Raw genomic sequence first — 112,457 nt, forward strand, 5'->3', positions numbered from 1 at the left:
CCCGCCGCACGTGCTCGATCATGCGCCGCCAGCTGGCCGGTTCGTCATGGGCGCAGTTGATGCGCGCGCAATCCATGTGCGCCGCCAGCAGGTCGCGTACCAGCGAATAGTTGTCCGCGGCCTCCCGTGGCAGGGTGACCATGATGCGCACCGCCCGTGCGGAGGATGGGTTTCCGAACAGCGTCCGGGCGTGGTCGGCCAGGGGGTTGACGGTCTTGGTGGTAGGCCGTGCCGCTGGGCTGCCACCCAGCAATCGTTCCAGGGTGTTGATGAGCGTCGTCACCGCCGGCAGCACCGCGGCTTCGGAGCGGCCCAGAGAGGACAACCCCAGGGCGGAGAGCTGCAGCTGCAAGCCATGCAGGTCGCCATCGCGCAGCGCCAGATAGGCGAGCAGGTTCTGCGCGCTGGCCCGGTAGGCGGGATTGAGCGCCTGCCGATCCAGCCGTGGGTCCGCGCTGGCCTGTTGCAGAGCGCCGTGCAGGGCGCGTAGCTCATCGAGGAGGGTGGCGAGAGCGTGATCGGGGGTCCGGGAGCGCGAGGTCGAACGGGGCGGCACGATAGGTCTCCAGCAGCAGGGGCCGGCGAGACGCTCGCCGGGCGTTCCTGTGTCGGACCCCCGGCCGCTGGAGAAGTGAAAAGCCAAGTGTTGCCAGACATTAGCGGCACATGGCCACTCATCACGGAGGAGCCGCGGGCGACCATAGGGAGTCGGCGAGGATGCTGCTATGATGCGCGGCCTTGACGACCCCCGTTTTCAGGTACCCGCCATGGTGCAGATTTCCGAACGTCTCCTGGTCCAGGCCCATCTGGCCGCCAAGCAGCCCAAGGCGCTCGGTCCGGACGAGATCGCGGCCTACAAGACCGCCATCGCCCGCGAGCTCAAGGCGCAGAACGCGGTACTGCTGGCCCATTACTACACCGATCCGCTGATCCAGGCCCTGGCCGAGGAGACCGGCGGTTGCGTCGCCGATTCCCTGGAGATGGCCCGCTTCGGCAATCGCCATCCGGCGTCCACCGTGGTGGTGGCCGGGGTCAAGTTCATGGGCGAGACGGCCAAGATCCTCAACCCGGAAAAGCGGGTGCTGATGCCGACCCTGGAAGCCACCTGCTCTCTGGACCTGGGCTGCCCGGTGGACGAATTCTCCGCCTTCTGCGACCAGCACCCCGAGCGCACCGTGGTCGTCTATGCCAACACCTCCGCCGCCGTGAAGGCGCGCGCGGACTGGGTAGTGACGTCCGGCTGCGCGCTGGATATCGTCGAGCACCTGATGGACAACGACGAGACCATCCTCTGGGCGCCCGATCGTCACCTGGGTCGCTACATCCAGCGCGAGACCGGTGCCGACATGCTGTTGTGGGAAGGCTCCTGCATCGTCCATGAGGAGTTCAAGGCCAGCCAGCTGGAAGACCTCAAGCGGCTCTACCCGGAGGCCGCCATTCTGGTGCATCCGGAATCGCCCGAGGCGGTGATCGAACTGGCCGACCATGTCGGTTCCACCAGCCAGATGATCAAGGCCGCCCAGACGCTGCCCAATCGCCAGTTCATCGTCGCCACCGATCGCGGCATCTTCTACAAGATGCAGCAGGCCTGTCCGGACAAGACCTTCATCGAGGCGCCCACCGCGGGCAACGGCGCCGCCTGCCGCAGTTGCGCCCACTGCCCCTGGATGGCGATGAATACCCTGGAGCGCACCCTCAACTGCCTGCTCGACGGCTCCGGCGAGGTGCTGGTCGATCCAGCCCTCATCCCCCGGGCGGTCAAGCCGCTCAAGCGCATGCTCGATTTCACCCAGGCGCTGCAGCTAAGGGTCAAGGGCAACGCCTAATAGGCGCTGCCTGGGACGCTAGCGCAGGATCTCTTCGCTCAGCTTGCGCTGGGCGATCATCTCCTGCTGACGGGCGTCGATCCGCGCGGCCAGCTGATAGTTGCTGGCGGCGCGCTGCTTGGCGAAGCCCAGTTGCTGGATGGCCTGGTTGTAGTCGCCGGTCAGGGCGAAGTACTCGGCTCGCGCCTGGTGCACCCCGACCAGATCACCGGCCTGACCGCGGACGTCCGCCGCCTGGTTCCACAGATCCGGATCGATCGGCCGCTGCTTGAGCAGCTTGTCGAGCAGTTGGCTGGCGGCCTTGGCCTGCTTGGTGCGGCCGAGCATGTCCACCTGCGCCAGACTCACGGCCAGATCGTCCGGATAGAGCTCCAGGAGCCGCTGCACCCGTTTCTGGGCGTCGGGCAGGCGATTGGCGGTGATGTCCAGATCGACCTGGGCGAGGTTGTAGCTGATGTCGTCCGGCGCCTTGCGCAGCAGCGGCGCCAGGGTGTCGCGCGCCTCGTTGAGCTGACCCTGCTTGGTCAGTCCCATGGCCAGGCCGTAGCGTACAGCATCGTTGTCCGGGTTTTCCTGCAGCTGGGCTCTATAGCGCTTCACCAGCAGGCCGGCGGTTTCCTCGAAATACATCTGAGCACGCACCTTCATGAGTTGGAAGCGCTTGCTGTCCTCGACGCCGCCCTTGGGAAAACGCTCGGCACGCGCCTGGGTATCGGCGATCCGGCTGTCGGTGACCGGGTGGGTCAGCAGGAATTCTGGCGGGGTGCGGTCGTAGCGATACTGGCGGGCGAGACGGCCGAACATCTCCGGCATCGCGCGCGGATCGTAGCCGGCGCGCTCCAGATTGACGATGCCGACCCGGTCGGCCTCCTGCTCATTGAGCCGGGAAAAGCGCAACTGGCTCTGGATGGCCGCCGCCTGGGTCGAGGCAATGGCGGCGATTCCTGCATCGCCACCGCCCGCGGCCGCAGCTACGATACCGGCGAGCAGCGCGGCCATCAGCGGCAACTGCATGCGCTGCTGGTTTTCCACCCCGCGGGCGAAGTGGCGCTGGATGAGGTGACCCAGCTCATGGGCCATGACCGCCGCGTACTCGGCTTCGGTCTCCGACTTCAGGAACAGCCCGCCATTGACCCCGATCACCCCGCCGGGCGCGGCGAAGGCGTTGATCTCCGGATCCTTGATCAGGATGAAGACCAGGCGGTGGTCCTGCAGGTCGCTGGTCTCGGCCAGCTTGTAGACGGTCTGTTCGACGAATTGCTTGAGCTGCGGATCGTTGATGGCCGGGACCTGGCCGCGCAACATGCTCAGCCAGGCGCGACCCATCTGAAACTCCTGCTCGGGCGAGACGATCGAAGAGCTGGCATCGCCCAGCGACGGCAGATCGTTCGCCCCCTGCGCCAGGAAGGGCGCGGCGAGCAGCGCCAGGGACAGCAGGGCAGGGCGCAGGACTTTCATGGCATGACTCGTGGCCGCAAAAGGGCTACTTTAGCGGCCCGCCGTCTAGGTGCCTAGCGACCCTGACACTGGCGTACCCCACAATGGAGAATCCCATGGCCGACCTGAGCCAACCCTACACCGGCGCGGTGACCGCCCAGCTGGACGCCACCGGCCTGAACTGTCCCATGCCGTTGCTCAAGGCCAAGCTGGAACTCAACCGTCTGGCAGCCGGCGAGGTCCTCGCCGTCACGGCCACCGATGCCGGCTCGCAACGCGACTTCCGCACCTTCGCCAAGCTGTCGGGACACGCCCTGGTGGGCGAAGAGGTGGTAGGGGAGACCTTCCGCTACTGGCTGCGCAAGGCCTGATCAGGCCCCGTTCAGCGCCTGGGCGGCGGCCAGCACCTCGGCGACGTGCCCGGGGACCTTCACGCCGCGCCAGATCTGGCGCACCACGCCTTCCCGGTCGATGAGGAAGGTGCTGCGGTCCACGCCGATGTAATCCTTGCCATAGAGCTTCTTCTGCCGCATCACGTCGAACAGCTGGCAGAGGGTCTCGTCCTTGTCGCTGATCAGCTCGAAGGGAAAGCCCTGCTTGGTGCGGAAATTTTCGTGGGTGCGCAGGCTGTCACGGCTGACTCCGAGGATCAGGGTGTCGGCCGCCTGGAACTGCTCGTGCAGATCGCGAAAGCCCTGGCCCTGGGTGGTGCAGCCGGGGGTGTTGTCCTTGGGATAGAAGTACAGCACCACCTGGCGACCGCGCAGGCTGGCGGGCGAGACCTCGAGGCCGCTGGTGGCCTGGGCCTGGAAATCCGGAAGCGGTTGGTCGAGGGTCACGCTCATGGGCAGCTCCTTGCGGGTCCTGTCAGTTGCTCTGCGGGCGCCAGGGCTCGATCAGGGCATCGAGATTGAGGGCGTCGGCGAAATCCAGGAACTGGTCGCGCAGCCAACTGATCTGGGTGCCAGCCGGCAGGGTCACGGTGATGGTGGCGTTGAGCATGGTGCCGCCGGTCTGGGGCGCCTGGTAGGAATCGCAGACCAGGTTCTCCACCTCGATCTTGTGGTCAGCGAAGAACTGGCAGAGTTCGTTGAGGATGTCCGGACGATAGGCGGCGCTGACATAGACGACGTACGGCAGGGCCTGGGGGCGATTCTCCAGGGCGGCGCTGCGGGTGACGCCGACGGTGAAGCCGTGACGCTTGCCAAGGCCGGCGAGGCCCCCTTCGAGGCGCGCCAGACCGTCCCAGTTGCCCGAGACCTGCAGGATCAACGCGCTGTATTCCCCGTGGCGGCTCAGCCGGCTGCTGACCACCGCGCACCGGTTGTCCATGCAGCTGCGGTAGAGCACGTTGGTCAGTTCCATGGGATTGGCGCCCAGCGCACTGATGACGAGAAATTGTTCGCGAATCGGGGGGGTAGCGGACATTAGGGTTCCTGGCAGGGGAGATACAGACTGGCAAAGGCGAAAGGGTAGCGAAAAGCGCTCGCGGGGGGAATGCCCGTTGGGGGCACGTTGCTTGTGCTGGCGCAGAGGCGTCAGTACCATTACCGCTCTCTTTTTCCGGCAGGAGCGGTTGCATGATTGCGGGGAGCATGGTGGCGCTGGTCACCCCTATGGACGCCCAGGGGCGTATCGACTGGGACAACCTGACCAAGCTGGTGGACTTCCATCTCGCCGAAGGCACCGACGCCATCGTCGCGGTGGGCACCTCGGGTGAATCCGCCACGGTCGACGTCGACGAGCACGTGGCCGTGATCCGTCATGTGGTCGAGCAGGTCAAGGGCCGCATCCCGGTCATCGCCGGCACCGGTGGCAATTCCACCCGTGAGGCCATCGACCTGACCCGCGCCGCCAAGGACGCGGGCGCCGATGCCTGTCTGCTGGTCGTGCCCTACTACAACAAGCCGACCCAGGAAGGCCTGTATCAGCACTTCCGCATGATCGCCGAAACCGTCGCCATCCCGCAGATCCTCTACAACGTGCCGGGCCGTACCGCCTGCGACATGCTGGCCGAGACCGTCGAGCGCCTGGCCAAGGTGCCGAACATCATCGGTATCAAGGAAGCCACCGGCGACCTGGCCCGCGCACGCGACATCCTCTCCCGTGTCAGCAAGGACTTCCTGGTCTACTCGGGCGATGACGCCACCGCTGCGGAGCTCATGCTACTGGGCGGCAAGGGCAACATCTCGGTGACTGCCAACGTGGCGCCCAGGGCGATGAGCGAACTCTGCGCCGCCGCCATGCGGGGCGATGCCGACACCGCACGCGCGCTCAACGAAAAGCTGATGCCGCTGCACAAGAATCTGTTCATCGAATCGAATCCGATCCCGGTGAAGTGGGCCCTCCACGAAATGGGCATGATCGACGCCGGTATCCGCCTGCCGCTGACCTGGCTGAGCTCGCGCTGCCATGAAGTGGTACGTCAGGCCCTGCGTCAGGCGGGAGTGCTGGCGTGATCAGGAAACAGTCGATGAAACGTGTTCTGGGTTTGACCACCCTGGGGCTGGCCGTGGCCACCGCCAGTGGCTGCAGCTGGGTGTGGGGCGAGCACGGTTATTTCCGCGATCGCGGCAATGACTATCTCGAATCCCGCGAAACCGGCCCCATGCAGGTGCCGACCGATGTCCAGGCCAAACCCCTGGATCCGCTGCTGCCGATCCCGGCCAACGTGGCCGACACCCAGAATCGCTCCTATGGCTTCGAAGTGCCGAAACCCCAGGCGCTGGCCGTCCAGGGCAGTGGCAACGAGCAGTTCAGCGTGCAGCGCAGCGGCAACGCCCGCTGGCTGGCCGCCCAGAAGGTCCCGGCCAACGTCTGGCCGGTGGCCCGTCAGTACCTGACCGACAATGGCTTCCGCATCGCCGAAGAGCGTCCGCAGACCGGTGAGATCATCACCGCCTGGCAGTCGCCGACCGAGCTGTCGACGCCCCTGGCCCGCAGCCTGAGCACCAATGGCCGCCTGCAGCCGGGCACCGAGCTGCGCACCCGCCTGCGCATCGAGCCGGGCGTGCAATCGGGCAGCAGCGAGATCTTCCTGCAGACCCAGACCCGCAGCCAGGGCAGCTCCAGCGAGCCGTCCTGGTCCAGCAGCCAGAACAGCTCGGCGCTCGATGACGCCCTGCTGAATCAGGTGCTGGCCGGCCTGGACCGTAGCGAGCAGGGCAGTGGCTCGGTCTCGCTGCTGGCCGCCGGTGGCTACGATACCCCCGAGCGCGTGACCTACGAGGTCGACGGCAGCGGCGTGCCCATGCTGGTGCTGGAAAGCGACCTGAATCGCGCCTGGTCCAGCGTGGGTCGCGCCATCGAGGGCGCCGACATCCGTGTCGACGACATGGATCGCAGCCTGGGCGTGTACTACGTGAACCTCGCCGAAGGCGCGCAGAAGCCCGAAGAGCGCAAGCCGGGCTTCTTCGGTCGCCTGTTCGGCAAGGGCGAGACCAAGGAAGAGGAAGATGCCCGCGCACGGCGCTTCCAGGTGCGCCTCACCTCGGTGGGCAACACCGTCCAGGTCACCTTGGACAAGACCATCAACACCGCAGCACCCCAGGACATCGCCGAAGGCGTGCTGAAAAAGCTTCAGACGAGCATGCAGTATGCGCTTCGCAATCCTGGGCAGCGGCAGTCGGGGCAACTCGACCCTGGTGCACAGCCATAACAGCTATGTGCTGATCGACTGCGGCTTCTCCCTGCGGGAAGCCGAACGTCGCCTGGCCCGGCTGGGCGTGGTACCTGCCCAGCTGGACGCCGTCCTGGTCACCCACGAACACTCCGATCACGTGCAGGGCGTCGAGCTCCTGGCGCGCAAGCACGGCGTGCCGGTGTATTACAGCGCTGGTACAGGTCGCGGCTTGCGCAAGCCAGTAGCGGCCCAAGGCTTGCTGGTGGACGGCGAGCGGCTGGTGCTGGATGCCCTGGAGGTGACGGTGGTGCAGGTGTCCCACGACGCCCTGGAGCCGACCCAGTTCGTCTTCGACGACGGCCGCAAGCGCCTCGGCGTGCTCACCGATCTCGGCGAGGCCACTCCCGGCGTGCTGGCCCATTACCGCGGTCTGGATGCGCTGGTGATCGAGGCCAACCACGACAGCAACATGCTCGCCGCGGGACCCTATCCCTATCACCTCAAGGCGCGGGTTGGTGGGGTGCGTGGGCATCTCAACAACCGGCAATCGGCCGAGCTGGTGATGGAGCTGGCCTGTTCGGGCCTGCAGCATCTGGTGCTCGCCCACCTGAGCGAAAAGAACAACAACCCCTGGCTTGCCCGCGCCTGCTTTACCAACGTGCTCGGCTGCGACGCGGACTGGCTGCAGATCGCCGATCAGCAGCAGGGACTGGAGTGGCAGGCCATCGCCTGAGGCGCTGACCCGGTTTTCTTTCGCGGCCAGGCGCTGCTGCACGGCCAAAATACCCACGATCCTATGTAAACTGCGCTTCCCGGCTGTACTCGTCCCGAACCGCTCGTCTCACCTGCGTTCGTCCACAGCCTGCAAGCCATTCGAACCGGAGTCCAAGATGGAAAAACGCGCAGAACTCTACCGTGGCAAGGCCAAGTCGGTATTCACCACCGACGATCCCGATTGCCTGGTCCTGTTGTTCCGCAACGATACCTCTGCCTTCGATGGCGAGCGCATCGAACAACTCGAGCGCAAGGGCATGGTGAACAACAAGTTCAATGCCTTCGTCATGCAGAAGCTGGAAGCCGCCGGTATCCCTACCCAGTTCGAGCAACTGCTGGGCGACAACGAATGCCTGGTCAAGAAGCTCGAGATGATTCCGGTGGAGTGCGTGGTGCGCAACTTCGCTGCTGGCAGCCTGGTGCGCCGTCTGGGCGTGGAAGAGGGCCTGGAGCTGACGCCGCCGACCTTCGAACTCTTCCTGAAGAACGATGCGCTGCACGACCCCATGGTCAACGAAAGCCATGTCCAGGCCTTCGGCTGGGCCACCCTCGACCAACTGGCCGAGATGAAGGTGCTGACCTTCCGCATCAACGATATCCTCAAGCAGCTGTTCGACGACGCCGGCCTGCTGCTGGTGGACTTCAAGCTCGAATTCGGCCTGTTCCACGGCAAGGTCGTGCTGGGCGACGAATTCAGCCCGGACGGCAGCCGTCTCTGGGACAAGGAAACCCGCAAGAAGATGGACAAGGATCGCTTCCGCCAGGGTCTGGGCGGCGTGATCGAGGCCTACGAAGAGGTCGCCCAGCGCCTGGGCGTCCCACTCTAAACGCAAGCCGCTGATACCAGAGCTTTTTTTGCAATTGCTTGTTCGCTTTTGCCCCCATGGCTGGTATCATGCGCCGCGTTGGAGAGATGCCGGAGTGGTCGAACGGGACGGATTCGAAATCCGTTGAGTCAGCAATGGCTCCTAGGGTTCAAATCCCTATCTCTCCGCCATATCCAGAAACCCCGAGCGTGCCAGGCACCTCGGGGTTTTTTATTGCCTGACGTTTGGCTAGCTAGCTAGCCTTGCCCTTGACCTGGCTCGCAAGGGAGCAGCTTGGCTCCGCCGCTGCACCAATCAGGCGTTGGCCTGAGAATTCCTGCAGGCGCTGGTAACGGTCCAGCCAGAAGCCCAGTTCCAAGACCAGGGTCTTGCGCTCCAGCGGAGAGAGCGCGGCTGGCCCCTGGCGGATGACCTTCTCGGCATGGTCGATGGCGGCCCGTTGCTCAGGCGTACGGGCAGGGCAGTTTCTGATGGCGTAATGGAGCGCTTCGTTGAAGTCGCTATCCAGACCAGACATAAAAAGTCCTTGAGTCGATAAGGGATTCTTCGAGTAGCTTTGCCTTTATCACTATCGAAAGGACGAGCGCTCTGGAGCGCCTCTTCAACTGCTCGTCGGCAACGCGGTCTGGCGTCGGCAGCATGACGTCAGGACCTGCCAAGTCCTTGTTAACGCGAGCCTTTGAATCGGTCCAGGCGCCGATGTTGGCTGAATACTAGTCCGCTGCAGAGAACTTGAGCAGGCCACATCGAGTTGCCTGATAGGCGGTACGAAAAGCTGTACCTGTCTTGTATCCGGCTCTGGAGTGGGGTTTTGCCGTGATCTGGAACAGCTGATCCGGCAAGTGCCGCCGCTTGCATCTTGTATGGAAATTGGACGAAGCCGCGACTTTTTCGGCAGCCAAGCGCAATGGCGTCGACGAAACTGCGCGCCGTCGAGCGGTAGTGCCCGGCGCCTGGGAATGGCTGGACGCCCCAGGCAAATGGAGCGATGCTGAAAACGTACGCCACAGCGCGTGCGATCCCAAGGGGCGAGCGGCAAACGGCAGACCTTGGAAGGTGACTTCGGCGCATAACAATAAAAGAGGAGTCGAGCGATGTTCTACAAGGTCAGCGTGTATTCACGGCCTGAAGATCGTGGGCTGCTGGTGTGGCGGTGGAAGAAGCAGTTTCTCGGTGAGTGGGTGGAGTCGCGTCAGGAGTTCGAAGACTGCGATCACTGCGTTCATCATGCCCTGCAGGATGCCAAGGGGCAGAGCGTTCACCTCGAAACCGATCGCTGCACCCTCTATCGTTACCGCTTCGAAAGCATGCTTCACCAGTATGGGAGTTGCTATTGCCTGAGCGGCGGGCGCTCGGCCGAAGCGGTACTGGATCTGATCGCCCAGATCGAAGAACGCCACAACGTCATCGTGCTGCGCGATGGCCAACCGTTCTTCGCCCATTACCGGGCGGATCTGCAGGCAGAAGGCACGCTGGCACCGGAGCTCTGGCAGGGGGTGGAATGGCGTGGGCTGGACGGGCGCTTCGAGTACGTGCGCAATCGCCATTCGCCCTGGTTGCGGTAGCTACGCCAGCTACCGGCCGAGTCAGAAGGGCAGCAACTCCTGGCGCATGATGCTGATGTCGGCAGGGGCCTGAATGCCTACCTGCACGCGATCGCCCTGAACCTTGAGAATGCGGATATTGATGCCGCCGTTGAACAGCAGATCCAGCACCTGCTCTTCATCGGCTCCCGGTTTCAGGGATAGATTGATGATTTCGTCGGTGCGACGGGTCAAGACCAGATAAGACATGAGCATCCCTGCCATGATTTCAGGGCTCTGATGATAGCCAGTTCCGCTCCGGCTGAGAACCAGTAGGCAGAGTATTAGCGCTGCGGAAAAGCTCTGGTACGGCGCCCAGAGCGATATCGGCGCCTCAGTTGCCAGCGTCGCCCAAGGTAGCCCAGCGCACCTGCGGCCACTACCAGCAGGTTGATGATGTTGGTGACCACACCACCATGGTAGCCCCCGACCACCGCGATCAAGGTTGTCAGCGCCCACATGCAAATGGCGGTCGCAACGGCTGCGGCCATCTCGTTGAAGTCGGATTCGCACGCAGGTTGCGAGAAGGGTTGCAGGTCGCTTTCATATTCTTCTGCCATGGGAGGCTCCGGCTGCTGTTCTTGTTGGAGAGTATCGCCATGAGTCTTATCGACTGACGATGAACAGTCTGGATGGGATCGATAGCGCGATCAGCGATAATTTCCGCCGAACGGACGAGAGGTATCGGCTAGAGCCTCGGGTGGTCAGCATAAGCGACCGTGGCGCCGTTTCGTCTCTGGACAGCTCGTCTGACAGAGGACAACTGCTGTGGACGGGTCCGGTCACTGCTGTGTTCGACATGACTAGCCTGGAGACCACCATGAGCGACGACAAGAACACTCTCACGACCCGCCAGGGTCATCCGGTACGGGACAATCAGAGCCTGCGCAGTGTGGGCGAGCGAGGCCCTGCCACGCTGGAAAACTATCAGTTCATCGAGAAAATCACTCACTTCGACCGGGAGCGGGTGCCCGAGCGGGTCGTGCATGCCCGGGGGACCGCTGCTCATGGTTGGTTCGAAGCCTACGGCACCATCGGCGATGAGCCGGCCAGCCGCTACACCTGCGCCAAGGTGCTAACCAGGACCGGGGTGAAGACGCCGGTCTTCCTGAGATTTTCCACCGTCATCGGTGCCAAGGAGTCACCGGAGACCGCGCGCGATCCGCGAGGCTTCGCGATCAAGTTCTATACCGAGGACGGCAACTGGGATCTGGTGGGCAACAATCTGAAGGTGTTCTTCATTCGCGACGCCATCAAGTTTCCCGACATGATCCATGCTTTCAAGCCCGACCCCATCACCAATCGCCAGGAGCCCTGGCGCTTCTACGATTTTGTCCAGCATCACCCGGAAGCCCTGCACATGGTGACCTGGGTGAAGAGCCCCTGGGGCATCCCGGCGGACTATCGGCACATGCAGGGGTCCAGCGTGAACACCTACAAGCTGGTCAACGACCAGGGCGTGGCGGTGCTATGCAAGTTTTCCTTCGAGCCCAAGCAGGGCATCCGGAATCTCACCAGCGAGCAGGCAGCCGAGATCCAAAAGTACGACGTGGGCCACGCCAGTCGGGATCTCTACGATGCCATCGAGCGCGGCGATCATCCCGAGTGGGAGATGTGCGTGCAGATCATGGCGGACGAGGCACACGACGAATTGCCCTTCGATCCCCTGGACGACACCAAGCGCTGGCCGGAGGACCAATTTCCCCTGCTGCCGGTGGGCCGGCTCGTGCTGGATCGCAATCCCTCGAACGTCTTCGCCGAAACCGAGCAGGCCGCCTTCGGCACGGGCGTGCTGGTAGAGGGCATCGACTTTTCCGACGACAAGATGCTGCAAGGGCGGACCCTGTCCTATTCCGATACCCAGCGCTATCGGGTCGGCGCCAACTATCTGCAATTGCCGATCAATGCCCCCAAATGCCCCTACGCCACCAATCAGCGCGATGGTCAGATGGCGCTGCAGGTGGATCGCAGCGGGAGCAATCCCCACGTCAATTACGAGCCCAGCTCCCAGGGTGGCCTGCGCGAGGCGCCGCGGCCGCAGCACGAGTATCGTCAGTGGATCGAGGGCCATCTGGGGCGCTATCAATCTCGCAAGACGGCTGCCGATTACCAGCAGACCGGCGCGCGCTATCGCAGCTTCGAAGATTGGGAACGGGACGATCTCATCGCCAACCTGGTTGCCGACATGCAGGCCTGTCCCGAAGACATCCAGCTGCGGATGGTCTGGCACTTCTGGCATTGCGACCCGGACTATGGCACCCAGGTGGCCCAGGGCGCCGGCATCGACCTGGAAAGGGCCAAGGCGCTACCGAATCTGCCGGGCCATCCTGCGCCCAACGAGGACGTAGCGGAAGCCACCTACCAGGGTGGGGAACGGGAAAGCCGTTGAGGGGGACGCCATCGCCTGCGGCTGAAACCGAGGCGGCCCGGCGGACAGGCGCCGCCGGGGTCCGGCCCGCTCAATTCAGCGTTCTATCGCTTTCTAACCGTGCCCAGCAGCGGTCGAAGTCGGCCTGCCAGTCCGGCAGGGCGCTCGGCAGAACCGCCTCGACCTTGCTGCAGTCGAGACAGGAGTAAAGCGGTCGCGTCGCCGGCGTGGGGTAATGTTCGGTCGTGGTGGGATAGAGACGCGCGCGCAGCTCGCCGCGTTGATCCAGGCGTTCGGCAATGGCGGCGGCGAAGCCGTACCAGGAGGTCTGACCCGCATTGGTCAGGTGATAGAGGCCACCGACGTCGTCGTGCGTCAGCAGGCGTTCGACCAGTTGGCGAGTGGCCGTGGCGATGGTAGGGGCCCAGGTGGGGGCGCCGAGCTGATCCTCCACCACATGCAATTCGTCGCGCTCGGCCAGCAGTTGGCGCATGGTGTTGAAGAAGCATTGGCCGTCATGGGAGTAGACCCAGGAGGTGCGCAACACCAGGGCGCGACCCCCTGCCGCCAGCACCCCTTGCTCGCCCGCCAGCTTGGAGCGGCCATAGACACTGAGAGGCGCTGGGATGCAGCTCTCGGTGTAAGGCTGGCGGCGTCTGCCATCGAAGACATAGTCGGATGAGTAGTGCACGAAAGGGATATCCCGTTCGCGCGCCAGCTCGGCCAGGATCTGCGGCGCCCGGGCATTGATGGCCTCGGCACGCTCGACGTCTTCTTCGGCCTGATCCACCGCGGTATAGGCGGCGGCGTTGAGAATGAGGTCGGGTGCCAGCTGGTCGAAGGCCGCGCGCAGTTGCTCAGTCTGGGCGAGGTCGAGGTCCGTCTGACCCAGTACGGTCAATTGATGGGTGCTGCCGAACTCGCGCTGCAAGGCGCGCGAAACTTGGCCGGAGCGGCCAGTGATCACAATATTCATGAAACCTTGCCTGAACGCCTTCAGCTGAAGGCGTAGTCCAAAAAGTCGATTCCTGAAAAGCCTCGGGCTTTTCCCAAGCGCACCAAGGCCTGCCGCGCGAGGCGACAAATCAAGGCTTGCGGTCATCTTTCCAAAGAAAGATGGCAGCCGCTGGCTATGGCGGAGTGGGCATCGACGGGATGGACATGGAGGTCATGGTAGGACTCGAGCGAAATAGCGTACGCGGCTAGGACTGCCGTCTGTCGGCGGAGTTCAGCGTGTGCCGGAGGACGATGGCAGCAGCTTGCCAAGCTGCAGCCCTGCCGTCGAGGCGGTTAGCAAGGCGGTATGGAGAACCTGTTCAAGTTCGCGGATGTTTCCCGGCCAGGGATAGGCGATCAACGCAGCCTGGTCCTGGGTCGTCAGCTCAGGCGCCCTGCGGTCGAGACGGTCCGCGTGCTGCTGGAGGAAATACCGGGCCAGCGGTAGCAGATCGGCCGGGCGCTCGCGGAGTGGCGGGACGGCCACCAGACCTGGCGCAAGCAGCGCCCAGAGGCGAGCAGAGAAGTTACCCGCCTGAACCGCCTGTGCCAGGTCGACGCTGGAGCCGGCGATCAGGCGGACATCCACGGCTGTGCGTAAGCTACTGCCCAGGCGCAGGATGCTGCCGTCCAGCAGGACCTCCACCAGCTCTTCCTGCAACGCGCCAGGCAGGTCGGCGATTTCGTCGAGATAGAGGCTGCCCTCGTGAGCGGTGCCGAACCAGCCCAGGCGGCTGCCAGAGGTGCCGGCATAGGCCCGGGGGACATAGCCAAACAATTCGGCAGCGCCATGTCGGCGACTGAGCGAGGCGCAGTTCAGGCTGCTGAACAGGCCGCTTCGGCCGCTGCGTTCGTGCAGCCGACGCGCCAGTAGCTCGCGCCCGGTTCCCCATTCGCCTGACAGTACGACAGGGCCTGGCAAGGGTGCCCACTCGTCCAGTTGTTCGAGCAGCTGTCGGGAGCGGGGATCGGCGAAAGCCAGTGCCTTGGCGCGGATGGTCAGGGTACTTTGCTGATCCGCAGGGACGATCAGCAGATCGGACGAGAGCGTAGGCATGGTGAGGTCGTAGGCAGTCAAAGCATCATCCTACGTGGTAGTTGTTATGCCAAAAAATAAGCTTTAGCTATGCCTTTAGCTCGTTTGGTTATCTATACGGATCGGGTATGAATTGATCGCAGCTCTGGGAGTCCGGGTAGTGACCTGAAGGTCTGCTGAAGACCGGCAATTGCCTCTTCCAACAAGGCTGCATTGCGTGACCGCTGCCACTATCGCTAGGGTGGAGCCGCGGGCCTATTCCTGTTGCCCCTGAAGAAGAGGAATCGAAGTCAGATGGCTTCCCTGCGTGCTCCCTGTCCACCTGGTGTCTGCACCTGCGAGCGTGACGCCATTCTGGCGGACCCCGCCGGTGATGCCCGAGCGCTGTTGCTCAATCGCCAGGAAGAGCAGCGGCTACTGGAACGGCTGGAAAACATCGCCAGCGTAGCTGAGCTGGAGCGACTGCAGCAGCGCCTGCAGGAACAGCTTGGCATCCGCCTGGAGATCGGGCCGGGACCCGGAGAGGTACGCAGCGCCCGTGGCATGCTGATAGAATTGCAGCCGCGACCGGGACTGTGCCGAAAGCTCCATCAGTCGATACCGGCGGCGGTGCGCCGTGGTCTTAACCAGCGTCCGGAAGTCCTCTTCGCGCTGCTCAATGCCAACGATCTGCTGCGCGACGCCTGAGCGCGCTCAGGCAGGGGCCTTGAAGCGAATCCAGGTGGGGGCGTGGTCGCTGGTCTTTTCCAGGCCGCGTACCCAGCGATGCACGCCTGCTTCCTGCAAGGAATCCTGCAGTGCCGGACTCAGCAACAGATGATCGATGCGCAGGCCGGCGTTGCGCTGCCAGCGTTGGCGAAAATAGTCCCAGTAGGTGTAGATCGCCTCGTCCGGATGGCAGGCCCGGAGGGCATCCAGCCAGCCTTGACGCAATAGGCGTTCGAAACAGGCACGGCTCTCGGGTTGCAGCAGGGCGTCCTTGCGCCAGGACTTCGGATTGTAGATGTCATGGTCGGTCGGCACCACGTTGTAGTCCCCGGCCAGCACTACCGGATGACCACTCTCCAACAGACTCTGAGCGTGGTCGATGAAGCGCTCGAACCAGGCCAGTTTGTAGTCGAATTTAGGACCAGGCCAGGGGTTGCCGTTGGGCAGATAGAGGCTGGCGACGACCACGCCCTTGACCGCCGCTTCCAGATAGCGGCGTTGCGGATCGTCGGCCAGTCCCGGCAGGCCGCGCCGAATCTCCAGGGGCTGGTCGCCCCGCGCCAGGATAGCGACCCCATTCCAGGACGGCTGTCCATCCCATAGCGCACCGTAGCCCGCCGCTTCCAGCTCCGCCTGGGGAAAGTCGGCGGACTTGGCCTTCAGTTCCTGCAGGCAGACGATGTCGGGCTGCTCCCGCTCCAGCCACTGCAGGAGGATGGGCAGCCGAGCGCGAATGCCATTGACGTTATAGGTGGCAAGGGTGAGGGCGGTCATGGGTCGCTCCTGAGTCGGTTATAGCCATGACCCGGGGTTGATGTAGCCAGTTCCTCTTGCACCATTATGTGATCAACTTCGCATTAATTTGTGACTTACTTTTTTTGGCACCTTAGGGAACTTTTTGGCGGTTGTTCCAATATGGCGGAAGTAAATTTGACGGCGGGCGGGAGTGTGGTGTTGGGAAAACGGAGGTGAATGGATTCACTCGTCTGAGTCGATGAGCGGAAATTTTAAAAAATTCAATAAAAACAAAGGCTTTTATTATTCTGCCGTGATGTCTAAATAGTGGCCATCATAGTTGCTGATGAAGTTGGCATGTGGCTTGTATAGGTCAACCTGCCTGGAGGCAACGTCGTGCCAAATTTCCTGCGCGCGACTCTTCTCTCACTTCATATCGGCCAGTGTTCAGGGAGCGCGCTGTCGATTTAGCGCAGTTGGTGATGATGAATCCATCCTTCCTGAAGTTTTCCCGCAGGGCAGCCCGGGTGCTGCCCTTCGTTGCCGCCCTGACCCTGGCTGCCGGTGCCAAGGCCGAGCAGGTCAATCTGGTCGGCCTCAATCTGTCCGGTGCCGGTTTCGCCGGACAGGTACTACCGGGTGTCAACGGTACCCACTACATCTTTCCCGTCGAAGCCTACTTCAAGCAGTGGAGCGGCAAGGGCGTCAAGCTGATTCGCTTCCCGATCATCTGGGAGCGCCTGCAACCCGTGCTGGGCGGTCCGTTGGACCCGACCTATGCGGCGCTGGTGGACCAGACCTTCGCCAATGCGCAGAAGTACGGCATGCGCATCATCCTCGATCTGCACAACTACACCTTCTATCGCGGATCGGTGATCGGCAGCGCGGCGGTTCCCTACGACCGCTATCAGGAGATCATGACCCGGATCGCGCAGCGCTGGAGCAGCCAATCCTCGCTCTATGCCTACGACATCATGAACGAGCCCCACGACTCCATGGCCCAGTGGCCGATCGCCGCCCAGTACGGCATCAACGGGGTCCGCGCGGTCGACAAGACCAAGCCCATCATGATCGAGGGCAATGGCTGGTCCGAGGCGACCCGCTGGCCGCTGTGGAACGACTCCCTGCTGGCGCTCAAGGATCCGTCCGATAACCTGATCTTCCAGGCGCATTCCTATTTCGACGAGAGCGCCGGCGGCAACTACACCGGGATCGATGTTGGCAAGCTGAGCCAGGATTACGGCGTGGAGCGTGTTCGGCCGTTCGTCGAGTGGCTGAAGAAGAACAAGAAGAAGGGCATGATCGGTGAGTTCGGCGTGCCGGATAATGATCCCCGTTGGCTGCCGTTGATGGACCGGATGCTGGCCTATCTCAAGCAGAACTGCATTCCCGCCACCTACTGGGCCGCCGGCCCGGGCTGGGGCAACTATTTCCTGTCGGTGGAGCCGATCAATGGCGTCGACCGGCCGCAGTGGCCGACCCTGCGTAAGTACATCGATGACAGCAGCTGCACCGCCATCGGTCCCTTCGCCAGCAGTACTGGCAGCACCCCGGCCAGCGGCACCGGGGCCACGGGTGGCGGCACTGGTGCCACCGGCGGCAGCGGTGGTTCCAGCAGCGGCAATACCGGTTCGAGCAGCGGTGGCAACTCGGGCGCGGCTCCCGCCGCGGGCGGCGGCAATACCGGAGGCTCCACCACGACCGGGGTGACCACCGCGATCAACGATTTCACTAACGAAGACTGGCTGCATGGCGTCTATCGTAAGGCCGCCGGCTTCTCCATTCCGGCCTCGGCCGCCAATGTGGGCGCCTTCAAGGTAGGCGCGCAGATCACGCCGGCCGATGGCAAGAGCTACAAGGTGACCTATGCCCAGGTCGTCGGCAGCAACATGAGCGTCTTCATCGAGAGCCCGCAGCTCGATGGCAACGCCTACGGCTATCCCAAGACCCTGAAGTCCGGGACCACCACCTCCGGCACGTCGACGACGGTGCCGGGTACCACGACGGGCTCTACGGGCAGCACCGGCAGCACCAGTTCGGGCAGCAACTCGGGCAGTGCGACGCCGGCCGTGACGACGCCAGTGGCCGAGGTGAAGCCTGCGACCGGCAGCGGCAGCACGGGCTCCTCGGGTGCCACCACGCCCGCCACCGGTTCGACGGCCACACCCACGGGATCGACCGGCACACCCGCCAACAGCGCCAAGCTCAGTCTGGTGGGGCTGAACTTCTCGGGTGCCGCCTTCGCGCCCCAGAGCCTGCCGGGGGTGCTCAACGTCAACTACATCATGCCGGGCGAGGCGCATTTCCAGCAGTGGAGCGCCAAGGGCGTACGGCTGATCCGCTTCCCGGTGATCTGGGAACGTCTGCAGACGCGCTTCTTCGGGAGCCTGGAAGGGGCGTACACCCAGCAGGTCACCCAGGTGCTGGAGCTGGCCAAGAAGTACAACATGAAGGTGATCCTGGCGCTGGACAACGGCGGCCGCTACAAGGGCACCCTGATCGGCACCGGTACCGTCACCAACTTCAACTACTGGGATCTGATGTACCGTCTGGCCTACCAGTGGGGCAACCATGCCGCGCTCTATGGCTATGACATCATGGGTAAGCCCAATGGGGCCGACAGCAGCTGGCCGGTGACGGCGCAGTCCGGCATCGACGGGGTGCGCACCATGGACCGCACCCACCCGGTGATCGTCCAGGGCAATGCCTGGGGTAGCGCGGCCAACTGGCCGAGCGCGAGCAATGCCTTGCTCAATCTGAAGGATCCGGCCAACAACATCATTTACGCGGCGAACGTCTACCTCGATGAGGACGGCAGTGGCAGCTACGCCGCGCAGAACATGAACAACTTCGATCCGCAGGTGGGGGTCAATCGCGTCAAGCCCTTCGTCGAATGGCTCAAGCGCAATGGCAAGCGCGGCATGATCGCCGAGTTCGGCGTACCGGCTGGCGACAGCCGCTGGCTGACCGCCACCGACAATCTGCTGGCCTACCTGCAGCAGAACTGCATGCCGCTGACGTACTGGGCGGCGGGTCCGGGCTGGGGAACTGCCGCGCTGGCGGTGGAGCCGGTCAATGGCGTGGAGCGGCCGCAGTGGCCGACCCTGAAGAAGTACGTCGATGCCAGCAACAGTTGCACGGCGGTAGGACCGCGCTAGCTTTCGCTGAGCCTATCCTGAAGGCGACGAACCTCTTGAGGTTCGTCGCCTTTTTTCTTGAACGATTGGTAAGGAAAAACGCGCCTTTCACGCAGCACGGAAGCGCATCAGCGAGACGAAACGGCTCTGTAGCGGTGGTTTAAGGGACGACGAACGGCTCTAGCTCGATTTGTCAGGGCACGGTTAGAGTCCGTTTGACACCACAAGCACAAGGAGTAGGTGCCATGACGCAAACCACCCAGCAGCGGCTGCAGACTCTCGAAGAGCAAATTCGCAGTCATCGACAGGATCTCGCCCGGAGCCGGCAGAGCTTTCAGGAGCAATTCGTCATCTACACCCGAGAGTTTGCCCGGCTGAGCGTGCTCGAAGCCCAACTCGAGCTGGTACGCCGGAATACCAAGGCGTCGAACTGAAGTCGGTCAGGCATCAATCGTCCCGCGTCAGGACTTCCAGCAACTCGATTTCGAACCTCAGGTTGGAGTGCGGCTTGATCAGAGCACCGACCTGACGTTCGCCATAGGCGAGCGCCGCCGGTACCTCCAGGCGCCGCTTGCCGCCCACCCGCATGCCCATCAGCCCCTGGTCCCAGCCCTTGATCACCCGGCCGGTGCCGATCACGCACTGGAAGGGCCGCCCTTTGGCACGGGACGAATCGAACAGGGTGCCGTCGTCCAGCCAGCCCTCGTAGTGGGTGGTGATCAGGGCGCCCTTGACCACCGCCTTGCCGTCACCCACTACCAGATCCTCGATCCGCACTTCGTCACTCATCGCTGCGCTCCCGGCAAAAGCCGGATTCTAGCCTGAGCGTGCTCTTATGGCTGACTCACTCCGGCACCTCGCCGAACAGGCCCGCCTGATAGTCGCGGATTGCCTGGCGGATCTCCTCGGCGCTGTTCATGACGAAGGGGCCGTGGGCGACGATGGGTTCGGCAAAGGGCGCCGCATGCCCATAGAGCAGTACCGCGCCGTCGCGACTAGCGACTTCGACCTGGTCGCCGTCGTCGGCGAACTGGAACAGCTGCCACGGCGCTTCTTCCTGGCCACCGATCTGCAGGCTGCCACGGACGCCGTAGCAGAACACGGTGGCGCCGGACGGGGCGGGCAGGGTGGCGCGGCCCCCTGGCGCGATCTCGACGGTCATCAGGGTGATAGGGGTTGGCGTCGCCACCGCGCCCCGGATGCCCTGATGGCTACCTGATGCCAGGCGGAGGCGTACCCGGCCGTCATCCGCCTCGATCAGCGGCAGGTTCGCAGCCGGGACGCCGTGGTAGGCCGGCGGCGTGAACTTGAGGCGAGCGGGGAGATTGATCCACAGCTGCAGGATCTCCAGGTCGCCGCCGTCGCGCTTGAAGGCGGCAGGCGACAGCTCGGCATGGACCAGGCCCCTGCCAGCGGTCATCCACTGGATGCCACCGGCTTCGATCACGCTCTCGTGGCCGCCGCTGTCGCGGTGGGCGAGCGAACCGGCCAGGATGAAGGTCACCGTCTCGAATCCGCGATGGGGGTGGGGGCCGAAGGGCAGGCCGGCGTTGTGCGGCGGATACACCTGGGGACCGTGGTGATTGAGGAAGAGAAAGGGATCCAGGTGGTGCAGGCCGGGACCCGGTAGCGGGCGCCGGGTCTGGAGATCGCCGATATCGTCGCGCCGGGCGGGGTGACGGTGCAGCAGGGTTCGGGCGGTCATGCGGGGCCTCGCGGGGCAAAACCCCAGTGTAAGGGGCGCCTCGGCACGCGGGTACCCCAGCTGGGCGGACCGGCTCAGATGGAGAAGCGCATCTCGCGTTCAGGCCGGGCCACGAGTGGACGGCGATGATTGACCACCAGTTCGCCGATACGGATCAGGTGGGCACGGGTGACGTTGCGACTCAGCCCCAGCAGGCGCGCGGTATGGACCTGGTTGCGATGGCAGAAGCGATAGGCCGCGCGCACCAGGGCAGCCTCGACGCGCTCGTGCAGGGCCTCCGGTTGCTCTTCGAACAACTGGGCGAAGGCCTCGGTCAGCAGGCTGTCCACCGGCGCCGTTTCGACCGGCCGAGGCGCTGGTGGAACGAGGCTGGGCCGCTGGACGAACGACAGGTCAGTGGCTTCCAGCTGGCCCTGGGGTTTGAGCAGCAGGGCGTGCTGCAGGGTGTTTTCCAGCTCGCGGATATTGCCCGGCCACGGGTGTTCCAGCAGGCGTCGCTCCGCCGCCGGTGTCAGGGAGACCGGCGCCTGGGCATAGGCGTGGAGGAAGTGCCGGGCCAGCGGCAAGATATCGCCCTGGCGCTGGCGCAAGGGCAGCAGCGGCAGGCTGACCACATTGAGGCGATACCAGAGGTCCTCGCGAAAGCTTCCTTCGGCCACCGCTCGCTCCAGCGGGACGTTGGTCGCGGCGATGATGCGCACGTTCAGGGCCACGCTGCGCCGAGAACCCAGTCGCACCACCTCGCGCTCCTGCAATACGCGCAGCAGCTTGACCTGCACCGACAGCGGCAGATCGCCGATCTCGTCGAGAAACAGGGTGCCGCCGTTGGCTTCCTCGAACCAGCCGGCGCGGGCAGCCAGGGCACCGGTGAAGGCGCCTTTTTCGTGACCGAACAACTCCGCCTCGACCAGGCTCTCGGCGAAGGCGCCGCAGTTGACGGCGACGAAGGGGCCGGCATGGCGGTGGCTCAAGGCATGGATATGCCGGGCGATCAGCTCCTTGCCGGTACCGGTCTCGCCGATCACCAGCACACTGGCATCGCTCGGCGCGATCTTTTCCAGATGGGCGAGCAGGTCTCGTGATTTCGGGTCGGCGAAGACCTGGGCGGTCGCCCGGTAGCGGGGCACCTCGGGCGTGCGGGTCAGGGTCAGCAGGGTCATCGCGGGTTCCTCAGGAGTAGAAGCTGGGGGTGGGCAGGACATCGTTGAGGGCCCAGTCGCCCAGTTCGTGCAGCTTGTAGTCGAGCGGATCGTGCAGGGTCTGGGTGCGCAGGTTGCGCCAGTAGCGATCCAGCCGCAGGGCGCCGGCGGTGGCCCGGGCGCCGCCGACTTCGAACAGCCGACTGGCGAGATCGAGACCGTGGCGACTGGTGGCGACCTTGGCGGTGGCGATGGCGATGGCCAGTTCGCCGCGGACTTCGGCGGTGAGGGCCGGTCCCTGTTGCCAGGCCTGGGCGAAGGCGCCATTGGCCCGCTCCACCAGCAGGCGGCTGCTTTCCAGGGCCACCCAGAACTCGCCGTAGTGACGCAGGATGTAGGGATCTTGGTTGGCACTTGCCGCCGGGGACTTGAACCAGGGGCGCGCCTGGGTGGTGGTGTAGCGGCGCGCCTCGGCGAAGGCACCTTCGGCCAGGCCGAGAAAGATGTTGGCGAAGATCAGCTGGGCCAGCAGCGGCCGCAGGCAGGCGAAGGGCGTGCTCAGGGGGCCGGGGTCGAGCAGCCATTCCCGCTGTTCGACACGCACGGCGTCGAAGCGGGCGCTGCCGCTGTCGGTCTGGCGCTGGCCGTTGTTGTCCCAGTCGTCGAACAGCTGGATACCGGCACGGCCGGTGGGGACCACGGCGATCAGCAGGCGCCCGTTGTCGTCGTTTTCCAGGGCCGAAAGCAGCAGCAGATCGGAGTCCAGGGCGCCACTGCAAAAGCTCTTTTGGCCATCCACCTGCCAGGCGTCGCCGCTGCGGCGTGCGAGGGTACGGCGATCCAGGGGATTAAGGGCGTTACCCCAGAACAGGGTGTCGCGGGCGGTGCTTTCCAGCCAGGGACGCCATTGCGCGGGCTGGCCGAACAGCTGGGCGGTGGCCAGCAGCAGATGGTGGAAGCCGAAGACATGGGCCAGGGAGCTGTCGACCCGGGCCAGTCGACGCACCGCCTCCAGCGTCTGGTCCCAGGGCGCGCCCAGGCCCCCCAGTTCGACGGGAATGCTCAAGGCCAGCAGGCCACTCTGGCGCAAGGCGTCCCGCTCGGTTTTGGGGGTACCACCCTGACGATCCCGTTCCACGGCCGTGGCGGCGAACAGGGTCAGCAGGGGGGCGAGTGGTTCCAGCAGCGAGTCGGACATGGGGAACTCTTAGCGTAGACGGATCTGGCAGGCGTTAGAACGTAATGCTGAGTAAGCCCTGGTTTGAAATATTTTTTTGTTATTAGTTAATGGCTCGATGCCACCCATCTTGCATTCTGACCGCCTGGTCATTTCCTTGACCATCGAGTTTAAGACCTGACCATTGGCTGCCGACACCGAGTTAACTCAATCTCCCGACCAGGGGCGTGTCATGTTTAACAAGGGACTAAAACAAGAATTGCAACGTCTCCGCGAGCAGGTGGATTCCTTCAAGCGACTGAAAGCCGAACTCGATGTGGAGATGATCGGCCTGGAGCTGGACGGCAGGGGGTGCATCACCTCCGTGAACGCCAATTTCGAAAAGGAGATGGGGCTGCGGGCCGCGGATTTGCTGGGCCGCCCCCTGGCCGAGTTGATTCCGGCACACGTTCGGAACCAGGAGTACAGCCGGCGCCTGCAGCAGAGTCTAAGTCGCGGTGAGCCCTACAGCGGTGCCCTGCATCTCCTGCGTGGCGACGGCCAGGAAGCCTGGTTAAGAGGCATCCTGCATCCCTTCCATGATAGCCAGGGCCAGGTGACGCGCTTTCGGTTGTTCTGCAATAACCTGACTCGAACCATCGAAACCTCCCGCGAGCACGAAAGCCTGCTCAAGGCCTTGCGTCGCTCCACGGCGGTCATCGAGTTCAACCTCGACGGTGAGGTGCTCGATGCCAATGACCGATTCCTGCAGGCCATGGGTTATTCCCTGGCGCAGATCAAGGGTAAGCACCACCGGCTGTTCTGCGAGCCAGCCGAGGCCAACTCCGACGCCTATGGGCAGTTCTGGGCGCGCCTGCGTCGCGGCGAATTCGTCGTGGATCGCTTCAAACGGCTGGATGCCCACGGTCGCGATGTCTGGCTGGAAGCCTCCTACAACCCGGTGATCGATGCCCATGATCGCCTGTACAAGGTGGTCAAGTTCGCCACCGTGATCACCGATCAGGTTCACCAGGAGCAAGCGGTGTCCGAAGCCGCCAGCGTGGCCTTCGAGACTTCCCGGCATACCGATGACACCGCCCGCAAAGGCGCGGCAGTGGCGCAGCAGACGGTGGACGTCATGCGTGCCCTGGCTACCCAGATGCAGGAGGCGGTGAAGGGCATCGAGGCGCTGGACAATCAGTCCCAGGTGATCGGCACCATTATCAAGACCATCAGCGGCATCGCCGAGCAGACCAACCTGCTGGCTCTCAACGCGGCCATCGAAGCGGCCCGGGCCGGCGAGCAGGGCCGCGGCTTCGCCGTGGTGGCCGACGAGGTCCGGCAACTGGCCTCGCGCACCAGCAAGGCGACCGAGGAGATCGTCGGGGTGGTGCAACAGAACCAGCAACTGGCCGGCGAAGCGGTGACGGTGATCGAGAATGGCCGGCGCCAGGCCGAGCAGGGCCTGGAACTGGCCGGGCAGGCCGGGCAGGTGATCGTGGAGATCCAGGACGGCGCCCAGCGGGTGGTTGGGGCCGTGGGACGGTTCGCCCGCCAGCTGTCGAACTGATCCAGCGCGCTGAATGCACAACGGCAACCTTGGGGTTGCCGTTGTGCATTCAGGTGGTCACTCGACGTCAGCCCTGCTTGCTGCCGCCGCCGATCTGCCAGACGAAGGGCGGTTCGCTGCCCTCGATCTCCCAGGCGCCGACGATGCGCTCCTTGTAGATCAGTGGATTGTGCGAGGCGGCGGTGCGGGCGTTGCGCCAGTGGCGATCGAGCCCCTTGCGGGTGCTGGTGGCCGAGGCGCCCAGGGCATTGAACAGATCGCTGGTGGCGCGCAGCACCAGCTCGGCGACCGCTGATTGCGCCTGGGCCGATTCCAGTTCCGCCGCCACGTTGGCGTCGTGCTCGGCGGCGGCATCCCCGGCATAGCGGGCCTCGAAGGCGGCCTGGGCCGCAACGGCGGCTGCCAGGGTCGCCGCCTCGGCGGCATAGACGAAGGCCGAGGCCTTGCCGACTACCTGTTGCACCTGAGGGTCGGCACTGGCCGCGCTGGCATTGCCGTGGCTGTATATCCGGGTACGACCGCGCACTTCACCGGCGAATTCGCGCACGGCCGCCTGGCCGCTGCCGGTGATCACCGCCAGCAGCACCAACTGGTAGAAGGCGGTCTGGTACTTGAAGCGGGTAGCGAAGTCGATGAGGTTGTCGGGTTCCACGACGACATCCTCGAACACCGAGGTGCCGCTGGCCGTGGTGCGCTGGCCGAAGCCGTCCCAGTCGTCGGACTGACGCACGCCCGGTTGGTCGGTGCGAATGGCGGCGATGACGTCCCCGCCGGTGTCGTCACGCTGGGCGTAGACGTCGATCCAGTCGGCGAACAGGCTGCCGGTGCTGTAGTACTTGGTGCCGTTGAGACGCCACTCGCCGTTCTTACGGCTGACCCGGGTGATGACCTCGCCAAGCTTGACCGTGCCGATCTCGGTCCAGGCATTGCCCACCAGGTCACTGGCGACGAAGCGCTCGAACCAGATCTGCTGGGAGGCACTGGCGTGGGCGTTGAGGCGATCCTCGACAAAGGCGAAGTGGCCGCGCAGGGCCTGGGGGAGATTGCTGTCAGCAGCCGCCAGCTCGATCAGCAGTTGGACCAGTTGCGGCAGGCTGGCGCCGGCGCCACCGAATGCCACGGGCACCCGCACGGCACCGAAGCCGGCCTCCTTGAGCCAGGCGATGGGGGCATAGGGCAGGTTGCGGTTGCGTTCGCGCTCCAGGGCACCCTCGGCGATGCGGGTAAAGATCGGGCGGAAGCGGGCAGCCAGTTGTTCGTAGTCCGGGCTTTCCGCGCGGGCAGGCGGCAGGTGGCGAATGGGCAGATTCATGGTGGTCCTCGGCGGATGTAGGGGCGACGCCAGAGGCTTTGCAAGAGCGTTGCCAGGGCGAAAAGGCCCGCGTTCTCGGGGTTTGCCGGGCCTGGCCTGCCTGGCCGGCAGCAGGAGTGCCTGGCCGCTGTTGCTCGGGCGACAGCGGGGCAGCCACGCTAGACTGGTCTTTTGCCTGGAGCCTCCATGGACCTCTTGTTTCTCGGCACCTCGGCCGGGGTGCCGACCCGGCGGCGCAATGTCTCGGCCCTTGCCCTGATCGAGGACCAGGGCAAGGGCTGGTTTCTCGTCGATTGTGGCGAGGCCACCCAGCACCAGCTGCTGCGCACGCCGCTGTCGGCGGCGGACCTGCGCGCCATCTGCATCACCCATGTGCACGGCGACCACTGCTATGGCCTGCCGGGGCTGCTGGCCAGCGCCGCCATGACCGGACGCAGCCAGCCGCTGGTGCTGATCGCGCCCCAGGCGGTACAGGACTGGCTGGCCGCTACCCAGGCCCTGACCGCGCTGCACCTGCCCTTCGAGTTGCAGTTCCATGCCCTGGAAGGTTTCACCGGGCTTGCCGTGGGCGCCTGGGATATCGACGCCTTCGCGCTTTCCCATCGGGTGCCCAGCCACGCCTTTCGCTTCCGCGAGACCCGCCGACCGCAACGGCTGGATCCGGCAGCCCTGGCGGCTGCCCAGGTACCGCGCGGCCCACTCTGGGGAAGATTGCATGGAGGCGAGGATGTGCCGCACGAGGGCCGGTTGCTGCGCAGCGCCGACTTCCTGCAGGCGGCCCATGGGGAGCGGCGGCTGGTGGTGGCGGGGGACAATGACGATCCTGCGCTGCTGGCGGAGGCCTGCCGGGGCGCTCAGGTGCTGGTCCATGAAGCCACCTACGCCCAGGCGCAGATCGACAAGACCGGGCAGAGCTGGGGCCACAGCAGTGCGGCCGGGGTCGCTCGCTTTGCCGAGGCGCAGGGGCTACCCGCCTTGCTGCTCACCCATTTCAGTCCGCGCTACCAGGCCGCTGTGGGGCGTTCGCCCTCCATCGAGGAGCTGCGCCAGGAGGCGGCGGCTTGCTATAGCGGCGACCTGCACCTAGCGGAGGATTTCTCGCGCTTTCGCCTGGATCGTCAGGGACGACTGAAAACCCTGGGCCAGAGCGGAGGGGCAGGGGATGACGACCCGTATCAGGTGAGAGGCTGAAATTTTTCGGCCTTGTCTGACCTGTTCTCCTTGGGCATAGTGCGAACGTTTATCATTTCAGGATTGTCCTGATCTCTCGTACCTCGTCCCTAGGAGAAGCAAATGGCGGTGTCTTTCAACAAGGTCTCGACGCTGGGCGCCATGGCGCTACTGTCCCTGGCAGTGGCCGCCTGTTCCAATCGCCCGGAGGCACCGACGCCACCGCCACCCGCGCCGGCTCCCGTGGCCGCGCAACCGGCCCCGCCCCAGGCGCCCGCTGAACTCAAGCGCATCGAGCTGGGTTACGGCGTCTATGAACTGGCCTACAGTCCGGCCAAGCAGTCGGTCTATGCTGCGACCGCCCAACTGACCAAGGGCGTCACCGGCGGGGTGATCTATCAGCTGGACCCGGCGACCCTGGCCATCACCGGGCAGATCCACACCGATCTGAAGAATTTCGCCCTGACCACCGACGCCAGTGGTGAGACGCTGTTCGTCACCAACTCCCTGGATGGTGGTCTGAGCCGCATCGACCTGCGCACCGGCAAGGTGGAGAAGCGCCTGAAATTCAACGAGATGGGCCGCGACGGCCATCCGGTCAATCCGCGCCAGGTCATCCTGCATGACGGTCTGCTGTATGTCGGCGGCGTTGGCGATCCGGGCGTGATCTGGGTGGTGGACGCCAAGACCCTGACCCTCAAGGCGCGCATTCCCAATGCCGGCAAGTGGGTGACCGGCCTGCTGTACTCCGAGGATACCGGGCGTCTCTATGCGGCCAATGGCAGCGGGGAAGTGCTGGTGATCAATCCGCGTACCCGCAAGATCGAGCACCGCTGGACCCCGGGCGATGGCGGCAAGTACCTGCTGCTGAATCTGGCCGAGGATCGCGCGAACCACCAGTTGTTCGTTACCGACAATTCCGAAGCCAAGACCGTGCTGGTCTTCGATATCCGCAGCGGCAAGGTGATCAAGCGTCTGCCGGTGGGCGATGCCCTGGCCATCAAGCTCAATACCACGCGTAACGAGCTGTACATCACTCAGCGCGAGACCGGTCGGCTGCTGATCTTGGACGCCACCACCTACGCCGAGAAGAAGGCCTACGACCTCAAGCCCAATCCCAACAGCCTGCTGGTGAGTCCGGATGGCCAGACGCTGTATGCGACGGTGAAGACGCCCTTCGACAAGGAATACATGAACACCGCGCCGGAAAGCGTGGTGCGCATCGACCTGACCGCGGTGAAGTAAACCGCGCCTGCGGGCTGCCGTGGCGTCCTGCCGCGGTGGCCCTGGGCTTCCCAAGCCCGTCGGGTTGCTCTTGAATGGTGATCCCTCGCCAAGGAGCTACCGGTTTGTCCGCTACCGATCTCAGTTTGCTTCCACTGCTGGACGCCTCCTACCACCACTGGCTCGGCCAACCGCTGCCGCGGCCTGCCGGCCTGTCTCAGGCCGACGTTCTGACGTGGCTGCACGAAAGGGCGCCATATGCCCTGCTGGCACACGGCATCGAACAGGATCCGCTGTTCTGCTACGCCAACCACCAGGCCTTGTGCTGCTTCGGCTATCCCCGCGCCGAGTTTCTCGGCATGCCGTCGCGCTTCAGCGCCTCGCCCAAGGACCGGGACGAGCGTCAGCGCCTGATGGAGGCGGTGGGGCGCCAGGGTTATGCCAGTGGCTATGAAGGCTGGCGGGTCGATCGAGACGGTGAGGCCTTCCAGATCCATGCCGGCGTGGTCTGGAATCTGCTCGATGTCGACGGACAGCGGTTGGGGCAGGCGGCGTTGTTCTGGCCGGATCCGCAGCGGGTTGGTCAGCTGGAGTGAGGGGGAGATCGTTGGGCTTCGCTGCGCTCAACCCAACCTACGATGACTCTTTGGCCATAATGCTCATAGGTTGGATTGAGACGGCTCCATCGTCGAAGCCCAACAGGACCCGCACGAAGCTAGGCTCTGTTGGGCTTCGCTAACGCTCAACCCAACCTACGGTGTTCCTTTTGCAGCGAGGACCGTAGGTTGGGCTGAGACAGCTTCATCGTCGAAGCCCAACAGGGTATTCATCGAGGCTGGGCTCTGTCGGGCTTCGCTGCGCTCAGCCCAACTTACGCCGTGAGCTGGACCGCTCCCTCTCCCTTGGGGAGAGGGGGCAAAACCCTCACTCGTCCTCGACGATCAGCACCACCAGGTCCTTGGGCCCATGGGCGCCATAGGCCAGCACCTGCTCGATGTCGGCGGTCTTGGATGGTCCGGAGATCAGGAGGGCGTTGGTCGGCATGCCATCCTGCCAGCGGTGTTGTTGCTGCAACTCATAGAAGTTGTCGACCACGGTGCTGGCCCTGAGCAGGGCGATGTGCAACGGCGGCACCAGGCTCATCAGCCGCGGTTCCTGGCGATCCGGCCAGAGCACCAGGCTGCCGGTGGAGGCCAGGGCGCCGAGGGTGCCGGTGAGGCTCGCCGGGGTGTCGTTGAACAGTTCGGCCTTCCACTCTTCCACGGGGCGGTCATAGGCCTTCCAGCGCGGCTGGTCTTGGTCCTGCCAGCGCTCCACCAGGCGCGCGCCATGCGGCGTGCCGGGGGCGATCAACAGCTGATCCAGACCTCGTTCGGCGAGGACGCGCTCCACCTGCGCCGGCCAGTCCGCCGTGGTGGTCAGGTGCGTCTCGGTATGCACCATTTCCATCAGGGTCCGCAGACGGGCGACGCGCTCCGTGGGTGGGTAGCGCCAGGGCTCGGTCACCAGGGCTTCGTCGAAGTTGTCGGCCAGGGGCTGGGTACCCTGCAGACTGCCACGCAGCTTGGCGAGGATGTTGTCGCGGGCGCTCATGGGCGGTTCTCCAGGTGTTCGCGGGCCAGTTCGTGGAGCGAGCGCTTCGCTGGCTTGGGCGCGCTGTGGTGCTCGGTCCAGGGCCCGAGTTGGCCCGGGGTGAAGCGGCCGAAGCGGGTGGCCAGGTAGCTGAAGCCGCGATAGAGCAGCGGCGAGGTGTAGAGGTTCTGCCAGGCATGCCAGGTCCAGCGCTCGCGGGCGGAGAACTTGCTGCCCTGGCCGCGCAGCAGGTGCGGCTCGGCTTCGGGAGCCTTGACGTTCTCTTCGCGCAGGCGCCGCAACAGCGCCGGAATCGGGATCTTGACCGGGCAGACCTCGCCGCAGGCGCCACACAGCGAAGAGGCGCTGGGGTGATCGGGCGCCCGTTCCAAGCCGACCAGATGCGGGGTGATGATGGCGCCGATGGGGCCGGGATAGACCTCGCCATAGGCGTGGCCACCGATACGGGTATAGACCGGGCAGTGGTTCATGCAGGCGCCGCAGCGGATACAGTTGAGGGTCTGGCGCAATTCGCTGTCGGCGAAGGCCTGGCTGCGACCGTTGTCCAACAGCACCAGGTGCACCTCGCGCGGCCCGTCCAGTTCCTCGGCCTTGCGCGGCCCGGAGATCATGTTGACGTAGGTGGTGATGGGCTGACCCAGCGCCGAGCGGGTCAGCAGCGACAGCAGGGGCACCACGTCTCTGAGGTTTTCCACCACCTTCTCGATCCCGGTCACGGCGATATGTACGGGCGGCACCGTGGTCGACATTCGCCCGTTGCCCTCGTTTTCCACCAGCAACAGGGTGCCGGTCTCGGCCACGGCGAAGTTCACGCCGGAGATGCCGATGTCGGCCTCGAAGAATTTCTGCCGCAATACCCGCCGGCCGGTCTGGATGAGTTCATCGACATCGGTGGTGTAGGGCTCGGCCAGGTGCTCGTGGAAGAGGGTGCCCACCTGCTGCCGGTTGAGGTGGATGGCCGGCATGATGATGTGCGAGGGCTTCTCCCCGGCGAGCTGGATGATGTACTCGCCCATGTCCGACTCGAGGCAGTCGATGCCCTGGGCGCCGAGGACGTGGTTCATGTCCATCTCTTCGCTGACCATGGACTTGCCCTTGATCAGCAGTTTGGCCGCATGGCGCTCGGCGATCCCCTGGACGATGGCGTTGGCCTCGGCCGTGGTCTCGGCCCAGTGCACCTGGACGCCATTGCGTCTGAGATTGGCTTCCAGCCGCTCCAGCAGATCCGGCAGCTTGGACAGCGCCCGGGCCCGGATGCGATTACCCAACTCGCGCAGGCGCTCGCGCTCGTCGGCGTCGCTCATGCTGGCCAGCCGCTTGGTCATCAGCGAATCCATGGCCGTGCGGAAGTTGCGCCTGAGCTGGTCGTCGCCCAGGGCCTGACGCGCACGCGTCTTGAAGGGCGGCGACTCGCTAATGTCGGTAAGGGGAATCTTCAGCATCTCGTTCACGCTGCACCTCCGATACGGCGCCAGAGAAAGCTCGCCAGGTGTTCGCCACGCAAGGCGGCGCGTTGCTTTTCCAAGGCGCCGTTGATGTTCATCAGGCAACCGCAGTCGGCGGTGAGCACCTGAGCGGCACCGCTGTCCTGCAGGGCGCGGGTCTTGTCCGCCACCATGGCACCGGAGATGTCCGGCATGCGTACCGAGAAGGTGCCGCCAAAACCGCAGCATTCGCTCTCGTGATCATGGTCGGCGCGCTCCACGGCCGCCAACTGGCTGAGCAGGGCGCGGCCGTGCAGGTGGGTCTGCATCTCGCGCCGAGCGCTGCAGGAGGTGTGCAGGGCCACCTTGGTCGGGGCGCCGCGGTCCTGGTAGTCGACCTGGCAGACGTTGAGCAGGAATTCCGCCAGTTCATAGGTGCGTTCGGCCAGGTCGAGCGCCTGGCGCAAGGTCTCCGGCTCGTCGGCGAACAGCTCGGCATAATGATGGCGCAGCATGCCGGCGCAGGAGCCGGAGGGCACCACCACCGGCCAGGGTTCGGCGAAGAGCGCCAGCTGGGCGCGGGCTACGGCACGGGCTTCCTCGGTGTAGCCCGAGGTGTAGGCCGGCTGGCCGCAGCAACTCTGCGCTTGGGGAAAATGCACGCGGATGCCCTCGCGCTCCAGCAGGCGGATGCTGTCCAGGCCGGCTTCGGGATAGAAAAGGTCGACCACGCAAGTGCCGAACAGATAGACCTGGGTCGGTTTCTGCTGCGGATAGGTCCGTGGCGGCGCCAGGGGCGGCGCGGTACGAGTGGCGTTGGGGGCGGCGTTGTAGAAAAGATCGTTCATCAGGCGTCACTCCGGGTTAGCCCGGTAATAAGAGGACCGGCGATGGCCTGAGCCGCCGCCGGGAAACGCGCTATCAGTGCACCAGCATCCCGGTGAACACATAGGCCTGCGCCAGGGTGATGAAGCCGACCAGGATGGCGAAGCCGATACTGTGGCGCACGGTGAAGCGGAACAGGTCGGACTCCTTGCCCACCATCCCGGTGGCAGCGCAAGCCACGGCGATGGACTGCGGCGAGATCATCTTGCCGGTCACGCCGCCGGAGCTGTTGGCGGCCACCAGCAGGGTGTCGGAAACGCCGATCTGGTGCGCGGTGGTCGCCTGCAGCGAGCCGAACAGGGCGTTGGAAGAGGTATCCGAACCGGTCAGGAATACCCCCAGCCAGCCCAACAGCGGCGAGAAGAAGGGGAACAGCGCGCCCGTGCCGGCGAGCAACAGGGCCAGGGTGGTGGACATGCCCGAATAGTTGACGACGAAGGCAAAGGCCAGCACCAGTCCGATGGACAGGATCGGCTTGCGCAGTTCCACCAGGGTTTCCTTGAACACACCCAGGGCGGTCGAGGGCTTGATGCGGAAGATGGCCATGGAGATCAAGGCGGAAATCAGGATGGCCGTGCCCGAGGCCGACAGCAGGTCGAGCTTGTAGACCGCCGGCATGGGCGTCGGGGTGGCCACGATCGGCAGTGTCTTGATCACCAGCTTGTCCAGATAGGGCACTGGGACGTTGATCACCAGAGCATAGAGGGCGCCGCCGGTGGCGAACAGTGCCTTGAAGGCCTTGGTGGTCCAGAGGGTGACGATCACGGTCAGGATCAGGAAGGGTGACCAGGCCTTGATCACGGTGCCCAGCGAATGCTCCGGTGGCAGGCGACCGCCTTGGCCGAAGCCTGCACCACCGCCTAGCGCAGCTGCGCCGCCGCCGCTCACCACGGTGTTGGCACCGGCAGTGGCCTGCTGCGGTTGGTTCAGTTTGAGGTAGCCGGTGAGGGCGATCATGGCAGCCAGAGACGAGGTGATGTCAGGCAGTTCTGGGCCGAGGAAGTTGGAGGTCAGGTACTGGACCACCGCGAAGGTGCCACCGCAGATCAGCGCCGGTTTCCAGGTTTCCCGCAGGCCACGCATGCCATCCATCATGAACATCAGCCACAGCGGTATCAGCAACGCCAACAGTGGCAGCTGGCGACCGGTCATGGCGCCGATCTTGAAGGCGTCGATGCCGGTCACCTGGCCGGCGACGATGGTCGGGATGCCCAGGGCGCCGAAGGCCACCGGCGCGGTGTTGGCGATCAGGCAGAGCCCGGCCGCCTTCAGCGGATTGTGGCCCAGGCCCACCAGCAGCGCAGCGGTGATGGCCACCGGCGCGCCGAAACCGGCCGCACCCTCCAGGAAGGCGCCAAAGCAGAAGCCGATCAGCAGCACCTGCAGGCGTTGATCGTCGGTGATCGACAGCACCGAGCTGCGGATGATGTCGAACTGGCCGCACTTGACCGTCAGCTTGTAGAGGAACACCGCCGTGACGATGATCCAGGCGATGGGCCAGAGGCCGTAGAGGAAACCGTAGCCGGCCGAGGCCAGCGCCTTGTCCACCGGCATGCGGTAGACGAGCAGCGCGATGGCCAGGGCGAGCGCCAAGGTCAAGGCGCCCGCGACGTGGCCCTTGAGTCTCAGGCCGGCGAGGGCGACAAAAAAGAACAGAATGGGCAAGGCGGCGACGAAGGCCGAAAGGCCAAGGCTGCCAAGGGGGAGATAGATCTGTTGCCAGGTTTCCATCGGGTGCTCCTTGATTGTTTTTGTAGGGAGGCGGCAGGACGGGGTTGCACAAGATCGCGACCTGTGGCAAAAATTGGTAAGACCAATTTACAAGGGCGACTTCACGCACGTTAAGCGGGGTCTTTGCCTCTGTCAAACCCCTTGATGTGCGACTTTCGTCGGCCCATCCCTTCCACCCGGCGGACGGCCGCTGCTGTCCGCGGCATTTTTCGAGGTTTTTCATGGGGTTCGAACCGGTAAAGCAACGTCGTCTGTCCGACGACATCGTCAAGAATCTCGAGGCGCTGATCGCCGAGGGTTCCCTGCGACCTGGCGAGCGCCTACCAGCCGAGCGGGTGCTGGCCGAGCGCTTCGGGGTGTCGCGACCGTCCCTGCGTGAGGCCATCCAGAAACTGGTAGCGCGGGGACTGCTGCTCAGCCGCCAGGGCGGCGGTACCTATGTCACCGAGGCGCTCAACAGTGCCTTCACCGATCCGCTGCTGCCGCTGTTGGAAAGCCGCGAGGAAACCCGGCGCGACCTGCTGGAATTTCGCCATACCCTGGAAAGCGCCTGCGCCTACTACGCTGCGCAACGGGCCACCGAGCCTGATCTGGCGCGACTGACCCTGGCCTGGGAACGACTGGAAGATTGCTATCGGCGGCGGGAGACCCTGGCTCGGGAAGAGGAGGGCGAGGCCGATGCGGCTTTTCACCTGGCCATCGCCGAGGCCAGCCACAACGCCGTCTACCTGCACAGCATTCGCAGCCTGTTCGAACTGCTGCGGCATCACATGGTGACCAATATCGGCGGCATGCAGGCGCAGCGTGGCGAAACCCGCGAGCGCTTGCTGGAACAGCACCGGACGCTCTACCAAGCCATTGTCGCGGGTGAAGCCGAACGCGCGCGCGAGGCAGCGAGCCTGCATCTGGGCTATGTACGAGAGGTTCTGGAAGAGGCGGGAGCCATGGCAGGCCGTCTAGCACGGGCCAAACGGCGCGACGAACTCTGAAAAAAGCTGGCGGAAAAACTTGTAGTGGCACTAAGCTATTACAATAAGTTATCCGTCCGTGGCTAAAGTTTAGCGTTCCAGAGCTGATAACCCGGTCACACCTTCCCGCCTTCGCTGGCGTCTAGACCGGTATCTTCCTGTGGAACACGCCCCTTCCTCGCCTTCGCTCGTCGACTTTACCTTCACCCCTGCATTGCTGGGTGCCTGTGGCACCGGCGCGATCCTGTACGCGGGCGGTGTCACTGCGACCACCCTGGCCCTGAGTGCCACCCAGGTGGTCCTGGCCATGGGCCTGGGCTTCTGGCAGCTGCGTCGCGCTCAGGCACGGCAGGTCGAGCGGTCTGCCGGTCAGGCCATCCACCAGAGCCCGGTCAGCGGCCGGGACGAAGCTCTCGAAGCCCTCTGTGTAGCCGTGCTGCCAGTGTGGTCCGAGCAGATCGAAGCCGCGCGCGTCCATACCGAGCAGGAAATCGTCAGTCTGACCAGTCGCTTCGCCGAGCTGGCGGACCGTATCCACAGCGTCGCTGGCAACGATCACGGCAGTGGCGATCGCCTGGTCAGCCTGATGGCCAGCAGCCAGAACCAGTTGGACGGCATCCTGCAGTCGCTGCGTGAGGCGCTGTCGAGCAAGGGGGCGTTGCTCACCGAGGTCAACGGCTTGGCCGGCCTGACCGAGCAACTCAAGAGCATGGCCAAGGACGTCGGCGACGTGGCCCGCCAGACCAACCTGCTGGCCCTCAACGCCGCCATCGAAGCCGCGCGTGCCGGTGAAGCCGGGCGCGGTTTCGCCGTGGTCGCCGACGAGGTCCGCAAGCTGTCCACGTTGTCCGGCGACACCGGGCAGAAGATCGGCGAAACCGTGGAAACGGTGAATGGCGCCATCGCCCGCACCCTGGAGCTGTCGCAACTCCACGCCGAGCGCGACACCGGCACCCTGAACCAGTCCGGCGAGACCATCGAACAGGTCATCGGTAGCTTTGGCGGCACCACCCGCGACGTGGTCGAGCGCAGCGATGCCCTGGCCGACAACGCCGCGGCCGTGGGCGGCGCCATCGCCGAGGTGCTGGTCGCCCTGCAGTTCCAGGATCGCGTCAGCCAGATGCTCGGCCACATCCGCGACGACCAGGCCCGCCTCGAGCGCCTGGTGATCGAGCGTCGCGCCCTGGCCGCCAGCGGCCAGCCGCTGCCGCCCCTCGACACCAAGGGCTGGCTCGCCGAGCTGGCCCGTACCTACACCATGGCCGAGCAGGTCGCCGTGCACCACGGCAAGCGACCGGCCGCCGCCGCTGCCGAATCCGATATCACCTTCTTCTAAGGAAAGCTGCCATGAGCAACAAGACCATTCTGATCGTCGACGACTCCATCTCCATCCGCCAGGTGGTGTCCATGACGCTGAAAAGCGCGGGCTACGACGTCATCGAGGGCTGTGACGGTCGCGATGCCCTGACCAAGCTGGACGGTCGCAAGGTGCACCTGATCATCAGTGACGTGAACATGCCCAACATGGACGGCATCACCTTCGTCACCGCGGCCAAGAAGCTGCCCGCTTACAAGTTCACTCCGGTGATCATGCTCACCACCGAATCCGACGCCGCCAAGAAGGCCGCCGGCCAGGCCGCTGGGGCCAAGGCCTGGATGGTCAAGCCGTTCCAGCCCGCACAGATGCTGGCAGCGGTTTCCAAGCTGATCATGCCCTGATAGCCCTGGAGGCTACCCATGAACGACGTCATTCGTACCCGGTTGCCCTTCTCCGGGCCGCTGACCATCTACACCGCGGCGGACAGCAAGCCGCTGCTGATGGAGCCCCTGGCCGCCGGGGGCACCGTGGCGTTGGAGCTGGCCGAGGTCGATGAATTCGATTCGGCCGGGCTGCAGTTGCTGCTGCTGGCCCATCGTGAGGCGCAACGGTTGGGGGGTAGTCTCGAGCTGGTCGATCCCAGCCCCGCCGTCACCGAATTGCTGGAGCTGGCAGGTCTCGCCGACTTCTTTACCGCGGCTGCCGCGCAGGAGGTGGCCGCATGAACATGGACGAGATCCTCAAGACGTTCATCGCCGAGAGCGAGGAGCTGTTGCAGCAGATGGAGGCCGCCCTGCTGCAGATCGAGCAGGCGCCGGATGACGCCGAGCTGATCAACGCCATCTTTCGCGCCGCCCATACCATCAAGGGTTCGGCGGGGCTGTTCGGCCTGGACCATGTGGTGGCCTTCACCCATGTCGCCGAAAGCGTGCTCGATCGCATCCGCAGTGGTGAAATGGCGTTCGACGAGACGCTGTCGGCACTGTTCCTGGAGGTTTGCGACCACCTCAATGGCCTGATTGCCCGGGTGTCGTCCGGCAGCGAGCCGGAGGCCGACTTCCAGGCCGTGGGCGCCGCTCTGGTGCAGCGCCTGGAGCATTATCTGCAGCCGAGCGCCCAGGCGGCCCAGCCGACCGCCGTGGCGCGCGCCCTGGTGACACCGGTGGATGGCGTGGCCGCTGGCCATTGGCACCTGTCGCTGCGCTTCGGCCCGGACATGCTGCGCAATGGCATGGATCCGCTGGCCTTCGTGCGCTACCTCAATACCTTCGGCCGCATCGTCAACATCGTTACCCTGTTCGATGCCATTCCGACCGCCGCCGAGATGGATCCGGAAACCTGCTACCTGGGCTTCGAGGTCGCGTTCGACAGCGACGCCGACAAGGAAACCATCGAGGCGGCCTTCGAATTCGTCCGCGAAGACAGCCAGATCCGCATCCTGCCGCCGCACAGCCGCAGCAGCGACTATTGCCAACTGATCGACGACCTGCCCGAGGAAGACCTGCGCCTGGGCGAAATCCTGGTGCGCTGCGGCACCCTGACCGCCACCGAGCTGGACGAGGTGCTGCGCCGCCAGGCCGATCCGGCGGTGCCGCGCAAGCCCATCGGCGAGGTCTTGGTCGAGGCCCAACTGGTCAATCCGCCGGTGGTGGACGCGGCCCTGAACAAGCAGCGCAAGATCAAGGAACAGCGGGCGCCAGCCAGCGAAGGCCAACTGATCCGTATCGACGCCACCAAGCTCGACCAGCTCATCGACCTCATTGGCGAACTCATCATCGCCGGTGCCGGCACCCAGCTGATCGCTCAGCAGAGCGGCCTGACCACCCTGGTGGAATCCACCGGGGTGCTGTCGCGCCTGGTCGAGGAGGTGCGGGATACCGCCCTGACCCTGCGCATGGTGCAGATCGGCACCACCTTTAACCGCTTCCAGCGCGTGGTGCGCGACGTCTCCAAGGAAATCGGCAAGGACATCGCCCTGCGCATCAGCGGCGGCGATACCGAGCTGGACAAGACCGTGGTGGAAAAGATCGGCGATCCGCTGACCCACCTGATTCGCAACGCCATGGACCATGGCATCGAATCCGCCGAATTGCGCCTGGCCCGCGGCAAGCCGGCCCAGGGCACCGTGGGCCTCAACGCCTATCACGAGTCGAGCAGCATCGTCATCGAAGTCACCGATGACGGTGGCGGTCTGTCGCGCGAGCGCATCCTGCGCAAGGCGACCGAGCGCGGCCTGATCAGCGAAGGCCAGGTGCTGGGCGACAAGGAGGTGTTCAACCTGATCTTCGAGCCGGGTTTCTCCACCGCCGAGCAGATCAGCAACCTGTCGGGTCGCGGCGTCGGCATGGACGTGGTGAAAAAGAACATCACCGCCCTGCGCGGCAGCGTCGACCTCACCAGCGAGGAGGGCCGGGGCACCACGGTAACGATCCGCCTGCCGCTGACCCTGGCGATCATCGACGGCTTCCTCATCGGCGTTGGCAAGGCCGCCTACGTGGTGCCCCTGGAAGCGGTGGAGGAGTGCATCGAATTGACCGAGGCGGCCAGCGTCCAGGCCAGCGGCAACGACTATCTCGACCTGCGCGGCGAGGTGCTGCCGGTGCTGCGCCTGCGCCAGCTGTTCGCCATCGAGGAAGCGCCGCCGCGGCGCCAGAACGTGGTGGTGGTGCGCTACGCCGGCCAGCGCGCCGGTCTGGTGGTCGATCAGCTGCTCGGTGAATTCCAGACCGTGATCAAGCCTCTCGGTCCGTTGTTCGACCACAACCGCAGCCTGGGCGGCTTCACCATCCTCGGCAGCGGCGCCGTGGCGCTGATCCTCAGCGTGCCCGGGTTGATCGGCGAGGCTTCGTCCACCACCGTCTCCGCCCACGCCGCCGTACCGGCCTGATCGACAAGGAATAAGAATACATGACCGTTACCAAACGCATGTCCCTGCTGGTGCTCTCCGCGCTGCTGGGCATCATCCTGCTCGCGGGTATCGCCTACCAGCAGTTGAGCCAGGTGTACGACCGCGCCAACTACGGCAACGACAACACCGTACCGTCGATCCTGGGCATCGATGCCATCGATGCCCATTCGGCCGACATCATCACCGGCATCTACCGCCACCTGGCCGCGGACGGCGACGTCGCCACGCGCGAGGCCGAGAAGGAACTGACCGAGGCCCAGCAACTGACCGAAAAGGCGCTCAAGGACTATGAGCCGCTGATCTCCGACGAAGCCGATCGGCGCATGCTGCAGGACGATCGCCAGGCCATCGTGGCCCTGAACGATCTGGTGGCAACGGTGTTGCCTCTGTCGCGAGCGAGCCAGGACGAGGACGTCAAACGCATCCTCGGCGAGCAGCGCAAGGTGATCGACCATGTCGGCGATGCCCTCGATGCGCACCGCAGTTACAACCAGAAGCTCGGCAGCGAGCAGGCGCAGGTCGCCGGCCGTACCATGAGCCAGGCCACCGTCCTCTCCATCGGCATCGCCTTGGTGACCCTGCTGGCCGTCGGCCTGCTCGGTTTCTTCATTACCCGCAACCTGCTGCGCCAGCTGGGCGGCGAGCCGGCCGAGGTGGCCAAGGTCGCCAACCGCACGGCCGCAGGCGACCTGCCCGACGATCTGCAGCTACGCGCTGGCGACGATTCCAGCCTGATGGCCGCCATGCAGCGCATGGTGCTGACCCTGCGCGGCCTGGTGCAGGAGATGACCACCATGGCCGTCGAGCATGATCGCGGCGAGACGGACGCGCGCTTGCCGCAGGAGCGATTCCAGGGGGCCTTCCGCAACGTCGCCGAAGGGGTCAATGCGATGGTCGCCGGTCACCTGGAGGATTCCCACAAGGCCATGGCCTGCGTGAAGAGCTTTGGCGAAGGCGATCTGGCGGCCGAGCTGGAACGTTTCCCCGGCAAGAAGGCGGTGATCAACGACAACCTCGAACAGGTGCGCGGCAACATCCAGCGCCTGGTCGCGGAAATGGTGCAGCTGTCCGAGGCCCATGATCGCGGCGCGACGGACGCGCGCATTCCGGTGGAGCGTTTCCAGGGTACCTTCCGCAACATGGCCGAAGGCGTCAATGCCATGGTCGCCGGGCACCTGGAGGATTCGCGCAAGGCCATGGCCTGTGTGAAGAGCTTTGGCGAAGGCGATCTTTCGGTGCCGCTGGAACGCTTCCCTGGGCAGAAGGCAGTGATCAACGACAACCTCGAGCAGGTCCGCGGCAACATCCAGCGCCTGGTCGAAGACGCCGCCCAGCTGAGCCAGGCGGCCATGGCCGGGCGCCTCGATAGCCGTGCCGACGCCAGTGCCCACCAGGGCGATTTCCGCCGTATCGTCGCCGGCATCAACGGCACCCTGGACGCCATCGTCGCCCCGGTCAACGAGGCCATGGGCGTGATGGCCGGTCTGGCCCAGGGTGACCTGAGCCGTACCGTCCAGGGCGCCTACCAGGGTCAGCTGCTGGAATTGAAGAATTCCATCAACGGCACCGTCGCCAAGCTGAACCAGATCATCGGCGACGTACGGCTGTCGGCCGATGCCCTGGCCAGTGCCTCGGAAGAGATCTCCGCCACCGCCCAGAGCATGAGCCAGGCCAGTACCGAACAGGCCGCTTCGGTGGAAGAGACCAGTGCCAGCGTCGAGCAGATGTCGGCCTCCATCGCCCAGAACACCGAGAATGCCCGGGTCACCGACGGCATGGCCGGCAAGGCCGCGCGAGAGGCGGGCGAGGGTGGTGAAGCGGTACGTGACACCACGGTGGCAATGAAGACCATCGCCGACAAGATCGGCATCGTCGACGCCATTGCCTACCAGACCAATCTGCTGGCGCTCAACGCGGCCATCGAAGCGGCCCGCGCCGGCGAGCACGGCAAGGGCTTCGCGGTGGTGGCGGCCGAGGTGCGCAAGCTGGCCGAACGCAGTCAGGTCGCGGCCCAGGAGATCGGCGACGTGGCCAAGAACAGCGTGGCCCTGGCCGAGCGTGCCGGCACCCTGCTGGACCAGATCGTGCCCTCCATCGGCAAGACCTCGGAGCTGGTGCAGGAGATCGCTGCGGCCAGCGAAGAGCAGAGCAGCGGGGTGAGTCAGATCAACGGCGCCATGCTGCAACTGAACCAACTGACCCAGCAGAACGCCTCGGCCTCGGAGGAGCTGGCGGCCACTGCCGAGGAAATGAGCGGCCAGGCCGAGCAACTGCAACGGCTGATGGGCTTCTTCCACACCGGCGAAGGCCGTGTGGTGCAGGACTTGGATCGAGCGCTGGAAGCCACACGGCCAAGGACGGCGCGGGTCCCTGGCAAGCTCTTGCGCAATGGCACCGCGGGTGGCGTACCTGAAGGCTACGCCCCCTTCGATTCCTGACCCCTTATCCTATGGCCACCTGCGGGTGGCCTTTTTGAGACTACCGACATGACTGTCATAAAGAAAATGCTGCTGCTGGTGCTGTCCGCGCTATTGGGCATCATTGTGCTGGCCGGCACTGGCCAATACGAAATCGACCAGGTGTTCCAGGCCGCCAACTATGGCAACGACAACACCGTGCCCAGTTTGAAGGCGCTCGGCGAGATCAACGATAGCCGCTCCGACTACGTGGTAGGCATCTATCGTCACGTGCTGGCGACCAGCAGCGAAGCCATGACCACCGCCGAGCAGGACCTGGCCGCGGCCAAGGAGCGCATCGGCCAGAACCTCGGCAAGTACGATGCGTTGGTTTCGGATGATCGCGATCGCACACTGCTGGCAACCGATCAGGCCGCCTTCAATGCCCTGTTCAGCCTGGGCGAGCAGGTCATTGCCCTGTCGCGGCAGAATCGCAACGACGACGCCCAGAACCTGATGCGCAGCCGTACCGACGTGATGCTCGCCATCAACAAGGCCCTCGACGAGCACGTCAGTTACAACCAGACCCTGGCGCAGCAGGGCGTGCAAGTCGCCCAGAAGACCAAGGTCGAGGCCACCTGGCTGGCCCTGTCCATCGCCCTGGCGACCCTGCTGGCCATTGCCCTGCTGGGTTTCTTCATCACTCGCAATCTGCTGCGTCAGCTGGGTGGTGAGCCCTCCGTGGTCGCCACCTTGGCCGGCCGCGTGGCTGCAGGCGATCTGCCCGACGACATCAAGCTGCGGGGCGACGACAAGACCAGCCTGATGGCGGCCATGCAGAACATGGTTACCACCCTGCGCGGGCTGATCACCGAAATGACCAGCATGTCGACTGCCCATGACCGCGGCGAAACCGTGGTCCGCATTCCGGCGGACCGTTTCCAGGGTGCCTATCGCAGCATGGCCGAAGGCGTCAACGGCATGGTTGCCGGTCATCTCAGCGATTCCGCCAAGGCCATGGCTTGCGTCAAGAGCTTTGGCGAAGGCGATCTGTCGGTGCCGCTGGAGCGCTTCCCCGGCCAGAAGGCGGTGATCAACGACAACCTCGAGCAGGTGCGCGGCAATATCCAGCGTCTGGTCGAGGACGCCAACCAGCTGAGCCAGGCGGCCATGGCCGGTCGTCTCGACAATCGTGCCGATGCCAGTGCTCACCAGGGCGATTTCCGTCGCATCGTCGCCGGCATCAACGGTACCTTGGATGCCATCGTCGCCCCGGTCAACGAAGCCATGGCGGTGATGTCCGGGCTGGCCGAAGGCGACCTGAGTCGCACCGTTCAGGGTGATTACCAGGGCCAGTTGCACGAGCTGAAGACGTCCATCAACGGCACCGTCGGCAAGCTGAACCAGATCATCGGCGAGGTCCGGTTGTCGGCCGATGCCCTGGCCAGTGCCTCGGAAGAGATCTCCGCCACCGCCCAGAGCATGAGCCAGGCCAGTACCGAGCAGGCCGCTTCGGTCGAGGAGACCAGTGCCAGTGTCGAGCAGATGTCGGCCTCCATCGCCCAGAACACCGAGAATGCCCGGGTCACCGACGGCATGGCCGGCAAGGCCGCGCGGGAAGCGGGCGAGGGTGGTGAAGCGGTGCGTGACACCACGGTGGCGATGAAGACCATCGCCGACAAGATCGGCATCGTCGACGCCATCGCCTACCAGACCAATCTGCTGGCGCTCAACGCGGCCATCGAAGCGGCCCGCGCCGGCGAGCACGGCAAGGGCTTCGCGGTGGTGGCGGCCGAGGTGCGCAAGCTGGCCGAGCGCAGCCAGGTCGCGGCCCAGGAGATCGGCGACGTGGCCAAGAACAGCGTGGCCCTGGCCGAGCGTGCCGGCACCCTGCTGGACCAGATCGTGCCCTCCATCGGCAAGACCTCGGATCTGGTGCAGGAGATCGCTGCGGCCAGCGAAGAGCAGAGCAGCGGGGTAAGTCAGATCAACGGGGCTATGCTGCAGTTGAATCAGCTGACTCAGCAGAACGCCTCGGCCTCGGAAGAGTTGGCGGCCACTGCCGAGGAAATGAGCGGCCAGGCCGAGCAACTGCAGCAGCTGATGGGCTTCTTCCACACCGGTGAAGGCCGTGCGGTACAGGATCTGGAACGGGCCATGGAGCGGGCTCGGCCAGCCGCTCCGCGCAGTCCGCAAGTCGCCGTCCGTTCCCAGTCCGCCGCCGGTGGTCGCCTGCCGGAAGGCTACGTACGTTTCTCGGAGTAACCCATGAACGCCCTGACGATCTCCGATCTAGAGCAAGACACCCTGGGTCACCAGCACCTGACCTTTGTCGTGCAGGAAGAGACCTATGCGGTGGATACCCTGGCCGTGCGCGAGATTCTCGAGTTCGGCCAGCTCACCCAGGTTCCGCGGATGCCGGCGTGCATCCGCGGCGTCATCAACCTGCGCGGGGCGGTGGTGCCGGTGATCGATCTGGAGGCACGCTTCGGCGGTAGTCCGACCCAGGTCGGGCCACGGACCTGCGTCGTCATCCTGGAGGTGCCCACGGGCGATGACCTGCAGGTGCTTGGCGTGGTCGTCGATGCGGTCAGCGAGGTGCTGGAGATCGCCCCCGGCGACATCCGCCCGGCGCCCAGCTTCGGTAGTCGCCTGCGCCCGGACTTCATCGCCGGCATGGTCAAGTCGGGCAGCGGCTTCGTCGTCGTCCTCGATGTCCCGCGGGTGCTGGATATCGAAGAACTGGCCGGCCTGGCCGCGCGTAGTACCAGCTGAGCGCCGCTGGATCCCTGATGCAAAGACTCAGAAAAGACAGGAAAAAGGAAGCGCAACATGCAGTTGATGTTCTCGCTACGGACTCGAGTGGTGTGGTCGGTACTGAGCATGGCCGTAGCCCTGCTTCTGGTAGTGGGGGCGGCCTGTTATCAGCTGAAAGCTTTGGGTGGCCCAGGTGTCGGTTCGGCCCAGTGGCTGGTGGGCGTACTGGGCCTGGCTGCCCTGGGCGTAGTGGTCCTCGGTGGCGGGTTCATCATGCGCACCTTGCAGCGTCAGCTTGGCGCCGATCCGCGGGTTGCCGCCCAGGTGGTGGCACAGCTCGCGCGTGGTGAGTTTCCACGCCAGTTGCCGTTGCGCGAAGGGGATACCCAGAGCCTGTTGGCGCAACTGGCCGGGCTGGTGGCGACCCTGCGCGAAGTGGATGCCGAGTGGGGACGCATCAACACGGAGCAGGCGCGAGGTCACCTAGACGGTCGCTCCAATGCCAGGGCGTTTCCGGGTTGCTATCGCGACTGGTTGGAGCAGTACGCTGGCACGCTGCAACTGCAGCAGGACGAGCAAAGACGTGCCATGGCCTGCGTCAGCGCGATCGCCGCTGGCGATTTCACGGCGAAGCTCGATCCCTATCCCGGGCAGAAGGGCTTCATCAACGCCAGTGTCGAAGAACTGCGCGGCAGTCTGCAGACCCTGCAGGGCGAATTGCAGCGGATGTCCCACGAGCATGCCATCGGCGATATCGAGGTTTGCATCGAAGCCCAGGGCCTGCAGGGCGCCTTTGCCGAGATGGCCAGCGGTATCAACGCGCTGGTCGACAGTCATATCCAGGTCAAGAAGAAGGCCATGGCCTGCGTCAAGGCCTTTGGCGAGGGCGACCTGACGGCGCCGCTGGAGGCCTTCCCGGGCAAGAAAGCCTTCATCAACGCCCACATCGAGCAGCTGCGGGGCAATCTGCAGGGGTTGATGGCGGAGATGCAGCGGATGTCCCAAGAGCATGATGCCGGCGACATCGACGTCAGTATCGACGCCGAACGCTTCCAGGGCTCCTATCGCGAAATCGCCGCTGGCATCAATGCCATGGTCGCCGGTCATATCGCGGTGAAGAAGAAGGCCATGGCCTGCATCAAGGCCTTCGGCGAAGGCGATCTCTCGGCGCCGCTGGAGCGCTTCCCCGGCAAGAAGGCCTTCATCAACGACAACGTCGAACAGGTTCGGATCAATATCCAGCGTCTGATCGATGACGCCCAGCACCTCAGCGAGGCGGCCATGGCCGGTCGCCTCGATACGCGCGCCGATGTCAGCCTGCATCAGGGCGATTTCCGTCGAATCGTCGCTGGCATCAACGGTACCTTGGACGCCATTGTCGCCCCGGTGAACGAGGCCATGGGCGTGATGGCCAGGCTAGCGGAGGGGGATCTGAGTCGTACCGTTCAGGGCGACTACCAGGGCCAGTTGCTGGAGCTGAAGAATTCCATCAACGGCACCGTCGACAAGCTCAACCAGATCATCGGAGAGGTGCGGTTGTCGGCCGATGCCCTGGCGAGTGCCTCGGAGGAGATCTCCGCCACCGCTCAGAGCATGAGCCAGGCCAGCACCGAGCAGGCGGCATCCGTGGAAGAAGCCAGTGCCAGCATCGAAGAGATGTCGGCGTCCATCGCGCAGAATTCGGAAAATGCGAAGGTTACCGACGGCATGGCCGGTAAGGCGGCCCAGGAGGCGCAAGAGGGTGGTGCTGCGGTCCGTGATACCACCGTGGCGATGAAGACCATCGCCGACCGGATCGGTATTGTCGACGACATCGCCTACCAGACCAATCTGCTGGCGCTCAACGCGGCCATCGAGGCGGCGCGGGCCGGGGAGCACGGTCGTGGCTTCGCGGTGGTGGCCGCCGAGGTGCGCAAGTTGGCCGAGCGCAGCCAGGTGGCGGCCCAGGAAATTGGTGCCGTGGCCAAGAACAGCGTGGCCTTGGCCGAACGCGCCGGCACCCTGCTGGATCAGATCGTCCCTTCCATCACCAAGACCTCGGGCCTGGTACAGGAGATCGCCGCGGCCAGCGACGAACAGAGCGGCGGGGCAGGGCAGATCAACGCTGCCATGCTGCAACTCAATCAGATCACCCAGCAGAATGCCTCGGCGTCGGAAGAGCTGGCGGCCACGGCCGAAGAGATGAGCGGCCAGGCCGAACAGCTGCAACGACTCATGAACTTCTTCCATACCGGAAAGGGGCGCGCCATGCGCGATCTGGATCGCGCGCTGGAACACGTCCGGCCGTCGTTGCCGAGGTCCCATCATCCGCTAGCGTCCGGTCGTGGCGAGACGGCGAACGCTCGCTTTCCAGAAGGTTTCACACGCTTCGGTGAATAGCGCCTAGGCGCCATGCCGTGGCCTGGCTGAACAGCCATCGGCTGGCGCCGCTGCGCCGGCTGACGCGCCCCTTGGCGGTAATGCCACCGATTGATCGGCTGGCTAGGTCGCCGTGCTAACCGAATGGACGGCTGCGGACCAGGGGTAACGCTTCGTTTCCTTGTGGAAAGGAAGTGGCACACACGCCAGCCAGGCTAGGCCTTGGTATTGCTGAGTCGCGCTGCAAAGGCCCTGTCGAGCAACGGATGAGGCGCATTCCAGAGCGGACACGCGGTAAGTGCTAGATAGCAGAACGGTTAAAGAAGGCCAGGGCTAGGCCGAAGAACTAGGCAGTAACCATTAGGAAGTCATTCCATGCTGAACAAGATGCGTGTTTCGACCAAATTGATGCTGGGCTTCGGCGCCGCCATCCTCATGCTGCTGCTGACCATCGGCGTGGCGCTGCTGAACATGGGGACGATGAGGGACGCCGCTGACTCCATGTCGCAGTATCGCTTTCCCATGACGGTGCAGGCCAACACCCTGGCCCGCAACACCCTGGATTCCGGCCGCCAGATGCGTAACCTGCTGCTGCAGGACGGCGCTGACCAGCGTGCCAAGACCCTCGACGAGATCAAGCGGATTCGCACCGAGAACGGCGACATCCTCACCGACCTGGGCAAGAAGATCCAGAGCGACGAAGGCAAGCAGAAGCTCAAGGCCGTGCTGGAAAGCCGCCAGCGCCTGCAGGACAAGTACAGCGAATTCTTCCGCCTGCTGGACGTCGACCATGGGCAGGCGCGTGACTATCTGCTCAACGTCTTCGCCCCCAACAACAACGAGCTGGTCACCGCGGTCAATCAGCTCAATGACCTCCAGGCCCAGCGCATGATCGAGTCCGGCGAAGCCGCGACCGCCGCCTATGTGGACGCCCGCAACCTGATGATCGTCCTGGGTGCCGTGGCGCTGCTGATGTCGGTCGCCATGGGCTACCTGATCGCCCGCAGCCTCATCCGCCAGCTGGGCGGCGAGCCGGCCTATGCCGCCGATGTGGTCAGTCGGGTCGCCCGCGGCGATCTGAGCGTCGTGGTGGAGACCCGCGAGGGCGATACCACCAGCATGCTGGCGGCCATCCGCGGCATGACCGAACGCCTCGGGCAGATCATCGGCGAGGTACGCGGCAACGCCGATTCCCTGGCCAGTGCCTCCGAAGAGGTCTCGGCCACCGCCCAGAGCATGAGCCAGGCCAGCACCGAGCAGGCTGCCTCGGTCGAGGAGACCAGTGCCAGCATCGAGCAGATGTCGGCCTCCATCGCCCAGAACACCGAGAACGCCCGGGTCACCGACGGCATGGCCGGCAAGGCCGCGCGGGAAGCGGGCGAGGGTGGCGAGGCGGTGCGCGATACCCTGGTGGCGATGAAGACCATCGCCGACAAGATCGGCATCGTCGACGCCATCGCCTACCAGACCAACTTGCTGGCGCTCAACGCCGCCATCGAAGCGGCCCGCGCCGGCGAGCACGGCAAGGGCTTCGCGGTGGTGGCGGCCGAGGTGCGCAAGCTGGCCGAACGCAGCCAGGTGGCCGCCCAGGAGATCGGTGAGGTCGCCAAGAACAGCGTCGCCCTGGCCGAGCGTGCCGGTACTCTGCTCAGCGAGATGGTCCCCTCGATCAACAAGACCTCGGATCTGGTGCAGGAGATCACCGCTGCTTCCGAAGAGCAGAGCGCCGGGGTCGATCAGATCAACAGCGCCATGCTGCAACTGAGCCAGCTCACCCAGCAGAACGCCTCGGCGTCGGAAGAGCTGGCGGCCACCTCAGAGGAGATGAGCGGCCAGGCCGAGCAACTGCAGCAACTGATGGAATTCTTCACCCTGGGCAATGCCCTGCCGGGCGTCAACGCGGGCCTGTCCCCGAATACCGGCTCGAGCCAGGGCAAGGCCAAGCGCAAGGCATCCGCCTTCCGCTCCGCGCCCTTGACCGTTGCCACCCGGGGCAAGGCCCCGGTCGGCTTCGCCCACTTCGAGGAGAGTGTCTGATGAGTAGTGCAGATCTGCCCCGGCAATTTCTTACCTTCCAGCTGGGCGGCGACATGTACGCGGTGGGCACCGGTTGCGTGCGCGAGATCATCGAGTACGGCGCGGTGACCAGCGTACCCATGCTGCCGCCATCGATCCGTGGGGTGATCAACCTGCGCGGCGCCGCGGTACCGGTGATGGACCTCGGCGTGCGTTTTCATGGCCAGCCCACCGAGGTGACCCGGCGCAGCTGCATCGTGGTGCTGGAGGTGCAGGGCGGGCAGCGCACCCAGGTGCTGGGGGTGGTGGTGGATGCCGTCAGCGAGGTGCTGGAAATCGGCGCGGATGCCATCGAGCCGGCGCCGGATTTCGGCGCTCGGGTGCGCACCGATTTCATCCTCGGCATGGCCAAGCAGGGCGACGGCTTCGTCATCCTGCTCAACATCGAGCGCGTGCTCGGTGAGGACGACTACCAGCAGCTCGCTGCCATTCCGGCTGCCTGAGCATGAGCGTGTCCGAGGCCCTCGCGCTCACCGATGCCGAGTTCCAGCAATTCCGCTCCCTCATCTTCAAGGTCGCGGGCATCAGCATGTCCGATGCCAAGAAGCCGCTGGTGGGTGGACGGCTGGCCAAGCGCATCCGCCTGCGCCAGCTGCCCAGCTACGGCGCCTACTTCCGCCTGATCCAACAGGATCGGGGGGAATTCCAGATGGCGGTGGATCTGCTCACTACCAACGAGACCTATTTTTTCCGCGAGCCGAAGCATTTCGACTTCCTGCGCAACCAGGTGCTGCCGAACTGGAAGGGCAGCCAGCCGTTTCGCCTGTGGAGCGGTGCCTGTTCCTCCGGCGAAGAGCCCTACACCCTGGCCATGACCCTGGCCGAAGGTCTCGGTGACAAGCCCTGGGAGATGCTCGCCTCTGACCTCAGCACGCGCGTGCTGGAGAAGGCCCGCCTGGGTCAGTATCCGTTGGAGGAGGCCGAGGGCATTCCCGCGGCGCTGCTGCGGCGTTACTGCTTCAAGGGCGTGGGTAACAACGCCGGCATCTTCCTGGTCGATCCGGCACTGGCGGCGCGCATCTCCTTCATGCAGATCAACCTCAATACCCGGTTGCCGGAGGTGGGCAAATTCGACGTCATCTTTCTGCGTAACGTGATGATCTATTTCGATCTGCCCACCAAGCGCCAGGTCGTCGAACGGCTGGTCCGCCATCTGCGTCCGGGTGGCTATTTCTTCATCAGCCATTCGGAAACCCTCAATGGCGTGACCGAGGCCTTGCGCATGGTGTCGCCTTCCATCTATCAGCGGCCGATCTGAGCACCGTGGCGGTGGGCGAACGCTTCCTCACCCCCGGCGACTGGTATTTCGGTCGTGGCGATCTGCAACTGCGGACGGTACTGGGCTCTTGCGTGTCCTTCGTCTTCTGGCACCCGGGTGATCGGTTGGGGGGCATGACCCACTCCCTGCTGCCCAGTCGGCTGGGTGGCGCCAAGACCACCCGGCGCGACGGCCATTACATCGACGATGCCCTCTATCTGATCCTCAGGGCCATGGCGCGCCATGGCAGCGATCCACGCGGGTATCGCATTCACCTCTATGGCGGTGGCTCCATGTTCCCCGGAGTGCCGAGCACGCCGGCGGCGTCCATCGGGCAGCGCAACGTGGAGGCCGCGCGCGCCTTGCTGGCCGCCTATGGTCTAAGGTGCGACAAGACCCATGTCGAAGGCATCGGGCACCGCAAGTTGATCCTCGATCTGCGCACGGGCGCTGTCTCTCTCCAGCAGGCGACCCTGAGCGCAAATCCCTCCTCTCCGGACTACCCCTAATGAATAAGATCAAGGTTCTCATCGTCGACGATTCAGCCGTGGTGCGTCAGGTGCTGGCACAGAGCCTGGCCTTGGATCCGGGCATCGAGGTGGTCGGCGTAGCGGCCGATCCGGTGTTCGCCATGGACAAGATGCGCAAGCAATGGCCGGACGTCCTGGTGCTGGACGTGGAGATGCCGCGCATGGACGGCATCACCTTTCTCAAGAAGCTGATGTCCGAGCGGCCGACCCCGGTGGTGATCTGCTCCACCCTCACCGAGAAGGGCGCTGCCACCACCCTGCAGGCCATGGCGGCCGGCGCGGTTAGCATCGTCACCAAGCCCCAGGCCAATCTCAAGCAATTCCTCCAGGGCTCGACCGAAGACCTGGTGCATGCCATCAAGGCGGCAGCCCGCGCCAATCTCAAGCGCCTGGCGCCGCGGGCGGCGCCCGTGGTGGCAGCGCCCAAGCTCAGCGCCGATGTCATCCTACCCGCCGGTGGCACGGCCATGGCCCGGACCACCGAGCGGCTGGTGGCGCTGGGCACCTCCACCGGGGGTACCCAGGCGCTGGAAGCCGTGCTCACCTCCCTGCCGCGGGTCTGTCCCGGCATCGTCGTCGTGCAGCATATGCCCGAGCGTTTCACCGCCGCCTTCGCCGAGCGCCTGGATCGCCTCTGCGACCTTGAGGTCCGCGAAGCGCGGCACGGTGATCGCGTCACCCCGGGACGGGTGCTCATCGCCCCGGGTGGCCGGCACATGTTGCTCAAGCGCAGTGGTGCCCAGTACCACGTGGACGTGGTCGATGGCCCGCCGGTGAGCCGCCACCGACCTTCGGTGGATGTACTGTTCCGCTCGGTGGCGCGGGCGGCCGGCAGCAACGCCCTCGGCATCATCATGACCGGCATGGGCGACGACGGAGCCCGTGGCCTCAAGGAACTACGCGAAGCCGGCGGCCGTACCCTCGGCCAGGACGAAGACAGCTGCGTGGTCTACGGCATGCCCAAGGAGGCCATGAAACTCGGCGCCGTGGAGCAGGAAATCGGTCTCAACCAGATCGCCGCCGCCATCCTCAAAGGCGGCGCCTAGACGAACTTGCGGGGCAGCCCGGACTCCAAGCGCGAGCACGCGAGGAGAGCCCCATGTTCGACATCTGCCAATGGATCAATGAACCTGAGACCTGGCTGGCCGAGCCCGAGCGGCTCCGGGTCATCACCGATCGCCACAGTGACTTCTGGCGTCAGACCCACGACGGCGCCGAGCGCCACAGCGGCCACTTCTTCGGCGCCCGGGTCACCAGTGGTTTCACCGCGCAGGTGCGGGTCGCGGCGCGCTGCAAGAACCAGGGCGATCATGCCGGGCTTATGGTGCGGATCGACGAGCAGCAGTGGCTGCGCGCTGGCATCGGCTACTTCGACGACACGCCGCAACTGCTCAGCGTCCTGACCCAGGGCCGTTCGGATCTGGCCGTGGGCGCAGCGTTGGGCGAGCGGGAAGAGGTGTGGCTGAGGGTCACCCTGACCCAGGGTAGCCTGCGGGTGCAGGCCTCGCTGGACGGTCAGCGCTGGCCGCTGCTGCGCCTGGCCAGCTTGCCAGCCGCCGCGGAATACCGGGTCGGTCCGGTCTGTGGCACCCCGGAGCGGGGCGGCATGGAAGTGGCGTTCAGCGAGTTCAGTCTGCAAGCCCCGCTGCAACGCGGCCTGACCGATCTGAGTTGAGGTGGTGTTGCTAAACTATGTTTTACGATCTAGCGAGCTAGAGCCAAACAAGGCGAAAACGCCTGAGGAAGCGGAGTTTACAAATAGTAAATGAGCATTCCGAAGGCGTTTTTAACGCAGTTAGGCCGACGCGCAGCAGATCGTGACCGAACATCAGCCGACGGTGACGGGGGGCAGTTCTACCTGCTGCACCTGCACCGCCTTGCGCGGCGCGACCACCTTGGCGACGCCATCGACGACCTTGTCACCGTGTTGGTTGAACACGCGGGTGGCCAGGTTCACGCGAAACTTCGGCAGCTTTTCCAGCACCTCGATTTCCACCGTCAGGGTATCGCCCAGCTTGACCGGCTTTTCGAAGGTCATGGTCTGGTCGACATAAAGAGTGCCTGGGCCCGGCAGGTTGCAGGCCACCGCGGCGCTGATCAGGGCGCCACTGAGCATGCCGTGGGCGATGGGCTCGCGAAACAGCGTCTTGGCGGCGAAGTTGGCATCCAGGTGCAACGGGTTGCAGTCCCCGGAGAGGGCGGCGAACAGCAGCACGTCGCGCTGCTCGATGGTGCGGGTCACGGTCACCTTTTGGCCGATCTCGAGGGCTTCATAAGGGATGTTTTCGGTCAGGCTCATGAGGCGCTCCGGCAGCTGTGGCAAGGCGGCAGACGCCGCGAAGCCGGGCATTCTACCCAGGCTGGTCGTCTGAGGCTAATCGACGCCCGGAAAAGCCGATAGAGAAGGTGACCATAAATGACTTTATGGTCATTAGGTGACGTTCAGGGCGGATATTGATGCTGTTGCGGGCAGGGCAAAGCTGCTAGGCTCGCAGGGCCGGTTCAGCGCTGATCACGGCACGCCAACGAACAATAACCATAGAGCGGGAGCGGGCTGCATGATGCCGAATTTCTGGAGTGACAAATATCCCGAGGGCATCCAGACAGACATAGACCTGGACCGTTATCGCAACGTCCTGGCGGTATTCCGCGAGGCCTGCCAGACCTACGCCGAGCGCCCGGCGTTCAGCAATCTCGGGCGGACGCTGAGCTACCGCGAACTCTATGAGCTGTCCGGTCAGTTCGCTGCCTACCTGCAGAAGCACACCGACCTGCAACCCGGCGATCGCATCGCCGTGCAGATGCCCAATGTGCTGCAGTACCCGGTGGTGGTGTTTGGCGCCATGCGCGCCGGCCTGGTGGTGGTCAACACCAACCCGCTGTACACCGCCCGTGAGATGCAGCACCAGTTCAAGGATTCCGGCGCCCGGGCGCTGGTGTGCCTGGCCAACATGGCGCACCTGGCCGAACAGGTGCTGCCGCAGACCGACATCCGGCACGTCATCATCACCGAGGTCGGCGACCTGCTGCCGACCTTCAAGCGCCTGCTGGTGAACGCCGTGGTCCGCCACGTCAAGAAGATGGTGCCGGCCTATCGCATTCCCCATTCCATCCGCTTCGTCGATGCCATGACCAAGGGCGAGCACGTCGATTTCGTCGACGCCGACCCGGCGGCGGAGGATGTCGCCGTGCTGCAGTACACCGGCGGCACCACCGGCATCGCCAAGGGCGCCATGCTGACCCACCGCAATCTCGTGGCCAACATGCTGCAGTGCCAGGTGCTGATGACCAAGTACCTGGGCGGCGGCGCTCAGGTCATGATCGCGCCGCTGCCGCTCTACCACATCTATGCCTTCACCATTCACTGCATGGCCATGCTGATCCAGGGTAACCACAACGTCCTGATCACCAATCCCCGCGACCTGCCCGCGCTGGTCAAGGAACTCAGGCAGTGGCGCTTCAACGGCTTCGTTGGTCTCAACACCCTGTTCGCCGCCCTGTGCAACAGCGAGGAGTTCCGCCAGCTGGATTTCTCCCAGCTCAAGGTGACCTTCTCCGGTGGCATGGCGCTGCAGCAGTCCGTGGCCCTGCGCTGGGAAGAGGTGACCGGCTGCGGCATCTGCGAAGGCTACGGCATGACCGAGACCAGTCCCGTGGTGAGCTTCAATCCACTGGAGCGTCGCCGGCTGGGAACCATTGGCGTACCGGTACCAGGTACCGACTGCAAGGTGGTGGATGCCGATGGCGTGGCCCTGGGCTTCGACACCCCCGGTGAACTGTGCGTCAAGGGGCCTCAGGTGATGAAGGGCTACTGGCTGCGCCCCGAGGCCACCGCCGAAGTCCTGGACGCCGAAGGCTGGCTGCGCACCGGCGATATCGCCGTCATCGAACCCGATGGCTATCTGCGCATCGTCGATCGCAAGAAGGACATGATCCTGGTGTCCGGTTTCAACGTCTATCCCAACGAACTGGAAGAGGTGCTCTCCCAGTTACCCGGGGTGCTGCAGTGCGCGGCCATCGGCATCCCCGACGAGGTGGCAGGGGAGAAGATCAAGGTGTTCGTGGTGCCCAAGCCGGGTGCATCCCTGACCACCGAGCAGGTGCTCAAGCACATGCACGACAACGTCACCGGCTATAAGCGACCCAAGCTGGTGGAATTCCGCGACAGCCTGCCAACCACCAACGTTGGCAAGATACTGCGCCGCGAACTGCGTGACGCCGAACTCAAGAAGGCGTAACAGGGCTTCACCATGTCCCCTGCGCCGCTACCTCTCGTCGACTGGTAGCGGTGTCGCCGGTTTCCAAGCATGGTTTTCGCAAGAGGTTCGGGTATAAACCGCAGGCGGCATTTTGCCGTCATCTCTTCGACCTCTCTTCTTGAGGACACACCATGCGAATTTGCGTACGCCAGGCCTTGCTGGGTCTCTTCCTGCTGGGCTCCAGCATGCTCGGCCAGGTCCAGGCGGGTGAACCCATCCGCGTCCTGTTCGTGGGCAACAGCTATACCTTCGTCAACGATCTGCCGGCGATGGTCCGTCAAATGTCCGTCGAGGCCGGTCAGCCGCGCCCGCTGGACGTCAAGCATGTGACCTTCAGCGGCGCCAGCCTTGAGGAACACTGGAAGCGCCACGACGTGCAGGACGAGCTGGCCAAGGCCAACTACGACTACGTGGTGATCCAGGATCACAGCATGATGCCGGTGAAGAATCCGGACCTCACCCGTCGGTACGTCCGCCTGATCGCCGATCTGGCGCGCAAGGACGGCGCCCAGCCGATCCTTTACCTGACCTGGGCACGGCAGAACAACCCGACCATGCAGGCGCAGCTGGACAGCGTCTACACCCCCCTCGCCAAGGAAACCGGCGCGCTGCTGGCCCCGGTGGGCCAGGCCTGGCAGAAGGCCCTGGCCGATCAGCCGCAGCCGGGGCTGTTCCTGCCCGACGGCAGCCACCCGTCCTTTACTGGCACCTACCTGACCGCTTCGGTGTTCTATGCGCTGATCTACGGCACCCGTCCGCCGCTGCCGGCCGCCGGCGAGAAGATCAAGTTCGATCATGCCGATCCGGCCGATCTGCAGCAGGATGCCTGGAAGGCGCTGCAATCCCTCGACATGGCGCTGCGCACGCCGCCGGCCGGATTGAACGTAGCCAGCGTCCAGGCCAAGCGCTGAGAGACTGCTCAAAGACTGCTGCGCGTCGGCCAAACGGCGTTGAAAGTGGCTTCGGAATGCTCATCTACTAATTGTAGACTCCGCTTCCTCAGCCACTTTCGCCTTGTTTGTCTCTAGCTCGCTAGCCTTTGAACAGCCTCTGACCCCGTGTTGCCTTTGCGCGACCAGGCGTCGCGCAAAGGCAGGCAACCCGGCGGTTTTCCGCCCGCCGTTCTTGTAAAGCCCCGCCAGACCCCCCAACTCTTTTACACTTACCGGTCCAAACGACCGCCGTCGAAAGAGTTTCATGACCGATACCCCCGCCGTTGCCCGTCTTGCCGCCAACCTGGATCAGGCCTTCAACGCCGATCGCCATCGCCTGAGACGCCAGCTCCAGGCCTTGCAGAAACAGCCCGATCCAGTCCGCGAGGCCCAGTGGCTGGAACGCTTTCAGGCCTCCTGCGCCAAGGTCGAGGCGCGGCGGGCCAGCGTGCCGCGTATCCGTTACGACGATGCCCTGCCGATCGCGGCCAAGCGCGAGGAGATCAAGCGCGCCATCGAAGGCCATCAGGTGGTGGTGATCGCCGGCGAGACCGGTTCGGGCAAGACCACCCAGTTGCCCAAGATCTGTCTGGAATTGGGCAGGGGTGTACAAGGGCTGATCGGCCACACCCAGCCCCGCCGGCTGGCGGCACGCAGCGTGGGTGCGCGGGTAGCGGAGGAGCTGGGTTCGCCGCTGGGCGAGCTGGTGGGCTATCAGGTGCGCTTCGAAGACCAGAGCACCGACGCCACCCTGATCAAGCTGATGACCGACGGCATCCTGCTGGCCGAGACCCAGCACGACCGCTTTCTCGAACGCTATGACACCCTTATCGTCGACGAGGCCCACGAGCGCAGTCTCAACATCGATTTCCTGCTGGGCTTTCTCAAGACCCTGCTGCCGCGCCGACCCGATCTCAAGCTGATCATCACCTCGGCCACCATCGACCTGGAGCGCTTCTCCCAGCATTTCGACGGCGCGCCCATCGTCGAGGTGTCCGGGCGGACCTATCCGGTGGATACCTGGTACCGCCCCCTCAGCGCCGAGGTGGACGAAGACGGCGAGCGGCTGGTGGACGACCTCTCCGTGGACCAGGGCATCCTCCAGGCCCTGGACGAGATCGAGGCCCACGAGCGCAGCGTTGGCCAGCGCCCGGGCGATGTGCTGGTGTTTCTGCCCGGCGAGCGCGAGATCCGCGATTGCGCCGAGGTGCTGCGCAAGGCCCAGCTGAAATTCACCGAGGTCTTGCCGCTCTATGCGCGGCTGACCCCGGCCGAGCAGCAGAAGATCTTCCAGCCGCGTCCCGGACGCAAGATCGTGCTGGCCACCAACGTCGCCGAGACCTCGCTGACCGTGCCGGGCATTCGCTACGTGATCGACAGCGGCACCGCGCGCATCAGTCGCTACAGCTATAGAGCCAAGGTCCAGCGGTTGCCTATCGAAGCCGTCTCCCAGGCCAGCGCCAACCAGCGCAAGGGCCGCTGCGGACGGGTCGAGCCGGGCATCTGCATTCGCCTCTACAGCGAAGAAGACTTCCTGGGACGGCCGACCTTTACCGATCCGGAGATCCTGCGCACTAACCTGGCGGCGGTGATCCTGCAGATGCTGCATCTGCGCCTGGGTCGCATCGAAGACTTCCCCTTCATCGAGCCGCCGGATGGCAAGGCCATCAAGGACGGCTTCACCCTGTTGCAGGAGCTCTCGGCGGTCGATGTCGAAGGCCGCCTGCTACCCCTGGGCCGGCAGCTGGCGCGCCTTCCCGTCGATCCGCGCCTGGGCCGCATGCTGCTGGAGGCGACGGAGCAGGGCAGTCTCGCCGAGGTGCTGATCGTCACCAGTGCCCTGTCGGTGCAGGACCCGCGCGAGCGCCCGGCCGATCGCCAGACCCAGGCCGATCAAGCCCACGCCCAGTGGAAGGACCCGGATTCGGATTTTGCCGCCCTGGTCAATCTCTGGCACGGCTTCGAGGAGCAGCGCCAGGCGCTAGGTTCCAATGCCCTGCGCAGCTGGTGCCGCAAGCACTTCCTCAACTACCTGCGGCTGCGCGAATGGCGCGATGCCCATCGCCAGCTGACCCTGCTCTGCCGCGAGCTGGGGCTCCAGGCGCGCAAGACCGAAAGTCCGGCGCCGGCACCCGCGGAGGTCGGCAACAGACCTGCGCCCACCACCGACAAGCACGTCAACGCCAAGGCTCAGCAACAGGCCGAGGCCAACGAGGCGGCGGTGCGTGCCCGCGGCTATGCGGCGCTGCACAAGGCCATTCTCGCCGGTCTGCTCAGCCAGATCGGCCAGAGGAGCGAGGATGGCGACTACCTGGGCGCGCGTCAGCGACGCTTCTGGATCCATCCCAGCAGCGTCATCGGCCGCAAGAAGCCCACCTGGATCATGGCCGCGGAGCTGGTGGAGACCACCAAACTGTTCGCCCGCATGGTGGCCAAGATCGAACCGGACTGGATCGAGCCGGTTGCGGGCCACCTGGTCAAGAAGACCCATCTTGAGCCGCACTGGGAGAAGAAGCGCGGCCAGGTGGTGGCCTATGAACAGGTCACCCTCTATGGCCTGATCGTGGTCGGCCGCCGCCCGGTGCACTTCGGCCCCATCGATCCGCCTGCTGCCCGCGAGCTGTTCATCCGCGAAGGCCTGGTGCGTGGCGAGATCAACAGCCGCGCCAAGTGCCTGGCGGCCAACCGCGCCCTGCTGGAACGCCTGGACGAGCTGGAGGCCAAGGCGCGGCGCCGTGACATCCTCGCCGACGAAGAGACGCTGTTCGACTACTATGCCGCGCGCCTGCCGGCGGACGTCTACCAGACCGCCACCTTCGACAGCTGGTATCGCCGCGAGAGCGCCAAGCAGCCCGACCTCTTGCTGATGCGCGAAGAGGACGTCCTCGCCCGCGAAGCCAGCGAGGTGACCGCCGCCCAGTACCCGGACACCCTGCGCCTGGGCGAACTGATCCTGCCGCTGTCCTACGAATTCGACCCGACCCATCCCCGCGATGGCGTCACCCTGCGGGTGCCCGCGCCGCTATTGCCACAGTTGCCACCCCAGCGCCTCGACTGGCTGGTGCCGGGGTTGCTCTATGATCGCTGCGTGGCCCTGGTGCGCAACCTGCCCAAGGCCTTGCGCAAGAACTTCGTCCCGGTTCCGGATTTCGTTCGCGCCGCCCTGGACAAGATTCCCTTCGGCGAGGGTTCGCTGCACGAAGCCCTGGGGCGTGAACTGCAGCGCATGACCGGCGCGCGCATTCCCGACGAAGCCTGGCCGGAAGCCGAAGCCGGCCTGGATCCGCATCTGCGCATGAATCTCGAAGTCGTCGATGCTCAGGGCAAGCCGCTGGGGGAAGGTCGCGATCTGGCCGAGGTGACGGCGCGCTTCGCCCAGGAAAGCCAGGCGGCCCTGGCGCTACCGACACAGAAGCGTCAGGAGCAGCGCCCGGTGGAGGCCAAGGCCTTCGCCGAGGTGGCGGCCAAGACCCAGCAGCAGGTGGCGGGGCTGTCGATGACGGTCTATCCGGCACTGGTGGACGAGCAGGGCACGGTGCGCGAAGGCCGCTTCGCCACCCAGGCCGAGGCCCGCTACCAGCACCGGCGGGCGCTGCAGCGACTGCTGCTGCAGCAACTGACGGAGCAGGCCAAGTTCCTGCGCGGCAAGTTGCCCGGCCTCACCGAGCTGGGCCTGCTGCACCGCGAACTGGGTCGTCCGGAAGCCCTGGTGGAAGACATCCTGTTGGCCAGCCTGGACGCCGCCATCCTCGCCGACGAAGCCGAGCTGCCCCGCGATGGCGCCGGCCTGGCTTCATTGGCCGAGCGACGCAAGGCGGGCTGGACCGAACAGGCCGAACGGATCGCACGCCTGACCCTGGAGATCCTCAAGCTCTGGCATGGCCTGCAGAAGAAATTCAAGGGCCGCATCGACCTGGCCCAGGCGGTGGCCCTGAACGACATCAAGGCGCAATTGGCCAGCCTGGTCTATCCCGGCTTCGTCCGGGATACGCCGCTGGAGTGGCTCAAGGAATACCCGCGCTACCTCAAGGCCATCGAGCAGCGTTTCGACAAGCTCGGCGGCCAGGTGCAGCGCGATCGCGTCTGGAGCGGCGAACTGGCCGGACTCTGGGAGCAGTATCGCGCCCGCGCCGCCAAGCATGGTCAGGAGGGCAAGCGCGACGCCAACCTGGAGCTCTATCGCTGGATGCTGGAAGAGTACCGGGTGTCGCTCTGGGCCCAGCAACTGGGGACCCGGATGCCGGTGTCGGACAAGCGCTTGAACAAGCAGTGGAGCCAGGTGGAAGCCTAGCGCGGTCATTCATCGGAGCCACCGCTGGCCCGGGTCGGACGTTGTCTTAGTGAAAGCAGGACCCAGGCCAGTTTTCGCGTCCACGGCGCCCTCGAACGCTTTCTGACCGCGGCCCGTCGCGGTTGGGTGATCCGGTTCGAGTGCGCGGGGTACGCCATACCGAGGTGGGGCGATTGCCGATTAATGGCTAGGCCGTTGCGCTGACGGCCATCAGGTTATCGTCCATCCCGCTCGGACTGGCGCGCCAGGCGTTGACGTCTGGCGCTGGTCTAGCGTGGCAATACCTGGCGCAATGACCCGCCCACATCCGGCAGGTCCATCTCGATGCGCCGCCACCAGGCTTCTGCGAAGCTGTAGCAGGCGAAGGCGATCAGGCCGAGGCCGACCACGGACAGGACCAGTCCGCCGAAGGGCAGATTTTGCAGGCCGTTTAGGGCGTCCTTCATGCCCGGCGGATGCAGCGCCTGGTAGCGCGAGCCGCTGACCACCAGCAGGACGGCAATCTCGACGAAGGCTACCCCACGGGCGATGAGGCCGAAGCGACCGATGGGGCGGATCAGCCGCAGCTGTTCCGGACTGGCTTCGAGATAGCGCTCGAAGCTGGCCTTCCAGCCCTTCACGAAATGCGCGAGGCCCACGCCCAGCGGAATCAGCGCGGCGACGTACACCAGCAGGTTGGAATAGCGCCAGCTGAGCAGCATCTGCAGAAAGTCATTGGTGTCGCCACCCGAACCACCGCCATGGCGCAGGCCGCTGACCAGCAGGCCCAGGGCGAAGAAGGCCAGGGCGCCGTAGGTGATGCCGCCTACCAGCAGGCCGGCGCGGATCACCAGGCCCTTGGGCTTGCTGCCATGGTCATCGACATCGCGGATGGCCTGGAGGATGCGCCAGGCCGCGAAGGCCACCAGGCCGACCACCACCAGGCCGACTAGGAAGTGGCCGAAGGGTTGGGCGAGCAGGGCTTCCAGGCTGTCATGGCTGTCCGCCGGCTGGCCAGAGCCCCGTGCGGCCAGTAGCGCCAGCACGCCGATGATGAGGTAGACGAGGCCACGGGCGGCATAGCCGCCGCGGGCCAGGAGGGTGAGTCCGGTACGGGTACGCATCTGTTATGTCCTGTTACATTCTGCCTTGTACTGACCGATGGGCCGCGCGCGGGTTCTGGCGGGCGGACAGGCGCACCAGGGTGCTGGCAGGATGCGGCGTTAGGCCTTAGGCTCGCACCCTTTGCCCGGCGATCGGTTCATGGACAAGGCACGACTGCTCACCCTCATTCTTCAGGCACTGGAAGCCGACCGCGACGTCATCAGCCAACAGCTGACGGCCAGTCACGAAGCGGCTACCCACAGCGAAAGCAAGGCCGAGAACAAGTACGACACTCGTGGTCTGGAGGCGGCCTATCTGGCCGACGGCCAACGCCGCCGCCTGCACGAGATCGAGCTGGCGCTGGCCGCCTACCGGGCGTTGACGCCCGTGGCCATGACCGATGGTATCCGCGTCGGTGCCCTGATCGAGCTGACCACCCCGACGGCCAGCCGCTGGCTGTTCCTTGGCCCGGATGCGGCGGGGCTCAAGGTCAGGCTGGACGGCCAGGAGGTGCTGGTGATCTCGCCCCGCGCCCCCCTGGGGCAGGTTCTGCTCGGTCGGGAGGAGGGTGATGAGGTGGCGGTGACGGTGGAGGGCAAGGTGCACCGCCAGGAGATCGTGGCGGTGCACTGAGCCTCAGGCTGCCATCAGGGATCACCGTAGGTTGGGTTGAGCGCAGCGAAGCCCAACAGAGTCCAGCCTCGGTGCATGCCCTGTTGGGCTTCGACGATGGAGCCGTTTCAGCCCAACCTACGATCCGCGCTGCCAAAGGAACACCGTAGGTTGGGTTGAGCGTTAGCGAAGCCCAACAGCGCCTAGCCTCGGTGCGGGTCCTGTTGGGCTTCGACGATGGAGCTGTCTCAGCCCAACCTACAATCCGCGCTGCCAAAGGAGCACCGTAGGTTGGGTTGAGCGTTATCGAAGCCCGACAGCGCCCAGCTTCGATGCATGCCCTGTTGGGCTTCGACGATGAAACCGTCTCAGCCCAACCTACGATCCGTGCTCCCAAAGGAACACCGTAGGTTGGGTTGAGCGCAGCGAAGCCCAACAGCGCCCAGCCTCAATGTATGCCCTGTTGGGCTTCGACGATGAAGCTGTCTCAGCCCGACCTACACGCTCTTGCGACCAAAGCCTTAGGCTTCGACGCCCTCCACCGACTTGGTAGCCCGGGGTGGGGTTGCCTCTTCCTTTTCCTGCTTTGGCCGGTGCTGATCCAGCCAGGCGCGGCCTTGGTTCTGGGCCTCGTCGACCTTCTTGTTCAGCTCGTCGAGGGTCCCGCCCAGGGTTTCCCGGGCCTGTTCGCGGGCGGCTTCTTCCACCTTGGTGGCGAAGCTGTCCGCCGCCTTCTCCGCGCTGTCGCAACCGCCGAGGCCGAGCAGCAGGAGGATGCCGGCAAGACTGAGGATGGCTCTGGTGTTCATGGTCGACTGCTCCTGTTCACGAAGGCCGATTCAGCGAGTCGCGTGACTCCTGACCGGCGGCGGTGTGCTTGGCTTCGCCGCGCGTCTTGTACAGCGAGACGAGTACGCCACCAGCCAGCAGGCCCAGGGTCACGCTCAGGGAGATCGCCGGCGGGATCTTGCCGATGATGCCCACCAGGAAGATCTTGCAGCCGATGAACACCAGCACCAGCGCCAGGGCGTACTTCAGGTAGGCGAAGCGGTGGATCATCGCCGCCAGGGCGAAGTACAGGGCGCGCAGGCCGAGGATGGCGAAGACGTTGGAGGTGTAGACGATGAAGGGATCCTGGGTGATGGCGAAGATCGCCGGCACACTGTCCACCGCGAACACCAGGTCGGCGCATTCGATCACGATCAGCGCGAGGAACATCGGCGTTACCCAGAGCACCGTCTTGCCGCTGGCGTCGGGCTGGCGCACGAAGAAGTGCTCGCCGTGCAGCTCATCGGTCACCCGCAGCTTCTTGCGCAGGAATTTGATGAAGACGTTGTCGTCGAGCTTGGGTTCTTCGTCCACCTTGGCGAACAGCATCTTGACCCCGGTGATCACCAGGAAGGCGCCGAAGACATAGAGGATCCAGTCGAACTGGTGGAGTAGGGCGGCGCCCAGGCCGATCATGATGGCGCGCAGTACGATCACCCCGAGGATGCCCCAGAACAACACCCGGTGCTGGTACTTACGCGGGATGGCGAAGAAGCCGAAGATCACTGCCATCAGGAAGACGTTGTCCATGGACAGCGACTTCTCGATCAGGAAACCGGTGACGTAGTCGAGGCTGGCATCGGCGCCCTTGAGCTGCCAGACGAAGAGGGCGAACAGCAGGCCTGCGGTTATGTAGCCGGCGGACAGCAGCAGGCTCTCCTTGACCTCGATGGGCTTGTTCTCCTTGTGGAGGACACCCAGGTCGAAGGCCAGAAGGGCGATGACTACGGCGAAGAAGGTGAGCCACATCCAGGTGGCGGTGCCGAGGAAGTCGGCGAAGAAAAATTCATGCAGGGCGTTCATGAGCCCCTCCTTAGTCAAGTTTCAAGACTATGACTCGACATGGCGGCACACGCCGTCAGAGGGGCCCGGGTCACCCAGACAGGATTTCGAACTCGGGTACGTTCGGCAAGGGTTGCAGTTTTACAAAATGCAACCGCTCTAGGTCAGGCCTCCCGGGAGGAGTGATGGCCGGTGATCAGCCAGCGGCTATCGATCTGCTCGAAGGTGAAAAGGAAGCGCGCGGGCACGCTGATCACCTGCTCGCCTTCACGGTAGTGAAAGACGTAGAGACCGCCGACGACCACGGTGCTGAGCTTGCTGCTGACCCTTTTCTTGAAGATCTGCACGTCGCAGACCAGTCCTTCGTTGGCGAGGAAGTTGCGGAAGTACTCCCGCCGGCTGTCCTCGCAGTCCCGCACCTCGTTGGATAGCGTGGGGACCAGGATGGCGTCCGGCGCATAGAGGGCAAGAATGGCTTCCACATCACGGGTGGCGACGGTTGCGGCCCAGGTGTGCAGGGCCGCCTTGGCCCCGGCGAGGCTGGCGATCTCCTCGTTGGAGCGGGCAGGGGAAATGGCTACGGACACAGGGTAATCCTCCGGCGAGCATGGAATTGTTATAATATAACAATCCGCTTCGGACGAGCACGTTGTTGCAGCAGATTGCCTAAAGGCGATGTCGGCAGGAGGCGTTCAGGTCATGGAGGAGGGACGTCGCCGTCGGACGCCGGCGACGGAGGTGTCTGGCGTCTCAGCGATTTTCCACTTTGGAGCGCAGCGGAATTTCCTCACGGGAGTCCGTCTGGGTGACGTCCTGGCCGACCATCTCTTCGTAGACCGCTGGCTGGGCGATGAACAGCCGCACGTCTTTGACGTCATCGAGAATACGGCGGGCTTCTTCCACCGAGGCCACGTGCAGGGTGGCACCCTTGTCATCCGCCACAGGCATCGAGGTACCTTCCACCAGCGCGTGGATGACGTAGGAGCCACCCTCCATGGACACCAGATTGACTTCCTTGACCGCACCGGCCTTGATCTGCTGATTCAGCTCTTTGACATTCATCGAGAAACCTCGGTTATCACGCTAAGGAGCCCTGCGAGACGGCAGGGACAGGTATGGATTCGAGGTGGGAGCGGGGCTGGGAGTTCCGGGGTGGCGGTCTCCTGGGTGCGTCCCGCTGCCCTTGTCAGTACCCCGTCATCTCCAGATAGCCCACCCCCTTGGCGCTGCCCTCCACTCTGACCGGTCCCTCCCAGTAGGGCGTACCCAGGGCCATCCAGGCATCGGGGTTGACGGCAGCGATGCGCAGGTCGAGGTGCTGCCCGGGCAGGGTGATGGACCAGCGTACCGGCACCTCGCGTCCGGCTACCCTGTGGGTGGACTCCGGTGCCAGGCGGATATCGCCGGGATGCAGGGGTTGGTTGTGGCCATCGGCGGCGATCAGGTTACCGAACAGATAATGCTGGCCGTCGGCCTGGCGCAGGCGATAGAGCATCAGCTGGCGACCGTCGTCGAGGTGCAGGGAAAACCAGTCCCAGCCGAGCTGGTCCGCGGCCAGGTGCTGGCTGCTCCATTCGCGATCCAGCCAGGCGAGACCCTTGACCGGCACGCGCCGACCTTCGATCTGCAGTTCGCCCTGGGCCTGGAAGAAGGGCTGGCTGTAGTAGTAGGACGCCTGGCCGCTGGCGGATTTGCGACTCACCCCGCCTTCGCCCTGGAGCACCAGCGGGCCAGTGGCGGCGAGATCCAGCCGATAGGCGAAACCCGGCCCCTTGGCCTGGACCTCGGCCCGCCCGGTCAGGTCGCCGCTCAGCCGCCAGTCGTCGATCCAGGCGGAAAACGGGGCGGCCGTCACCCCGGCCTGGCCGACTCCGCCACGACCCTGGGTCTGGGCGGAGAACTGGCGGGTTTCGCTGGTGAGCCCGGCATGGCCCAGCCAAAGGTTGCCATTGCCCCAGCCAGGCTGGTCGGCGCCGGGGCGCAGGGCATTGCGGAACAGCGTCCACTGCACGCCGTACTGATGACCCTCGGCATCGCTGAGGTTAGCGGTGACGTACCACCACTCGATGCGAAAATCCGGATGGGGACCGTGATCGGCGGGAAAGCTGAACACCTTGCCCGGTACCACCGGGGCGAAGTCTTCGCTGCCCTGGCCGAGGCCGGCGAAGCCCTCGGATGCCGGCTGCTTGTCGCAACCGGTGAGCAGCAGGAGTGCGACCAGCAGGGCCCTAGCGTTCATTGCCGAGTTCTCGCAGCAGATCCAGTGGTTGACTGCGCTGCAGCCGCAACAACGGCCAGGCGGCCGCCAGGAGGGTCGCCAGCAGGGCAATGGCAGAAAGCGCCAGCAGTTGACCTGGGAAGACCTGCAGGGGCAGTCGCCAGCCGAAGGCCTGGACGTTCACTACCGCCACCAGGCACCAGGCCAGCAGGATGCCCAGCGGCATGGCGAGGGCCAGGGTAAGAAGGGCAAGCCCCAATAGTTGCCCCAGGCTGAGCAGGATCAGTCGTGAACGCTCGATGCCCAGCGCCCAGAGCGGCGCGAGCTGGCCCAGACGCCGCTGCGCCTGGCCGAGCAGGGCGATGAAGAGGGCGAGGCCGGCTACCGCCAGGGTCAGAGCGTTGAGCGCCGCGGTGGCGCTGAAGGTGCGCTCGAAGACTTGATCGGCATAGCGACGCAACTGCCCCTGGTCGATGGAATGGCTGGTGTCCAGCCCGAAGCGCTGCTGCAGCTCGCTACGCAAGGCCTCTACCTGTGGGGGCGCCATGCGAACGACGATGCGCACCAGGGTGGCCTCCGGCCACAGCGCCCGCAGCCGTGCCTGGGACAGCAGCACATGACCGCGCGGATTGCCATAGTCGGCGTAGGTGGCCAATATCGGGGCGGACCAGCGACCCTGGCTCCCCTGCAGCTCTACCCGCTGGCCCTTGACCACGCCCAGGCGGCGGGCCAGTTGCTCGCTGAGCATCAGGCCGTTGCCGGCGAAGAAGGGCGTCCAGGCCTCGCCACCGGCATCCAGCAGCGGCCAGTGTCGACGATAGAGATCAGCGTCCAGGATACCGCTCAGGGTGGACGGCTGGCCTTGAATGCCCGTCTCCAGTTCGTACACCGGCAGCACCGCGCCCACGCTGGGTTGCCGGGGCAGCCAGTCGAGCAGGGCCGCTGCCTGGGTAGCATCCTGCGGACGCAAGTAGAGTTCGGCGGCCAGGCGCTGGTCGAGCCAGCCATCGAAGGTGCGGCGAAAACCCTCGGTCATGCTGCCGGCGCCGACATTGGCCGCCAGGGCCAGCAGCAGCGCCATCAGCGCCTGGGATAGCCCGGGCAGTTGCTGCCGGGCGTCGGCTAGGAACCAGCGCGAAAGGGGACGCCTCGCTCGCTTCAGCAAGAGATCCAGCAGTGCGCTCAGCAGCGGCGGCAGCGCCAGGGCAGCAGCCAGCAACAGGCAGCCGAGCAGGGCCAGGCCGCTGGCCAGGCTGTTGCCGCCCAGCCACAGGACCAGCGCTGCCAGGCCCACCAGCAGGGCGCCCAAGGCCTGGCGCCTGAGCCAGCGGCCATGGGCGGCGCGCCAGGCTTCGCCCTGGGCCAGGGCCAGCAGCGGCAGCCGCGCCGCGCGCCAGAGGCCATCGGCACCGGCCAGCAGGGCGCCGCCCAGGCTGAGGCCGAGTCCGGCCAGCCACCAGGCCGAGCTCAGGGTCAGGCTGCCGGCGACCTCGGCGCCATAGAGGCCGCGCAAGCTGGCCGCCACATCGGGCAACAGCAGCGCGGCCAGGGCATAACCGCTGGCCACGCCCAGGGCACCGGCCACCAGGGCGATCAACGCCAGTTCCAGGGTCAGCGCCAGCACCAGGGTCGCGGCCGAGAGGCCACATGCGCGCAGAGTACGCAGCAGGGCACGGCGTTGTTCCAGCGCCAGACCGGTGGCGGCATGGACGATGAACAGGCCGACGGCAAAGGCCAGCAGGCCAAGCGCCAGCAGATTGAGGTGGAAGCTGTCCGTCAGACGAGCCAGCTCGGCGCCCTGGTCGTTTTCCACCCGGTGCAGGTCGACGCCGGCTAAGGTGGGCAGCGCGCGCTGAAAGGTCTTAGGCAGGATCAGCCGGGAGAGCTGGTCCGGTGCGTCCAGCAGGCGCTGGGCCTGGCCGATGTCCAGTACCAGGGTACCGGGCGCCAGGCCGGGCCGGGGTTGCAGTGGTGGCAGCGGCAGGCCGTCGGCGCGGTGTAGCACCTGGCCCGCCTGGAGCTGCCATTCACGCAGCGTCTCCGGCGCGATCCAGGTGGTCCCGGCCGGACTGAGGAAGTCGTACAGGGCCGTGGGCGAGGCACCGGCCGCCACCCCCTGGTCACTGGGCAGGCTGACCGGCTCGATGCCCAGCAACGGCAGGGTGCCCTCGCGCTCCGCCAGGGTCAGGCGACCCTGCAGGACGGGCGACACCGGCCAGCCCTGCCGGCGCAACTCGACGAACAGCGCCTGGGTGAAGCGCTTGCCGTCGCGGGCCTCCAGACTCGACTGGTCGGCACCGAAGAGCGCGCTGGCCTGGGCATAGCTCTGGCGGGCCTGGGCATTGAGCGCCAGCACCCCGATCAGCAGTGCCGTCGCCAGCCACAGGCCGGCGATCAGGCCGGCGAGTTGCAGGGGATGCCGCCGCCAGTGGCTGACCAGGCTGTGCAGACTCCAGAAGAGCAGCCTCATGGCCGAGCCACGGCTGCGCCGCCAAGGCGTCCGCGTTCCAGCTGCAGGGTGCGATCGAGATGGCTGGCGATGCGCGCGCTGTGGGTCACCATCAGCAGACTGCTGCCGGTCTCGGCCACCAGCTCCAGCAGCAGCGCCAGGGCCTGGTCGCCGCTGGCTTCGTCGAGATTGCCGGTGGGTTCATCGGCCAGCAGCAGGGGCGGCCGGGAGGCGAGGGCGCGACCCAGGGCCACGCGTTGCTGCTGGCCGCCGGAAAGCTGCTCCGGATAGCGCTCCAGCAGGGCGGCCAGCCCCAGGCGTTCGGCGAGTTCGGTTTGCCAGCGCGGATCATGACGGCCGGCCAGCCGCGCCTGGAAGGCGAGATTGTCGGCCACCGTCAGGCTGGCGATGAGGTTGAATTGCTGGAAGATCAGCCCGATGCCCTCGCGGCGCCAGGCAGCCAGGGCACCTTCGTTGAGGCTGGAGAGCGCTTGGCCAGCGGCCTGGATGTGGCCCTGGTCAGGCCGGTCGAGTCCGGCGACCAGGTGCAGCAGGGTGCTCTTGCCACTGCCGGATTCGCCCATGAGCGCCAGACTCGCGCCCCGTGCCAGGCTGAGGTCCACACCGCGCAGGACCGGCAGCGGGCCCTGGGGCGTTGGATAACTCTTGTGCAGATCGGTGATGGTCAGCATCGCGCCTCCAGCGCCGGTCGTGGTCTGCAATCGACCGGGCGGCGGCGGCGACGTTCAGCGCGGCTAGCGGCGTCTGGTCTTGCCCTTGCCGGCCTTCTCGTCTTCCTCGCGCTGCAGGCGCTCGCACTTGCGCACCATGGTGAGGTAGTACACGGCGCTGCCGGCGAACAGGATGACGGGCAGCGCCAGGGACATCTGCAGCAGGCTGCCGGGGAAGGCACTGGGCACCCAGTGGTGATAGAGCAGAATGCCGATCGCCAGCAGCACCGAGTACAGCAGGCCGTAGCCACCGGCCTTGCGCGATTCGCGGGCGAGGTCGAGGGGCGGGCGATTCAGATCGTTGGGCTCGAACATGGAGGTCTCTGACAGGCACTGAAGAAGGCGCTAGTTTAGCGCCTGGACGCCTGGCGGTCGCCACTGCTCGGGCGCCCCGGACAAGACGTCGCAGGGGCGGCCCGCCGCTCGTTCACGCGATGTTCAGGCAGACATAAGCTTGAAATCTTATCCTTTGCAGCCATTTAGAGGCCTGGCGATGGCAAGCGAGCAGGTCTCCTTGTAAGCTCGATCAGTTATTTGAACGCGCACAATGCGCACGGATAAGGAATCAACATGAAACAGTATCGGTTGGCAGCAGCGGTGGCCCTGGTGGGTCTGGTTCTGAGCGGCTGCGACTCCAAGCCCAAGGTCGAGCTGGAAAGCCCGGCCCAGAAGGCGTCCTACGGCATCGGCCTGAACATGGGCAAGAGCCTGGCCCAGGAAGGCATCGACGACCTGGATCCCAAGGCCGTCGCCCTGGGTATCGAGGATGCGGTAGGCAAGAAGGATCAGAAGCTGACCGATCAGCAGCTCACCGAAGCCTTCGCCGCCCTGCAGAAGCGTGCCGAAGAGAAGATGACCAAGGTCAGCGAAGACAACGCCAAGGCCGGCAAGAAGTTTCTCGAAGAGAACGGCAAGAAGCCTGGCGTGATCACCACCGCCTCCGGCCTGCAGTATGAGGTGGTCAAGAAGGCCGACGGCCCGCAGCCCAAGCCCACCGATGTGGTCACCGTGCACTACGAGGGCAAGCTGGTCGACGGCACCGTGTTCGATAGCTCCATCAAGCGTGGCACCCCGATCGACCTGCCGGTCAACGGCGTGATCCCGGGCTGGGTCGAGGCGCTGCAGCTGATGCACGTCGGTGAGAAGATCAAGCTGTACATCCCCTCCGAGCTGGCCTACGGCGCCCAGAGCCCGAGCCCGGCGATCCCGGCCAACTCCGTGCTGGTGTTCGACCTGGAACTGCTCGGCATCAAGGACGCCGCTGCCGCGGACGCCGAAGACGCCCCGGCTGCTCCGGCTGCCGATGCTCCGGCCGCTGCCGAAAAGGCCCCGGCCAAGAAGTAACGGGTTCTCGCTCCGCCAAACGCCCTGCTCGCAGGGCGTTTTACATGGTGCCGGGGAAACCCTGGGACATCGGTGCGATCCAACCCCGAGTGTGCGACGCCCTGTGCCCTGCAGGTCCGCACCTATCGTCTTTACCCGCTCGAGGTGTCCATGAAGCCGCCGAAGAACTTTGATCGCTACCTTGGTATCGCCCAGCGGCTGCTGATCCGCGGCCGGCTGCCAGCCCTGTTGCTGGGAGTCGCGCGCAAGACCAGCAAGCGGGGGCTCAAGCTCGGCGAGGCGCGCGATACCCTGAGCCTGTTCCATCAACTGCTGCTGGCCTGGTGGCGTGGCCAATACCGCGGGATCAGCCGCAAGACGCTGCTGACCGTGGCGGGCGGCCTGGTCTACTTCCTCCTGCCCATCGACCTCATTCCCGATTGGGTACCCATGTTCGGTCTGCTCGACGACCTCGCCGTCCTGGCCTGGATCGGCAAGGCCTGCAGCGATGAGCTGGACGGCTTCCGTGCCTGGCGTGATAACCGTACCGCGAGTCAGCAGGCGGCCCTGGCGGCCCTGCCTGACAAGCACGAGCGGCCGGCGGCAGGTGTCGCCCTCGATCAGCTGCGGGATTGAACGGCTTGAGCGTACGCATCAGTCGCCAGCACTGGCTGGCCCTGCTGGATGAACTGGAGAGCGCGCGGCGTAGCCGCAGCCTCCTGACCTATCGCTCGGTCATCGAACGGTTGGGATTGCCCCAGCCGGCGATGGTGACCCTGACCACGGCGCTGGAATACCTGGCCGCTCTCGATCGTCGCGAGGGCCGACCGCTGCGCAGTGCACTGGTGGTCAGCCAGAGCGGCACCCGTATCCCCCGTGAGGGCTTCTTTGATTGCGCCCTGCGCCTGGGTGCGCTGGAGGGTTCGCCCCAGGTGACCGATGCCGTCAGCTGGCATGCGGCCGAGGTGACGCGGGTGTTCGAGCACCGCTATCCCGATCACCACCAGGAGTAAGCGTCAGGCGCGCATCAGGTGCAGGCTGTAGCCGGGTACCTGCTTCGCGTTGCGCTTGGCTTCCGAGGCGAGGCCGGCCAGGCCGCTGGCATCCACTCGCTTGCCGGCCTCCTTGTCCAGCTCCACGACCCCCAGTGACAGCGACAACAGCGGATACTCGCGACGGCGACCATCTCGGTCGTAGGCAAGAAAACAGCCAGCCTCCAGGTGCTCGCTGCGATAGAAATGCCGGCAGCGCTCCTGGAAGGCCGCCATCAGACCGTTCAGTCTTTTCCGCCAGTCCGCCGAACCCAGCACCACCAGGAAGTCGTCGCCGCCGATGTGGCCGACGAAATCCTGCTGCGGATCCAGGCGCTCGGAAAGCGTCTGCGCCAGGCAGAGCAGGACCTCGTCGCCCTTGGCGTAGCCATAGAGATCATTGAAGGGCTTGAAACCGTCGATGTCGACGTAGCACACCACGGCTTCGCGCTGCTGATCCAGCAAACGCGTGAGGCACTGCTGAATGGGCACATTACCGGGCAGCTGGGTGAGCGGGTTGGCATGCTTGGCCTGCTGAATGCGTTGCTCGGTGATCAGCCGCAAGACATCCATGACTCGACCGACCCCGACATAGCGGCCGCCTTCGGTGATGATGAAATCCTCTTCGATGCGCTGGCGGGCGCGGGTGGTGAGCAGGCGGCTGACCTGTTGCAGCGACTGGTTGGATTCGGTCGCCAGGAAGTCCTGGCTCATCAACCGGGCGATGGGCTTGCGGGCGAACACCTCGTGGGCGAAGGGCTTGAGCAGCGCCGAACTCAGCTCGTGGTGATGGACGATGCCTACTGGGCGGTCGTCGTCATCCACCACCGCCAGGGTATTGAGGCTGGGTTGCAGACGAAAGCGCTCCAGCACCGCCGGGATCAGCATGTCCTGGCCTACGGCGACCTGTTCCACCCGGAGGCCGGCGACCGTGGTGGACTCCTCGGCGAGCTCCGAACTGCGGCTGACCATGATCGGCAACAGGGTCTGGATCTCCCGCGGTGGCGCGGCGGTGGGGCGGCCCAGCAGATAGCCCTGGACCAGGTCGACACCCATGCTGGCCAGGGTCGACAACTCTTCGTGGGTCTCGATGCCTTCGGCGATGACCTGGGCGCGGGAGGCTGCGGCCATCTTCAGGATGGAGCCGACGAATTCGCGCTTCACCGCATCGCGGTGGATGGATTCGATGAAATGCCGATCGATCTTGACGAAGTCCGGGCGTAATTCCGACCAGCGTCTGAGGCTTGAATAGCCGGCACCCAGATCGTCCAGAGCGATGGAAAAGCCCATGGCCCGGTAGTGATGCAGGGCGGTGGCCAGCAGCGCGAAGTCATCGATGGGCGCCTGCTCGGTCAGTTCGATGACCACCTGCGCGGGAGACAACCCCAGGCGCTGCAGCAACTTGAGGGTCTGGCCCGACTGGTGCGCCGGTTCCAGCAGGGTTTCCGGGCAGACGTTGAGAAACAGCAGACCATCCAGGGCCAGCTCGCGGAAGGTCAGGCAGGACTGCTGGCGCGCGGCGATTTCCAATTCGGACAGGCGCCCGGCCTGACGGGCGGTGGCATAGAGGGGCAGGGGCGAGTGCAGCGGGGTATTGGAGGCGCCGCGAATGAGAGCCTCATAGCCCAGGATGCGCCGCTCGCTCAACGAAACGATGGGTTGAAAGAGCGAATGCAGCTCGCGGTTGGCGAGAATGCGATCCAACACCCCAGCCTGGTCGTTAAGCGTCATGGTAAACCTGTAAGAACCCAGAAACGAAAATGCCCGGGGGTCGCACTTGGCGACCCCCGGGCATTTCACGACAGAGATGTGACGCTTTGATGTCAGCGCTTGGGCGGTGTCTGACTCAGGTCCAGATAGTCCAGCATTACATGACCGGACTCCATCAGGTAGGCGTCATCCTGCGGCTTGGTCTTGTCGTCGTCGATCGCGGGATTGTCCTCGTCGATCTTCTTCAACTCCTTGAGCGGGGCTTCGCCCTTCTCCTGGCGACGCTGGTTTTCCATGGCCAACTGGCGGTTGTCCAGGGCGGTCTGTGCGGCGCGCCGCTTCTGCTCGTTGAGGCTGACGGTAGTATCCGCCGCCAGTTCCTGGGCGAGCTTCAGCCGCTCGCGAGCGAAGATGAAGTCGGGATCCTTCTGCACCCGCACGTCATGCCGCTTGACCAGCTCCGGCAGATAGTTGGCGAAGGGGTTGCTCAGGCCTTTCACCGCCGGGGGGATGGTGTCCCAGGGCATGGAGTCGGGCAGGGCGCTTTCGCCGATCTGCTTGGTATCCACCACCGCTGGATAGTCGATGTCCGGCAGCACGCCCTGGTGCTGGGTGCTCTGACCGGAGACGCGGTAGAACTTGGCGATGGTCAGCTTCAGCTCGCCATGGTTGAGCGGCTGAATGGTCTGGACGGTGCCCTTGCCGAAGGTCTGGCCACCGACGATCAGCGCGCGGTGATAGTCCTGCATGGCACCGGCGAAGATCTCCGACGCCGAGGCGGACAGCCGATTGACCAGCACGGTCAGGGGGCCCTTGTAGAAGGCACCGCCTTCGTCGTCGGCCAGCACCTCGACCTTGCCGTCGCCATTGCGCACCAGCACGGTGGGGCCCTGGTCGATGAACAGACCGGTCAGCTCGGTGGCTTCCTGCAGCGAGCCACCGCCGTTGTTGCGCAGGTCCAGGACGATGCCGTCGACCTTTTCCTTCTGCAGCTCGCCGATGAGCTTCTTCACGTCACGCGTGGTGCTCTTGTAGTTCGGGTCGCCCGCGCGGTAGGCCTTGAAGTCCAGGTAGAAGGCCGGCACGTTGATCACCCCGAGCTTGTAGTGCTTGCCCTCGTGGGGAACGTCGATCACGTGCTTCTGGGCGGCCTGTTCCTCGAGCTTGACCGCTTCGCGGGTGATGGCGACCACCTTGGTCTTCTGGTCGTTCGGCGCGTTGCTCGCCGGAATGATCTCCAGCCGCACCTTGGAACCCTTGGGTCCGCGAATCAGCTTGACCACCTCGTCCAGACGCCAGCCGATGACATCGACCATCTCGCCATCGCCCTGGGCGACGCCGACGATCTTGTCCGCCGGCGCGATCTGCTTGGACTTGTCGGCCGGGCCAGCCGGGACCAGGCGCAGGATCTGCACGTAGTCGTTGTCGTTCTGCAGTACCGCGCCGATGCCTTCGAGCGACAGGCTCATGTTGATGTCGAAGTTCTCGGCGCTTTCCGGCGAGAGGTACTGGGTGTGCGGGTCATAGGACTCGGCGAAGGCGTTGATATAGGCCTGGAAGACGTCTTCGCTGCGGGTCTGGTTGAGGCGTGCCAGCTGGTTCTTGTATCTCTTGGTCAACTGCTGCTGGATCTGCGGGTCGGTCTTGCCGGACAGCCGCAGGCGCAGGACCTCGTCCTTGAGCTTGCGATGCCAGAGATCGTCCAATGCGGCGGTGTCCGCCGGCCAGGCCGCCTTCTCGCGATTGGTGTTGAAGGATTCGTCGACAGTGAAGTCGAGCTTGCCGATACCGGCGTTGAGCAGACCCAGGCCGTAGTTCAGCCGCTCGGTCATGCGTTGGGCATAACGGCGGTAGATGGCGAAACCCGGTTCGAGATTGCCCTGCTTGAGGTAGTCGTCGAAACGGGTGCGCGCGGCGTCGAATTCGCGGATATCGGCGGCATTGAAATACAGCCGGCCGGGATCAAGCATCTTCAGATAGCTGTCGTAGATCTTGATCGACTGGGCATCGTTGAGCGGCGGCTTGCTGTAATGGTGGCGCTTGAGCAGCTCGACGATGTTGAGGCTGGCGATGACCTGGTCGCGGTCGGGTTGCAGTTTCTCGGCGCCTACCGGCGCGTTGGGCTTGGCGAAGAGGGGCGTTGCGCTGACGCCAAGCAGGACAACGAGGGCGGTACGGGACAAGAGCTGCTTCATGTGTATTCGACTAATGCACGGAAAGGAATAGGCTATAGGCCCTTCCCGGCCCGGGCGGTTCCGCGGCCTGGGGAAGTATGACGGGCGCTGACGAAAGTCGTCTGACGGCGGTCTGAAGGATAGCGACGATCGGAGGGGACGGCTGTGACAGCCCCGCGTCTTCCGGTCCGCTCGACTCCCGCAGAACCCGCCGGCGCAGGCGCTTTTCGTCAAAGCCTGAGCCACTATGGAGGCACCGTGAACGCATTGCAAGGTATCGAAGGGCAACTGGAATGGCAGTCACTGAGCGCTCGCGCTCTGGCGCCCGGGGAAATTCGCATCAAGGTGGCGGCCGCCGGTCTCAACCGTGCCGACCTGCTGCAATTGGCCGGCAACTATCCGCCGCCGCCCGGTGCGCCGGCCACCCTGGGCCTCGAATGCGCCGGGGTGGTCAGCGAGACCACCGCGGATTCGCGTTGGCAGGTCGGTGACCGCGTCTGCGCGCTGCTGGCCGGCGGTGGCATGGCCAGCGAGGTGGTGGTGGATGGACGCCAGGCGGCGTCCGTACCGGACGGCCTGTCGCTGATCGAGGCGGCGGCGCTGCCCGAAGTCTGGGCGACCGCCTGGAGCAATCTGTTCGACCTGGCCGCGCTGCAGCCGAGGGAAAAGGTACTGCTGCACGCTGGTGCCAGCGGCGTCGGCTCGGCCGCCATCCAGCTGTGCAAGGCCTTCGGCAATCCCTGCTGGGTCAGCGTCGGCTCCCAGGAGCGCCTGGCCCACTGCGAGCGCCTCGGCGCCGAGGGTGGGGTGCTGCGCAAGACCGATCTGGAAGGCCTGCGCGACTTCGCGCCCTTCCACGTCATCCTCGATCCGGTCGGGGCGAACTATGCGTCGCTCAACCTGGATCTGCTGGGCCAGGACGGGCGCTGGGTGCTGATCGGCCTCATGGGCGGCCGCCAGGCCGAGATGGATCTGGGCAAGGTGCTTGGCAAGCGCATCCGCATCATCGGCTCGACCCTGCGCAACCGCTCCGTGGAATTCAAGGCCAAGACCATGAGATCCCTGGAAGCCAAGGTCTGGCCACTGTTCGCCGAAGGCAAGCTGAACGTCAACCTGGAACGCCGCTTCACCGCCCAGAACGCCGAAGCCGCCTTTGCCGCCCTGGAAAGCAACGAGGTGAACGGCAAGGTGGTATTGGTGCTGGACGAAGGGTTGGAATAGTACCGGCAGGCGCCTATTGATCGCGCTAAATGCGGTCCGCCGACGATTGGGCGTAGGTTGGGTTGAGCGCAGCGAAGCCCAACGGGTCTTGCTCGGAACCGGCCATGTTGGGCTTCGACGATAAAGCCTTCTCAACCCAACCTACGAAAACATCGGCGTCCGTAGGTTGGGTTGAGCGCAGCGAAGCCCAACGGGATCTTGCTCGGAGCCGGTCATGTTGGGCTTCGACGATGGAACCGTCTCAGCCCAACCTACGAAAGCATCGGCGTCCGTAGGAGCGGTCGTAGGTTGGTTGAGCGTAGCGAAGCCCAACAGGGCCCTGCTCGGAGCCGGCCATGTTGGGCTTCGACGATGGGGCTGTCTCAGCCCAACCTACGAACATCGGTAATCCATGGGAGCGCCCGTAGGTTGGGTTGAGCGCAGCGAAGCCCAACGGATCTTGCTCGGAACCGGCCATGTTGGGCTTCGACGATAAAGCCGTCTCAGCCCAACCTACGTCCCCGCGCCGCCATGGACGCGGTGCGAGTTACCGCCAGCTGAGGATCGGCCAGCCGGCCGCTGTGGCGCGTTCGCGCAGTACCGGATCGGGGTTGACCACGTGTGGCTTGCCCACTGCTTCCAGCAGCGGCAGGTCGTTGCGTGAGTCGGAGTAGAAGCTGGCGGAATCCAGCAGGCTGCGGTCGCCGCCGAGCAGTTCCAGCAGGCGGGTGAGCTTGCCTTCGCGAAAGGTCATGACCCCCTCCACCTGGCCGCTGTAGACGCCGTGGCTGACCTGCAGGTAGATGGCCAGCACCTCTTCCACGCCGAGTCGTTCGGCGATGGGCTCCACCAGATGCACCCCGGAGGCCGAGACGATGATCACCCGGTCGCCAGCGGCGCGGTGGGCGGCGATGCACTTCATGGCGTCGCTGAAGATCAGCGGTTCGATGACGTCCTCGACCCAGGGTCCGACCTCGAAATCCACCTCTTCGGGCGTGCGGCCCACCAGGGGTTCGAGGTGGAAGGCCATGTAGTCTTCCATGGCCAGTTCGCCCTGGGCATAGGCCGCCATCAGCTCGCTGTCGCGCCGCACGTAGGACTCGCGGTCGACCCAGCCAAGGACGCCCATCTGCTGGCTCCAGAGACTGGAGCAGTCACCGTCGATAAGGGTTTCGTCGAGATCGAAAATCGCCAGGGTCATGCCACTTCTCTCAGGCTGTCGGAATCGACGGCCAGGGTGACGGCTGTGCCGTTCGGCTGCAAGGCCGTCGGGCCATGGTTGAGAACGTCGACATTGAGTTCGCCGGCTTCGGTGGCGATCCGGTAGCGGATCACGTTACCCAGCAGGCTGTGGCCGACGATGCGGCCGTTGAAGCCACCCGCCACGCCGAGGCGGATGGCCTCGGGGCGAATCGCCACCTGCCCCTGGAAGGTCTGGCCGAACAGCCGGCTGGCCTGGTCGGCGCTGAGCAGGTTGTAGTTGCCGATGAAGCCGGCGGCGAAGGCATCCACCGGCGCGGTGTAGAGCGTCTCGGCATCGCCGCTCTGGACGATGCGTCCTTCGCGCATCAGCACGATGCGATCGGACAGGGTCAGGGCTTCTTCCTGATCATGGGTGACGAACACCGTGGTCAGGCCCAGCTCCTGCTGGATGGCGCGGATCTGTTCACGCAGGTGGCGACGGATGCGGGCATCCAGCGCTGAGAGGGGTTCGTCGAGCAGCAGCAGGCGCGGCCGCACGATCAGCGAGCGCGCCAGGGCCACGCGCTGGCACTGGCCACCGGAGAGCTGATGCGGATAGCGCTCGGCGAAGCCCTGCAGTTCCACCAGGGTCAGGGCCTCGCCCACCCGCTGCCCGATTTCGTCCCGCGCCAGCCGCTGCATGCGCAGGCCGAAGGCGACGTTCTGCGCCACGGTCATGTTGGGGAACAGGGCATAGCTCTGGAACACCATGGCGATACCACGGCGTTGCGGCGGTAACTGGGTGATGTCCTGGCCGGCTAGTACGATGGCACCGCGATCGACCTCGGTGAGGCCGGCCAGGCAGCGCAGTAGGGTGGACTTGCCGCAGCCCGAGGGGCCGAGCAGCGTCACCAGTTCGCCTTGTTCGGCGTGGAATTCGATGTCGGTGAACAGGGTGTTGGCGCCGTAGCGCTTGTGCAGCCCCTTGACTGCGAGATAGCTCATGTCCGCTCCCGATTCAGGCGATTGGCGATCCAGGTCATCAGCAGCACCGCGAAGAAATAGGAAATGACCAGGGCGCTGGTCAGGTGGCCGCTGCCGTTGCGCAGGTTGTAGAGGTAGATCTGCAGGGTCTCGTAGCGCGTCCCCACCAGCAGGTTGGCGAAGACGAATTCGCCGATGAGAAAAGAGAACGACAGGAACAGCGCCACCATCAGCCCAGTGCGCAGGTTGGGCAGCACCACCAGCAGGGCGGCGCGCCAGGAACTGGCGCCGAGCAGGTGGGCGGCGTCCATCAAGTCACGCAGGTTGAGCGCCTGGAGGTTGTTGCTGATGGCCCGGTACATGAAGGGCAGGGCGATGGTGAAGTAGCAGAACACCAGAATCCAGGGCGTGCCGGTCAGCGGCAGTGGGCCGCCGGCATAGAGCTGCAGCAGACCCACGGCCGACACCACCGGCGGTACCGCGAAGGGCAAGAGGATCAGTACGTTCATCAACGCATCCAGCCGCGGGAAGTGGTAGGCGATGGCGAACATGGCCGGCAGGATCAGCACGCAGGACAACGCCAGGGCGCCGAAACAGATCGCCAGGGAACGACCGAAGGCGGCGAGAAAGCGCGGATCGCTCCACAGTTGCAGGTACCACTTGAACGTGAAGCCGGCCGGCAGCAGGGTCGCCGACCACTGGGTGGCGAGGGAATAGACCAGGGTCGCGGCCAGGGGCGCGAACAGGATCAGAAACAGCAGCCAGACCACCAGGCGATGATAGAGATGCTCAGCTCGGGACATGACGACTCCGCCGCAGCAGCCACTGATGGACGAGGGTGATCAGGGTCATGAAGGCCACCAGCAGCATGGCCAGGGCGGCGGCCAGGTTGGGCTCCAGATAGATGTCGCCGGAGACCAGGGCGGCGATGCGCACCGGCACCACGTTGAAGTTGCCCACGGTGAGGGCGTAGACGGTGGCGTAGGCGCCCAGGGCGTTGGCCAGCAGGATGATGAAGGTGCCCACCAGCGCCGGGCTGAGCACCGGCAGGCCGATATGCCGCCAGTATTGCCAGGCGCCGGCGCCGAGCAGCGCCGCGGCGTCGCGCCAGTCCTGCTTCAAGGCCTCGAAGGCCGGAAACAGCAGCAACACGCCCAGGGGGATCTGGAAGTAGGTGTAGATGAGGATCAGGCCGCCCTTGGTGTAGAGGTTGAAGCTCTCGATCAGTCCCAGCTGCTTGAGCGCCAGGGTCAGGCAGCCATTGATGCCCAGCAGGATGATGAAGGCGAAGGCCAGCGGTACCCCGGCGAAGTTGCTGGTCATGTTGGTGAAGGCCACCACGAAGCCGCGCAGTCGCGAGTCCACCCGCGTCAGCGAATAGGCACCGACCAGGGCGATGAGCAGGCCGCAGACGCTGGACCAGAGCGAGATCTCCAGGGAGAAGCGGATGGCCTGCAGGTAAAAGGGCGAGCCGAGGATCTCGGCGTAATTGCCCAGGCCCCAGCCGCTTTCGCTGGAGTCGAAACTGTTGAAGGCGATCCAGGTCAGGGGCGCCAGCTGGAAAGCGCCGAACACCAGCAGGAAAGGCAGGATCAGCAGCAGGGCGAGCCAGGGCCGCTTCATGCCAGCAGCTCCCGGCACCAGGGTTTGTCGTGGGCCAGCCCCAGCAGGCTGCACACCGTTCCGCATATCTCCACCTGCCGCGGCGTGGCCTCGCCCAGGGAGAAGCCTTCGCCGAACACGAACAGCGGAACCTCGCGTTCTTCCGCTAGCGTCCCGCCATGGCTACGGTCATCGTTCATGCCGTGATCGGCGGTCACCAGCACCTGGTAGCCGGCGTCCAGCCAGGTAGGCAGATAGTGTGACAACAGGCCATCGGCGCGGCGCGCGGCATTGCGGTATTCGGGGCTGGAGAGACCGTGCTTGTGGCCCGCGTCGTCGATGTTCATCGGATGCACCAGCAGGATGTCCGGGGCATGGGTGAGGCGCAGGTGCTCGGCGTCGTCGAACAGGTGGGAATCCGGGTAGTGGTCGGCGTAGTAGAAGTGGCCGTGCTGGATCGGCAGGCCGGTGTCGCTGACGTGCCTGTCCCGGCCCGGCTCGAAGGGGCTGCGGTTATAGAGTTCGCTGACCCAGTGATAGGCGGCTGCCGCGGTGGTGAGACCGGCGGCCCGAGCCAGATGGAACAGGCTGGTCTCGGTCGAGAGTCGATTGACACCGTTGTGGACGATGCCGCTGCTCACCGGTGGCACCCCGGTGAGCAGGCATTCGTAGAGCGGCCGGGAGAGCGAAGGTAACTCGCACTCCAGGCGGTAGAGGCGACCCCGGCCGGCCAGGCACAGCGCCTGGAGGAAGCCGAGTCCGTGTTCGGCGACCCTCAGGGCGAGTCCGTCCAGCACGACCAGGATGACCTTCATGACGTCACTGCTGCATGTTGATCAGGACGTGTTCCTGCCAGAGCCGTGGCAGGCGCTTGGAAGTCTCTTCCCAGGCCTTGGCGTCGGTGATGGGGCGCGCCTTGGCGTATTGCGCTTGGGGCAGTAGCTTGGCCTGGACGTCCGCCGGCAGGGTCAGGTGCTCGGCGCGGATCGGCCGGGCATAGCCCTCGGCCAGGTTGATCTGGCCCGCGTCGGAAAAGATGTACTCACGAGCCAGCTTGGCGGCATTGGGGTGCTTGGCGTACTTGTTGATGATGGTGGTGTAGCCGGAGGTCACCGAGCCGTCGGAGGGTATCAGCACCTCGAAGCGCGAGCGGTCGATCTGGTCCCGGTAGTTCAGGGCATTGAAGTCCCAGACCACGCCCACCTCTACCTCGCCTTTCTCGAGGTTGGCCACCACCGGGTTGGTGAAGGACAGGCGGCCCTGCTTGGCCAGCTTGGCGAAGAAATCCAGCGCCGGCTTGATGTTCTTCTCGTCGCCGCCGTTGGCGTAGGCCGCGGCCAGCACGCCGCTCACCGCCTGGGAGGCGGCACTTACGTCACCGATGGTGACCTTGTAGGTGCCCTTGAGCAGGTCGGCCCAGGAGTGGGGCACGTCCTTGACGGTCTGCTTGTTGACGATGAAGGCGATGGTGCCGGTGTAGGCCAGCGCCCAGTGGCCGTCGCTGTCCTTGGCCCAACTGGGGATCTGCTCCCAGGTACTGGGCTTGTAGGGCTGGGTAACGCCCTTCTGCACGGCGATGGGGCCGAAGGAGGCACCCACGTCACCGATGTCGGCGGAGGCGTTTTCGCCTTCGGCGGCGAATTTGGCGATCTCCTGGGCGGAGCTCATGTCGGTGTCCTGGTGCTTGAGGCCGTACTTCTGCTCCAGGTCCTGCCAGGTGCCTTTCCAGTTCGCCCAGGTATCGGGCATGCCGACGCTGTTCACCTGGCCTTCCTTGCGGGCGGCGGCTTCGAGGGCTTTGAGATCGACGGTATCGGCAAAGGCGGTACCGGCCTGTACCGCAACGGCAGTGGCCAACAAGGAAGCAAGCAGACGGGTCATACGGGCGCTCCAGGTGTTAGGGCTTGGTCTAGGTCAGCAAGACACCGGCCAATCTAGGAGCGAGGTATGACGATTTGATGGCAGTTCGCCCCGTTCCACTGCTGGCACCGGCGCTGCAGTCGTCACCAAGCGGTCATCTGGCCGCCCTAGTCTCCCAGCAAACCCTAGTCGAGGCGTTCCGGGTGCACCAATCCGAAGCTGGTCTAGTCCAAAGAGGTGCGCCGGGCGCCAGCGCCATCCGCCAGGCGCTGCAGGAGCAGATCGCCCATGGCCTGCTGCTGGCGATGGAGCGCTTGCCGTCCGAGCGCCAGCTGAGCGAGCTGTTCGCCACCACCCGCATCACCCTGCGTGAGGCCCTGTTGCAACTGGAAGCCCTGGGCCTGATCTATCGCGAAGAGCGGCGCGGCTGGTTCGTTGCGCCGCCACGCCTGGCCTACAACCCCTTGGCCCGCACCCATTTCCACGCCATGGTGGAAGCCCAGGGTCGTCGACCGGCCACCGAGGTGTTGGCGGCGCGGCAGATGCTGGCGTCCGCGGAGATATGTCGCCTGCTGGAGTTACCGGCGTTGTCCAGCGTCTATCAGATCCGCCGGGTGCGCCGCGTGGACGGCCGGCTGGTGCTCTATGTCGAGCACTACCTCAATGCGGCCTACTTCCCGGGCTTGCTGGAGCACGACCTGCAGCGTTCCCTCACCGAGCTGTATCGCGACCGCTACGACATCCGCTACGGCGAGGTGCGCTTCGAGATCCTGCCGACCGCCTTGTTGCCGGAGGCTGCCCAGGCCCTGCGAGTGGCGCAGGGTAGTCCGGCGCTGCATATCACCCGCATCAACCACGACCAGCAGGGACGACTGATCGATTGCGACCTGGAATTCTGGCGTCATGACGCCATCCAGGTCAGGGTCCAGGTGCCGGACTAGTCCGGCTTCAGAGCGGCAGTTCGCTGCTCGAATAGAAGGCCGTCAGCACCTTGATCAGATGACCCAGGTCGTGGCTGCCAGCCAATTCGCGGATGGAGTGCATGGCGAAGGTGGGCAGGCCGATGTCCACGGTGCGCACCCCCAGTTGCCCGGCGGTGATGGGGCCGATGGTGGAGCCGCACCCCATGTCGCTGCGCACCACAAAGCTCTGTACCGGCACGCCTTCGCGCTGGCAGAGGTCGCGGAAGAAGGCCGCGGTCTCGCTGCTGGTGGCGTAGCGCTGGTTGGCGTTCACCTTGATCACCGGCCCGCCGTTCAGTTTCGGGCCGTGGTTGCCGTCGTGCTTGTCGGCATAGTTGGGGTGCACGCCATGGGCGTTGTCGGCCGAGATCAGCAGCGAGCGCTGCAGGGTGCGGGTAAAGGCATCCCCGGTGGGCAGCAGGCGCTGCAGCACCTGTTCGAGGAAGGGACCATCGGCGCCGCAGCAGGAGGTGGAGCCCACTTCCTCGTGATCGGTGCAGACCAGCACGGCGTTCTCGTCGCCCTCGGCGGCCAGCAGGGCTTCCAGACCCGCATGGCAGGACAGCAGGTTGTCCAGGCGCGCGGCGGCGATGAAGTCATCGTCCAGCCCGATCAGGGCGGCGGGCTGGACATCATAGAAGCTCAGTTCGAAATCCAGCACCTCGACGTCGCCGATGCCGTGTTCCTGTTGCAGGCGCGCGGCCAGCAGGGCGCGGAAGTCGCGCAGCTCGCCGGCCGGCACCTGGGCGAGGATCGGTGGCAGCTCGTTCTGGGCGTTGATGGCCCAGCCCTGGTTGGCTTCGCGATTGAGGTGGATGGCCAGGTTGGGAATGATCGCCAGCGGCTTGCGGAAGTCGATCAGTCGACTCTGCACCCGGCCCGCGGCGCGATAGGTCACCCGGCCCGCCAGGGACAGGTCGCGGTCGAACCAGGGCGCCATGAGCATGCCGCCGTAGACCTCGACGCCCAGTTGCCAGAAGCCCTGCCGCTGCAGCTCCGGCTGCGGCTTGACCTTGAGGCAGGGGCTGTCGGTATGGGCGCCGACCAGGCGCAGGCCGCGCTCCAGCGGTTGGGCACCCAGGCGCACGGCGATCAGCGAGGAATCGTTGCGGGTGACGTAGTAGCGGCCACCCGGCTGCACGGACCAGCTTTCGCGTTCGTCCAGGCGCTGGTAGCCGGCGGCTTCGAGACGGCGGGCGAGGGCCGCGGTGGCGTGGAAGGGCGTGGGCGAAGTGGAGAGGAAATCAATGAGGCCTTGGATCTGATCGGTACGCATGGACGACTCCGGACGACAAGGCGTCCAGTCTAGGTTCTGGACCGAGGGGAGTCGAGCGTAGCGCCCAGGCTCAACGGCGCTGCAGCACCAGGTGGTGGATGTGCCAGTGCTTCGACCGTCCGACCGCGGTGTGGCCGTCCTCTTCCTCCTCGACATGCTGGAGGACTTGCCAGTCCTGGAGCAGCTGCTCCAGGGCAGCGGCGGCGACGACCGTCACGCCCCTGCTGGCCCAGCTGTCCCGCTCGCCGAAGAGCTGGCCGCAGAACAGACCACCCGGGCGCACGGCTGCGGTGATCCTGGTCCAGAGCGCGGGAAAACGCGCCGGTTCGCAAAAGGGCAGGGCGAAGCTGGAATTGACGAGGTCGCAGCGGGGAATTTTGGCCGTCTCGAAGCGCTCTTGGCGGGTCTCCAGACGGGCCTGCAGCAGGACCGGCACGCGCTGGCGCAATCCGCTCAGGGCTTCGGCCTCGGCATCCACCGCCAGCACCTGCCAGCCGCGTTCCAGCAAGACGAGGGTATCGCGTCCGGTGCCACAGCCCAGATCCAGCGCCAATCCTGGCGGACTCGACCAGCAGGCGAGCGCCTGCAGCAGGGTGTCGCGCGGGGCACCCTGGGCGGTGGCGGCGTAGTAGGAGGTCCAGGAGGACAAGAGGCACTCCTTTGGCTGAGCGCCTCAGTATGCCAGCACCGACGGTCAGAAAGGCGCGGGACTGGTAAAGCTCATGCGCTCGCCCGAGAGGGGATGGGTCAGCGTCAGCAGGCGCGCGTGCAGGCAGAGCCGCGGCTGGGCCGCCAGGGCCTCGCCCTCGGCATAGAGTTGATCGCCCAGCAGCGGATGACCGATGCTTAGCATATGGACCCGCAGCTGATGCGACCGTCCGGTGATGGGGGTGAGTTCCACCCGGCTGTAGTGGCCGTGGCGCTCCAGCAGCTGCCAGAAGGTCAGGGCATGGCGGCCCAGTTCGTGATCCACAACATGGCGCGGCTTGGTCGGCGGGTCGTAGCGCAGCGGCAATTCGATGCGGCCACTGTTGGCCTCCGGCTCGCCCCAGCAGAGCGCGGTGTAGGCTTTTTCCGTTTCCCGATCATGGAACTGTCGCGACAGCTCGCGATGGCTGTCGGCATCCCGCGCCAGCACGATGACCCCGGAGGTCTCCCAGTCCAGTCGATGGACGATGCGGGCCTCTGGATAGCCGTTGTCCTGCAGGCGGGTCACCAGGCAATCGCGGTTGTCTTCGGCGCGACCGGGGACCGACAGCAGCAGGGTGGGCTTGTCGACCACCAGCAGGGCGTCGTCCTGGTGAATGATGCGGATGTTGGAGAGAGGCATGGGATTCCTAGAGGCCATGGTTTCGAATCCTGGCGTCCGCTTGGCAGGTGCCCGGAAATTCGACAGGGCTTAAACGCCAACGGCGGCCCTGGGGCCGCCGCTGTCCTGCCTGGTTCGCGTTAGCGGTCGGGCAGGGTGATGTTGAGTTCGAGGATGGAGCAGCTGCCCTGGTTTTCCAGCTCTACCTGAATCTGGTCCTGCTCGATGGGCACGTACTTGCGGATCACTTCCAGCAGGTCCTTCTGCAACTGCGGCAGATAGTCCGGCTGCTCGTGGCGACCACGCTCGTGGGCCACGATGATCTGTAGCCGTTCCTTGGCTATCGAAGCGCTGTTCTGCTTCTTCCGGTCGCGAAAGAAGTCGAAGATGTTCATTCGGCACCACCCCCGAACAGACGTTGCAGGAAGCCTTTCTTCTTCACGTCGAGGAAGCGATAGGCCACTTCCTTGCCGAGCAGTCGCTCCACGGTATCACTGTAAGCCTGACCGGCGTCGCTCTGTTCGTCGAGAATCACCGGAATGCCCTGGTTCGAGGCCTTGAGCACCGCCTGGGATTCGGGGATCACGCCGAGCAGGCGAATGGACAGGATCTCTTCCACGTCCTCGACGCCAAGCATCTCGCCCTTGGTGACACGCTCGGGGTTGTAGCGGGTCAGCAGCAGGTGCTCCTTGATGGCTTCTTCGCCCTTTTCGGCGCGGCGCGATTTGCTGGCCAGCAGGCCGAGCATGCGGTCGGAGTCACGCACCGAGGAGACCTCGGGGTTGGTGACCACGATGGCCTCGTCGGCGAAGTACATCGCCAGGTGGGCACCCTTCTCGATCCCTGCGGGAGAGTCGCAGACGATGAAGTCGAAGGTCTGCTTGAGTTCGTTGATCACGCGCTCGACGCCGTCCTGGGTCAGGGCGTCCTTGTCACGGGTCTGGCTGGCAGCCAGCACGAACAGGTTTTCGAGGCGCTTGTCCTTGATCAGGGCCTGGCTCAGGGTGGCTTCGTTGTTGATCACGTTGACGAAGTCATACACCACCCGGCGCTCGCAACCCATGATCAGGTCGAGGTTACGCAGGCCAACGTCGAAGTCGACGATGACGGTCTTGTGGCCGCGCAGAGCGAGACCGGTACCGATGGCAGCGCTGCTGGTGGTCTTGCCGACGCCGCCCTTGCCGGAGGTGACTACGAGTACTTTGGCCAAACTGATTCACCTTGATCGAAAGTAATAACTGAAGCGACTCGGTGCCCTCGGTGACGAGATTGCAGGCAGTGTCGCGCTTCGTATTGCCCTTGGCGGTTTAGGCGCCAATTGCGAAAAATTCGCGAAATTATCCGTTAAAGGCGGGTGATGTTCAACACATCTCCCACCAAAGCGACCTGTACCGGATTGCCCCATTGCGGATGGCGTCGCAGGTCTTCGGCGACCTTGTACTGGCCGGCGATGGAGAGCAGTTCCGCGGTCAGCTGCTGGCAGAAAATCCGCGCTTTAGTATCACCTTTTACGCCCGCCAATGCTCGGCCACGCATGGGGCCGTAGACGTGGATGTTGCCGTCGGCGAGCAACTCGGCGCCCGGGCTGACCGGCGCCAGTACCACCAGGTCTCCGGCCGGGGCATAGAGCTGCACCCCACCGCGCACCGGCGCGGTGATGATCTTGGTCGGATTGATCGCCGGGGCGGGCGGTACGACAGGTTCGGCTGGCTTGACCGGTTCGCGGTCACGCGGGTCGACCTGGCGCTCACGACCGCCGGAGCTGGGCGGCAGGATCGGCAGGTCGTAGTCGTTGGCGGCGGCCAGATCCCCGCTGCGACTGGCGCGCAGCGCCAGGGTACGCAGGCCGTGGCGACGGCAGAGATCGAGGAGGGCGCCCAGGTCGAGCGGGCCGGCGTCCTCGGCGAGTTTGTCCAGGCCCAGCACCAACGGCGTTTCCTGGAAGAAATTGGGTGCCTGGGCGACCTTCTGGGCCAGTTGCCGGTCCAGGCGCCCCAGGTCGTTGCGGAGAAGCTCCAGCACGGTCACGGCGAGCATGTTGCCCTTGAGCTGGAAGACGGAGTCGCTTTCGGAAGGATCGGCTGCGGTCATGGTGGGTACTTGTGCTTGGATGGCGGGACTTATAGCGGGATGCCCCGCGTGCCGCAACCCTCACCGGGTGTGGGGGGCCGTGACTGTGAAGGCTACGGGAAATCTGCGCGAGGCCTGTAGAATGGCGCGACTTTTTCATGCAGGAGTTCCGATGGAGCGGCCGTCTTTCCGCCTCGCCTTTCTCAATCCACGGTACTGGCCGCTCTGGCTGGGGCTTGGCCTGCTCTGGCTGCTGGTGCAACTGCCCTATGGCGTGCTGCTGCGTCTCGCCCAGGGCCTCGGTTGGATCTTCTACCACGTCGCCCGCCAGCGCCGGGCCATCGCTCGCCGCAATCTGGAGCTCTGTTTTCCCCAGCTCGACGAGCGGGCGCGCGATCGGCTGTTGCGGCGCAACTTCGCCAGCAGCGCCATGGCCCTGCTGGAAATGGCCATGAGCTGGTGGTGGCCGCGCCGGCGCCTGGCCCGGCTGGCCCATATCGAAGGCCTCGAACATCTGCAGGCCGCTCAGCGCGACGGGCAGGGCGTGATCCTCATGGCGCTGCATTTCACCACCCTGGAAATCGGCGCGGCGCTGCTCGGTCAGCGGCATACCATCGATGGCATGTACCGCCAGCACAAGAATCCGCTGTTCGACTTCATCCAGCGTAGCGGTCGCGAGCGCCACAACCTGGACGCCACCGCCATCGAGCGCGAGGACGTGCGCGCCATGCTCAAGGTGCTGCGGGCCGGTCGCGCCATCTGGTACGCGCCCGACCAGGACTACGGCGCCAAGCAGAGCCTGTTCGTGCCACTGTTCGGCATTCCGGCCGCTACCGTTACCGCCACCACCAAGTTCGCCCGCCTGGGCCGGGCCCGGGTGCTGCCCTTCACCCAGGAGCGTCTGGCGGATGGATCGGGTTACCGCCTGGTCATCCATCCGCCCCTGGCCGATTTCCCCGGCGAGAGCGAGGAGGCCGACTGCCTGCGCATCAATCGGTGGGTGGAACGCTGCGTCAGCCAGCTGCCCGAGCAATACCTCTGGGCCCACCGACGGTTCAAGACCCGCCCGCCTGGCGAGCCCAAGCTGTATCCGAAGAAGAGGCGCTAGATGAGCCTGGCCGCCGAGCGGCGCACGGGGCTGATTCTGGCCGGCGGTGGCGCGCGGGCCGCCTATCAGGTCGGGGTGCTGCAGGTGGTGGCGGATACCCTGGCGGTGCGCTCCGAGAATCCCTTTCCCATTCTGGTCGGCACCTCGGCCGGTGCCCTCAACGCGGCGGTGCTGGGCTGCGGCGCCCTGGATTTCGGTCGCGCGGTGGAGCGCCTGGCCGCGGTCTGGTCGGGCCTGGAAACCGCGATGATCTATCGCAGCGATTGGGGCGGGGTGACCCGCCAGGCGGCGCGCTTCGGCTTGCAGACCCTGTTCGGTGCCTGGCGGCAGGAACCGCTGGCGCTGCTCGACAACGCGCCCCTGCGGGCGCTGCTCAGCCGCGAGCTGGATTTCTCCGGCATCACCGCGGCCTTGCGCCAGCGCGCGCTGCGAGCGGTGGCGGTGACCGCCTTCGGCTATGCCTCGGGACAGGCGATGACCTTCTACCAGAGTCAGGGCGTCCTCGATCCCTGGTTCCGCCATCGGCGCGTCGGGGTGCCGGCGCGGCTGGCGGTCGACCACCTGCTGGCCAGCACGGCCATTCCGCTGTTCTTTCCGCCGGTGAAGGTGGGGCGTGAGTTCCTGGGCGATGGCTCGGTCCGGCAGACGGCGCCCATCAGTCCGGCGCTGCATCTGGGCGCGGATCGCATCCTGGTGATAGGGCTGGGCGCGCCGGGTGGCCAGGAGCATGGCGTGCAGGGCCGGCCGCCGACCGTGGCGCAGATCGGCGGCCACCTGCTCAACAGCACCTTTGTCGATGCCCTGGACAGCGATACCGAAACCCTGCGCCGCCTCAACCTGCTGAGCAATGCGCTGCCGGCGGGGGATCCGGTCAGTGGTCGCCTGTGCCGACCGGTGGAGATGCTGGTGATCTCACCCAGCCAGCCACTGGGCGACATCGCCACCCGGCACCGCAAGCGCCTGCCGCCGGCATTGCGGCAGTTGTTGCGGGGGGTTGGGGTGAATCGGCCTTCGGGCAGCGCCCTGCTCAGCTATCTGCTGTTCGAGGCCCCCTACTGCCAGGAGCTGATGGCGCTGGGGCGGGCCGATGCGCAGGCCCGCCTGCCGGAGCTGCGGGCCTTTCTCGCCAGCGCCTAGGCCTTATTCGGCGATCTGCAGTTCCCGCGCCTTGGTGTAGAAATAGCGGATCTTCTCGTACTCGAAGGGCGAATTGAGCTGGCCGTATCTCATGTCGGTCACGTACCTGAGGTTGATGCCGCGCAGCACCATGATCTCCGGGTGGCGACCGCTTTCGTCGCTGACGTTGAGGAAGTTGATCTGCGCCTCGGCGGCGAAATCCACCGCCAAGCCGCCGGTGTCGCGCAGGTTGGACGGGCCGAGGATCGGCAGCATCAGGAAGGGACCATCGCCCACGCCATAGAAGCCGAGGGTCTGGCCGAAGTCTTCCGGCTGCTTGATCAGCCCCACCCGGGTCGCTGGATCCCACAGGCCGAACACCCCGACGGTGGTGTTGAGCAGCAGCCGGCCGGTGGTGTCCAGGGCGCGGCGGCCCTTGAACTGCAGCACGCTGTTGAGCAGGTTGTTGACGTCGCCCAGGTTGCTGAAGAAGTTGCTCACGCCCGAACGCACGAAGCGCGGGGTGATCCAGCGATAGCCATTGACCACCGGCAGCAGCACCCACTCGTCCAGCCGGTAGTTGAAGTGGTAGACGTGGCGATTCCAGGATTCGAAGGGGTCGTAGACGTCCAGTGCGACCAGGGAGGCCCGTTCGAATTCGCGCTGATCCAGCCCCGGGTTGTACTTGAGGGTCGACAGCGGATTGCTGAAGCCGTCGGCGCCCACGGGAGCGGCCGGCATGGTGTCCGAGCCGATGGTCAGGGTGGAGGAGGGCGGCGGGCTCGATTCGGCAGCGAATACCGAGGCACTGGCCATCAGGAGAAGAGCGAGCAGGGACTTAACCACGGGCGAAGAACTCCAGCATGGCGTTCGCGTTGACGCGGTAGTTGAGATTGCCGCAATGGCCGCCGTGGGGGTAGACGGTCAAGCGATCGCCAAAGGTCTTGCGCAGGAAACCCAGGTCGCCCGGGCCGAGGATGATGTCGTCGGCATTGTGCATGACGCCGATCTTGGAGCTGCTCTTCAGATAGTCTTCCAGCGCCGTGAGGCTGGATTTGCGCGCCAGATCGTCGAGGTTCTGCCCCTTGAAGTTCTTTTGCCAGAACGGCATGACCTGCTCGGTCATGTAGCAGTCGAAGTCGCACTGCAGCGAACGGGCGAAGAAGCGCGTCAGGCTGGTGCCCTCGCTGATCGGGTAGGTCGGCGGGGTGATCAGGCCGCGCCGGTTGATCAGGTCGGAGGTGAAGGCGATGTCCGCCGCTGAGAAACGGAAGGACGAGCCGATCAGCATGGCCAGCTCTTCGTTGCTCAGTCGCTCCGGCGAGCGCTGGAAGTCGCGGACCACGGCGTCGTTGAAGTCGACGTAGCCCTTCTCCTGGAAGTAGCGGGTCAGCTTGGACAGGATCAGCTCATAGAAGGTGCGGTTGTTGGTGACGCCCTTCACTTCGGTCTGTACCAGGCGATCCAGGTTGCGTACCGAGGTCAGCAGGTTGACCGGCGGATTCACCATCAGCACCTTCTTGAAGTTGAAGCTGCGCTGGGTCTCGTCGAGATAGGAGACGAAGGCAGCATCCAGGCCGCCCAGGCTGTAGCCGGTCAGGTAATAGTCGGTGACCGGCAGCTTGGGATGCTGGGCGCGCACCGCCTGCATGGCGCGATAGAGATCCTCGGCATCGTGCGGCGTGTAGCCCGGCGTCGCGGTGCGCGATACCGACACCATGAAGTCCCAGCTGGTGGGCGACGACAGCTGCACCACGTGGTAGCCGGCCGCGTAATACAGCCGCTTCAGGTATTCCTGAGTGCTGGAGGAGTAGTTGGCCCCGGTGCCGGCGATCAGGAAGATCAGCGGTGCCGGATGGTCCTGCCGCGCGAGCCGGTAATGGAATTTCTTCACCGGCCAGAAGTTGCCGGGCAGCTGATACTCCCGCTCGGGACGCAGGTTGAGGCTGTAGTCGTCCTGGTCGATGGTGCTTTCGGGCGGCAGCTCGGGCCGGAATTTTTCCGGGGTGGTGACGATGGTGGCTTCGAAAGGATTGACCAGCGGATAGCCATAGGTGGCGGCATCCACTTCGGCGGCCGCGTGCGCGGTACCCCAGAGGCCGGAAAACAGCGCGCCCAGCAGGGCGGCGACGCGCAACGGAAGACGCATGGACAGAGTCCTTTCAGAGGGCTTGAGAGCGTAGGTAAGACAACGGTCCGCCAATAGGTTGCATCGGCAGCCGCAGGTTTCTGCGAGGCATCGATTACAGAGCGGTCGACGGGCTGCGTCAAGCGACATCGGATGTCGCGGAAAGTGCAGCTCCTGTCGCTAACCGGTCGTTATGCGTCGTCCAGGCGGTAGTGGCCATCTTGCATTGCCCGAATGATGGGGGTGGGGCAACCGCCCGACTTCCATAGCGAGAGGACTGCTGCATGAGCATGGTGAAGAAACTGTTGGGAATAGGACTCGGTGTCGCGCTGACCTCGGCCATGAGCCTGGCTCAGGCGGCCAAGCCCGAAATCACCATCGGCTATGTCGATGGCTGGGCCGATAGCGTGGCCACGACCCACACCGCAGCTGAAGTGATCCGCCAGAATCTGGGCTACGAGGTCAAGCTCATGCCGGTCGCCGCCGGCATCATGTGGCAGGGCGTCGCGCGCGGCAAACTCGATGCCATGTTGTCCGCCTGGCTGCCGGTCACCCATGGTGCCTATTACGACAAGATGAAGGACCAGGTGGTCAATCTGAACGTCAATACACCCGACGCCAAGATCGGTCTGATCGTGCCGGAATACGTCAAGGCCAACAGCATCGCCGATCTGCAGGCGCAGAAGGCCGACTTCGGTGGCCGTATCGTCGGCATCGACGCCGGTGCCGGGGTCATGCTCAAGGCCGACCAGGCGATCAAGGACTACGGTCTGGACTACAAGCTGGTGGCCAGCTCGGGTAGCGGCATGATCGCCGAGCTGACCCGGGCCGAAAAGGACCAGAAGGCCGTCGTGGTGACGGGCTGGGTGCCGCACTGGATGTTCGCTAAGTGGAAACTCAAGTTCCTCGAAGATCCCAAGGGCGTGTTCGGCGGTTCCGAGCACGTGGACACCGTGGCCAACCCGGCCCTGGAAGCCAAGGCCAAGCCAGTCTGGGATTTCCTGAAGAAGTTCGCCTGGCAACCCGGTGAGGTCAACGAGGTGATGCTGGCCGTGGAAGAGGGCAAGAAGCCGGAAGAGGCCGCCAAGGCCTGGATCGCGGCCCATCCGGATCGCGTGAAGTCCTGGCTGCCCTGAAACCTGGCCGAATGAAGAACGGGCCCCGCGGGGCCCGTTTTGCTAGCTGTGCAGCTGCTCGGCTGCGTACAGGGTATTTTCCAGCAGGCAGGCCCGCGTCATGGGGCCCACGCCGCCCGGAACCGGGGTGATCCAGCTGGCGCGTTCGCAGGCGCTTTCGTATTCCACGTCGCCGACCAGGCGGCCATCGGCCTGGCGATTGATGCCGACGTCGATGACGATGGCGCCGGGCTTGATCCATTCACCCTTGACCAGTCCGGGCTTGCCCACGGCCACCACCACCAGATCGGCCTGGCTGACATGGTGTTCGAGGGAGCGGGTGAATCTGTGGGTCACGGTGGCGGTGCAGCCGGCCAATAGCAATTCCAGCGCCATGGGACGGCCGACGATGTTGGAGGCGCCGACCACCACCGCATCCAGACCATAGAGGTCGACGCCGGTGCTGTGCAGCAGGGTCATGATGCCCTTGGGCGTACAGGGGCGCAGCTGGGGGTTGCGCTGCGCCAGACGACCCAGGTTGTAGGGGTGGAAGCCGTCCACGTCCTTGTCGGTACGGATGCGCTCCAGCAGCTGGGTAGCATCCAGGTGCGCGGGAAGGGGCAGCTGCAGCAGGATGCCGTCGACGCTGGTGTCGTCGTTGAGCCGGTCGATCAGGGCTTCCAGCTCGGCCTGGGTGGTGCTGGCCGGCAGGTCATGGGCATAGGAGTCGAAACCGACCTCTTCGCAATCCTTGCGCTTGTGCGCCACATAGACGCGCGAGGCGGGATCGGTGCCGACCAGGATGACGGCGAGGCCAGGGGCGCGCAGGCCGGCGCTACGACGTTGAGAGACTCGCTGGGCAATATCCTGGCGCAGGCGGGCGGCAATGGACTTGCCGTCGATCAGTTGGGCGGTCATGGGCGATTTCTGGTGGTGACGGAAAAGGGTCGGCTATTTTCGCATGGACGGGCCCGCTGGCAACAGAGAAGCCTCTGTGGCGGCTAACTCATTCTTTCTGCTTAAAAATTTTTAAAAAATTAGTTGACGGACCTGCGGGAGCTTTATAACATTCGCCCCGCTTGCCGAGCACAGCCCAAGTCACTGACAAGGGCCAGGCAAGAGACTTCTCACCAAGGAAGTCTCTGCTAGGGCAGCTGCCGTAACAGGCGCCCGTAGCTCAGCTGGATAGAGCATCCGCCTTCTAAGCGGATGGTCGCAGGTTCGAGTCCTGCCGGGCGCGCCATTGGCGGTTCGGCGACGGCAAGTAGGTAAGATATGGTGGGCGTAGCTCAGTTGGTAGAGCACAGGATTGTGGCTCCTGGTGTCGTGGGTTCGATTCCCATCGTCCACCCCATATTCAGCGAACGCCAGACCTCGTGTCTGGCGTTCGTCTTTCAAGCGTCTCGCGGACGTGGTGGAATTGGTAGACACACCAGATTTAGGTTCTGGCGCCGCAAGGTGTGAGAGTTCGAGTCTCTCCGTCCGCACCATTCAAGATGCACAGCAAGAGACCGGCCCAGCGCCGGTTTTTTTGTGCCCGCGATTCAGCTAGCAGCTGGAACGCCATGGTTGCGCACCGTTCCCGAATAGCTGCTATCGGCCAGCAGAGCTAGTGTAGATGCCGGAACAGTGGCGCGCAGAAGACGAACGCCAGGGCGGTGCCGTAGAGAAAGGTTGCCGTCCACCGCTGGTTGGTGCGACCGGTAAAACCGTTATCGGCGGGCACCGCCGACTCATCTTTGGCTTGCGCCTGGGGGCGAGGGGCGTCGAACAGGGTGATCGAGCGGGTCAGTTGGGTTCGCATGATCCGACCTCTTAACTGTGTGCGCTAATTGTTACTGTCACCTTTCAAGAGTAATGCGCCCTCAGCGCAATGCAAGTTGCCTATGAATCAATGGATGTCAGCCGGGTAGGCGGCCAGGCATTCGCTCAAGAATGGCTGCGCAGCCCTGACGCTAGCTAGGGGGTAGGCGGCGGGCGGTCAACCAAGCGTCTCGGCCAGCAGGAAGCAGGCGCCGCCGATGGCTCCGCCACTGAGCAATACCAGGCTGATCAAGGCGCCGCCGACGAACTGGGCGATGTCGTCACTGATTTCGTATTCCGCTTTCATGCTCGGCTCCAGAGGGTGGATGCCGCTACAGATAGCAGCCGCGCGTTACAGCGCGACGACGTTGGACGTGCCTGGGTTAGGTGTTCGCCCAGTTCAGCCAGAGGGTCTGCTCTTCGCTGAGCTGCCCGATCTCCCGCAGCGCCCGTTCGAGGTCATCCCGGACCCGGCGCTTGAGATCGGCGTTGAGATCGATTTGAGCGCTCTCGGCCAGTCGATCGGCGAGCGAGAGATCGGCGCTGAGCTGGCGCAAACGGGGGCCGACGAAATCCTTCTGCTGCATGAGCCGCTCCTGTCTCCTGATGCCGCCGAGTGTGGCATGACCCACCTTGGGCTGAACACAAGCTGGAAAAATATTGTCCAATTCGATTGGTCAAAAGTCGGACGTTAGGCGGCCCAGGTCGTTTTCAGGTCCAGGACGGTAAGCTTTTTAGAGGGAAGAAGGGATCATGAGCGGAAGTTCGACACGCAAGTTGCTGGTGTTGACGGCAGGCTTTGGCCTGCTGGTGGTGGCTGCGGTGGCGACCACGCACAAAGGCGATTCGACAGCCAGCGAGCCCGCCGTCGTGGCGACCACCACGCCGCCAGTCGCAGCGCATGCGCCCACCACGGGCACCCACGCCGTCGCTGACGAACACAAGCAGGATCTGGACAGCTTCCTGGCCCAGGCCGCACTGGCGCCCTGCGGCGCCTCAATGCCGGCGACCATCACCGATCCCGCTTGCCGCGCGGCCATTGAGGCCCATGCGCGACGTGCGGGCTATGGCGATGAGGAAGTCCTGGCCTATCTGGACGCCCGTCGCCCACGATGACGGCTGATTCATAGTTCCAGCTGTTATAAGCAAAGACTCTTTCAATATACCCCGGCATAACCTGAGTGGTTATCCTGTGCGGCCGCAAGATGAGCCGACAACGGCAATTGGGGCTGTAATGGAAGTTGGGGCAATGGGCTTCGTGATCGCGGGGCTGGTGGTAGGTTTCATCGTGGGTATGACAGGGGTAGGCGGTGGGTCGCTGATGACGCCCATTCTGCTCTGGTTCGGCATCAACCCGGCCGCGGCCGTGGGCACCGATCTGCTCTATGCCGCCATCACCAAGGCGGGCGGCGTCTTCGTCCATCAACGTAATCGCAACATCGATTGGACGGTGACCGGCTGGCTGGCCGCTGGCAGCGTACCCGCTGCGGCTCTCACACTCCTCGCGCTGGCTTTGCTCCCGGGTGACCAACACGCCACCAATGCGCTCATCAAGCATGCCCTCGGTATCGTGCTGCTGCTGACCGCCCTGGCCATCCTGTTCAAGCAACAGATTTTCGCCTTCGCCAGCCGGCATGCCGGTGACCGATTTCACCTGAGTACGGGGCGTCTCAATGCCCTCACGGTGCTGACCGGTGCGGTGCTGGGCTTCATGGTGACCCTGACCTCCATCGGCGCCGGCGCCCTGGGCACGGTGGCGCTGTTCCTGCTCTATCCGCTGATGGCGACTCGGCGCCTGGTCGGCACCGAGATCGCCCATGCGGTGCCCCTGACCCTGGTGGCAGGGCTTGGCCACGCCGGCCTGGGCAACCTGGACTGGCATGTGCTGGGTTTTCTGCTGTTGGGCTCACTGCCAGGCATCTTCCTGGGCAGTCACCTGTCGGGGAGGGTACCCGATGGCGTGCTGCGGCCCTGTCTGGCGGTCATGCTATTGGTCATAGGCACCAAGCTGGTGGTCTGAAGGCGTCTGGCCAGCATGGGAGTCGTTCGTCGGACGACCATTGGCGATTCCACCAGCGGAAAACAGTTCTAGGATAGGCAGCGTTCAATTTGTTATCGCGATTGCCGATAGCCTGATTGTCGAGTCCCCTTCCTGGAGCTGCCCATGTTTTCCGAATCTGTCACTGTCGACGATACCTCCGCCTATCATGCCTTGCGTCAGGCGCTGGACCGTTCCCTGGCAGTGATCGAATTCGATCTGCAAGGCAGGGTGCTGCACGCCAATGACAACTTCCTGCAGGCCTTCGGTTATCGCCTGGAGGAAGTCAGCGGCCGGCATCATCGTCTGTTCTGCCCGCCAGGGGTGGTGGAGAGCGAGGATTATCAGCAGTTCTGGCAGACCCTGGGGCGCGGCGAGTTCCACAGCGGCGTCTATCGGCGCCAGCATAAGAATGGCAGCTTGAGGTGGATCCGCGCGACCTACAATCCGCTGCTGGATGCCGAGGGACGACCGCAGCGTATCATCAAGTTCGCCACCGACATTACCGAGAGTCGCCTGCAGGCGGTGGAGTACGAGGGCAAGATCGCTGCCATTCACCGCTCTCAGGCGGTGATCGAATTCGACCTGCAGGGCAATGTGCTCTGGGCCAACGACAATTTCCTCGGCATGACCGGCTATGCGCTGGAGGAGTTGCGCGGCCGCCATCACAGCCTGATGTGCCCGGCCGACTATGCCCGTTCGCCAGAATACGCGCTGCTGTGGAATCGCCTGGGGCAGGGTCTCTTCGATACCGGGGTCTACAAGCGCATCCGCCGGGATGGCCGGCCGATCTGGATCCAGGCCACCTACAATCCCATCCTCGACAGCGACGGTCGTCCCTACAAGGTGGTGAAGTTCGCCACTGACGTCACCGATGCGCAACTGCAGGCTGCCGAATTCGAAGGCAAGATGGCCGCCATCGACCGCGCCCAGGCGGTGATCGAATTCGATCTGCACGGCAACATCCTCTCCGCCAACGAAAACTTCCTGTCCGCCCTGGGTTACAGCCTGGACGAGGTACGTGGCAAGCATCACCGGATCTTCTGCGAACCCGAGCATGCCCGTTCGCCCGGCTATCGCCTGTTCTGGGAAAAGCTCGGTCGGGGCGACTTCGATGCCGGCCTGTACAAGAGACGCGCCAGCGACGGCCGCCAGGTATGGATCCAGGCCACCTACAATCCCATCCTCGACGCCGAGGGCAAGCCCTACAAGGTGGTCAAGTTCGCCAGCGACGTGACCGAGAGCCAGCTGCGCAACAGCGACTACGAAGGCAAGGTGGCGGCCATCGACCGATCCCAGGCCATCGCCGAGTTCACCGTCGACGGCACGGTACTCACCGCCAACCGCAACTTCCTGCTGGCCCTGGGTTACCAGTCCGACGAGGTGGTGGGCAAACACCACCGCCTCTTCTGCTCCGACGACTACGCCCGTTCGGCCGAGTACCGATTGTTCTGGGATAAGTTGGCGCGCGGCGAATTCGACGCCGGGGTGTACAAGAGGCGCAACAGCCGGGGTGAGGAGATCTGGATCCAGGCCACCTACAACCCCATCTTCGACGCCGACGGCAAGCCGTGCAAGGTGGTGAAGTTCGCCGTGGACATCACCGAAAGCCAGATTCGCAACAGCGACTATGCCGGCAAGGTGGCGGCCGTCGACCGCGGCCAGGCGGTGATCGAATTCGACCTGACCGGCAAGATCCTCGAGGCCAACCGCAATTTCCTGGCGACCCTGGGCTATCGCCTGGAGGAGATCCGCGGTCAGCACCACCGCATCTTCTGCGAGGCCGACCACGTCGCCTCCAGCGAGTACCGCGAATTCTGGGCGCGGCTGGCCCAGGGCGAGGTGTTCGGCGGCCGCTTCATGCGCCTGAGCAAGTTCGGTCAGCGCATCTGGATCCAGGCCACCTACAACCCGATCTTCGATGCCGAAGGCCAGGTGCACAAGGTGGTGAAGTTCGCCACCGACATCACCCGGCAGGTGGAGATGGAGCAGCATGTGCGGCAGAAGATCGAGCAGATGAATCTCTCGCTGCACGCCCTGACCCGCTCCATCAACCAAATCGCCGAGACCACCGATGACGCCAACCGCATGGCCCGCCGCACGCTGGAGGAAGCGGAGCGCGGCTCCCTGACCTTGACGCGCTCGCTGGACGCCATGGCGGCCATAGGCACCACCGCCGGTGGCATCCAGGACATCGTCCAGGTGATCAGCGATATCGCCAACCAGACCAACATGCTGGCCTTCAACGCGGCCATCGAAGCCGCCCGCGCCGGTGAGCATGGCCTGGGCTTCTCGGTGGTGGCCGACGAGGTGCGCAAGCTGGCCGAGAAGTCGTCCCAGGCGACCAAGGAGATCAACAAGCTGATCCTGGAATCGGTCAAGAGCATCGCCCAGGGCAGCGAAATCTCGCGCAGCGTGGGCGAGGCCTTCGGGCTGATCGCCGAAGGGGTGGGCAAGACCCAACAGTCCATCGAGGCGATCAACGGCTCCACCGCCGCCCAGCTCGACGATGCGGCGCGGGTCAATCAGTTGATCCAGGAGCTCGACGCGGCCACCACGGTGGCGCCCATCATCGGAGGCACCCGTTCGTGATGCGGGGTGTCGTGCGGATCGGCGAACTGGAAGTCGCCTTGCCCGCCCAGGCCCTGGAACGCGTGGTGCCCTGGCCGGACCGCCTGGCCGCCCATCCGAGTCCGGTGCCCTGGCTGCTCGGTCTCTTCGAGTTGGGCGGTCAGCCACTGCCGCTGGTGGACGGCCATGGCTTGCTGGGGGTGCCGCCGGTCGAGCGCGAGCGCCGGATCGCCGTGATTCGCCAGGGCGGCGGTCGCTTCGGCCTGGCCATCGATAACGTGGTGGATATCCTCAGGCTGCCGGCGGACGCCATCGTGCAGTTGCAGGGGGCACCCGGGCGCCTCCTGGGGCAGGTCCACCTGCGCCCGGAAAGCGGCCGGCTGGTCCATCTGCTGGACCTGGAAGCCCTGGCCGCCTTGCCAGGCTTCGAGGTCAGCGCCGACGTGCCCCACGCCCATCGGCAGGGGGCCAGCGCCGGCAAGGATGGCGAGCGGCTCTATCTGCTGTTCGAATGCGACGGACGTCGCCTCTGCCTGGATGCGGAGGTGGTGCAGGAACTGGTGGATCGACCGCAGCTGGCGCCCAGCGAATTCGCCAGCGACAGCTGTCGCCACCAGGTGCAGTTACGCGGCCAGACGTTGCCGGTGCTGGAGCTGTCCGCACTGTTGGGGCTGACCACGCCCGCGCACAGTCGCCGTGAGCAACTGCTGGTGCTGGCGGCGGGCGACCAGGGTCAGTATCGGGTGGCCTTCGGTTTCGAACGGCTGCTCGGCATGTGGCGACGGGATCCGGCGCAGTGCGCGCCGCTGCTCGGCTTTGGCCTGGAGCAGCCCGAGCTGTTGTGCGGGGTTTTCAGCGCAGCGGATGGCGAGACGGCGATCGTGATCGATCACCTGGTCCTGGGTTGCCAGGCGGCGGCGGTCGCCTATGCGCGGATCTATCGCACCGACCGCGATCTGTTGCAGGAGGAACGGCGCCAGGTCCGCCGCCAGCCCTGTCTTACCTTTCTCGCCGAATTGCTGTTCGCCGTCCCGCTGGAGCAGGTGGCCGAGGTCTTGCCCCTGCCGTCGCGCTACCTGCGCCTCGGGCAGCGGGATCCGCGGCTGCTGGGGGTGATGGAGGTCCGGGGCCAGCAGATCACCCTGGTGTGCCTGCGGACCCTGGCCGGTGCGCAGAGGGTCGAGTCCGGTCCGGGCGATCAGGTGATCGTGGTGGAAGGACAGCGCCAGCGCCTGGGCTTCGTGGTACAGCGGGTGGAGGCCATCGAGGCCTTTACCGACCTGCGGGCGGATGCCCTGGCGCGCAGCTGGCAATTGCCCGGGGAGGGCGGGGCGATGCCGGCACAGCGGGCGCAGAGCTGGGTGGGCGTAAGTACCGGGGGCAACAGTCGCCAGGCCACCCTGATCGATCTTGGCGCGCTGGTGCAGCGCCTGGAACGACAGGCCCGCCAGGCCGTGCCCGAGCCTGGGCCCGCGACTATTTGACTCGACCGCTCGTCACTTCGCTGAGCGGTCGGGTAACGGATCGCCCGCGCCTTCGTCGACCTCGGTGGAGTTCGTTATCAAAGCGGTAGCGGCAGGCTAGAGCCCGTGGCGCTTTCCAGCCGGCACCACGCGAAGCGCATCGTCGACACTTCTCCTGACGTGTCCGCGTCCAGCGTTCATCAGCACCTGGTCAAGAAATCTCGCGGCGCGTCGAACCAGAGAAAGACACAACTTTCCTGGGTGATCCCATGTTCAACTCCGCACTCAAACGCCGTATCGCTGATCTCGAAGCCGAGCTGGCCGAGCACCGTCAGCTGCGCGCGGCGTTCTGCAATGACGCCCTTTGCCTACTGCTGGACGCCCAGGGCCGGATCGAAGACTTCAATGACAATTTCGCCCAGTGCCTGGGTTACGCACCGGGTAGCCTCACCGGGCGGAACCTGGACGACATCATTCCGGACTACGTGAAGAAGTTGGTCTGCTATGGCGATCTGAAGCGCAGCTTCAACGAAGGTCGCCAGGCCAGTGGCATCTATCGGCTGCTGCGCGGGACGGGTGGCGTCGCCTGGCTCTATGCGATCTGGACGCCCGTGCGCGACACCCAGGGCCAGGTCAAACAGATCCGCTGTTATGCCTACGACCGTACCGAGCAGGTGGAAACCTCCACCGAGCACTCGGGCATCATCAATGCGCTGCTGCGTTCCACCGCGGTGATCGAATTCAACCTGTCCGGCGAGGTGCTCACCGCCAACGAGCGCTTCCTGCAGGGCATGGGTTATTCACTGGCGCAGATCGTCGGCAAGCATCATCGGATGTTCTGCAGCCGCGAAGAGTCGGAGTCCGCTGACTATCGCGTCTTCTGGGAGCGGCTCAATCGTGGCGACTACGTCGCCAGTCGCTTCAAGCGCATCGACAGCCATGGCCGCACGGTCTGGCTGGAAGCCTCCTACAATCCCGTCCTCAACACCCGCGGCGAGCTGTACAAGGTCATCAAGTTCGCCACCGTCATCACCGAGCAGGTGGAGCAGGAACTGGCCGTGGCCGAGGCCGCACGGGTCGCCTTCGACATCTCCCAGACCACCGACGAAAGCGCGCGTCAGGGCGCGGCCGTGGTGCAGGACACCGTGGCGGTGATGACCCGCATCGCCGACGAGATCCAGGTCGCCGCCAACGGCATCGAAGACCTCGGCAAGCAGTCGCTGGTGATCAGCGCCATCGTCAAGACCATCAGCGGCATCGCCGAGCAGACCAATCTGCTGGCGCTCAACGCCGCCATCGAAGCCGCCCGGGCCGGTGAGCAGGGGCGTGGCTTCGCGGTGGTGGCGGACGAAGTCCGGCAGTTGGCCGGGCGCACCAGCAAGGCCACTGAGGAGATCGTCGGGGTGGTGCAGCAGAACCAGCAACTGGCGCAGACGGCGGTCAGCAACATGGCCGCCAGCCGGCAGCAGGCGGAGCAGGGGCTGCACCTGGCCAGCAACGCCGGGGTGCGCATCACCGAGATCCAGGATGGCGCCCGCCAGGTGGTGGGCGCGGTCAGCCAGTTCGCCCGCCGGCTAAGTTAAGGCTGGTCGCCCCAGCCTGGGGCGCTGTACCACTCATAGCCCGCGGCCGTGAGCTCCAGCCAGCGGCCCTGGTGGATGACCATCCGGGTCGCCACCTCCGGACTGGCCAGGCCGATCGCTACCAGCAGGCTGCGGATCAGAGCACCGTGGGCCACCAGCAGGGTGGGGCCCTGGAGTTCCTCCAGCAGCGGGCGCACCCGCTCGGCGGCATCGGCATAGCTTTCGCCACCGGATACCCGAAAGGTATAGGGCTCGGCGGCGCGGCGGGCGTGCTGCTCGGGATAACGCTGGGCGATGGTGGGCATGTCCAGGCCCTCCCAGTCGCCAAAGGCCTTTTCCGCCAGGCGCGCATCGCGGCCCAGGTTTCTTGGCGTGCCTGGCAGCTGCGCCAGGATCAGATCGAGCGTTACGCTGGCGCGTTGCAGCGGACTGCTCAGGCAGGCGAAGCGAGAGATGTCGAGGCGGTCGCGCAGGGCCAGGCCCACGGCTTCGGCCTGGGCACGACCGCGCGTGTTGAGCGGTATGTCCTGGCGACCCTGGAGGCGACCGCTGGCGTTCCAGTCGGTTTCGCCGTGACGGATCACCAGCAGGGGAGAAGGGAAGGGCAAGGGCATCAATCCAGAGCAGTGGGCAGGGTAAGGAGGAATCTCAAGTGACCGGCTTCCAGGCGCGCGACCAGGCTGCCGCCATGGCCGCGGGCGATTTCCTGAGCGAGATAGAGGCCCAGGTCCAGGCGGGCGGGCTGCGCAAGGTCGGCCCTGGTCAGCGCCGGCTGGAACAGTTGACTCAGGGTGCCAGGTTCCACCACGGCGGTGCTGCTTTCCACGATAAGGCTGTAGCAGCGATCCTTGATCGCGCCACGCAGCAACAGGTTGCCCCCAGAAGGATTGCGGGAAGCGACCTGCTCCAGCACGGCGTCCAGCGCCTGCAGCACCCGCGGCAGATCCAGCCGCAAGGCAGCCGGTAAGGCCGGCAATTTGCTGCTCAAGGTCTGCCCGGGAAAGCGCGTCTGCAGCGTGGCGAACAAGCCCAGGAGCTGTTCATTGAAGCCGTCAACCAACGCCGGTTTCAGGGGCAGGCCATGGCCCAGGCGCGCGCGGACGAAGTCGGCGGCCACGCCGCTGCGTTCGGCCAGGCGCTGGGCCTCGGTGTGCCAGTGCCGCATCTGGGATGCGTCCGCGTGCAGGTCCTGCGCAGCCAGCGCCTGCAGCGGGCGCTGCAGATCCTCCTCCAGCAGTACCAGCAATTGGTCGTGCAAGGGCGTCAGATCCCGGTCGACGCGCGCACCGGGGCTTTCTTCGCGACGCTGTTCTTCGCGGGCGAGCAATTCACCCAGCAGACGGGCGAAACCGTCCAGGGTATCGATCACCGAGCGCTGCTCCAGCAGCGGCCTGGGCTGGGGATCGAAGGCGCATAGCGTCCCGAAGAAGGTCCCGTTGGGACGAAATACCGGGACCGATAGATAACTCTTCCAGCCATAGAGGCTGGGCGCCGGATGATCGCAGTAGGTGGGGTTCCGGGTCACGTCGCTGATGATCACGGCGTCGTGGGAGGAGCGCACGTGGTTGCACAGAGTGGACTCGAGATCCAGTTCGGCGCCGGGTCGTAGGCCGAAGGCGATACGATCCTCCACCGCGCAGGCGATCCAGCGCTGCTCGGTGACCTCGGCGACGGTGGCGACCCCAAGGCCGCTGACATCACAGACGACGCGCAGGAGCGCCGCGACGGAATCCAGGGACGCTATCAGCTCGATGCTTTCGACGGTACTGGAGGGTTGGCTGGGCATGACGCTGTAGTTCTCTGACGGACAGGCCCTGAACGCTAGGCCAAGAGACGGCCGAGGGCAACCGTGGCCCTGCCATGCCACCCGATTGACCGTCCGGACGGTCAGGTCTCGTCTAGCCGATCAGGTCGGTGGCGTAGGCCAGCACCGTGAGGCAGAGCAGCAGCAACAGCAGGTTGGCTGGGGTAATGCATTTCATTGGGGGGATCCTCTCACGCAAAGGCTTTTCCATGTCCAGGTACGCCTGGGACTGCCATGCCGGTGCTGGGGATCTCGCGGGGTGGAGCGGGTACGTTCATCTCTGCGTCTCGATACTGCTGGCAAAGGACAGGAGTCGGAACGCCACTCTCGCTGTTCGTTCAGCCGCTGCCAGAGGAGGTGCGACATCTGGTCGAAGCGGCAGTGCGAGCGGTTCGCAGTTGCCAAGCGGCAGGCGAGCCGGTAGCGTGGCGACCCATGCGAACCTTTCTTTGCCCCATCAGCGCCTATTACTGCTACCTGACCAACATCGGGTGGTAGGTACTGCGCTGCATGACCGAACCGCCTAGGGCGGCTCGGTCAAGGCAACTTCTCCCGGTCTCCCTGGCACCGTCCAGCCACAGGAGACCCCATGGACAGCACCACGCAAGACCTGCTCACCACCCTCGAAGCCCGCGGTTTCATTCACCAGACCACCGACCGGGACGGCCTTGCGCGCGCCTTCGCCGCAGGGCCGGTGACCGGCTATCTCGGCTTCGACGCCACCGCCGACAGCCTCCATGTCGGCCATCTGCAGGGCCTGATGCTGATGCGCTGGCTGCAGCGTGCCGGCCATCCCATCCTCTTGCTGATCGGTGGTGCCACCACCCGCATCGGCGACCCCAGTTTCCGCGACAGCAGTCGCCCGGTACTCACCGACGGCCAGATCGCCCTGAACATGGCCGGCATCGCCAATGCCTTTCACCGCTATCTCGAAGTGGGCGATGGCCACGGTCGTGCCCAGGTGGTGGACAACGCCGAGTGGCTCGACGGCCTGGGCTACCTGGATTTTCTCGGCGCCGTCGGCCGGCATTTTTCCATCAACCGGCTGCTCACCTTCGATGCCATCAAGAATCGTCTCGACCGCGAGCACTCGCTGTCCTTCGAGGAATTCGGCTACACCCTGCTGCAGGCCTACGACTTCGTCGAGCTGTCGCGGCGCTATGGCTGCACCCTGCAACTAGGCGGCGCGGACCAGTGGGCCAACATCATCAACGGTGTGGAGCTGTCGCGCCGGCAGGGCGGTCCCCAACTCTATGGCCTGACCATGCCGCTGCTGGCCACCCGTGACGGCCGCAAGATGGGCAAGTCGGCCCAGGGCGCGGTCTGGCTCAACGAGGAGCGACTGTCGGCCTTCGACTTCTGGCAATTCTGGCGCAACTGCGACGATGCCGATGTCGAGCGTTTCCTGGCGCTGTTCACCGAGTTGCCGCTGGACGAGGTCCGGCGGCTCGGCGCCCTGGGTGGGGCGGAGATCAACCTGGCCAAGACCGTGCTGGCCAACGAGGCGACCCGACTGGCCCATGGCGAGCGGGCCCAGCGCGAGGCCGAGGCCGCGGCCGCCGAGGTGTTCGCCGCTCGCGACGGCGCGGGTCAATTGCCGGAGGTCGTCCTGAGCCGCCGGCAGCTGGACGCAGGCGTCACCCTGGTGGAGTTGCTGGTCGAAGCGGGACTGCAACCGTCGCGCAGTGCGGTCCGCCGGCTGGCAGAGGGCGGTGGCCTGCGGCTGGACGAGCAACCGGTGCTGGACCCCGATGTCCTGCTGACGGCGAGCGACGCCGGCCGGCGGGTGAGTCTGGGCAAGAAACGGCATTTGCGCATCACGTTGGTGGACTGAGGAGAAGGCTATGAATGTCTGGGTGATAGGTGCCTCGCGGGGCATAGGCTTGGGGCTGGTGGAGCGATATCTGGCGCAAGGTGCTCGGGTGTTGGCGGTGGTGCGAACGCCGAATGCGGCGTTGGATGCCCTGGCCGCGGCCGCCAAGGGGCGGTTGCGGGTGGTGACCGGCGATCTGCGTGATCCTGACCTGGGCACACGACTCCTGGACGAGCTGGGTGACGGCGCGCTGGAGCGGCTGATCGTCAATGCCGGCATCATGGGCCCGGCAGAAGAGAACGGGCAGCGGGCCAGCGTCGCGGAGCTGGGCGAGCTGTTCCTCACCAATGCCGTGGCGCCCCTGCGGTTGCTGGATGCCCTGGCGCCACGGATGGCAGCCGAGGGGGTTGTGGCCTGCCTGAGTTCGCAGATGGGCAGCGTCAGCTTGGCGCGGGCCGCCGAGATGCCGCTCTATGGCGCCAGCAAGGCAGCGCTGAACAGCCTGCTGCAGAGCTGGGTAGTTGGGCGGCAGCCGGCTTTCGCGGTGCTGGCGCTGCACCCGGGCTGGGTCCGCACCGAACTGGGTGGCGACAAGGCGCCGGTCGAGGTGGCCGATAGCGTCGCGGGTCTGGTCGCGACTATCGACGCCCGGGCCGGCCAAAGCGGCAGCGCCTTTCTCGACTATCAGGGGCAAGCCCTGCCCTGGTGAGCGAGGAACCGGATCGCTCAGCACGGCTGAGCGTTCTGGCCCTTGTCCGACCTCTGTCGAGGATCGAAGATGCAGACACCACCCTGGGGAGTGTCATCATGCGCATCGACGAGCGAACCTTTCTGGTAACCGGCGCCGGCTCCGGCCTGGGCGCCGCTACGGCCGAGGTACTGACCGCGGCAGGCGCCCGGGTGGCGCTGTTGGATCTGCAGGCCGATGCTGTGCAGGCCCAGTCGGAACGACTGGGTGAGCGGGCCCTGGCGCTGCCGGTGGACGTGACCGATGCCGAGGCCCTGAGCGCGGCCATCGATACCGTACTGGCTCGCTGGGGCAGTCTGCAGGGCGCGGTCAATTGCGCCGGTATCGTCGGTGGCGCCCGCATCCTCGGACGCAACGGTCCCCATGATCTCGCCGCCTTCGCTCGTATCGTCACGGTCAACCTGGTGGGCAGCTTCAACGTTCTGCGCCTGGCCGCGGCCGCCATGGCCAAGGGCGAGGCCGATGCCGGTGGCGAGCGCGGGGTGATCATCAACACCGCCTCCATCGCCGCCTTCGACGGCCAGATCGGCCAGGCGGCCTATGCGGCCTCCAAGGGCGGTGTCGCCTCTCTCACCCTGCCGGCAGCGCGCGAACTGGCCGGGCAGGGCATCCGGGTCATGACCATAGCGCCGGGTGTCTTCGAGACACCCATGATGGCCGGCATGACCCCCGAGGTCCGCGAGGCCCTGGCCGCCAACGTGCCCTTTCCGCCGCGGCTCGGTCGCGGCGAGGAATTCGCCGCCCTGGTCCGCCACATCATCGAGAACTCCATGCTCAACGGTGAGGTGATCCGTCTGGACGGCGCCCTGCGCATGGCCCCGCGCTAGGAGAATCGCCATGAATGATCCCATTGTCGTCGTCGCCGCCGCCCGTACGCCCATGGGCGCCCTGGGTGGCGAACTGGCGGCGCTCTCGGCGCCGCAACTGGGCAGTGCCGTGGTCCGCGCGGTACTGGAGCGGGCGGGCTGGTCGCCGGAACGGGTCGACGAGGTGCTGCTGGGCTGCGTGCTGCCCGCCGGCCTCGGCCAGGCACCGGCACGCCAGGCGACGCTTGGCGCCGGTCTGGCCCAGAGCACGCGCTGCACCACCCTGAACAAGATGTGCGGTTCGGGCATGCAGGCGGCCATCCTCGGTCACGACCTGCTGCGCGCTGGCAGCGCCGAGGTGGTGGTGGCGGGCGGCATGGAAAGCATGAGCCGTGCGCCCTATCTGCTGGAAAAGGCCCGCAGCGGCTATCGCCTTGGCCATGGCGCCCTGATCGACAGCATGTTTCTCGACGGCCTGGAAGATGCCTATGAACCCGGGCGCCTGATGGGGACCTTCGCCGAGGATTGCGCCGCACGTCTGGGCATCGGCCGCGAACGCCAGGATGCCTATGCTCAGCAGTCTCTCGCACGGGCACGTCAGGCCCAGGCCAGCGGCGCCTTCGCCGCCGAGATCGTCCCGGTGGAGGTGGTGACGCGCAAGGAGACCCTGCGCCTCGACACCGACGAGCAACCCCGCCGCGCCGACCCTGCGCGGATTCCTACGCTCAAGCCGGCTTTCCGCGAAGGCGGCACCGTGACCGCGGCCAATGCCAGCTCCATCTCCGATGGCGCCGCGGCGCTGCTGCTGATGCGCGCTAGCACGGCCGCGCGGGAGGGCCTGACCCCGCTGGCGACCATCCGTGGCCATGCCGCCCATGCCGGCGCGCCAGGCGACTTTCCCACCGCCCCCATCGGCGCCATTCGCACGCTGCTCGAACGCATCGACTGGCAATTGGCGGATGTCGATCTCTTCGAAATCAACGAAGCCTTCGCCGTGGTGGCGCTGGCCGCCCAGGATGCCCTGGGGCTGGACCCGGAGCGGTTGAACGTGCACGGTGGTGCCTGTGCCCTGGGCCATCCCATCGGTGCCTCCGGCGCGCGCATCCTGGTGACCCTGATCCAGGCACTGCGCCAGCGTGGCCTGCGGCGGGGCGTAGCCGCCATCTGCATTGGCGGCGGCGAGGCTACGGCCCTGGCTCTGGAACTCAACGACTAGACAAGGACAAGATCATGAGCGAAGCCTCTACCGAATCCACCCTGTTGCTGGACATCGAGGACCGTGTGGCCCTCATCACCCTCAACAGACCCAAGGCGCTCAACGCCCTCAATGCCCAGCTACTCACTGAGTTGGACTCCATGCTGGCGCGGCTGGACGCCGATCCCGAGGTGGGGTGCGTGGTGCTCACCGGCTCGGCCAAGGCCTTCGCCGCCGGCGCCGACATCAAGGAAATGGCCGGGCAGGGTTATCCGCAGATCTATCTGGACGACTATTTCCGCGTCGCCGACCGCATCGCCGAGCGCCGCAAGCCCTTGATCGCCGCCGTGGCCGGCTACGCCCTGGGTGGTGGCTGCGAACTGGCGCTGCTGTGCGACTTCATCTACGCCGCCGACACCGCCCGCTTCGGCCTGCCGGAGATCACCTTGGGCGTCATTCCCGGCATCGGCGGCACCCAGCGCCTGACCCGTGCCCTGGGCAAGGCCAAGGCCATGGAACTGTGTCTGACCGGTCGACAGCTGGAGGCCGCCGAAGCCGAACGCGCCGGCCTGGTCGCCCAGGTCTTTCCCGCCGATGAGCTGCTGGAGCGCACCCTGGAAGCCGCCCGCGGTATCGCCAGTCGCTCCCTGCCAGCGACCCTGCTGCTCAAGGAAAGCGTCAATCGGGCCTTCGAAACCAGCCTGGCCGAAGGCATCCGCTTCGAACGCCGGGTCTTCCACTCATTGTTTGCCAGTGCCGACCAGAAGGAAGGCATGGCCGCCTTCGTCGAGAAGCGTCCGGCGAAGTTCGAGCATCGTTGAGCGCACCCGGCGCTTCTCGGAGGCGCTAGACTGGCCGTTTCCGCCCAGCGTCGCAGAGCCCTCGGATGCGTATCGATCCCTTGCCACCCCTGACCAATTTGATTGCCTTCGAGGCAACGGTCAGGCTTGGCAGCTTTACCCGGGCGGCGCTGGAGCTCAACCTCACGCAGAGCGCCATCAGTCGTCAGGTGGCGCAGCTGGAGGCCTTTCTCGGTCGCGCGCTGTTTCGGCGCGAGCACAAGCGGCTGCACCTGACCGTCTCCGGGCAGCGCTATGCCGAGCGGGTTCAGCAGCTGCTCGCGGATCTCGCGGAAACCACGGCGGACGTCATGGATCTCAGCGGCGAGCAGCAGCTGGTACTGGCCTGCTCCTCGGGCGTGGCTGCGCTGTGGCTGGGTCCACTGATCGGCCGTTTCGCCAGCGCCTTTCCCAGCATCGACGTGCGCCTGCGGGTGCTCGACAACCTCGATACCCTGCTCAAGCCTGAATTCGATCTGGCGCTCTATTTCCTGCGGGAGCCGCCGCCCCCGGGATTGGCCGGCCGCCAGTTGTTTCCCGAATGGGTGGGCGCCTATTGCGCCCCGGAATACCTGGGCGGGCAGCAACTGTCACCCCTGGAGTTGCTCGACCGGCGCCTGCTGATGATCGAGGACGGGCAGCGACGCTGGCTGTCCTGGGCGGAATGGTTCGCGCGCCTGGGCTATCCCGCCCCGCGGATCCGCCAGCGGCTCACCGTGAGTCAGTACCCCATCCTGGTCGATTTGGCGATTGCCGGCCACGGTATCGTCCTGGGTTGGCGCCCCATGATCGATGCCCACCTGCGCTCGGGTTCGCTGGTCGAAGCCTGTAGCGAATGCGTGCAGGGGCAGGGGGGGTACTACCTGCTGTGGCCGGGTGATCGTCAGCCGGGCCTGGCGGCGCGCCGTTTCGAAGCCTGGCTGAACGACGGCTTGAGCGCGTCGCTCTAACGCCTCTTGCATGCGCCTGGCGCATGCAAACCCCTGCAATCAGCGTTTTCCTGCGTCCCGGGTAGCCCCTTAAGCTCGGCGGCAGAGGGCAAAGATCCTCGTCCTGTTTCCTTTATCGAAACTGCCGTCGCCGGTGCAGGGACTCCCGAGTTTCCTGCGCGACTCGCATTCAGGGAGCCAACAATGCAGAGCGCTATGACTTTCCCGCAGCCGTCCGCCGTCCAGCGCCGCCAGGCCAACAAGGCGGTGGTCGCCACCGTGATCGGCAACGGTCTGGAGTGGTTCGACTTCACCGTCTACAGCTTCTTCTCCGTGATCATCGCCAAGGTGTTCTTTCCGAGCGCCAACGAGCTGACCTCCTATCTGCTGGCCCTGGCCACCTTTGGCGTCGGTTTCTTCATGCGGCCAGTAGGGGGCATCCTGCTCGGCATCTACTCCGATCGCCGCGGTCGCAAGGCGGCGCTGTCGCTGACCATCCTCTTGATGGCCGCCGGTACCCTGATCATCGCCGTGACCCCGGGCTATGCCCAGTGGGGGCTGTTCGCCCCGGCGCTCATCGTCTTCGCGCGCTTGCTGCAAGGCTTTTCCGCGGGTGGCGAGATGGGCAGCGCGACCGCCTTTCTTACCGAACACGCGCCCGCTGGGCAAAAGGCCTACTACTCCAGCTGGATCCAGGCCAGCATCGGGGTGGCGGTCGCCCTGGGTGCAGGCGCCGGCGCGCTGCTGTCGGCGTTGCTGACCCCGGAGCAACTTGAGAGCTGGGGTTGGCGCCTGCCGTTCCTGTTCGGCTCCCTGATCGGCCCCGTCGGTTTCTACATCCGTAGCCGCATCGACGAAACCCCTGCCTATGCCTCCGTCGAGCGTGCCCAGTCGCCGCTGCGGGAGGTAGTGCGCATCTATCCCCGCCAGACCGCCATTACCTTTTCCATGGTCGTGCTCTGGACGGTCTGCACCTACTCCGTGCTGTTCTACCTGCCGTCCTACTCTACTCGGGTGCTGGGCCTGCCCAGTGGCCTGGGCTTCACCGCCGGTGTACTCGGTGGCCTGGTGCTGCTGGTGGCGACGCCCCTGGTAGGGCGCCTGGCAGATCGCCATGGCAAGCGACCCTGGCTGCTGGGGTCGGCCGTGGCCATCTTCTGCGCCGCCTGGCCGCTGTTCTGGATGCTCAATCGCTGGCCGGGCCTGCCTTCCCTGCTGGTGTTCCAGGCCGTGCTGGGGCTGCTGATCTCCGGCTATCTGGGCGGTCTGCTGGCAGCCTTCGGCGAATTGTTGCCGACGCGGGTGCTCTCCACCGGACTGTCGGTGGCCTACAACTTCGCCGTGACCCTGTTCGGCGGCTTCGCCACCTTTACCGTGACCTGGCTGATCGCCGCTACCGGCAGCCCGCTGGCGCCGGCCTTCTACATCATGTTCGCGGCGGCCATCAGTGCCGGGGGCGCCGCGCTGTTCCGCGATGCCACCAGCGGCCAACCATCGGGAGAATCCGCATGACTCAAAGCACCTCTCTACTGCTGCGCAACGGCAAGCTGCTGGATCTGGCGAGCGGCACCCTGATCACCGGCAAGGAAGTCCTGGTGGAAGGTGAGCGCATCACCGCGGTCCGTGACCAGGGCGCTACTCCACCGGCCGCTGCCACGGTCATCGACCTCGGGGGTCGCACCCTGATGCCGGGCCTCATCGATTGCCACGTACATGTACTGGCGTCCAGTGCCAACCTGGGTTTCAACGCCCTGCAGCCCAACGCCATCATCATGTACCGCGC

At 65.2% G+C, this 112,457-nt stretch carries 102 protein-coding genes, 4 tRNA genes and 9 pseudogenes (2 of these 115 cut by a window edge); 64 read left to right on the forward strand and 51 right to left on the reverse strand.

The features are described from left to right. A protein-coding gene (locus V6W80_RS08425; RefSeq protein ID WP_338546583.1) for a pyruvate kinase crosses the window boundary here: on the reverse strand, positions 1-556 show its beginning. Its footprint begins 1,298 nt before the window's first position; only the first 556 of its 1,854 coding nucleotides appear in the window; its start codon is at positions 554-556; its stop codon lies off the left edge, out of view. A gap of 211 nt (positions 557-767) precedes the next feature. Between V6W80_RS08425 and nadA the strand changes: the two genes are divergently transcribed. Then, entirely contained in the window at positions 768-1,826 is a 1,059-nt protein-coding gene (gene nadA / locus V6W80_RS08430) for a quinolinate synthase NadA (protein WP_093250943.1), read from the forward strand. Positions 1,827-1,844: 18 nt separating this feature from the next. Here nadA and V6W80_RS08435 read toward each other — a convergent pair whose 3' ends face one another. After that, complete coding sequence (locus V6W80_RS08435; protein ID WP_160923041.1) at positions 1,845-3,284, reverse strand: M48 family metalloprotease; 1,440 nt, start codon at positions 3,282-3,284, stop codon at positions 1,845-1,847. 95 nt (positions 3,285-3,379) lie between these two features. Here V6W80_RS08435 and V6W80_RS08440 point away from each other — a divergent pair, with 95 nt between their 5' ends. Continuing rightward, a complete protein-coding gene (locus V6W80_RS08440; RefSeq protein ID WP_184290996.1) occupies positions 3,380-3,634 on the forward strand; it encodes a sulfurtransferase TusA family protein in 255 nt (84 codons plus the stop codon). On the opposite strand, the gene V6W80_RS08445 is transcribed toward V6W80_RS08440, so the two are convergent. Both V6W80_RS08445 and V6W80_RS08450 read right to left on the reverse strand, forming a co-directional pair. Next, positions 3,635-4,108, reverse strand: coding sequence for a peroxiredoxin (locus tag V6W80_RS08445; RefSeq protein WP_257706307.1), 474 nt, complete (start codon positions 4,106-4,108; stop codon positions 3,635-3,637). A 22-nt stretch (positions 4,109-4,130) separates the two neighbouring features. Further along, positions 4,131-4,691 (reverse strand): glycine cleavage system protein R, encoded by a 561-nt coding sequence (locus V6W80_RS08450; RefSeq protein ID WP_007162770.1) that lies wholly within the window; start codon positions 4,689-4,691, stop codon positions 4,131-4,133. Between the two features lie 152 nt (positions 4,692-4,843). Here V6W80_RS08450 and dapA point away from each other — a divergent pair, with 152 nt between their 5' ends. The 5 genes from dapA (at position 4,844) to V6W80_RS08475 (ending at position 8,656) form a co-directional block, all read left to right on the forward strand. Next, complete coding sequence (dapA, locus tag V6W80_RS08455) at positions 4,844-5,722, forward strand: 4-hydroxy-tetrahydrodipicolinate synthase (protein WP_017640330.1); 879 nt, start codon at positions 4,844-4,846, stop codon at positions 5,720-5,722. A gap of 14 nt (positions 5,723-5,736) precedes the next feature. Further along, positions 5,737-6,921 (forward strand): outer membrane protein assembly factor BamC, encoded by a 1,185-nt coding sequence (gene bamC, locus V6W80_RS08460; protein WP_338546589.1) that lies wholly within the window; start codon positions 5,737-5,739, stop codon positions 6,919-6,921. Continuing rightward, entirely contained in the window at positions 6,860-7,618 is a 759-nt protein-coding gene (locus V6W80_RS08465; protein WP_338546591.1) for an MBL fold metallo-hydrolase, read from the forward strand. The genes bamC and V6W80_RS08465 overlap by 62 nt, the downstream gene beginning before the upstream one ends. Positions 7,619-7,775: 157 nt before the next feature. Then, a complete protein-coding gene (gene purC, locus V6W80_RS08470; RefSeq protein WP_338546592.1) occupies positions 7,776-8,486 on the forward strand; it encodes a phosphoribosylaminoimidazolesuccinocarboxamide synthase in 711 nt (236 codons plus the stop codon). Positions 8,487-8,566: 80 nt separating this feature from the next. Then, positions 8,567-8,656 (forward strand) — tRNA-Ser (locus V6W80_RS08475). Between the two features lie 62 nt (positions 8,657-8,718). Here the strand turns inward: V6W80_RS08475 and V6W80_RS08480 are convergent. Continuing rightward, the gene (locus V6W80_RS08480; protein WP_160923046.1) at positions 8,719-9,003 is read right to left on the reverse strand and encodes a hypothetical protein; all 285 of its coding nucleotides are present in this window, start codon (positions 9,001-9,003) and stop codon (positions 8,719-8,721) included. 577 nt (positions 9,004-9,580) lie between these two features. Between V6W80_RS08480 and V6W80_RS08485 the strand changes: the two genes are divergently transcribed. Next, positions 9,581-10,051, forward strand: a complete 471-nt coding sequence (locus V6W80_RS08485; RefSeq protein ID WP_160923047.1) for a hypothetical protein — start codon at positions 9,581-9,583, stop codon at positions 10,049-10,051. 21 nt (positions 10,052-10,072) lie between these two features. Here the strand turns inward: V6W80_RS08485 and V6W80_RS08490 are convergent, their stop codons facing one another. After that, a complete protein-coding gene (locus V6W80_RS08490; protein WP_068384886.1) occupies positions 10,073-10,279 on the reverse strand; it encodes a carbon storage regulator in 207 nt (68 codons plus the stop codon). A 74-nt stretch (positions 10,280-10,353) separates the two neighbouring features. Further along, positions 10,354-10,629: a hypothetical protein gene (locus tag V6W80_RS08495; protein ID WP_338546596.1), complete on the reverse strand. Its 276-nt coding sequence runs from the start codon at positions 10,627-10,629 to the stop codon at positions 10,354-10,356. A gap of 260 nt (positions 10,630-10,889) precedes the next feature. Between V6W80_RS08495 and V6W80_RS08500 the strand changes: the two genes are divergently transcribed. Next, entirely contained in the window at positions 10,890-12,458 is a 1,569-nt protein-coding gene (locus tag V6W80_RS08500; RefSeq protein ID WP_338546598.1) for a catalase, read from the forward strand. Between the two features lie 70 nt (positions 12,459-12,528). Here the strand turns inward: V6W80_RS08500 and rfbD are convergent, their stop codons facing one another. Both rfbD and V6W80_RS08510 read right to left on the reverse strand, forming a co-directional pair. Continuing rightward, positions 12,529-13,413, reverse strand: coding sequence for a dTDP-4-dehydrorhamnose reductase (gene rfbD, locus V6W80_RS08505; protein ID WP_173146959.1), 885 nt, complete (start codon positions 13,411-13,413; stop codon positions 12,529-12,531). A gap of 252 nt (positions 13,414-13,665) precedes the next feature. Further along, positions 13,666-14,511 carry a sigma-54-dependent transcriptional regulator gene (locus tag V6W80_RS08510; protein ID WP_338546599.1) on the reverse strand — a complete coding sequence of 282 codons (846 nt, stop codon included), beginning with the start codon at positions 14,509-14,511 and terminating at the stop codon, positions 13,666-13,668. Positions 14,512-14,763: 252 nt separating this feature from the next. On the opposite strand from V6W80_RS08510, the gene V6W80_RS08515 reads away from it, so the two are divergent. After that, the gene (locus V6W80_RS08515; RefSeq protein WP_017640340.1) at positions 14,764-15,156 is read left to right on the forward strand and encodes a hypothetical protein; all 393 of its coding nucleotides are present in this window, start codon (positions 14,764-14,766) and stop codon (positions 15,154-15,156) included. Between the two features lie 6 nt (positions 15,157-15,162). Here the strand turns inward: V6W80_RS08515 and xth are convergent, their stop codons facing one another. Next, on the reverse strand, positions 15,163-15,951 hold the full coding sequence (gene xth, locus V6W80_RS08520) for an exodeoxyribonuclease III (RefSeq protein WP_338546600.1): 789 nt from the start codon (positions 15,949-15,951) through the stop codon (positions 15,163-15,165). Positions 15,952-16,394: 443 nt separating this feature from the next. Here xth and V6W80_RS08525 point away from each other — a divergent pair, with 443 nt between their 5' ends. Beyond that, a complete protein-coding gene (locus V6W80_RS08525; RefSeq protein WP_338546601.1) occupies positions 16,395-19,070 on the forward strand; it encodes a glycoside hydrolase family 5 protein in 2,676 nt (891 codons plus the stop codon). Between the two features lie 224 nt (positions 19,071-19,294). Beyond that, complete coding sequence (locus V6W80_RS08530; RefSeq protein ID WP_017640342.1) at positions 19,295-19,483, forward strand: hypothetical protein; 189 nt, start codon at positions 19,295-19,297, stop codon at positions 19,481-19,483. A 13-nt stretch (positions 19,484-19,496) separates the two neighbouring features. Here the strand turns inward: V6W80_RS08530 and V6W80_RS08535 are convergent, their stop codons facing one another. The 4 genes from V6W80_RS08535 to V6W80_RS08550 form a co-directional block, all read right to left on the reverse strand. Further along, positions 19,497-19,838, reverse strand: a complete 342-nt coding sequence (locus V6W80_RS08535) for an FKBP-type peptidyl-prolyl cis-trans isomerase (RefSeq protein ID WP_017640343.1) — start codon at positions 19,836-19,838, stop codon at positions 19,497-19,499. A gap of 55 nt (positions 19,839-19,893) precedes the next feature. Next, positions 19,894-20,754 (reverse strand): pirin family protein, encoded by an 861-nt coding sequence (locus V6W80_RS08540; protein ID WP_338546603.1) that lies wholly within the window; start codon positions 20,752-20,754, stop codon positions 19,894-19,896. A 74-nt stretch (positions 20,755-20,828) separates the two neighbouring features. Next, a complete protein-coding gene (locus V6W80_RS08545) occupies positions 20,829-21,914 on the reverse strand; it encodes a sigma-54 interaction domain-containing protein (RefSeq protein ID WP_338546605.1) in 1,086 nt (361 codons plus the stop codon). A 10-nt stretch (positions 21,915-21,924) separates the two neighbouring features. Then, positions 21,925-23,091 (reverse strand): acyl-CoA dehydrogenase family protein, encoded by a 1,167-nt coding sequence (locus V6W80_RS08550; RefSeq protein ID WP_338546606.1) that lies wholly within the window; start codon positions 23,089-23,091, stop codon positions 21,925-21,927. Positions 23,092-23,458: 367 nt separating this feature from the next. Between V6W80_RS08550 and V6W80_RS24005 the strand changes: the two are divergent. After that, positions 23,459-24,031 (forward strand): annotated as a pseudogene (locus V6W80_RS24005) (PAS domain-containing protein); the annotation flags it as partial. A gap of 198 nt (positions 24,032-24,229) precedes the next feature. Continuing rightward, positions 24,230-24,619: pseudogene (locus V6W80_RS24010) on the forward strand (methyl-accepting chemotaxis protein); the annotation flags it as partial. Between the two features lie 67 nt (positions 24,620-24,686). Here the strand turns inward: V6W80_RS24010 and V6W80_RS08560 are convergent. Further along, the gene (locus V6W80_RS08560) at positions 24,687-25,931 is read right to left on the reverse strand and encodes an acyl-CoA dehydrogenase family protein (RefSeq protein ID WP_338546609.1); all 1,245 of its coding nucleotides are present in this window, start codon (positions 25,929-25,931) and stop codon (positions 24,687-24,689) included. 186 nt (positions 25,932-26,117) lie between these two features. On the opposite strand from V6W80_RS08560, the gene V6W80_RS08565 reads away from it, so the two are divergent. The 3 genes from V6W80_RS08565 to V6W80_RS08575 all read left to right on the forward strand — a co-directional run bounded on the left by V6W80_RS08565 (position 26,118) and on the right by V6W80_RS08575 (position 28,921). Continuing rightward, positions 26,118-27,122: a ribonuclease Z gene (locus tag V6W80_RS08565; RefSeq protein WP_068384855.1), complete on the forward strand. Its 1,005-nt coding sequence runs from the start codon at positions 26,118-26,120 to the stop codon at positions 27,120-27,122. A 102-nt stretch (positions 27,123-27,224) separates the two neighbouring features. Further along, positions 27,225-28,346 carry a YncE family protein gene (locus V6W80_RS08570; protein WP_017642743.1) on the forward strand — a complete coding sequence of 374 codons (1,122 nt, stop codon included), beginning with the start codon at positions 27,225-27,227 and terminating at the stop codon, positions 28,344-28,346. Positions 28,347-28,450: 104 nt separating this feature from the next. Further along, the gene (locus V6W80_RS08575; RefSeq protein WP_257706289.1) at positions 28,451-28,921 is read left to right on the forward strand and encodes an MEKHLA domain-containing protein; all 471 of its coding nucleotides are present in this window, start codon (positions 28,451-28,453) and stop codon (positions 28,919-28,921) included. 328 nt (positions 28,922-29,249) lie between these two features. Here the strand turns inward: V6W80_RS08575 and V6W80_RS08580 are convergent, their stop codons facing one another. The 4 genes from V6W80_RS08580 to V6W80_RS08595 form a co-directional block, all read right to left on the reverse strand. Beyond that, positions 29,250-29,918 carry a LutC/YkgG family protein gene (locus V6W80_RS08580; RefSeq protein ID WP_184290940.1) on the reverse strand — a complete coding sequence of 223 codons (669 nt, stop codon included), beginning with the start codon at positions 29,916-29,918 and terminating at the stop codon, positions 29,250-29,252. After that, the gene (locus tag V6W80_RS08585) at positions 29,915-31,360 is read right to left on the reverse strand and encodes a LutB/LldF family L-lactate oxidation iron-sulfur protein (protein ID WP_338547388.1); all 1,446 of its coding nucleotides are present in this window, start codon (positions 31,358-31,360) and stop codon (positions 29,915-29,917) included. Before V6W80_RS08585 ends, V6W80_RS08580 begins: the two co-directional genes overlap by 4 nt. 5 nt (positions 31,361-31,365) lie before the next feature. After that, positions 31,366-32,190, reverse strand: coding sequence for a (Fe-S)-binding protein (locus V6W80_RS08590; RefSeq protein ID WP_338546610.1), 825 nt, complete (start codon positions 32,188-32,190; stop codon positions 31,366-31,368). Between the two features lie 73 nt (positions 32,191-32,263). After that, a complete protein-coding gene (locus tag V6W80_RS08595; RefSeq protein WP_338546611.1) occupies positions 32,264-33,958 on the reverse strand; it encodes a lactate permease LctP family transporter in 1,695 nt (564 codons plus the stop codon). Positions 33,959-34,179: 221 nt separating this feature from the next. Between V6W80_RS08595 and V6W80_RS08600 the strand changes: the two genes are divergently transcribed. From V6W80_RS08600 to V6W80_RS08675, 17 genes and pseudogenes are all read left to right on the forward strand, one after another. Beyond that, positions 34,180-34,947: an FCD domain-containing protein gene (locus tag V6W80_RS08600; RefSeq protein ID WP_064307183.1), complete on the forward strand. Its 768-nt coding sequence runs from the start codon at positions 34,180-34,182 to the stop codon at positions 34,945-34,947. Between the two features lie 565 nt (positions 34,948-35,512). Then, entirely contained in the window at positions 35,513-36,262 is a 750-nt protein-coding gene (locus V6W80_RS24015; protein ID WP_237509594.1) for a methyl-accepting chemotaxis protein, read from the forward strand. Positions 36,263-36,273: 11 nt separating this feature from the next. Further along, positions 36,274-36,645, forward strand: a complete 372-nt coding sequence (locus tag V6W80_RS08610) for a response regulator (protein WP_007162125.1) — start codon at positions 36,274-36,276, stop codon at positions 36,643-36,645. A gap of 18 nt (positions 36,646-36,663) precedes the next feature. Then, on the forward strand, positions 36,664-36,969 hold the full coding sequence (locus V6W80_RS08615; protein WP_338546613.1) for an STAS domain-containing protein: 306 nt from the start codon (positions 36,664-36,666) through the stop codon (positions 36,967-36,969). Beyond that, the gene (locus V6W80_RS08620; protein WP_093249242.1) at positions 36,966-39,131 is read left to right on the forward strand and encodes a chemotaxis protein CheA; all 2,166 of its coding nucleotides are present in this window, start codon (positions 36,966-36,968) and stop codon (positions 39,129-39,131) included. The genes V6W80_RS08615 and V6W80_RS08620 overlap by 4 nt, the downstream gene beginning before the upstream one ends. Positions 39,132-39,169: 38 nt before the next feature. Next, a pseudogene (locus V6W80_RS24020) lies at positions 39,170-39,604 on the forward strand (MCP four helix bundle domain-containing protein); the annotation flags it as partial. 381 nt (positions 39,605-39,985) lie between these two features. Beyond that, positions 39,986-41,590 carry a methyl-accepting chemotaxis protein gene (locus V6W80_RS08625; protein ID WP_430707806.1) on the forward strand — a complete coding sequence of 535 codons (1,605 nt, stop codon included), beginning with the start codon at positions 39,986-39,988 and terminating at the stop codon, positions 41,588-41,590. Between the two features lie 66 nt (positions 41,591-41,656). Then, positions 41,657-42,889, forward strand: a pseudogene (locus tag V6W80_RS24025) (MCP four helix bundle domain-containing protein); the annotation flags it as partial. 57 nt (positions 42,890-42,946) lie between these two features. Continuing rightward, positions 42,947-43,664 (forward strand): annotated as a pseudogene (locus V6W80_RS24030) (methyl-accepting chemotaxis protein); the annotation flags it as partial. A 152-nt stretch (positions 43,665-43,816) separates the two neighbouring features. Continuing rightward, a complete protein-coding gene (locus tag V6W80_RS08635) occupies positions 43,817-44,323 on the forward strand; it encodes a chemotaxis protein CheW (RefSeq protein WP_017642755.1) in 507 nt (168 codons plus the stop codon). A 57-nt stretch (positions 44,324-44,380) separates the two neighbouring features. Continuing rightward, complete coding sequence (locus V6W80_RS24035) at positions 44,381-46,684, forward strand: methyl-accepting chemotaxis protein (protein WP_430707798.1); 2,304 nt, start codon at positions 44,381-44,383, stop codon at positions 46,682-46,684. 354 nt (positions 46,685-47,038) lie between these two features. Then, on the forward strand, positions 47,039-48,700 hold the full coding sequence (locus V6W80_RS08650) for a methyl-accepting chemotaxis protein (protein ID WP_338546617.1): 1,662 nt from the start codon (positions 47,039-47,041) through the stop codon (positions 48,698-48,700). Next, positions 48,700-49,182 (forward strand): chemotaxis protein CheW, encoded by a 483-nt coding sequence (locus tag V6W80_RS08655; RefSeq protein WP_160923070.1) that lies wholly within the window; start codon positions 48,700-48,702, stop codon positions 49,180-49,182. The genes V6W80_RS08650 and V6W80_RS08655 overlap by 1 nt, the downstream gene beginning before the upstream one ends. 2 nt (positions 49,183-49,184) lie before the next feature. Next, positions 49,185-49,997 carry a CheR family methyltransferase gene (locus V6W80_RS08660; protein WP_064307176.1) on the forward strand — a complete coding sequence of 271 codons (813 nt, stop codon included), beginning with the start codon at positions 49,185-49,187 and terminating at the stop codon, positions 49,995-49,997. An 11-nt stretch (positions 49,998-50,008) separates the two neighbouring features. Continuing rightward, on the forward strand, positions 50,009-50,506 hold the full coding sequence (locus V6W80_RS08665; RefSeq protein ID WP_231356310.1) for a chemotaxis protein CheD: 498 nt from the start codon (positions 50,009-50,011) through the stop codon (positions 50,504-50,506). Further along, positions 50,506-51,573 (forward strand): protein-glutamate methylesterase/protein-glutamine glutaminase, encoded by a 1,068-nt coding sequence (locus V6W80_RS08670; RefSeq protein ID WP_017642761.1) that lies wholly within the window; start codon positions 50,506-50,508, stop codon positions 51,571-51,573. Before V6W80_RS08665 ends, V6W80_RS08670 begins: the two co-directional genes overlap by 1 nt. A gap of 53 nt (positions 51,574-51,626) precedes the next feature. Next, the gene (locus tag V6W80_RS08675; protein WP_338546619.1) at positions 51,627-52,202 is read left to right on the forward strand and encodes a DUF1349 domain-containing protein; all 576 of its coding nucleotides are present in this window, start codon (positions 51,627-51,629) and stop codon (positions 52,200-52,202) included. Positions 52,203-52,355: 153 nt separating this feature from the next. Here the strand turns inward: V6W80_RS08675 and V6W80_RS08680 are convergent, their stop codons facing one another. Beyond that, complete coding sequence (locus tag V6W80_RS08680; protein WP_338546621.1) at positions 52,356-52,826, reverse strand: MaoC family dehydratase; 471 nt, start codon at positions 52,824-52,826, stop codon at positions 52,356-52,358. Positions 52,827-53,085: 259 nt separating this feature from the next. On the opposite strand from V6W80_RS08680, the gene V6W80_RS08685 reads away from it, so the two are divergent. The 3 genes from V6W80_RS08685 to hrpA all read left to right on the forward strand — a co-directional run bounded on the left by V6W80_RS08685 (position 53,086) and on the right by hrpA (position 60,009). Beyond that, positions 53,086-54,765 (forward strand): long-chain fatty acid--CoA ligase, encoded by a 1,680-nt coding sequence (locus V6W80_RS08685; protein ID WP_017642764.1) that lies wholly within the window; start codon positions 53,086-53,088, stop codon positions 54,763-54,765. 152 nt (positions 54,766-54,917) lie between these two features. Then, positions 54,918-55,697, forward strand: coding sequence for an SGNH/GDSL hydrolase family protein (locus V6W80_RS08690; RefSeq protein ID WP_160923073.1), 780 nt, complete (start codon positions 54,918-54,920; stop codon positions 55,695-55,697). 286 nt (positions 55,698-55,983) lie between these two features. Beyond that, positions 55,984-60,009 carry an ATP-dependent RNA helicase HrpA gene (gene hrpA, locus V6W80_RS08695; RefSeq protein ID WP_338546623.1) on the forward strand — a complete coding sequence of 1,342 codons (4,026 nt, stop codon included), beginning with the start codon at positions 55,984-55,986 and terminating at the stop codon, positions 60,007-60,009. Between the two features lie 269 nt (positions 60,010-60,278). Here the strand turns inward: hrpA and V6W80_RS08700 are convergent, their stop codons facing one another. Beyond that, positions 60,279-61,112 (reverse strand): DUF1206 domain-containing protein, encoded by an 834-nt coding sequence (locus V6W80_RS08700; RefSeq protein WP_338546625.1) that lies wholly within the window; start codon positions 61,110-61,112, stop codon positions 60,279-60,281. A 139-nt stretch (positions 61,113-61,251) separates the two neighbouring features. Between V6W80_RS08700 and V6W80_RS08705 the strand changes: the two genes are divergently transcribed. Continuing rightward, a complete protein-coding gene (locus V6W80_RS08705) occupies positions 61,252-61,725 on the forward strand; it encodes a GreA/GreB family elongation factor (RefSeq protein ID WP_026084046.1) in 474 nt (157 codons plus the stop codon). Positions 61,726-62,225: 500 nt separating this feature from the next. Here the strand turns inward: V6W80_RS08705 and V6W80_RS08710 are convergent, their stop codons facing one another. From V6W80_RS08710 to V6W80_RS08745, 8 genes are all read right to left on the reverse strand, one after another. Next, positions 62,226-62,513, reverse strand: coding sequence for a hypothetical protein (locus V6W80_RS08710; RefSeq protein ID WP_338546626.1), 288 nt, complete (start codon positions 62,511-62,513; stop codon positions 62,226-62,228). Positions 62,514-62,529: 16 nt separating this feature from the next. Continuing rightward, on the reverse strand, positions 62,530-63,555 hold the full coding sequence (locus V6W80_RS08715; RefSeq protein ID WP_338546628.1) for a TerC family protein: 1,026 nt from the start codon (positions 63,553-63,555) through the stop codon (positions 62,530-62,532). A 143-nt stretch (positions 63,556-63,698) separates the two neighbouring features. After that, complete coding sequence (locus V6W80_RS08720) at positions 63,699-64,121, reverse strand: DUF4440 domain-containing protein (RefSeq protein WP_338546630.1); 423 nt, start codon at positions 64,119-64,121, stop codon at positions 63,699-63,701. Between the two features lie 163 nt (positions 64,122-64,284). Next, positions 64,285-64,596, reverse strand: coding sequence for a DUF6482 family protein (locus tag V6W80_RS08725; protein ID WP_059314484.1), 312 nt, complete (start codon positions 64,594-64,596; stop codon positions 64,285-64,287). Between the two features lie 124 nt (positions 64,597-64,720). Then, entirely contained in the window at positions 64,721-65,773 is a 1,053-nt protein-coding gene (locus V6W80_RS08730; RefSeq protein WP_338546632.1) for a lipocalin-like domain-containing protein, read from the reverse strand. Continuing rightward, complete coding sequence (locus V6W80_RS08735; RefSeq protein ID WP_338546633.1) at positions 65,763-68,222, reverse strand: FtsX-like permease family protein; 2,460 nt, start codon at positions 68,220-68,222, stop codon at positions 65,763-65,765. The genes V6W80_RS08730 and V6W80_RS08735 overlap by 11 nt, the downstream gene beginning before the upstream one ends. After that, positions 68,219-68,893: an ABC transporter ATP-binding protein gene (locus V6W80_RS08740; RefSeq protein ID WP_017642775.1), complete on the reverse strand. Its 675-nt coding sequence runs from the start codon at positions 68,891-68,893 to the stop codon at positions 68,219-68,221. The genes V6W80_RS08735 and V6W80_RS08740 overlap by 4 nt, the downstream gene beginning before the upstream one ends. 63 nt (positions 68,894-68,956) lie before the next feature. Continuing rightward, positions 68,957-69,247 carry a hypothetical protein gene (locus V6W80_RS08745; RefSeq protein WP_338546634.1) on the reverse strand — a complete coding sequence of 97 codons (291 nt, stop codon included), beginning with the start codon at positions 69,245-69,247 and terminating at the stop codon, positions 68,957-68,959. A 255-nt stretch (positions 69,248-69,502) separates the two neighbouring features. Here V6W80_RS08745 and V6W80_RS08750 point away from each other — a divergent pair, with 255 nt between their 5' ends. The 3 genes from V6W80_RS08750 to V6W80_RS08760 all read left to right on the forward strand — a co-directional run bounded on the left by V6W80_RS08750 (position 69,503) and on the right by V6W80_RS08760 (position 71,268). Then, positions 69,503-70,276 carry an FKBP-type peptidyl-prolyl cis-trans isomerase gene (locus V6W80_RS08750; RefSeq protein WP_017642777.1) on the forward strand — a complete coding sequence of 258 codons (774 nt, stop codon included), beginning with the start codon at positions 69,503-69,505 and terminating at the stop codon, positions 70,274-70,276. A gap of 150 nt (positions 70,277-70,426) precedes the next feature. Next, positions 70,427-70,891: a YkvA family protein gene (locus V6W80_RS08755; protein WP_017642778.1), complete on the forward strand. Its 465-nt coding sequence runs from the start codon at positions 70,427-70,429 to the stop codon at positions 70,889-70,891. Between the two features lie 5 nt (positions 70,892-70,896). After that, complete coding sequence (locus tag V6W80_RS08760; RefSeq protein ID WP_064307163.1) at positions 70,897-71,268, forward strand: hypothetical protein; 372 nt, start codon at positions 70,897-70,899, stop codon at positions 71,266-71,268. Between the two features lie 3 nt (positions 71,269-71,271). Here the strand turns inward: V6W80_RS08760 and V6W80_RS08765 are convergent, their stop codons facing one another. Next, complete coding sequence (locus V6W80_RS08765; protein WP_064307162.1) at positions 71,272-73,017, reverse strand: bifunctional diguanylate cyclase/phosphodiesterase; 1,746 nt, start codon at positions 73,015-73,017, stop codon at positions 71,272-71,274. Positions 73,018-73,109: 92 nt separating this feature from the next. Further along, complete coding sequence (locus V6W80_RS08770; protein ID WP_338546638.1) at positions 73,110-75,191, reverse strand: carboxy terminal-processing peptidase; 2,082 nt, start codon at positions 75,189-75,191, stop codon at positions 73,110-73,112. A 237-nt stretch (positions 75,192-75,428) separates the two neighbouring features. Here V6W80_RS08770 and V6W80_RS08775 point away from each other — a divergent pair, with 237 nt between their 5' ends. Continuing rightward, a complete protein-coding gene (locus V6W80_RS08775; protein ID WP_338546639.1) occupies positions 75,429-76,391 on the forward strand; it encodes an NAD(P)H-quinone oxidoreductase in 963 nt (320 codons plus the stop codon). Between the two features lie 526 nt (positions 76,392-76,917). Here V6W80_RS08775 and V6W80_RS08780 read toward each other — a convergent pair. From V6W80_RS08780 to V6W80_RS08805, 6 genes are read right to left on the reverse strand one after another with little or no spacing between them, the layout of a single operon-like run. Next, complete coding sequence (locus tag V6W80_RS08780) at positions 76,918-77,571, reverse strand: HAD family hydrolase (RefSeq protein ID WP_338546640.1); 654 nt, start codon at positions 77,569-77,571, stop codon at positions 76,918-76,920. Next, positions 77,568-78,557, reverse strand: a complete 990-nt coding sequence (locus V6W80_RS08785) for an ABC transporter ATP-binding protein (RefSeq protein WP_338546641.1) — start codon at positions 78,555-78,557, stop codon at positions 77,568-77,570. The genes V6W80_RS08780 and V6W80_RS08785 overlap by 4 nt, the downstream gene beginning before the upstream one ends. Continuing rightward, positions 78,554-79,339, reverse strand: coding sequence for an ABC transporter permease (locus V6W80_RS08790; protein WP_017642785.1), 786 nt, complete (start codon positions 79,337-79,339; stop codon positions 78,554-78,556). Before V6W80_RS08790 ends, V6W80_RS08785 begins: the two co-directional genes overlap by 4 nt. Beyond that, on the reverse strand, positions 79,326-80,159 hold the full coding sequence (locus V6W80_RS08795; protein ID WP_160923085.1) for an ABC transporter permease: 834 nt from the start codon (positions 80,157-80,159) through the stop codon (positions 79,326-79,328). Before V6W80_RS08795 ends, V6W80_RS08790 begins: the two co-directional genes overlap by 14 nt. Beyond that, on the reverse strand, positions 80,156-80,953 hold the full coding sequence (locus tag V6W80_RS08800) for an alkaline phosphatase family protein (RefSeq protein ID WP_160923086.1): 798 nt from the start codon (positions 80,951-80,953) through the stop codon (positions 80,156-80,158). The genes V6W80_RS08795 and V6W80_RS08800 overlap by 4 nt, the downstream gene beginning before the upstream one ends. 4 nt (positions 80,954-80,957) lie before the next feature. Then, positions 80,958-82,019 (reverse strand): ABC transporter substrate-binding protein, encoded by a 1,062-nt coding sequence (locus V6W80_RS08805; RefSeq protein ID WP_160923087.1) that lies wholly within the window; start codon positions 82,017-82,019, stop codon positions 80,958-80,960. 182 nt (positions 82,020-82,201) lie between these two features. Between V6W80_RS08805 and V6W80_RS08810 the strand changes: the two genes are divergently transcribed. Further along, positions 82,202-82,939 carry a UTRA domain-containing protein gene (locus tag V6W80_RS08810; protein WP_338546643.1) on the forward strand — a complete coding sequence of 246 codons (738 nt, stop codon included), beginning with the start codon at positions 82,202-82,204 and terminating at the stop codon, positions 82,937-82,939. 7 nt (positions 82,940-82,946) lie between these two features. On the opposite strand, the gene V6W80_RS08815 is transcribed toward V6W80_RS08810, so the two are convergent. The 6 genes from V6W80_RS08815 to minC form a co-directional block, all read right to left on the reverse strand. Further along, entirely contained in the window at positions 82,947-84,236 is a 1,290-nt protein-coding gene (locus V6W80_RS08815; protein WP_338546645.1) for a M18 family aminopeptidase, read from the reverse strand. Between the two features lie 70 nt (positions 84,237-84,306). Further along, positions 84,307-84,885, reverse strand: a complete 579-nt coding sequence (locus tag V6W80_RS08820) for a class I SAM-dependent methyltransferase (RefSeq protein ID WP_017642791.1) — start codon at positions 84,883-84,885, stop codon at positions 84,307-84,309. 45 nt (positions 84,886-84,930) lie between these two features. Beyond that, on the reverse strand, positions 84,931-85,566 hold the full coding sequence (locus V6W80_RS08825) for an RluA family pseudouridine synthase (RefSeq protein ID WP_064307155.1): 636 nt from the start codon (positions 85,564-85,566) through the stop codon (positions 84,931-84,933). Positions 85,567-85,685: 119 nt separating this feature from the next. Next, positions 85,686-85,940 (reverse strand): cell division topological specificity factor MinE, encoded by a 255-nt coding sequence (gene minE / locus V6W80_RS08830; protein WP_017642793.1) that lies wholly within the window; start codon positions 85,938-85,940, stop codon positions 85,686-85,688. Beyond that, positions 85,937-86,755 carry a septum site-determining protein MinD gene (gene minD / locus V6W80_RS08835; RefSeq protein ID WP_017642794.1) on the reverse strand — a complete coding sequence of 273 codons (819 nt, stop codon included), beginning with the start codon at positions 86,753-86,755 and terminating at the stop codon, positions 85,937-85,939. The genes minE and minD overlap by 4 nt, the downstream gene beginning before the upstream one ends. Positions 86,756-86,889: 134 nt before the next feature. Next, positions 86,890-87,636, reverse strand: a complete 747-nt coding sequence (minC, locus tag V6W80_RS08840) for a septum site-determining protein MinC (RefSeq protein ID WP_017642795.1) — start codon at positions 87,634-87,636, stop codon at positions 86,890-86,892. Between the two features lie 151 nt (positions 87,637-87,787). Here minC and V6W80_RS08845 point away from each other — a divergent pair, with 151 nt between their 5' ends. Continuing rightward, complete coding sequence (locus V6W80_RS08845) at positions 87,788-88,723, forward strand: lipid A biosynthesis lauroyl acyltransferase (protein ID WP_338546648.1); 936 nt, start codon at positions 87,788-87,790, stop codon at positions 88,721-88,723. Then, positions 88,724-89,860: a patatin-like phospholipase family protein gene (locus V6W80_RS08850; RefSeq protein ID WP_184290881.1), complete on the forward strand. Its 1,137-nt coding sequence runs from the start codon at positions 88,724-88,726 to the stop codon at positions 89,858-89,860. It abuts the gene before it with no gap. Positions 89,861-89,863: 3 nt separating this feature from the next. Here the strand turns inward: V6W80_RS08850 and V6W80_RS08855 are convergent, their stop codons facing one another. Both V6W80_RS08855 and V6W80_RS08860 read right to left on the reverse strand, forming a co-directional pair. Then, on the reverse strand, positions 89,864-90,580 hold the full coding sequence (locus tag V6W80_RS08855; protein ID WP_256562879.1) for an MlaA family lipoprotein: 717 nt from the start codon (positions 90,578-90,580) through the stop codon (positions 89,864-89,866). 97 nt (positions 90,581-90,677) lie between these two features. Beyond that, positions 90,678-91,988, reverse strand: a complete 1,311-nt coding sequence (locus tag V6W80_RS08860; RefSeq protein WP_017642800.1) for a serine protein kinase PrkA — start codon at positions 91,986-91,988, stop codon at positions 90,678-90,680. A 269-nt stretch (positions 91,989-92,257) separates the two neighbouring features. Between V6W80_RS08860 and V6W80_RS08865 the strand changes: the two genes are divergently transcribed. Next, complete coding sequence (locus tag V6W80_RS08865) at positions 92,258-93,103, forward strand: glycine betaine ABC transporter substrate-binding protein (RefSeq protein WP_371099831.1); 846 nt, start codon at positions 92,258-92,260, stop codon at positions 93,101-93,103. Between the two features lie 42 nt (positions 93,104-93,145). Here V6W80_RS08865 and folD read toward each other — a convergent pair whose 3' ends face one another. Next, on the reverse strand, positions 93,146-94,000 hold the full coding sequence (folD, locus tag V6W80_RS08870) for a bifunctional methylenetetrahydrofolate dehydrogenase/methenyltetrahydrofolate cyclohydrolase FolD (protein ID WP_017642802.1): 855 nt from the start codon (positions 93,998-94,000) through the stop codon (positions 93,146-93,148). A 248-nt stretch (positions 94,001-94,248) separates the two neighbouring features. On the opposite strand from folD, the gene V6W80_RS08875 reads away from it, so the two are divergent. From V6W80_RS08875 to V6W80_RS08885, 3 genes are all read left to right on the forward strand, one after another. Further along, positions 94,249-94,325, forward strand: a tRNA-Arg gene (locus tag V6W80_RS08875). Positions 94,326-94,360: 35 nt separating this feature from the next. Beyond that, positions 94,361-94,436 (forward strand) — tRNA-His (locus V6W80_RS08880). Between the two features lie 51 nt (positions 94,437-94,487). Beyond that, positions 94,488-94,572: transfer RNA gene (locus V6W80_RS08885), tRNA-Leu, on the forward strand. Positions 94,573-94,691: 119 nt separating this feature from the next. On the opposite strand, the gene V6W80_RS08890 is transcribed toward V6W80_RS08885, so the two are convergent. The 3 genes from V6W80_RS08890 to V6W80_RS08900 form a co-directional block, all read right to left on the reverse strand. After that, entirely contained in the window at positions 94,692-94,886 is a 195-nt protein-coding gene (locus tag V6W80_RS08890) for a hypothetical protein (protein WP_338546653.1), read from the reverse strand. Positions 94,887-95,063: 177 nt separating this feature from the next. Next, positions 95,064-95,192: a hypothetical protein gene (locus V6W80_RS08895; protein ID WP_017642804.1), complete on the reverse strand. Its 129-nt coding sequence runs from the start codon at positions 95,190-95,192 to the stop codon at positions 95,064-95,066. Positions 95,193-95,268: 76 nt separating this feature from the next. Beyond that, entirely contained in the window at positions 95,269-95,472 is a 204-nt protein-coding gene (locus tag V6W80_RS08900) for a hypothetical protein (RefSeq protein WP_017642805.1), read from the reverse strand. A 166-nt stretch (positions 95,473-95,638) separates the two neighbouring features. Between V6W80_RS08900 and V6W80_RS08905 the strand changes: the two genes are divergently transcribed. From V6W80_RS08905 to V6W80_RS24050, 7 genes and pseudogenes are all read left to right on the forward strand, one after another. Then, entirely contained in the window at positions 95,639-96,001 is a 363-nt protein-coding gene (locus V6W80_RS08905) for a hypothetical protein (protein ID WP_017642806.1), read from the forward strand. A 118-nt stretch (positions 96,002-96,119) separates the two neighbouring features. Then, positions 96,120-96,905: a sulfite exporter TauE/SafE family protein gene (locus V6W80_RS08910; protein ID WP_026084050.1), complete on the forward strand. Its 786-nt coding sequence runs from the start codon at positions 96,120-96,122 to the stop codon at positions 96,903-96,905. Between the two features lie 144 nt (positions 96,906-97,049). Continuing rightward, positions 97,050-98,855, forward strand: a pseudogene (locus V6W80_RS08915) (PAS domain-containing protein); the annotation flags it as partial. Positions 98,856-99,068: 213 nt separating this feature from the next. Further along, positions 99,069-99,515: pseudogene (locus tag V6W80_RS24040) on the forward strand (methyl-accepting chemotaxis protein); the annotation flags it as partial. After that, positions 99,515-100,978, forward strand: coding sequence for a chemotaxis protein CheW (locus V6W80_RS08920; RefSeq protein WP_257706573.1), 1,464 nt, complete (start codon positions 99,515-99,517; stop codon positions 100,976-100,978). The pseudogene V6W80_RS24040 and the gene V6W80_RS08920, both read left to right, overlap by 1 nt. 248 nt (positions 100,979-101,226) lie before the next feature. Next, a pseudogene (locus V6W80_RS24045) lies at positions 101,227-101,949 on the forward strand (PAS domain-containing protein); the annotation flags it as partial. A gap of 153 nt (positions 101,950-102,102) precedes the next feature. Continuing rightward, a pseudogene (locus V6W80_RS24050) lies at positions 102,103-102,540 on the forward strand (methyl-accepting chemotaxis protein); the annotation flags it as partial. On the opposite strand, the gene V6W80_RS08930 reads toward V6W80_RS24050, so the two are convergent. Together V6W80_RS08930 and V6W80_RS08935 are read right to left on the reverse strand one after the other, a co-directional pair. Next, positions 102,537-103,148 carry a histidine phosphatase family protein gene (locus tag V6W80_RS08930; RefSeq protein WP_257706270.1) on the reverse strand — a complete coding sequence of 204 codons (612 nt, stop codon included), beginning with the start codon at positions 103,146-103,148 and terminating at the stop codon, positions 102,537-102,539. The pseudogene V6W80_RS24050 and the gene V6W80_RS08930 overlap by 4 nt on opposite strands. Positions 103,149-103,153: 5 nt before the next feature. Then, complete coding sequence (locus V6W80_RS08935; RefSeq protein ID WP_257706269.1) at positions 103,154-104,326, reverse strand: GAF domain-containing protein; 1,173 nt, start codon at positions 104,324-104,326, stop codon at positions 103,154-103,156. 607 nt (positions 104,327-104,933) lie between these two features. Here V6W80_RS08935 and tyrS point away from each other — a divergent pair. The 8 genes from tyrS to V6W80_RS08975 all read left to right on the forward strand — a co-directional run. Then, entirely contained in the window at positions 104,934-106,178 is a 1,245-nt protein-coding gene (gene tyrS / locus V6W80_RS08940) for a tyrosine--tRNA ligase (protein ID WP_257706268.1), read from the forward strand. A gap of 10 nt (positions 106,179-106,188) precedes the next feature. Further along, positions 106,189-106,866 (forward strand): SDR family oxidoreductase, encoded by a 678-nt coding sequence (locus V6W80_RS08945; protein ID WP_184290869.1) that lies wholly within the window; start codon positions 106,189-106,191, stop codon positions 106,864-106,866. Positions 106,867-106,964: 98 nt separating this feature from the next. Next, positions 106,965-107,732, forward strand: coding sequence for an SDR family NAD(P)-dependent oxidoreductase (locus tag V6W80_RS08950; protein ID WP_160923104.1), 768 nt, complete (start codon positions 106,965-106,967; stop codon positions 107,730-107,732). A gap of 10 nt (positions 107,733-107,742) precedes the next feature. Next, complete coding sequence (locus tag V6W80_RS08955; protein WP_338546660.1) at positions 107,743-108,927, forward strand: acetyl-CoA C-acyltransferase; 1,185 nt, start codon at positions 107,743-107,745, stop codon at positions 108,925-108,927. 14 nt (positions 108,928-108,941) lie between these two features. Then, positions 108,942-109,727 (forward strand): enoyl-CoA hydratase, encoded by a 786-nt coding sequence (locus V6W80_RS08960; protein ID WP_257706266.1) that lies wholly within the window; start codon positions 108,942-108,944, stop codon positions 109,725-109,727. 65 nt (positions 109,728-109,792) lie between these two features. Then, positions 109,793-110,695, forward strand: coding sequence for a LysR substrate-binding domain-containing protein (locus tag V6W80_RS08965; protein ID WP_160923107.1), 903 nt, complete (start codon positions 109,793-109,795; stop codon positions 110,693-110,695). Between the two features lie 195 nt (positions 110,696-110,890). Beyond that, complete coding sequence (locus tag V6W80_RS08970) at positions 110,891-112,186, forward strand: MFS transporter (RefSeq protein ID WP_184290865.1); 1,296 nt, start codon at positions 110,891-110,893, stop codon at positions 112,184-112,186. Next, positions 112,183-112,457 carry the 5' portion of a metal-dependent hydrolase family protein gene (locus V6W80_RS08975; RefSeq protein ID WP_184290863.1) on the forward strand. It continues 979 nt past the right edge of the window, so the window shows 275 of its 1,254 coding nt (coding positions 1-275); it begins with the start codon at positions 112,183-112,185; its stop codon lies beyond the right edge, outside the window. Before V6W80_RS08970 ends, V6W80_RS08975 begins: the two co-directional genes overlap by 4 nt.

The sequence above is a fragment of the Pseudomonas benzopyrenica genome (assembly GCF_036884265.1).
Taxonomy (GTDB): Bacteria; Pseudomonadota; Gammaproteobacteria; order Pseudomonadales; family Pseudomonadaceae; genus Chryseomonas; species Chryseomonas benzopyrenica.

Coding starts and splice junctions, on each gene's coding strand:
- V6W80_RS08670 (WP_017642761.1), top strand. CDS start 50,506: ATGAATAAGATCAAGGTTCTCATCGTCGACGATTCAGCCGTGGTGCGT.
- V6W80_RS08715 (WP_338546628.1), bottom strand. CDS start 63,555: ATGAACGCCCTGCATGAATTTTTCTTCGCCGACTTCCTCGGCACCGCC.
- V6W80_RS08535 (WP_017640343.1), bottom strand. CDS start 19,838: ATGAGTGACGAAGTGCGGATCGAGGATCTGGTAGTGGGTGACGGCAAG.
- V6W80_RS24015 (WP_237509594.1), top strand. CDS start 35,513: ATGGCCAGCAGCCAGAACCAGTTGGACGGCATCCTGCAGTCGCTGCGT.
- V6W80_RS08675 (WP_338546619.1), top strand. CDS start 51,627: ATGTTCGACATCTGCCAATGGATCAATGAACCTGAGACCTGGCTGGCC.
- V6W80_RS08565 (WP_068384855.1), top strand. CDS start 26,118: ATGGACCTCTTGTTTCTCGGCACCTCGGCCGGGGTGCCGACCCGGCGG.
- V6W80_RS08585 (WP_338547388.1), bottom strand. CDS start 31,360: ATGCTGAAGATTCCCCTTACCGACATTAGCGAGTCGCCGCCCTTCAAG.
- V6W80_RS08495 (WP_338546596.1), bottom strand. CDS start 10,629: ATGGCAGAAGAATATGAAAGCGACCTGCAACCCTTCTCGCAACCTGCG.
- V6W80_RS08500 (WP_338546598.1), top strand. CDS start 10,890: ATGAGCGACGACAAGAACACTCTCACGACCCGCCAGGGTCATCCGGTA.
- V6W80_RS08690 (WP_160923073.1), top strand. CDS start 54,918: ATGCGAATTTGCGTACGCCAGGCCTTGCTGGGTCTCTTCCTGCTGGGC.
- V6W80_RS08905 (WP_017642806.1), top strand. CDS start 95,639: ATGAGCGGAAGTTCGACACGCAAGTTGCTGGTGTTGACGGCAGGCTTT.
- V6W80_RS08935 (WP_257706269.1), bottom strand. CDS start 104,326: ATGCCCAGCCAACCCTCCAGTACCGTCGAAAGCATCGAGCTGATAGCG.
- folD (WP_017642802.1), bottom strand. CDS start 94,000: ATGACCGCCCAACTGATCGACGGCAAGTCCATTGCCGCCCGCCTGCGC.
- V6W80_RS08750 (WP_017642777.1), top strand. CDS start 69,503: ATGAAACAGTATCGGTTGGCAGCAGCGGTGGCCCTGGTGGGTCTGGTT.
- V6W80_RS08900 (WP_017642805.1), bottom strand. CDS start 95,472: ATGCAGCAGAAGGATTTCGTCGGCCCCCGTTTGCGCCAGCTCAGCGCC.
- V6W80_RS08945 (WP_184290869.1), top strand. CDS start 106,189: ATGAATGTCTGGGTGATAGGTGCCTCGCGGGGCATAGGCTTGGGGCTG.
- V6W80_RS08755 (WP_017642778.1), top strand. CDS start 70,427: ATGAAGCCGCCGAAGAACTTTGATCGCTACCTTGGTATCGCCCAGCGG.
- tyrS (WP_257706268.1), top strand. CDS start 104,934: ATGGACAGCACCACGCAAGACCTGCTCACCACCCTCGAAGCCCGCGGT.
- V6W80_RS08965 (WP_160923107.1), top strand. CDS start 109,793: ATGCGTATCGATCCCTTGCCACCCCTGACCAATTTGATTGCCTTCGAG.
- V6W80_RS08685 (WP_017642764.1), top strand. CDS start 53,086: ATGATGCCGAATTTCTGGAGTGACAAATATCCCGAGGGCATCCAGACA.
- V6W80_RS08920 (WP_257706573.1), top strand. CDS start 99,515: ATGCGGGGTGTCGTGCGGATCGGCGAACTGGAAGTCGCCTTGCCCGCC.
- V6W80_RS08560 (WP_338546609.1), bottom strand. CDS start 25,931: ATGAATCTGCCCATTCGCCACCTGCCGCCTGCCCGCGCGGAAAGCCCG.
- V6W80_RS08660 (WP_064307176.1), top strand. CDS start 49,185: ATGAGCGTGTCCGAGGCCCTCGCGCTCACCGATGCCGAGTTCCAGCAA.
- V6W80_RS08850 (WP_184290881.1), top strand. CDS start 88,724: ATGAGCCTGGCCGCCGAGCGGCGCACGGGGCTGATTCTGGCCGGCGGT.
- V6W80_RS08910 (WP_026084050.1), top strand. CDS start 96,120: ATGGAAGTTGGGGCAATGGGCTTCGTGATCGCGGGGCTGGTGGTAGGT.
- V6W80_RS08530 (WP_017640342.1), top strand. CDS start 19,295: ATGACGCAAACCACCCAGCAGCGGCTGCAGACTCTCGAAGAGCAAATT.
- V6W80_RS08545 (WP_338546605.1), bottom strand. CDS start 21,914: ATGACCCTGCTGACCCTGACCCGCACGCCCGAGGTGCCCCGCTACCGG.
- V6W80_RS08950 (WP_160923104.1), top strand. CDS start 106,965: ATGCGCATCGACGAGCGAACCTTTCTGGTAACCGGCGCCGGCTCCGGC.
- xth (WP_338546600.1), bottom strand. CDS start 15,951: ATGACCGCCCTCACCCTTGCCACCTATAACGTCAATGGCATTCGCGCT.
- V6W80_RS08600 (WP_064307183.1), top strand. CDS start 34,180: ATGGGGTTCGAACCGGTAAAGCAACGTCGTCTGTCCGACGACATCGTC.
- dapA (WP_017640330.1), top strand. CDS start 4,844: ATGATTGCGGGGAGCATGGTGGCGCTGGTCACCCCTATGGACGCCCAG.
- V6W80_RS24035 (WP_430707798.1), top strand. CDS start 44,381: ATGCAGTTGATGTTCTCGCTACGGACTCGAGTGGTGTGGTCGGTACTG.
- V6W80_RS08725 (WP_059314484.1), bottom strand. CDS start 64,596: ATGAATGTCAAAGAGCTGAATCAGCAGATCAAGGCCGGTGCGGTCAAG.
- V6W80_RS08465 (WP_338546591.1), top strand. CDS start 6,860: ATGCGCTTCGCAATCCTGGGCAGCGGCAGTCGGGGCAACTCGACCCTG.
- V6W80_RS08480 (WP_160923046.1), bottom strand. CDS start 9,003: ATGTCTGGTCTGGATAGCGACTTCAACGAAGCGCTCCATTACGCCATC.
- V6W80_RS08485 (WP_160923047.1), top strand. CDS start 9,581: ATGTTCTACAAGGTCAGCGTGTATTCACGGCCTGAAGATCGTGGGCTG.
- V6W80_RS08635 (WP_017642755.1), top strand. CDS start 43,817: ATGAACGCCCTGACGATCTCCGATCTAGAGCAAGACACCCTGGGTCAC.
- rfbD (WP_173146959.1), bottom strand. CDS start 13,413: ATGAATATTGTGATCACTGGCCGCTCCGGCCAAGTTTCGCGCGCCTTG.
- V6W80_RS08800 (WP_160923086.1), bottom strand. CDS start 80,953: ATGAAGGTCATCCTGGTCGTGCTGGACGGACTCGCCCTGAGGGTCGCC.
- V6W80_RS08595 (WP_338546611.1), bottom strand. CDS start 33,958: ATGGAAACCTGGCAACAGATCTATCTCCCCCTTGGCAGCCTTGGCCTT.
- V6W80_RS08735 (WP_338546633.1), bottom strand. CDS start 68,222: ATGAGGCTGCTCTTCTGGAGTCTGCACAGCCTGGTCAGCCACTGGCGG.
- V6W80_RS08745 (WP_338546634.1), bottom strand. CDS start 69,247: ATGTTCGAGCCCAACGATCTGAATCGCCCGCCCCTCGACCTCGCCCGC.
- V6W80_RS08860 (WP_017642800.1), bottom strand. CDS start 91,988: ATGCGTCTTCCGTTGCGCGTCGCCGCCCTGCTGGGCGCGCTGTTTTCC.
- minC (WP_017642795.1), bottom strand. CDS start 87,636: ATGACCGCAGCCGATCCTTCCGAAAGCGACTCCGTCTTCCAGCTCAAG.
- V6W80_RS08570 (WP_017642743.1), top strand. CDS start 27,225: ATGGCGGTGTCTTTCAACAAGGTCTCGACGCTGGGCGCCATGGCGCTA.
- V6W80_RS08790 (WP_017642785.1), bottom strand. CDS start 79,339: ATGTCCCGAGCTGAGCATCTCTATCATCGCCTGGTGGTCTGGCTGCTG.
- V6W80_RS08895 (WP_017642804.1), bottom strand. CDS start 95,192: ATGAAAGCGGAATACGAAATCAGTGACGACATCGCCCAGTTCGTCGGC.
- V6W80_RS08445 (WP_257706307.1), bottom strand. CDS start 4,108: ATGAGCGTGACCCTCGACCAACCGCTTCCGGATTTCCAGGCCCAGGCC.
- V6W80_RS08540 (WP_338546603.1), bottom strand. CDS start 20,754: ATGACCGCCCGAACCCTGCTGCACCGTCACCCCGCCCGGCGCGACGAT.
- nadA (WP_093250943.1), top strand. CDS start 768: ATGGTGCAGATTTCCGAACGTCTCCTGGTCCAGGCCCATCTGGCCGCC.
- V6W80_RS08770 (WP_338546638.1), bottom strand. CDS start 75,191: ATGAAGCAGCTCTTGTCCCGTACCGCCCTCGTTGTCCTGCTTGGCGTC.
- purC (WP_338546592.1), top strand. CDS start 7,776: ATGGAAAAACGCGCAGAACTCTACCGTGGCAAGGCCAAGTCGGTATTC.
- bamC (WP_338546589.1), top strand. CDS start 5,737: ATGAAACGTGTTCTGGGTTTGACCACCCTGGGGCTGGCCGTGGCCACC.
- V6W80_RS08825 (WP_064307155.1), bottom strand. CDS start 85,566: ATGCCTCTCTCCAACATCCGCATCATTCACCAGGACGACGCCCTGCTG.
- V6W80_RS08855 (WP_256562879.1), bottom strand. CDS start 90,580: ATGCCGGCCGCTCCCGTGGGCGCCGACGGCTTCAGCAATCCGCTGTCG.
- V6W80_RS08615 (WP_338546613.1), top strand. CDS start 36,664: ATGAACGACGTCATTCGTACCCGGTTGCCCTTCTCCGGGCCGCTGACC.
- V6W80_RS08525 (WP_338546601.1), top strand. CDS start 16,395: ATGATGAATCCATCCTTCCTGAAGTTTTCCCGCAGGGCAGCCCGGGTG.
- V6W80_RS08890 (WP_338546653.1), bottom strand. CDS start 94,886: ATGCGAACCCAACTGACCCGCTCGATCACCCTGTTCGACGCCCCTCGC.
- V6W80_RS08450 (WP_007162770.1), bottom strand. CDS start 4,691: ATGTCCGCTACCCCCCCGATTCGCGAACAATTTCTCGTCATCAGTGCG.
- V6W80_RS08730 (WP_338546632.1), bottom strand. CDS start 65,773: ATGAACGCTAGGGCCCTGCTGGTCGCACTCCTGCTGCTCACCGGTTGC.
- V6W80_RS08620 (WP_093249242.1), top strand. CDS start 36,966: ATGAACATGGACGAGATCCTCAAGACGTTCATCGCCGAGAGCGAGGAG.
- V6W80_RS08795 (WP_160923085.1), bottom strand. CDS start 80,159: ATGAAGCGGCCCTGGCTCGCCCTGCTGCTGATCCTGCCTTTCCTGCTG.
- V6W80_RS08490 (WP_068384886.1), bottom strand. CDS start 10,279: ATGTCTTATCTGGTCTTGACCCGTCGCACCGACGAAATCATCAATCTA.
- V6W80_RS08955 (WP_338546660.1), top strand. CDS start 107,743: ATGAATGATCCCATTGTCGTCGTCGCCGCCGCCCGTACGCCCATGGGC.
- V6W80_RS08805 (WP_160923087.1), bottom strand. CDS start 82,019: ATGACCCGTCTGCTTGCTTCCTTGTTGGCCACTGCCGTTGCGGTACAG.
- V6W80_RS08580 (WP_184290940.1), bottom strand. CDS start 29,918: ATGAGCGCCCGCGACAACATCCTCGCCAAGCTGCGTGGCAGTCTGCAG.
- V6W80_RS08655 (WP_160923070.1), top strand. CDS start 48,700: ATGAGTAGTGCAGATCTGCCCCGGCAATTTCTTACCTTCCAGCTGGGC.
- V6W80_RS08815 (WP_338546645.1), bottom strand. CDS start 84,236: ATGCGTACCGATCAGATCCAAGGCCTCATTGATTTCCTCTCCACTTCG.
- V6W80_RS08740 (WP_017642775.1), bottom strand. CDS start 68,893: ATGCTGACCATCACCGATCTGCACAAGAGTTATCCAACGCCCCAGGGC.
- V6W80_RS08765 (WP_064307162.1), bottom strand. CDS start 73,017: ATGACGCTTAACGACCAGGCTGGGGTGTTGGATCGCATTCTCGCCAAC.
- minE (WP_017642793.1), bottom strand. CDS start 85,940: ATGAACATCTTCGACTTCTTTCGCGACCGGAAGAAGCAGAACAGCGCT.
- V6W80_RS08515 (WP_017640340.1), top strand. CDS start 14,764: ATGGCTTCCCTGCGTGCTCCCTGTCCACCTGGTGTCTGCACCTGCGAG.
- V6W80_RS08970 (WP_184290865.1), top strand. CDS start 110,891: ATGACTTTCCCGCAGCCGTCCGCCGTCCAGCGCCGCCAGGCCAACAAG.
- V6W80_RS08680 (WP_338546621.1), bottom strand. CDS start 52,826: ATGAGCCTGACCGAAAACATCCCTTATGAAGCCCTCGAGATCGGCCAA.
- hrpA (WP_338546623.1), top strand. CDS start 55,984: ATGACCGATACCCCCGCCGTTGCCCGTCTTGCCGCCAACCTGGATCAG.
- V6W80_RS08700 (WP_338546625.1), bottom strand. CDS start 61,112: ATGCGTACCCGTACCGGACTCACCCTCCTGGCCCGCGGCGGCTATGCC.
- V6W80_RS08610 (WP_007162125.1), top strand. CDS start 36,274: ATGAGCAACAAGACCATTCTGATCGTCGACGACTCCATCTCCATCCGC.
- V6W80_RS08650 (WP_338546617.1), top strand. CDS start 47,039: ATGCTGAACAAGATGCGTGTTTCGACCAAATTGATGCTGGGCTTCGGC.
- V6W80_RS08705 (WP_026084046.1), top strand. CDS start 61,252: ATGGACAAGGCACGACTGCTCACCCTCATTCTTCAGGCACTGGAAGCC.
- V6W80_RS08550 (WP_338546606.1), bottom strand. CDS start 23,091: ATGTCCGACTCGCTGCTGGAACCACTCGCCCCCCTGCTGACCCTGTTC.
- V6W80_RS08435 (WP_160923041.1), bottom strand. CDS start 3,284: ATGAAAGTCCTGCGCCCTGCCCTGCTGTCCCTGGCGCTGCTCGCCGCG.
- V6W80_RS08865 (WP_371099831.1), top strand. CDS start 92,258: ATGGTGAAGAAACTGTTGGGAATAGGACTCGGTGTCGCGCTGACCTCG.
- V6W80_RS08590 (WP_338546610.1), bottom strand. CDS start 32,190: ATGAACGATCTTTTCTACAACGCCGCCCCCAACGCCACTCGTACCGCG.
- V6W80_RS08960 (WP_257706266.1), top strand. CDS start 108,942: ATGAGCGAAGCCTCTACCGAATCCACCCTGTTGCTGGACATCGAGGAC.
- V6W80_RS08845 (WP_338546648.1), top strand. CDS start 87,788: ATGGAGCGGCCGTCTTTCCGCCTCGCCTTTCTCAATCCACGGTACTGG.
- V6W80_RS08780 (WP_338546640.1), bottom strand. CDS start 77,571: ATGACCCTGGCGATTTTCGATCTCGACGAAACCCTTATCGACGGTGAC.
- V6W80_RS08440 (WP_184290996.1), top strand. CDS start 3,380: ATGGCCGACCTGAGCCAACCCTACACCGGCGCGGTGACCGCCCAGCTG.
- V6W80_RS08710 (WP_338546626.1), bottom strand. CDS start 62,513: ATGAACACCAGAGCCATCCTCAGTCTTGCCGGCATCCTCCTGCTGCTC.
- V6W80_RS08785 (WP_338546641.1), bottom strand. CDS start 78,557: ATGAGCTATCTCGCAGTCAAGGGGCTGCACAAGCGCTACGGCGCCAAC.